The sequence below is a fragment of the Flavobacterium eburneipallidum genome (assembly GCF_027111355.2).
GTDB lineage: Bacteria > Bacteroidota > Bacteroidia > Flavobacteriales > Flavobacteriaceae > Flavobacterium > Flavobacterium eburneipallidum.
On record NZ_CP114291.2, the window covers coordinates 2,191,515 to 2,306,857 of the forward strand.

Annotated in this window: 95 protein-coding genes and 2 tRNA genes (2 of these 97 cut by a window edge); 52 read left to right on the forward strand and 45 right to left on the reverse strand. The window is 33.8% G+C overall.

Annotation, left to right across the window (positions count from 1 at the left end):
- Positions 1-1,646: the 3' portion of an ATP-dependent chaperone ClpB gene (clpB, locus tag OZP15_RS09190; protein ID WP_269225165.1), read on the forward strand. It extends 961 nt beyond the left edge of the window; the window shows 1,646 of its 2,607 coding nt (coding positions 962-2,607); the start codon falls outside the window, past its left edge; it ends in the stop codon at positions 1,644-1,646.
- An 84-nt stretch (positions 1,647-1,730) separates the two neighbouring features.
- On the opposite strand, the gene OZP15_RS09195 is transcribed toward clpB, so the two are convergent.
- Both OZP15_RS09195 and OZP15_RS09200 read right to left on the reverse strand, forming a co-directional pair.
- Positions 1,731-2,075, reverse strand: coding sequence for a HepT-like ribonuclease domain-containing protein (locus OZP15_RS09195; RefSeq protein ID WP_269225166.1), 345 nt, complete (start codon positions 2,073-2,075; stop codon positions 1,731-1,733).
- The gene (locus tag OZP15_RS09200; protein WP_281335928.1) at positions 2,065-2,352 is read right to left on the reverse strand and encodes a nucleotidyltransferase family protein; all 288 of its coding nucleotides are present in this window, start codon (positions 2,350-2,352) and stop codon (positions 2,065-2,067) included. Before OZP15_RS09200 ends, OZP15_RS09195 begins: the two co-directional genes overlap by 11 nt.
- Positions 2,353-2,832: 480 nt before the next feature.
- Between OZP15_RS09200 and OZP15_RS09205 the strand changes: the two genes are divergently transcribed.
- Positions 2,833-5,574, forward strand: a complete 2,742-nt coding sequence (locus tag OZP15_RS09205; protein ID WP_269225168.1) for an HD domain-containing protein — start codon at positions 2,833-2,835, stop codon at positions 5,572-5,574.
- 347 nt (positions 5,575-5,921) lie between these two features.
- On the opposite strand, the gene OZP15_RS09210 is transcribed toward OZP15_RS09205, so the two are convergent.
- Both OZP15_RS09210 and OZP15_RS09215 read right to left on the reverse strand, forming a co-directional pair.
- Positions 5,922-6,224 carry a type II toxin-antitoxin system RelE/ParE family toxin gene (locus OZP15_RS09210; RefSeq protein ID WP_269225169.1) on the reverse strand — a complete coding sequence of 101 codons (303 nt, stop codon included), beginning with the start codon at positions 6,222-6,224 and terminating at the stop codon, positions 5,922-5,924.
- Positions 6,221-6,445 (reverse strand): addiction module component CHP02574 family protein, encoded by a 225-nt coding sequence (locus OZP15_RS09215; RefSeq protein ID WP_269225170.1) that lies wholly within the window; start codon positions 6,443-6,445, stop codon positions 6,221-6,223. Before OZP15_RS09215 ends, OZP15_RS09210 begins: the two co-directional genes overlap by 4 nt.
- A 180-nt stretch (positions 6,446-6,625) precedes the next feature.
- Here OZP15_RS09215 and OZP15_RS09220 point away from each other — a divergent pair, with 180 nt between their 5' ends.
- The 5 genes from OZP15_RS09220 (at position 6,626) to OZP15_RS09240 (ending at position 10,114) form a co-directional block, all read left to right on the forward strand.
- Entirely contained in the window at positions 6,626-7,708 is a 1,083-nt protein-coding gene (locus tag OZP15_RS09220; RefSeq protein ID WP_269225171.1) for a PAS domain-containing sensor histidine kinase, read from the forward strand.
- A 57-nt stretch (positions 7,709-7,765) separates the two neighbouring features.
- Entirely contained in the window at positions 7,766-8,365 is a 600-nt protein-coding gene (locus tag OZP15_RS09225) for a nitroreductase family protein (protein ID WP_269225172.1), read from the forward strand.
- A 10-nt stretch (positions 8,366-8,375) separates the two neighbouring features.
- Positions 8,376-8,879: a hypothetical protein gene (locus tag OZP15_RS09230; protein WP_269225173.1), complete on the forward strand. Its 504-nt coding sequence runs from the start codon at positions 8,376-8,378 to the stop codon at positions 8,877-8,879.
- Positions 8,880-8,957: 78 nt separating this feature from the next.
- A complete protein-coding gene (locus tag OZP15_RS09235) occupies positions 8,958-9,452 on the forward strand; it encodes a DUF4199 domain-containing protein (RefSeq protein WP_269225174.1) in 495 nt (164 codons plus the stop codon).
- A gap of 2 nt (positions 9,453-9,454) precedes the next feature.
- On the forward strand, positions 9,455-10,114 hold the full coding sequence (locus tag OZP15_RS09240; protein WP_269225175.1) for an HAD family hydrolase: 660 nt from the start codon (positions 9,455-9,457) through the stop codon (positions 10,112-10,114).
- Between the two features lie 62 nt (positions 10,115-10,176).
- Here the strand turns inward: OZP15_RS09240 and OZP15_RS09245 are convergent.
- The 4 genes from OZP15_RS09245 to OZP15_RS09260 form a co-directional block, all read right to left on the reverse strand.
- Positions 10,177-10,250 (reverse strand) — tRNA-His (locus OZP15_RS09245).
- Between the two features lie 63 nt (positions 10,251-10,313).
- A complete protein-coding gene (gene bshB1 / locus OZP15_RS09250) occupies positions 10,314-11,030 on the reverse strand; it encodes a bacillithiol biosynthesis deacetylase BshB1 (protein WP_269225176.1) in 717 nt (238 codons plus the stop codon).
- Positions 11,031-11,074: 44 nt separating this feature from the next.
- The gene (locus OZP15_RS09255; protein ID WP_269225177.1) at positions 11,075-12,130 is read right to left on the reverse strand and encodes a chorismate-binding protein; all 1,056 of its coding nucleotides are present in this window, start codon (positions 12,128-12,130) and stop codon (positions 11,075-11,077) included.
- Between the two features lie 2 nt (positions 12,131-12,132).
- Positions 12,133-12,567 carry a PaaI family thioesterase gene (locus tag OZP15_RS09260; RefSeq protein ID WP_269225178.1) on the reverse strand — a complete coding sequence of 145 codons (435 nt, stop codon included), beginning with the start codon at positions 12,565-12,567 and terminating at the stop codon, positions 12,133-12,135.
- A 290-nt stretch (positions 12,568-12,857) separates the two neighbouring features.
- On the opposite strand from OZP15_RS09260, the gene OZP15_RS09265 reads away from it, so the two are divergent.
- The 4 genes from OZP15_RS09265 to OZP15_RS09280 all read left to right on the forward strand — a co-directional run bounded on the left by OZP15_RS09265 (position 12,858) and on the right by OZP15_RS09280 (position 20,816).
- Positions 12,858-14,360, forward strand: a complete 1,503-nt coding sequence (locus tag OZP15_RS09265; RefSeq protein ID WP_281335929.1) for a hypothetical protein — start codon at positions 12,858-12,860, stop codon at positions 14,358-14,360.
- A gap of 98 nt (positions 14,361-14,458) precedes the next feature.
- On the forward strand, positions 14,459-16,504 hold the full coding sequence (locus tag OZP15_RS09270) for an endonuclease (protein ID WP_281335930.1): 2,046 nt from the start codon (positions 14,459-14,461) through the stop codon (positions 16,502-16,504).
- A gap of 92 nt (positions 16,505-16,596) precedes the next feature.
- Positions 16,597-20,256: a phosphoribosylformylglycinamidine synthase gene (gene purL / locus OZP15_RS09275; RefSeq protein ID WP_281335931.1), complete on the forward strand. Its 3,660-nt coding sequence runs from the start codon at positions 16,597-16,599 to the stop codon at positions 20,254-20,256.
- 158 nt (positions 20,257-20,414) lie between these two features.
- Positions 20,415-20,816, forward strand: a complete 402-nt coding sequence (locus tag OZP15_RS09280; protein WP_269225179.1) for a glyoxalase — start codon at positions 20,415-20,417, stop codon at positions 20,814-20,816.
- 17 nt (positions 20,817-20,833) lie between these two features.
- Here the strand turns inward: OZP15_RS09280 and OZP15_RS09285 are convergent, their stop codons facing one another.
- The 18 genes from OZP15_RS09285 to OZP15_RS09370 all read right to left on the reverse strand — a co-directional run bounded on the left by OZP15_RS09285 (position 20,834) and on the right by OZP15_RS09370 (position 39,190).
- Complete coding sequence (locus tag OZP15_RS09285) at positions 20,834-22,486, reverse strand: M1 family metallopeptidase (RefSeq protein WP_281335932.1); 1,653 nt, start codon at positions 22,484-22,486, stop codon at positions 20,834-20,836.
- Positions 22,487-22,586: 100 nt separating this feature from the next.
- Positions 22,587-23,183: a bifunctional phosphoribosyl-AMP cyclohydrolase/phosphoribosyl-ATP diphosphatase HisIE gene (gene hisIE / locus OZP15_RS09290; RefSeq protein WP_281335933.1), complete on the reverse strand. Its 597-nt coding sequence runs from the start codon at positions 23,181-23,183 to the stop codon at positions 22,587-22,589.
- 103 nt (positions 23,184-23,286) lie between these two features.
- Positions 23,287-24,042, reverse strand: coding sequence for an imidazole glycerol phosphate synthase subunit HisF (gene hisF, locus OZP15_RS09295; RefSeq protein ID WP_281335934.1), 756 nt, complete (start codon positions 24,040-24,042; stop codon positions 23,287-23,289).
- Positions 24,043-24,137: 95 nt separating this feature from the next.
- The gene (gene hisA / locus OZP15_RS09300) at positions 24,138-24,863 is read right to left on the reverse strand and encodes a 1-(5-phosphoribosyl)-5-[(5-phosphoribosylamino)methylideneamino]imidazole-4-carboxamide isomerase (protein ID WP_269225180.1); all 726 of its coding nucleotides are present in this window, start codon (positions 24,861-24,863) and stop codon (positions 24,138-24,140) included.
- A 43-nt stretch (positions 24,864-24,906) separates the two neighbouring features.
- A complete protein-coding gene (gene hisH / locus OZP15_RS09305; RefSeq protein ID WP_269225181.1) occupies positions 24,907-25,488 on the reverse strand; it encodes an imidazole glycerol phosphate synthase subunit HisH in 582 nt (193 codons plus the stop codon).
- Positions 25,489-25,564: 76 nt separating this feature from the next.
- A complete protein-coding gene (gene hisB, locus OZP15_RS09310) occupies positions 25,565-26,701 on the reverse strand; it encodes a bifunctional histidinol-phosphatase/imidazoleglycerol-phosphate dehydratase HisB (protein WP_269225182.1) in 1,137 nt (378 codons plus the stop codon).
- 46 nt (positions 26,702-26,747) lie between these two features.
- Positions 26,748-27,158 carry a hypothetical protein gene (locus OZP15_RS09315; RefSeq protein WP_281335935.1) on the reverse strand — a complete coding sequence of 137 codons (411 nt, stop codon included), beginning with the start codon at positions 27,156-27,158 and terminating at the stop codon, positions 26,748-26,750.
- On the reverse strand, positions 27,155-28,210 hold the full coding sequence (gene hisC, locus OZP15_RS09320) for a histidinol-phosphate transaminase (protein ID WP_281335936.1): 1,056 nt from the start codon (positions 28,208-28,210) through the stop codon (positions 27,155-27,157). Before hisC ends, OZP15_RS09315 begins: the two co-directional genes overlap by 4 nt.
- A gap of 16 nt (positions 28,211-28,226) precedes the next feature.
- Positions 28,227-28,790: a hypothetical protein gene (locus tag OZP15_RS09325; RefSeq protein WP_269225184.1), complete on the reverse strand. Its 564-nt coding sequence runs from the start codon at positions 28,788-28,790 to the stop codon at positions 28,227-28,229.
- A 37-nt stretch (positions 28,791-28,827) separates the two neighbouring features.
- Positions 28,828-30,117: a histidinol dehydrogenase gene (gene hisD, locus OZP15_RS09330; RefSeq protein WP_269225185.1), complete on the reverse strand. Its 1,290-nt coding sequence runs from the start codon at positions 30,115-30,117 to the stop codon at positions 28,828-28,830.
- Between the two features lie 75 nt (positions 30,118-30,192).
- Complete coding sequence (hisG, locus tag OZP15_RS09335) at positions 30,193-31,050, reverse strand: ATP phosphoribosyltransferase (protein WP_281335937.1); 858 nt, start codon at positions 31,048-31,050, stop codon at positions 30,193-30,195.
- A gap of 425 nt (positions 31,051-31,475) precedes the next feature.
- Positions 31,476-33,101 carry a phosphoenolpyruvate carboxykinase (ATP) gene (gene pckA, locus OZP15_RS09340; RefSeq protein ID WP_269225187.1) on the reverse strand — a complete coding sequence of 542 codons (1,626 nt, stop codon included), beginning with the start codon at positions 33,099-33,101 and terminating at the stop codon, positions 31,476-31,478.
- 207 nt (positions 33,102-33,308) lie between these two features.
- A complete protein-coding gene (locus tag OZP15_RS09345; RefSeq protein ID WP_281335938.1) occupies positions 33,309-34,118 on the reverse strand; it encodes a T9SS type A sorting domain-containing protein in 810 nt (269 codons plus the stop codon).
- Positions 34,119-34,347: 229 nt separating this feature from the next.
- A complete protein-coding gene (locus OZP15_RS09350; protein WP_269225189.1) occupies positions 34,348-34,749 on the reverse strand; it encodes a hypothetical protein in 402 nt (133 codons plus the stop codon).
- A 5-nt stretch (positions 34,750-34,754) separates the two neighbouring features.
- Entirely contained in the window at positions 34,755-36,227 is a 1,473-nt protein-coding gene (gene guaB, locus OZP15_RS09355; protein ID WP_269225190.1) for an IMP dehydrogenase, read from the reverse strand.
- Positions 36,228-36,343: 116 nt separating this feature from the next.
- Positions 36,344-37,741, reverse strand: coding sequence for a DUF5723 family protein (locus OZP15_RS09360; protein ID WP_281335939.1), 1,398 nt, complete (start codon positions 37,739-37,741; stop codon positions 36,344-36,346).
- Entirely contained in the window at positions 37,738-38,274 is a 537-nt protein-coding gene (locus OZP15_RS09365) for a hypothetical protein (RefSeq protein WP_281335940.1), read from the reverse strand. Before OZP15_RS09365 ends, OZP15_RS09360 begins: the two co-directional genes overlap by 4 nt.
- 52 nt (positions 38,275-38,326) lie before the next feature.
- Positions 38,327-39,190, reverse strand: coding sequence for a beta/alpha barrel domain-containing protein (locus OZP15_RS09370; RefSeq protein ID WP_281335941.1), 864 nt, complete (start codon positions 39,188-39,190; stop codon positions 38,327-38,329).
- A 256-nt stretch (positions 39,191-39,446) separates the two neighbouring features.
- Here OZP15_RS09370 and OZP15_RS09375 point away from each other — a divergent pair, with 256 nt between their 5' ends.
- A complete protein-coding gene (locus tag OZP15_RS09375; protein ID WP_269225194.1) occupies positions 39,447-40,058 on the forward strand; it encodes a SatD family protein in 612 nt (203 codons plus the stop codon).
- Positions 40,055-40,756: a DUF3307 domain-containing protein gene (locus OZP15_RS09380; protein WP_269225195.1), complete on the forward strand. Its 702-nt coding sequence runs from the start codon at positions 40,055-40,057 to the stop codon at positions 40,754-40,756. The genes OZP15_RS09375 and OZP15_RS09380 overlap by 4 nt, the downstream gene beginning before the upstream one ends.
- On the opposite strand, the gene OZP15_RS09385 is transcribed toward OZP15_RS09380, so the two are convergent.
- The gene (locus tag OZP15_RS09385) at positions 40,736-41,761 is read right to left on the reverse strand and encodes a quinone-dependent dihydroorotate dehydrogenase (RefSeq protein WP_281335942.1); all 1,026 of its coding nucleotides are present in this window, start codon (positions 41,759-41,761) and stop codon (positions 40,736-40,738) included. The genes OZP15_RS09380 and OZP15_RS09385 overlap by 21 nt on opposite strands.
- Positions 41,762-41,917: 156 nt before the next feature.
- Between OZP15_RS09385 and prmA the strand changes: the two genes are divergently transcribed.
- The 5 genes from prmA to OZP15_RS09410 all read left to right on the forward strand — a co-directional run bounded on the left by prmA (position 41,918) and on the right by OZP15_RS09410 (position 45,307).
- Positions 41,918-42,757, forward strand: a complete 840-nt coding sequence (gene prmA, locus OZP15_RS09390; protein WP_281335943.1) for a 50S ribosomal protein L11 methyltransferase — start codon at positions 41,918-41,920, stop codon at positions 42,755-42,757.
- A 61-nt stretch (positions 42,758-42,818) separates the two neighbouring features.
- Positions 42,819-43,094, forward strand: a complete 276-nt coding sequence (locus OZP15_RS09395) for an ATP-dependent Clp protease adaptor ClpS (RefSeq protein WP_269225196.1) — start codon at positions 42,819-42,821, stop codon at positions 43,092-43,094.
- A 16-nt stretch (positions 43,095-43,110) separates the two neighbouring features.
- Complete coding sequence (locus OZP15_RS09400) at positions 43,111-43,563, forward strand: 2-dehydro-3-deoxyphosphooctonate aldolase (RefSeq protein WP_269225197.1); 453 nt, start codon at positions 43,111-43,113, stop codon at positions 43,561-43,563.
- A 60-nt stretch (positions 43,564-43,623) separates the two neighbouring features.
- Complete coding sequence (gene kdsA, locus OZP15_RS09405) at positions 43,624-44,442, forward strand: 3-deoxy-8-phosphooctulonate synthase (RefSeq protein ID WP_269225198.1); 819 nt, start codon at positions 43,624-43,626, stop codon at positions 44,440-44,442.
- A 10-nt stretch (positions 44,443-44,452) separates the two neighbouring features.
- Positions 44,453-45,307 carry a hypothetical protein gene (locus tag OZP15_RS09410; protein ID WP_281335944.1) on the forward strand — a complete coding sequence of 285 codons (855 nt, stop codon included), beginning with the start codon at positions 44,453-44,455 and terminating at the stop codon, positions 45,305-45,307.
- Positions 45,308-45,377: 70 nt separating this feature from the next.
- On the opposite strand, the gene OZP15_RS09415 is transcribed toward OZP15_RS09410, so the two are convergent.
- Positions 45,378-45,932, reverse strand: a complete 555-nt coding sequence (locus OZP15_RS09415) for a fasciclin domain-containing protein (RefSeq protein ID WP_269225199.1) — start codon at positions 45,930-45,932, stop codon at positions 45,378-45,380.
- A 289-nt stretch (positions 45,933-46,221) separates the two neighbouring features.
- Here OZP15_RS09415 and tpx point away from each other — a divergent pair, with 289 nt between their 5' ends.
- The 8 genes from tpx to OZP15_RS09455 all read left to right on the forward strand — a co-directional run bounded on the left by tpx (position 46,222) and on the right by OZP15_RS09455 (position 54,685).
- Positions 46,222-46,719, forward strand: a complete 498-nt coding sequence (tpx, locus tag OZP15_RS09420) for a thiol peroxidase (RefSeq protein WP_269225200.1) — start codon at positions 46,222-46,224, stop codon at positions 46,717-46,719.
- An 8-nt stretch (positions 46,720-46,727) separates the two neighbouring features.
- The gene (locus OZP15_RS09425; RefSeq protein WP_281335945.1) at positions 46,728-47,102 is read left to right on the forward strand and encodes a diacylglycerol kinase family protein; all 375 of its coding nucleotides are present in this window, start codon (positions 46,728-46,730) and stop codon (positions 47,100-47,102) included.
- A gap of 17 nt (positions 47,103-47,119) precedes the next feature.
- Positions 47,120-49,591: a DNA translocase FtsK gene (locus tag OZP15_RS09430; protein WP_281335946.1), complete on the forward strand. Its 2,472-nt coding sequence runs from the start codon at positions 47,120-47,122 to the stop codon at positions 49,589-49,591.
- 10 nt (positions 49,592-49,601) lie between these two features.
- Positions 49,602-50,243, forward strand: coding sequence for an outer membrane lipoprotein periplasmic chaperone LolA1 (lolA1, locus tag OZP15_RS09435; protein WP_281335947.1), 642 nt, complete (start codon positions 49,602-49,604; stop codon positions 50,241-50,243).
- A gap of 9 nt (positions 50,244-50,252) precedes the next feature.
- On the forward strand, positions 50,253-51,698 hold the full coding sequence (locus OZP15_RS09440; protein ID WP_281335948.1) for an LptF/LptG family permease: 1,446 nt from the start codon (positions 50,253-50,255) through the stop codon (positions 51,696-51,698).
- A 12-nt stretch (positions 51,699-51,710) separates the two neighbouring features.
- The gene (gene ribB / locus OZP15_RS09445) at positions 51,711-52,844 is read left to right on the forward strand and encodes a 3,4-dihydroxy-2-butanone-4-phosphate synthase (RefSeq protein ID WP_281335949.1); all 1,134 of its coding nucleotides are present in this window, start codon (positions 51,711-51,713) and stop codon (positions 52,842-52,844) included.
- Positions 52,845-53,001: 157 nt separating this feature from the next.
- A tRNA-Ser gene (locus OZP15_RS09450) sits at positions 53,002-53,086 on the forward strand.
- A gap of 291 nt (positions 53,087-53,377) precedes the next feature.
- The gene (locus OZP15_RS09455; protein ID WP_281335950.1) at positions 53,378-54,685 is read left to right on the forward strand and encodes a site-specific integrase; all 1,308 of its coding nucleotides are present in this window, start codon (positions 53,378-53,380) and stop codon (positions 54,683-54,685) included.
- Between the two features lie 36 nt (positions 54,686-54,721).
- On the opposite strand, the gene OZP15_RS09460 is transcribed toward OZP15_RS09455, so the two are convergent.
- Together OZP15_RS09460 and OZP15_RS09465 are read right to left on the reverse strand one after the other, a co-directional pair.
- Positions 54,722-55,039, reverse strand: coding sequence for a hypothetical protein (locus OZP15_RS09460; protein ID WP_269225204.1), 318 nt, complete (start codon positions 55,037-55,039; stop codon positions 54,722-54,724).
- Complete coding sequence (locus OZP15_RS09465; protein ID WP_281335951.1) at positions 55,032-55,301, reverse strand: MerR family transcriptional regulator; 270 nt, start codon at positions 55,299-55,301, stop codon at positions 55,032-55,034. Before OZP15_RS09465 ends, OZP15_RS09460 begins: the two co-directional genes overlap by 8 nt.
- 1,217 nt (positions 55,302-56,518) lie before the next feature.
- On the opposite strand from OZP15_RS09465, the gene OZP15_RS09470 reads away from it, so the two are divergent.
- Genes OZP15_RS09470 through OZP15_RS09485 form a run of 4 tightly spaced genes read left to right on the forward strand, consistent with a single transcriptional unit; the run spans position 56,519 to position 62,423 of the window.
- On the forward strand, positions 56,519-58,795 hold the full coding sequence (locus OZP15_RS09470; protein ID WP_281335952.1) for a hypothetical protein: 2,277 nt from the start codon (positions 56,519-56,521) through the stop codon (positions 58,793-58,795).
- Positions 58,795-60,048, forward strand: a complete 1,254-nt coding sequence (locus tag OZP15_RS09475; RefSeq protein ID WP_281335953.1) for a DNA methyltransferase — start codon at positions 58,795-58,797, stop codon at positions 60,046-60,048. Before OZP15_RS09470 ends, OZP15_RS09475 begins: the two co-directional genes overlap by 1 nt.
- A 33-nt stretch (positions 60,049-60,081) precedes the next feature.
- Positions 60,082-60,900 carry a hypothetical protein gene (locus OZP15_RS09480; RefSeq protein ID WP_281335954.1) on the forward strand — a complete coding sequence of 273 codons (819 nt, stop codon included), beginning with the start codon at positions 60,082-60,084 and terminating at the stop codon, positions 60,898-60,900.
- Between the two features lie 2 nt (positions 60,901-60,902).
- Positions 60,903-62,423 carry an ATP-binding protein gene (locus OZP15_RS09485; RefSeq protein WP_281335955.1) on the forward strand — a complete coding sequence of 507 codons (1,521 nt, stop codon included), beginning with the start codon at positions 60,903-60,905 and terminating at the stop codon, positions 62,421-62,423.
- An 8-nt stretch (positions 62,424-62,431) separates the two neighbouring features.
- Here OZP15_RS09485 and OZP15_RS09490 read toward each other — a convergent pair whose 3' ends face one another.
- The 3 genes from OZP15_RS09490 to OZP15_RS09500 form a co-directional block, all read right to left on the reverse strand.
- On the reverse strand, positions 62,432-63,217 hold the full coding sequence (locus tag OZP15_RS09490) for a hypothetical protein (RefSeq protein WP_269225215.1): 786 nt from the start codon (positions 63,215-63,217) through the stop codon (positions 62,432-62,434).
- Between the two features lie 10 nt (positions 63,218-63,227).
- Positions 63,228-64,121 (reverse strand): hypothetical protein, encoded by an 894-nt coding sequence (locus OZP15_RS09495; RefSeq protein WP_281335956.1) that lies wholly within the window; start codon positions 64,119-64,121, stop codon positions 63,228-63,230.
- A 480-nt stretch (positions 64,122-64,601) separates the two neighbouring features.
- A complete protein-coding gene (locus OZP15_RS09500; protein ID WP_269225217.1) occupies positions 64,602-64,847 on the reverse strand; it encodes a helix-turn-helix domain-containing protein in 246 nt (81 codons plus the stop codon).
- A 696-nt stretch (positions 64,848-65,543) separates the two neighbouring features.
- Between OZP15_RS09500 and OZP15_RS09505 the strand changes: the two genes are divergently transcribed.
- The 3 genes from OZP15_RS09505 (at position 65,544) to OZP15_RS09515 (ending at position 72,678) form a co-directional block, all read left to right on the forward strand.
- Entirely contained in the window at positions 65,544-68,549 is a 3,006-nt protein-coding gene (locus OZP15_RS09505; RefSeq protein ID WP_281335957.1) for a SusC/RagA family TonB-linked outer membrane protein, read from the forward strand.
- An 18-nt stretch (positions 68,550-68,567) separates the two neighbouring features.
- Positions 68,568-69,992: a RagB/SusD family nutrient uptake outer membrane protein gene (locus OZP15_RS09510; protein ID WP_281335958.1), complete on the forward strand. Its 1,425-nt coding sequence runs from the start codon at positions 68,568-68,570 to the stop codon at positions 69,990-69,992.
- Between the two features lie 103 nt (positions 69,993-70,095).
- A complete protein-coding gene (locus OZP15_RS09515) occupies positions 70,096-72,678 on the forward strand; it encodes an alpha/beta hydrolase family protein (RefSeq protein ID WP_281335959.1) in 2,583 nt (860 codons plus the stop codon).
- A 71-nt stretch (positions 72,679-72,749) separates the two neighbouring features.
- Here the strand turns inward: OZP15_RS09515 and OZP15_RS09520 are convergent, their stop codons facing one another.
- From OZP15_RS09520 to OZP15_RS09535, 4 genes are all read right to left on the reverse strand, one after another.
- On the reverse strand, positions 72,750-73,019 hold the full coding sequence (locus OZP15_RS09520; RefSeq protein WP_269225225.1) for a DUF6520 family protein: 270 nt from the start codon (positions 73,017-73,019) through the stop codon (positions 72,750-72,752).
- A 95-nt stretch (positions 73,020-73,114) separates the two neighbouring features.
- Complete coding sequence (locus OZP15_RS09525; protein ID WP_281335960.1) at positions 73,115-74,632, reverse strand: DoxX family protein; 1,518 nt, start codon at positions 74,630-74,632, stop codon at positions 73,115-73,117.
- Positions 74,633-74,742: 110 nt separating this feature from the next.
- Positions 74,743-75,666 (reverse strand): helix-turn-helix domain-containing protein, encoded by a 924-nt coding sequence (locus OZP15_RS09530; protein WP_281335961.1) that lies wholly within the window; start codon positions 75,664-75,666, stop codon positions 74,743-74,745.
- Positions 75,667-75,735: 69 nt separating this feature from the next.
- A complete protein-coding gene (locus OZP15_RS09535) occupies positions 75,736-76,128 on the reverse strand; it encodes a DUF7793 family protein (RefSeq protein ID WP_269225230.1) in 393 nt (130 codons plus the stop codon).
- A 206-nt stretch (positions 76,129-76,334) separates the two neighbouring features.
- Here OZP15_RS09535 and OZP15_RS09540 point away from each other — a divergent pair, with 206 nt between their 5' ends.
- The 3 genes from OZP15_RS09540 (at position 76,335) to OZP15_RS09555 (ending at position 83,536) form a co-directional block, all read left to right on the forward strand.
- Positions 76,335-78,758, forward strand: coding sequence for a bifunctional aminotransferase class I/II-fold pyridoxal phosphate-dependent enzyme/GNAT family N-acetyltransferase (locus OZP15_RS09540; protein ID WP_281335962.1), 2,424 nt, complete (start codon positions 76,335-76,337; stop codon positions 78,756-78,758).
- 37 nt (positions 78,759-78,795) lie between these two features.
- Positions 78,796-79,626 (forward strand): RteC domain-containing protein, encoded by an 831-nt coding sequence (locus tag OZP15_RS09545; protein WP_281335963.1) that lies wholly within the window; start codon positions 78,796-78,798, stop codon positions 79,624-79,626.
- Between the two features lie 247 nt (positions 79,627-79,873).
- Positions 79,874-83,536 (forward strand): nSTAND3 domain-containing NTPase, encoded by a 3,663-nt coding sequence (locus OZP15_RS09555; protein ID WP_281335964.1) that lies wholly within the window; start codon positions 79,874-79,876, stop codon positions 83,534-83,536.
- Positions 83,537-83,692: 156 nt separating this feature from the next.
- Here OZP15_RS09555 and OZP15_RS09560 read toward each other — a convergent pair whose 3' ends face one another.
- The 3 genes from OZP15_RS09560 to OZP15_RS09570 all read right to left on the reverse strand — a co-directional run bounded on the left by OZP15_RS09560 (position 83,693) and on the right by OZP15_RS09570 (position 87,110).
- Positions 83,693-84,685 carry a nucleotidyl transferase AbiEii/AbiGii toxin family protein gene (locus OZP15_RS09560; protein WP_269225236.1) on the reverse strand — a complete coding sequence of 331 codons (993 nt, stop codon included), beginning with the start codon at positions 84,683-84,685 and terminating at the stop codon, positions 83,693-83,695.
- Positions 84,685-85,476: a DUF6088 family protein gene (locus OZP15_RS09565; RefSeq protein ID WP_281335965.1), complete on the reverse strand. Its 792-nt coding sequence runs from the start codon at positions 85,474-85,476 to the stop codon at positions 84,685-84,687. Before OZP15_RS09565 ends, OZP15_RS09560 begins: the two co-directional genes overlap by 1 nt.
- Positions 85,477-85,592: 116 nt before the next feature.
- Entirely contained in the window at positions 85,593-87,110 is a 1,518-nt protein-coding gene (locus OZP15_RS09570; RefSeq protein ID WP_281335966.1) for an aminotransferase class V-fold PLP-dependent enzyme, read from the reverse strand.
- A gap of 451 nt (positions 87,111-87,561) precedes the next feature.
- Between OZP15_RS09570 and OZP15_RS09575 the strand changes: the two genes are divergently transcribed.
- From OZP15_RS09575 to OZP15_RS09590, 4 genes are all read left to right on the forward strand, one after another.
- Positions 87,562-87,855 (forward strand): helix-turn-helix domain-containing protein, encoded by a 294-nt coding sequence (locus OZP15_RS09575; RefSeq protein WP_269225238.1) that lies wholly within the window; start codon positions 87,562-87,564, stop codon positions 87,853-87,855.
- Positions 87,856-87,954: 99 nt separating this feature from the next.
- Positions 87,955-89,340 carry a DUF3945 domain-containing protein gene (locus OZP15_RS09580; protein ID WP_281335967.1) on the forward strand — a complete coding sequence of 462 codons (1,386 nt, stop codon included), beginning with the start codon at positions 87,955-87,957 and terminating at the stop codon, positions 89,338-89,340.
- Between the two features lie 20 nt (positions 89,341-89,360).
- Positions 89,361-91,442: a type IA DNA topoisomerase gene (locus OZP15_RS09585; RefSeq protein WP_281335968.1), complete on the forward strand. Its 2,082-nt coding sequence runs from the start codon at positions 89,361-89,363 to the stop codon at positions 91,440-91,442.
- A 137-nt stretch (positions 91,443-91,579) separates the two neighbouring features.
- Complete coding sequence (locus OZP15_RS09590; protein WP_281335969.1) at positions 91,580-93,028, forward strand: IS1182 family transposase; 1,449 nt, start codon at positions 91,580-91,582, stop codon at positions 93,026-93,028.
- A 218-nt stretch (positions 93,029-93,246) separates the two neighbouring features.
- Here OZP15_RS09590 and OZP15_RS09595 read toward each other — a convergent pair whose 3' ends face one another.
- On the reverse strand, positions 93,247-93,423 hold the full coding sequence (locus tag OZP15_RS09595; RefSeq protein ID WP_281335970.1) for a histone H1: 177 nt from the start codon (positions 93,421-93,423) through the stop codon (positions 93,247-93,249).
- A gap of 196 nt (positions 93,424-93,619) precedes the next feature.
- On the opposite strand from OZP15_RS09595, the gene OZP15_RS09600 reads away from it, so the two are divergent.
- Entirely contained in the window at positions 93,620-94,057 is a 438-nt protein-coding gene (locus OZP15_RS09600) for a DUF1896 domain-containing protein (RefSeq protein WP_269225240.1), read from the forward strand.
- Complete coding sequence (locus tag OZP15_RS09605; protein WP_281335971.1) at positions 94,044-99,449, forward strand: helicase-related protein; 5,406 nt, start codon at positions 94,044-94,046, stop codon at positions 99,447-99,449. Before OZP15_RS09600 ends, OZP15_RS09605 begins: the two co-directional genes overlap by 14 nt.
- 138 nt (positions 99,450-99,587) lie before the next feature.
- On the opposite strand, the gene mobC is transcribed toward OZP15_RS09605, so the two are convergent.
- The 3 genes from mobC to mobA all read right to left on the reverse strand — a co-directional run bounded on the left by mobC (position 99,588) and on the right by mobA (position 103,476).
- Positions 99,588-101,588, reverse strand: a complete 2,001-nt coding sequence (gene mobC / locus OZP15_RS09610) for a conjugal transfer protein MobC (protein WP_281335972.1) — start codon at positions 101,586-101,588, stop codon at positions 99,588-99,590.
- A gap of 131 nt (positions 101,589-101,719) precedes the next feature.
- Positions 101,720-103,036, reverse strand: a complete 1,317-nt coding sequence (mobB, locus tag OZP15_RS09615; protein WP_281335973.1) for a conjugal transfer protein MobB — start codon at positions 103,034-103,036, stop codon at positions 101,720-101,722.
- Positions 103,033-103,476: a conjugal transfer protein MobA gene (gene mobA, locus OZP15_RS09620; protein ID WP_269227905.1), complete on the reverse strand. Its 444-nt coding sequence runs from the start codon at positions 103,474-103,476 to the stop codon at positions 103,033-103,035. Before mobA ends, mobB begins: the two co-directional genes overlap by 4 nt.
- Positions 103,477-104,148: 672 nt before the next feature.
- Between mobA and OZP15_RS09625 the strand changes: the two genes are divergently transcribed.
- The 5 genes from OZP15_RS09625 (at position 104,149) to OZP15_RS09645 (ending at position 107,766) form a co-directional block, all read left to right on the forward strand.
- Positions 104,149-104,916, forward strand: coding sequence for a ParA family protein (locus tag OZP15_RS09625; RefSeq protein WP_269225241.1), 768 nt, complete (start codon positions 104,149-104,151; stop codon positions 104,914-104,916).
- Positions 104,917-104,920: 4 nt separating this feature from the next.
- Entirely contained in the window at positions 104,921-105,355 is a 435-nt protein-coding gene (locus tag OZP15_RS09630; protein ID WP_281335974.1) for a DUF3408 domain-containing protein, read from the forward strand.
- A 2-nt stretch (positions 105,356-105,357) separates the two neighbouring features.
- On the forward strand, positions 105,358-105,990 hold the full coding sequence (locus tag OZP15_RS09635) for a conjugal transfer protein TraD (protein ID WP_269225242.1): 633 nt from the start codon (positions 105,358-105,360) through the stop codon (positions 105,988-105,990).
- 190 nt (positions 105,991-106,180) lie between these two features.
- On the forward strand, positions 106,181-106,990 hold the full coding sequence (locus OZP15_RS09640; RefSeq protein WP_281335975.1) for a type IV toxin-antitoxin system AbiEi family antitoxin domain-containing protein: 810 nt from the start codon (positions 106,181-106,183) through the stop codon (positions 106,988-106,990).
- Positions 106,987-107,766: a nucleotidyl transferase AbiEii/AbiGii toxin family protein gene (locus tag OZP15_RS09645; RefSeq protein WP_281335976.1), complete on the forward strand. Its 780-nt coding sequence runs from the start codon at positions 106,987-106,989 to the stop codon at positions 107,764-107,766. The genes OZP15_RS09640 and OZP15_RS09645 overlap by 4 nt, the downstream gene beginning before the upstream one ends.
- 128 nt (positions 107,767-107,894) lie before the next feature.
- On the opposite strand, the gene OZP15_RS09650 is transcribed toward OZP15_RS09645, so the two are convergent.
- Positions 107,895-111,158, reverse strand: coding sequence for a dsDNA nuclease domain-containing protein (locus OZP15_RS09650; protein WP_281335977.1), 3,264 nt, complete (start codon positions 111,156-111,158; stop codon positions 107,895-107,897).
- 251 nt (positions 111,159-111,409) lie between these two features.
- Between OZP15_RS09650 and OZP15_RS09655 the strand changes: the two genes are divergently transcribed.
- The 5 genes in view from OZP15_RS09655 to traJ are tightly spaced (at most 24 nt apart) and all read left to right on the forward strand, a layout consistent with a single transcriptional unit that may run on beyond the window.
- Positions 111,410-111,715, forward strand: a complete 306-nt coding sequence (locus OZP15_RS09655) for a DUF4134 domain-containing protein (protein ID WP_281335978.1) — start codon at positions 111,410-111,412, stop codon at positions 111,713-111,715.
- Positions 111,716-111,726: 11 nt separating this feature from the next.
- The gene (locus OZP15_RS09660; RefSeq protein WP_269225248.1) at positions 111,727-112,059 is read left to right on the forward strand and encodes a DUF4133 domain-containing protein; all 333 of its coding nucleotides are present in this window, start codon (positions 111,727-111,729) and stop codon (positions 112,057-112,059) included.
- On the forward strand, positions 112,056-114,554 hold the full coding sequence (locus OZP15_RS09665) for a TraG family conjugative transposon ATPase (protein ID WP_281335979.1): 2,499 nt from the start codon (positions 112,056-112,058) through the stop codon (positions 114,552-114,554). Before OZP15_RS09660 ends, OZP15_RS09665 begins: the two co-directional genes overlap by 4 nt.
- Positions 114,555-114,578: 24 nt before the next feature.
- Entirely contained in the window at positions 114,579-115,211 is a 633-nt protein-coding gene (locus OZP15_RS09670) for a DUF4141 domain-containing protein (protein ID WP_269225249.1), read from the forward strand.
- A gap of 2 nt (positions 115,212-115,213) precedes the next feature.
- Positions 115,214-115,343, forward strand: partial view of a conjugative transposon protein TraJ gene (traJ, locus tag OZP15_RS09675; protein WP_269225250.1) — the 5' portion only. The gene runs 863 nt beyond the window's last position; only the first 130 of its 993 coding nucleotides appear in the window; its start codon is at positions 115,214-115,216; the stop codon falls past the right edge of the window.

A 115,343-nucleotide genomic window follows, 5' to 3' on the forward strand; every position in this document is an offset into this window, starting at 1 on the left:
TCGAAAAAGATAAAGCATTGGAGCGTCGTTTCCAGAAAATTATCATTGAAGAACCCGATACCGAAAGTGCCATTTCGATCCTTCGAGGTATCAAAGAAAAATACGAAACCCATCATAAAGTACAAATCAAAGACGAGGCAATTATTGCGGCTGTCGAATTATCACAGCGTTATATCACCAATCGTTTTTTACCAGACAAAGCCATTGATTTAATGGACGAAGCGGCTTCTAAAATCCGAATGGAAATCAATTCCAAACCCGAAGAACTGGATGTTTTGGATCGAAAAATCATGCAATTGGAAATCGAAATTGCCGCCATTAAACGCGAGAAAGACGAAAGCAAACTGAAAGCTTTGGGCATGGATTTGGCAAACCTCAAAGAAGATAGAAACGAAATTTTCGCCAAATGGAAATCCGAGAAAGATGTCGTAGATAATATTCAGGCGGTAAAAACCGAAATCGAAGACTTCAAAACCGAAGCCGAACGTGCGGAACGCAATGGCGATTACGGAAAAGTAGCCGAAATCCGTTACGGAAAAATCAAAGAAGCCCAAGAACGATTGGATATTTTTCAGAAACAATTAATCGAAAATCAATCTGGTGGAAGCTCTTTAATCAAAGAAGAAGTTACTCGCGAAGATATTGCGGAAGTTGTCGCCAAATGGACTGGAATTCCAGTGATGAAAATGTTGCAGGGCGAAAGAGAAAAACTCTTGAAACTCGAAGACGAATTGCACCGCAGAGTCGTGGGTCAGGAAGAAGCTATCGAAGCCGTGAGCGATGCCGTTCGAAGAAGTCGTGCGGGCTTGCAGGATATGAAAAAACCGGTGGGAACTTTCCTTTTCTTGGGAACAACAGGAGTTGGAAAAACCGAATTAGCAAAAGCTTTAGCCGAATATTTATTCGACGATGAAAACGCCATGACCCGAATCGATATGAGCGAATACCAGGAACGCCACAGTGTGAGCCGTTTGGTGGGTGCACCTCCAGGCTATGTGGGTTATGACGAAGGCGGACAATTGACCGAAGCCGTGCGTAGAAAACCCTATTCCGTGATTTTGCTGGACGAGATTGAAAAAGCGCATCCCGACACCTTCAATATTTTGTTGCAGGTTTTGGACGAAGGACGTTTAACGGACAACAAAGGACGTTTGGCTGATTTCAAAAACACAATTATCATTATGACTTCTAATATGGGAAGCCAGATTATACAAGAGAAATTCGAGAACCTGAAAGGAAGTGTCGAAGCCGCTACCGAAGCGGCCAAAGTAGAAGTTTTGGGCTTGTTGAGACAAACTGTTCGTCCCGAATTTATCAATCGTATTGATGAGATTGTAATGTTTACGCCTTTGACCAATGCTAATATTGCTCAAATCGTAGGTTTACAACTGAAAAACGTGAAAAAAATGTTGGCGTTACAAGGCATCACTCTAGACGCTACACCAGAAGCGATTGCGCATTTATCCGAGAAAGGATACGATCCGCAATTTGGTGCCAGACCCGTAAAACGTGTGATTCAAAGAGAGGTACTCAATGAATTATCGAAAGAAATTCTCTCTGGAAAAATAACTACCGACAGCATCGTTTTGATTGATGCTTTTGATGGGAAATTGGTTTTTAGAAATCAGAGTGAGTTGGTTTCTTAAGCAGCTCCTCAATAAAAAACTTTGCCAAAGTTCTAAACTTTGGCAAAGTTGATACAAAACACTGGTCGAAAGGCTGGTGTTTTTTTATTCTAACGAATTTAAGATATGGTTTATTTGAATTTTGAAAGTAGGGATTGTTTCAAAAATAGTTTCCCAAACAAAACCGTTATCAACTGAAAAGTATTCGTGAACAATAAAATTACGCATTGATTTAGCACCACGCCAATCTACATCAGGAAATTTTTGTTTGATTTCCTCATCAATTTGTGAAATGGCTTCGCCTATGACAATAAAGTTTTTGAGAACGGCATCTTGTTTGAGCCAATCGCCAAGAAATTCTTCTTTGGTAGTTGAATTGGCAACTAATTCTAATTTTTCAATGGCTTCAAGGATATGCAAGAAGTAAATTTTATATTTTTCAGTTTTCATAAAAATACTTTACCTCTTTTAATACTTTTTCCTTGATAAATTTATTCAAGCCGTTTTCTGAAATTAAATCTACTTTCTTGTGTAGTTTTTCTTCTAACTCGAAATGAATTTTAGACAACGTAAACAAGCCAATAGGTTGGTGCAAGGAAAAAAGAATATCAATATCGCTATCGCTGTTTTCTTCGTTTCGAGCCACAGAACCAAACAGCCCTATCCTTTTGGGATGATACGGCTTTAAGGTTTCGATGATGATATGTAACTGACTTTTGGATAGCATAGTACAAATGTAATTAAAAATAAGTTTGGAAATTAAAACTTGAGAAATTACAAATCAAAGAACGTATTTAAATTTTTCTTATTGGTTTTAAGGGAATCAGAGTGAATTGGTTTCTTAAATAGTTCCTCAATAAAAAACTTTGCCAAAGTTATAAACTTTGGCAAAGTTGATACAAAACACTGGTCGAAAGGCTGGTGTTTTTTATGAGCAAAACGATTGATTTTAATAACAACTTTCCTCCCGCTGTATACCCTATCTTTTGGGCTGAACCCCTGCCCAAAAGGATATTGGCTCCCATCGGGGCTAAATGAAATATTATTATTTTTTAGTAGAAATGCTTTTCTTTGTAGGTAATATTGTTCATATGTTATTTAAAGACTATTATTTACTTAAATAAAAGTTATATATATTTACTATAATTATAACACAAAGACAGACCCAACTACATTTAGTTGATTTTTACTTCACCAAACAAAAAACATGAAATTACCAGCTAAATTTGAAGAAATATTAAAAACAAATCAAACCATTTATTCAATAGTATTGGATGTTATATCTACTTTCGAATTAATTTTTAATGATAATAAATTATACTTTTTTGAAGAATATACAAATCATGGTATAAACCATATAGAAAATGTTTTAGAAGCTTCCGAGTATATCATTACTGATGAATCTTTTAATAACATAACTTCTAATGAAATTGCTATTTTAATATATTCAATAATACTTCATGACTTGGGTATGCATATTGAATTGCCAACTTTTAATTCTTTATTGAATGGAGAATATGATAAATTAAAAATTGACATAATAGATTCAAAAACTTGGAAAGAATTATGGGATGATTATTTAAGTGAAGTAAAGAGATTCAGTTCTATTCAAAAGATGAATGTATTTGGTAATGAGTCAATACCATTCAACTTACCCAATTTAACAAATAAAGATAATTTAAATGGTTATGATAAAAAATTAATTGGAGAATTCATAAGACGAAATCATGGTAGATTTGCACAAGAAATTGCGTTATTCGGATTAAAAGGAGAAAATCAATTAATTGAATTTGGGACAAATAAATTAGATATTAAAACAAAGGAATTAGCCGGAATTTTAGCTAGAAGTCATAGTATGGATATTAGAGATACTTTTGATTATCTTAAAGACAATTACCATGATAGTTGGATAAATCCTCATAATATAAATATCATTTATCTAATGGTTGTTTTAAGGATTTCAGACTATATCCAAATCAATAATACTAGAGTAGATAAAATTCTTTTAAAATTAAAATCATTTAATAGTCCAATTTCAAAATTGGAAACTGAAACCCATTTAGCAATAAATTCAATTAATTTTAATCAAATTGATAGTGAAAAAATCTTTGTAGACTGTAGTCCAAATGATAGTGAAATGTATGTTAAAATAAAAACTCTCATAGGAGATATCCAAAATGAGTTTGATAAATCTTGGGCGATATTAGGAGAAATTTATGGTTTTATCCCAAAAAACAAACCAGCTATAAAATTTAGAAGAATTTCTTCTAATTTGGAAAGTAAATCTTTTTTAAACAAACTGAATTTTATTCCTGAAAAAATAACTTTTAAAGTTGACAATAATTTATCTAAATTATTAGTAGCTCCATTATATGGTGACAAACCTACTTTTGGAGTTCGAGAACTATTACAAAACTCGATTGATGCCTGTTTAGAAAGAAAAGAAATTGAATATTTCAATAAAAACTTTAATTATACTCCGTTAATTGAAATATCAATCGAAAGGATTAACGAAAATCAGAGTCTTTTCACTATTAAGGATAATGGAAAAGGAATGTCATCAAATGAAATAATAAATTATTTCTTAAATGTTGGAAATTCATTTAGAAAAAGTATGGATTGGAAAAAACAATTTGTAAATGAAGAAGGGAAATCAAAAATTAATAGAAATGGTAAGTTTGGCGTTGGAGTATTAGCTTCATTTTTATTGGGAAAAGAAATTAATGTTATTTCCAAAAGTCTGCTAAATAATGAAGCGCATTCATTTAAAGCTAGTATAGATTCCCAATTTATAAACATTTCAAAAACAGAAGAAGAAAGTTCTTTTGGAACAACTATTACAATTCTATTAAATAATGAAAATAGAGACAAATTATTATATCATACTACTGACAATTATTATGACAAATCAATCGAATGGACTAAATGGTTTTTATATGAAGAACCTAAAATAGTATATTCAGTTGATAAAGAAATTATAGAAATAAAAAACCACCTAAAAGGTATTAATTTGTTTGAATTTTCTACAGAAAATTTTGAAAAAATAAGTTGGTTTTATAAAAATGATTCATATTCAAAATTAATAGCATGCAATGGAATTATAATAACTGAAAAGTATTCTATAAACAGATTTAATATTAATAATAAAGAAGGTCATAATTGCATTTTAGTCAATAAACCCAACATTTTAGTAATTGATAAAGAGGGTGTTTTTCCAGTTAAATTAGACCGAAATGATGTAGATTGTGATGAATTTCCTTTTGAAGACGAATTGTTTTTAGAAACTGCAAAACACTTTATTGCACAATTATTAAATTTTGAAATTAAGAATGGAGAATTGAAAAATCATATTTTATTACATAACGTAAAAATTCTCTATAATTCTGAAGGATTTGTCTTAAATAGTGATTATTTTATTAATGGAATAAAGGACAAGTACAATTTAATTAGACTAATAACTGAAAATTCTAAAATTAAGATTGATTTAAAAAAATACAAAAACCATCTATTCTACATAGTTTTCAATGAAAAAATTCAATTAACCTATCAAGAATCAAATGTTGCTCCACAACATGGAGGTAGAATTATATTAAAAAAAGAAAATTTCAATCAACTGTTTAAAAGTACTGTCAAAAGATTACCTAATTATGTGAAAAATAACACAAAAATTATAGAAGAAGATGACGATTATGTTATTTATTCAATATATGACCATAATTTTGAATCAAATTTATTAAAGAGTCTAAAAGAAATTGATTTAGATATTTTATCAAAGGTTGGTTCTATTCAAGAAATAAAACCTAATTATTTCAACAATATAGGCGGTGAAATTCTTAATGAGTTATTTGCTAAATACATAAAAAATAATTTTGTAATTCCGTATGATTTAGAAAAACGAAAAGAAATTTACAAAGAAGCATTTAAAGAATTAGAATATTACATGAAATAAATATGACGTTTAGACCCTTCTCCACGAAGTGTTCCTTAAAACCGAGCTGCTGTGGGAACGTCTCCGACTTCGCACCCATTCCTAGATGTAGTTAAACTTTAAAACTTATTTATAGGCTTGTTTTTGTTGCTTATTGCAATAACTGTAAAATCAGGAGACTTCAATTTTAAACCCATCAAATTCGATAGGTTTAAAATCATTTTCCATTTAGTTAAAATCACCCCGACGTGATATATATGTACTAAAATATTCTTGTTTAACGTTAGTGCAGTTTTGCAAACTGTGCCCACAAACGAAAACAGAAAACACAAAAAAACCAAGCGAAATTGCTTGGTTTTTTTTGTGTTTTATAATCTATCGAGCCATTTATCAGGCGATAATGATGTATGAAATACACCTAGTAAAGTAATCGTTTTAGTTTTTTCATTAAGATGGTAATGCACTGCATAAGGAAAAATTTCGGTGTAGGCAGCTCTTACGGTTTTGTATTTGACTTGAAACAATAAAGGATTTTTAATAATGAAGTTCAATGTGATTCTAACTTCATTTGCAAATCGTTTCTCTAAACCTTTTTGTTGACTCTTGTACCAGTTTTTGACTTGCAATACATCATTTTTAACTTCCTTATGGTTAATTACCGTATAACTCATTCCTCATCCAAAACTTTAAAAAGTTCGTCAATAGGTTCTAGTTTATCAGGATTGTTTAAATCAGCTAAACGAGTATCTAAAATATCCTTTTGCCATTGTGGTAATTCTTGGTCAACATTTTCAATATTAGGATAATGCTTTTTTATATTTTCCCAATCTTCAATAGGAATAAAAACACCTGTCGGCAAACCGTTATAATCTTGAATAATTTGTGTTCTCATAACTATAATAAATTTACTTTTTTTCAAAGTTACAAAAAAACTTATTACTTAAAACGTCTTTTAAACAGACTTTCCATTTAGTTAAAATCACTCCATCCTTTCCTTCCTAAATAATTATTAGTTAAATTTGGAAATCATCATTACTGTTGAACACAGTATTAGTAACTATTTTCCAACTCCATGACAATAAAAAACAGTTCAGATAAAGAATATCATTTTGATAATTTTTTCAACATCTCGGCAGATTTGATTTGTATTGCTGGGTTTGATGGTTATTTTAAAAGAATAAATCCTGCTGTTTCTAAATTATTAGGCTTCTCGGATGAAGAATTATATGCTCGTCCGATACATACTTTTGTTTATGCACCTGATTTAAAAACTACATTAGAAACTAGAGAGGAAGTTTATAAAAACAAGCCGCTATTGCATTTCGAAAACCGTTATTTAACTAAAACTGGTGAGATTGTTTGGTTATCTTGGACATCAATGCCTGTTGAGGATGAAAAATTAGTGTATGCCATTGCCAAAAACATTACACACAAAAAACGCATTGAAGAAGAACGAAACCTTCTGTTGGCCAATTTGACCAAAATCAATAAAGACCTCAAGCATTTGTCTTACACCACTTCGCATGATTTGAAGTCGCCTGTAAATAATTTGCTATCCGTATTTAATCTTATTGATACGTCTAAAATAAATGACGAAGAGACAATAGAGTTTATCAATATCTTAAAAATATCTACAGAGCGTTTGAGTGAAACCTTAAAAAATTCGGTGGATGATTTGATCCATAAAGAGGAGTTAAATGCTCCTATCGAGGTATTGAATTTGAATGAGAATTTGAATGAAGTAATACTTTCTATCAACTCCTTAATCGCCAATTCAAAAATTAAAATTGATGTTGATTTCACTGAACTTGTTGAAGTTAATTTCAATAAAGAATATCTAAAAAGCATCTATCTAAACCTAATTACCAATTCGATAAAATACTCCAAACCAGATACTTTTCCAGCCATTACGATTAGTTCTAAAAAAGTGAATGGAAAGAGCCAGTTAATCTATTCGGATAATGGATTGGGATTTGATATGGATAAGGTGCGTGATAAAATTTTTGGTTTGCACCAAAAATTTCATAATCATATTGATAGTAATGGTATTGGTCTTTACTTGATTTACAATCATATTACCAATTTAGGCGGTCGTATTGAAGTAGAAAGTAAAATAAACGAAGGAACAAAATTTACAATAACCTTCAAGGACTAAAATAGAAAGCAAGTATTCTATAACTTTGTGCTATTAAAAACGTTTAAAAGTAAAGTAATGAATATTCTAAAATTAATTGAAAAAAGATATACCGCCAAACAATACAATCCAAGCAAAACCATACCAAAAGAGACCATCGAAGAATTGAAGGAAATTTTACGCCTCACACCTTCTTCGATAAACATCCAACCTTGGAAATTTACCTTCGTTCAAAATCCAGAAATCAAAGCCAAATTAGCTTCGGTTTCGATGCACAATGCAGAGAAAGTCAATCAAGCTCCACTGCTAATTGTATTTAGCGTAGCCGACGATTTGGATACTTTTCAAAAAATAGTGGACAACGAATTACCAGCTGCCAGAAGAGATTGGTACAACCAAATGAAAGCCAGTATGTCTGAATCCGAATTGAAAATATGGTTATCCAAACAATTGTATATCGCCTTGGGAGTTGGTTTAACTTCAAGTGCTGCATTAGGCCTAGACTCTACTGCTATGGAAGGAATTGAATCAGATAAATACGGCACTATTCTTAATCTTAAAGGCTTCAAACCCTTATTTGCTATGGCAGTAGGTTATGCTGCCGAAGACGATTTTAATAGACTAGAAGTTGCTCCTAAATCCAGAAGAGTATTAGAAAGTGTAATAGAAACTATTTAAATCAAAATCGATGTCAAAACGAGATGAATTACACCAATTTCCGCTCTATCAAAAAGCAGAACAAATTTTAAAAATCACCCAAGGATTAGTAGAAGTTGTTCCTGTTGATAACGAATTTTTGCAAGAAACAACGGTTCGTTTTATGTTAGAAAATGCCATGATCATCCCTGCAAAAATTGCTGGAGCTTATGCTGTCGAATTGTATGATTTGAAAATGGAAAACGCCACAATTATCAGAAAAGCGGCTCGTGAATTAAGTGTTTATGCTGGTAGCTTGCGCTTTGAAGAAGCTATTTTAGACAAAGACTACATTTATATATTAAGAAATGAAATTGAGGAATTCCGACTCTTGTTTATTGACTGGGTAGCTAGTTTTGATCAATGGAATTACATCAAAGACAATTGGGGCTTGTTCAATCCTCCAGGTGTAAATGCTCACGATAAAGATCCTGATGATGATATTCCTTTTGATCCCAATGATTTTTTGAATTTTGACGAAGATAATGAAGACTGATTTTTTTGAAAATTAAAAATTAATTGTTAGATTAAACATTTCATTATCTTTGATTTGCAAAACAAAATAATCTGATTTATGAAAAACAACATCCTCAAAAACGGAATTTTAGGCGGGATAATGGTCAGTGTTATAATGATTGCCATGACCCTTTTTATGAAAACATATCCAGATCAAGAACCGAGTTCAATACTTGGTTTTGGCAGTATGCTTTTGGTATTTGTCTTTGTGATATTAGGAATAAAAAAACAGCGCGAAATCAATAAGGGCAGTTTAAGTTTTGGAGAAGGATTCCTAACAGGATTATATATTTCATTAGTAATTTCAATAATTTACGTTGTTGTTTGGTTACTAATTTATTACAATTTTTTTCCTGATTTTATGGAACAGTATAGCAAAATGGTACTAAAAAATACCAGTCCCGAAGAACTCGCTGACAAAACCGCCGAAATGAATCAAATGAAGGAATGGTATAAAAGTCCGATAATGATTATTTTACTAACTTTTATAGAAGTCTTGCCATTAGGAATTGTTGTTTCTTTGATTGGTGCTTATATTTACAAGAAAAAATAAAAATGAAATTCAAAGGAATTATTTTTGATTTAGACGGAACATTGGTCGATTCATTAGAAGATATTGCAGATGCAATGAATGAAGTACTTCAAAGTCTAAACTTCCCTACACACAATTATGATACTTACCAATATTTTATAGGAAGCGGTCTTCGGAATTTGGTTAGCAAAGCTTTACCTGCTACAAATAATGATGAAAACCAAATTGATAGTTGTTATGTCTCAATGATTGAAGTGTATAGCAATGCTTGTGCAAACAAAACCAAACCTTATGCAGGAATCATCGAATTATTAGACTATCTAATAAACGAAAATATAAAATTGAGTGTGTTTTCAAATAAAGCGGATGCACTAACCAAGGAAATTACAATGGCTTTGTTTCCTAATTATTTTGATCCAATAGTAGGCTTAAGTGTAGAATCGAACAAAAAACCCAATCCTATTGAAGCTATAGCAATCAGTGAAAAATGGAAATTAAATCCCGAAGACATCATCTTTGTAGGTGATTCTGGAATTGATATGCAAACCGCAACAAATGCTAATATGTGTGCCGTAGGTGTCAATTGGGGATATAGACCAGAAGAAGAATTGATTACTTATGGCGCAAAATACATCTTAAAACATCCTTTAGATTTAATTGCTGTTTTAGGAAAAATTCTCTAATAAATCGCAAAACTTTATTCCACAAAAAAAGCTTCGAATTTCTTCGAAGCTTTTGCATTCTGGGTGGCTGACCGGGTTCGAACCGGCGACCCGCGGCACCACAAACCGCTACTCTAACCAACTGAGCTACAACCACCATTTTTTAACGAGTGCAAAGATATGATTAAAGTTGGTTTTTGCAAAGAAAATTTAAAAAAAATTATATCAAATCTCCTAAACTATTGACTCCCAAATGCCTTTCTACAGTAAAACCTTCGGCATAATCAGTTCCTATTAACCTTCCAAAGTCTTGAACTCGATAATTAAGGCTATCCATGAAGTTTTTGGTGGCAATTGGCGTTTCAGGTTCATCTGAATTGGGATTATAAAATTGCGATCCATAAGCCAAAATAGATTCGATTCGTTTTTCGTTATAACCAGTAATGTCCACCACAAAATCAGGTGTACTATTTTTCCACTGAATGTAATGATAGACTAATTTAGGTCGCCAAGCTTCTTGTTTTGTTCCTTGATATTCAGTTTCAATTCGCATCAAACCTGACAAAAAACAAGCATCAGAAACTAATTTACTTCCTTTTCCGTGATCGATATGACGGTCGTCTATGGCATTGCAAATCACTATTTCAGGTTGGTATTTCCGAATCATTTCGATAATTTTTAACTGATGTGCTTCGTCATTCACAAAAAAACCATCTCGCATATCTAAATTTTCACGAATAGCAACTCCTAGTATTTTTGCTGCAGCAGCCGCTTCCTGATTTCTAATGGCAACCGAACCACGAGTTCCGAGTTCGCCACGTGTTAAATCAATAATACCTACTTTTTTGCCTAATGCGATTTCCTTGGCTAATGTTCCGCCACAACCCAATTCTACATCATCTGGATGTGCACCGAATGCTAATATGTCTAATTTCATTTTTAAAAAAATTTTAGATTTTAGAATTTAGATTTCAGAATTAATTATGATTCAAAATCCAAAACCTTTTTCATCGTTGTTGATTTATTAATGCTTTCCTCCCACTCTTTTTCGGGAACACTGTCTTTTGTAATGCCGCAACCCATAAATAAATACGCTTGGCAATTCTCAATTTCCATGCAACGTAAATTTACAAACAAATCGGTTTTGTTTTCTATATTCAATTCTCCTAGAAAACCAGTGTAAAAAGTCCGATTGTAATTTTCATTTTCCATAATAAAAGCCTTTGATTTGTCTTTTGGCAACCCACAAACCGCAGGCGTTGGATGCAATAATTGAATTACTTGTTGCAAACTCGAACTGGAATTCAATGTTCCTGAAATATCGGTTTTAATATGCCAAATACTTCCTGCTTTAATGCTGTATGGTTCAGAAACCAAAACTTCTGAAGCAACATTTTTCAGCTTTTCTACAATATAATCGGTAACAATTTTTTGTTCTTCTTGTTCTTTATTCGCCCAAAAAACTTCATTAGATCCTTTGTCTTTTTGCGTTCCCGCCAAAGCAATGGTTTGAAAATTAATAGTATCAGCCTTCAACAATTGTTCAGGAGTTGCTCCTAGCCAAATTCCAACTTTTGGATGGTAAAAACAATACACAAAAGTAGTTGGATATAAATTTGCTAACTTTTCAAAAGTTGTAATTACATCAAAATCGACCAAATTCAGGATTTCTTTTCGAGATATCACTACTTTTTTGAATTCGTTATTTTCAATGGCTTGAATGCCTTTGGAAACCAAATTTTTGAAATTATTCTTTTCTAATTCATTTGGAAAATCTGACTCTTTTTCTGAAACTAAAATCTCTTTTTTTTGAAAAACTGCATTGATTGTTTCCGACTGATTTTCAGGAATTAAAAAGGTTTTATTCCCGTCAAAAGAAGCAAAAACAAAACCTTTTTCGTTAAAATTATTAACTTCAAATAAAGTGTCATTTTGTTGAAAAAGACCAGAAACAATATCACTATTCGGTTTTTTATAAAGTACAAAAGGAAGATTTTGAGCCAATTGATTTTTGGCTTTTTTTAAAATTACTTCCATTTTTATTGAATCCCTTTTTTTGTTGGCAAAATCATATTCGTCAATTTACAAACTGAAATTAGAGTATCATTTTCATCTGTGATTCTAATTTCCCACAAGTGAATGCTACGTCCTTTATGAATGATTCTAGATGTTGCGGTTACTATTCCGCTACGTTTGGCTTTGACATGATTAGCCGAAATTTCTATTCCACGCATTTCGCTAACTTCAGGATTGATATATAAAAAAGAAGCAGCACTCCCCACGCTTTCTGCCAAAGCTACTGAAGCACCTCCGTGCAACAAACCCATTGGCTGATGGACAGTAGGATTTACAGGCATTGTAGCCGTCAGAAAATCAGGACCTGCATCTACATATTCAATATTTAAAGTTTGCATTAAGGTATTTTTCGAAATTCTATTGCAAAATTCGAGGAATTTATCTTTATCGAATGTCATTGGTTTTATTTTAAAAATGTAAATTTAAGGAAAAGTGAATAGAAAGAATTCCGATTTAAAAGTTTTCGCCACGAATTACACGAAAAACCACAAATTAAAACTAGTTTTTAATTTCACAAATTCTCATAACAGATAGAATTCGTGAAATTCAATTTCAATTTTAAAAAATTAGTGATAATTGGTGGAATTCGTGGCTGTTATTTTTTGTTTTTAAAACGAATGCCTTGCAAAAATACTAATCACACTTGATACGTACTAGTTTTTTCCTATTTTTACAAAAAATATAACAAATGCGTCAGCTTACTTTTCTGTTTTTTATTGGAATTCTTATCACTATCTGCTCTTGTCGTGCCGATTTTGAAACTGTAGCCAGTAGTGGAGATTTAACTTTTTCGAAAGATACTATTTATTTAGACACCGTTTTTTCTACGATTAGCTCTAGTACTTACACCTTAAAAGTGTACAATAAAAGTAAAAATGACATCAACATTCCAAGTATTAAATTAGGCAAAGGATTGAATTCTAAATACCGAATGACCGTTGACGGAATGCAAGGCAATCAAGGCAAACTATTCGAAAATGTAACCCTTTTAGCCAAAGACAGTTTGTATATTTTTATTGAAACTACACCCAATATTGCCGACGCTAACCCAACTAATTTTTTATACACGGATCAAATTCAATTTGATGGCGGAACTAATCTTCAAAAAGTAGAATTAGTAACATTGGTTCAAGATGCTATTTTTCTTTATCCTGAAAAATATGCGGATGGAACAACCGAAACAGTTCCTTTTGGCGAAGAAACAGTTCAGGGATTTTATCTTAATGAAAACGATCCAATTCATGGTAATGAATTGCATTTTACCAATCAAAAAGCATACGTAATTTATGGTTATGCCACCGTTCCTACGGGGAAAACTGCCATTTTTGATGCTGGAGCTAGAGTTTATTTTCATGCCAATTCAGGTCTAATTGTTTCCTCAAACGCCACAATAAATGTTAATGGAGAGAAATCTTCAACCGAAAAACTAGAAAAAGAAGTTGTTTTTAGCAGTGATCGTTTGCAACCCGATTTTGGTTATATTCCAGGACAATGGGGAACGGTTTGGTTACAAAAAGGAAGTACTAACAACAAAATTCAAAACCTTAGCCTTAAAAATGCAAGCATTGGATTATTAGTGGATGAGAACACGCTTTCGATAAAAAATACCCAGATTTATAATTGCACAAATTATGGAATTCAAGCCAAAAATGCGTTGATTGAAGGCGAAAATATTGTTATCAATTACACTGGTTTAGCTAGTTTGGCCTGTACGTATGGAGGAAATTACAAATTCATGCATTGCACCTTCAATAATAATTGGAATAGCTCTAGCCAAGTGGCGGTTTTAGTAAGCAATTATTCTATTGGAGCGACTCCAGAAATGAAAGATTTGACCGCAGCAACATTCAATAATTGTATCATTTATGGTACTTATACAAACGAATTGGCTTTAAACAAAAAAGAAGGAGCCGCATTCGAATACCAATTTAATAATTGCTTGATAAAATACAATACTAGCTCGGATCCATTGTATCAATTTGCTTCTGATCCAACACATTACAACGGAATTATTCAAAATTTGAACCCAAAATTTTTCAATCCAAATATCAACAATTTTACCATTGAAAATAGTTCTCCAGCTTTTGCCAAAGGGAATCCAGCCTATTTAATCCCGCTTGATATTATTGGAAACACAAGAACATTACCCCCAGATTTAGGAGCTTACCAGACTAAAGATTTTCCGAAATAATGTTGTTAACTTAACACTAACGAATAGAAATACTGGTTGAGTTTTAAATAATTTTGCTTTCTCTTAAATCGGAACTAAATCTAAAAAATAAATTTTATATGAAGCTAAAACTACTATTTTTTTCGCTACTTTTTTCAGTCCTTTCTTTTGCCCAGATTCCAGCAGGTTACTATACTTCTGCTACTGGAACAGGATATATTTTGAAAACACAGCTATTTAATATCATAAAAGGACACACTGATAATGGTTATGATGGTTTATACAACACCTACCAAACATCAGACAGAGATAATTTTTATGAAAATGACGGAACTATTTTAGATATGTATTCTGAAAATCCAATAGCAACAGATCCATACACCTATTCTGCTGGAACAACAAATCGATGTGGGAATTATTCTGTAGAAGGCGACTGTTACAATAGAGAGCACATTATTCCGCAATCGGTTTTTAATGAGGCCTCTCCGATGAAAAATGATGCACATTTCGTCACACCCACAGATGGCAAAGTTAACGGACAAAGATCTAATTATCCACACGGAACTGTTGCAAGTGCAAATTGGACTTCTTTAAACGGAAGTAAGCGAGGTACAAGTGCTGTTTCTGGTTATTCTGGGATTGTTTTTGAACCAATAGATGAATTCAAAGGCGATATAGCTCGAATGTATTTTTATTTTGCCACTCGTTATGAAAATACAGTTTCAAACTATAGTTTCGATATGTTTGATGGCTCAAGTAATAAAGTATTTACAACTGCATTTCTAAATATGCTTTTAGCTTGGCATGCGCAAGACCCTGTAAATGCTAGAGAAATTGCACGTAACAACGCTATTTATGCGCAACAAAACAATAGAAATCCATTCATTGACCATCCAGAATATGCACAAGCAATTTGGAACCCAAATGCCGATACGCAAGCACCATCAGCAGCTTCTAATATAACCGTTACAGGAACTACAGCCAATACCATTTCTTTGAGTTGGACAGCAGCAACCGATAATGTAGCTGTAACCAGTTATGCTATTTACATGAACGGTATTTTAAAAACTTCAGTTTCAGGATTGACAGCTACAATTACTGGACTTTCAGCATCTACAACTTATTCATTTTATGTAGTTGCAAAAGATGCAGCCTTTAATTCCTCACCAGCAAGTAATACCACAAATGGTACAACAAACGTAATTATTCCTGATACTCAAAATCCAACTGCTCCGACTAACTTAACCATTTCAGGAAGTTCTTCCAGTACCCTATCCTTGAATTGGACTGCCAGTTCCGATAATATTGGAGTAAGTAGTTATGAAATCTATGTGAATTCTGTACTAAAAACTTCGGTTTCTGGAGTAAATGCCATTGTAAACGGGCTTACACCCGCAACAACCTATACATTTTATGTAATTGCTAAAGATGCCGCAGGAAATAGTTCTGCATCAAGTAATACTGCTAATGGCACAACTACAGCTGCAACTACTTCTTGTGCTAGCGAAAGTTTCGAAAACATTCCAGATGTAGCCTCTAATTATGCTATTAGAACATGGACTGGAGACACTGGTTTGGATTGGACAGCAACTGATGCTCGTACAGATCAAAAAATTAATACTACAAAAGCAATTTGTATTCGAAATGGATCACTGACAGCATCTACAGCATCCAATGGAATTGGCAATCTGACAGTTACTACTAAACTAATATTCGGAACTACTAGCGGAAGTTTTACCCTACGTGTCAATGGTAATAGTGTCGGAACAATTCCTTACAGCACAACAGAAACTACAACAACTATTACAGGAATTAATACATCTGGAGATGTAATTATCAGTATAACTGATAATAGCATTACTGCAAATCGTGTGGCTTTTGATGATCTTTCTTGGACTTGTTATTCTGGTTTAGGATTAGAAAATTCAAACCAAAAGGAATTCAAAATCTATCCAAATCCGTCCAAAGAAAATTTCAATATTCTATTTGATGATTCTAATAGTATGCATTCAGTAGAAATATTCTCATTATCAGGACAAAAAGTTTTCGAAAAAAAGGATACAAATAACAGTTCCATTTTGGTCACCAATCTTCCTAAAGGTACTTATCTGATAAAGGTTAGCCAAGACTCAAAGTCAACAACCGAAAAAATTATTATCAATTAAATACAAAGCGTCCCGATAAAAATTGGGACGCTTTTTTTTTAAATCTTAATTGACTAAATTTGCGCACAAAACAACGCTAACGATCAATCAAGATGATTCATTTCTTTGAAAACCAAAGCAAGACGCTTTTCGCAGTTCAAACGCAAGACCTCCTTTCTGTTCAAGACATTTCAAAACTTAACTGGCTTTTTGCCGACGCAAATAAAATAGAGAAATCCGTATTGTCGGATTTTTTTGTTGGGCCTCGTGCCACTATGATTACGCCTTGGAGCACTAATGCGGTCGAAATTACTCAAAATATGGGGATTTCAGGAATCATTCGTATCGAAGAATTTCATCCTGCAACGGAAGATTTCACGGATTTTGACCCAATGCTTTCTCAAAAATACACCGAATTAAATCAAGATATTTTCACCATAAATGTACAGCCTGAAGCTATTTTGGATATTGAAGATATTGCTGCTTATAACAAACAAGAAGGTTTGGCTTTAAGTTCAGAAGAAGTAGACTATTTAGATAATTTAGCTACCAAATTAGGTAGAAAACTAACCGATTCTGAAATTTTCGCTTTCTCTCAAGCCAATTCAGAACACTGTCGTCACAAAATTTTCAACGGAACTTTTGTAATTGACGGAGTGGAAAAAGAAACCTCTCTTTTTAAATTAATCAAGAAAACATCACAGGAAAACCCTAACGATATTGTTTCGGCTTACAAAGACAACGTTGCATTTGTAAAAGGACCAAGAGTACAGCAATTTGCGCCAAAAACGGCTGACAAACCTGATTTTTACGAAATAAAAGAATTTGATTCAGTTATCTCATTAAAAGCAGAAACACACAATTTCCCAACCACTGTGGAGCCTTTCAACGGAGCTGCAACAGGATCTGGAGGAGAAATTCGTGACCGTTTGGCTGGTGGACAAGGTTCGTTGCCAATGGCAGGGACTGCGGTTTACATGACTTCTTACTCAAGATTGGAAGAAAACAGACCTTGGGAAGATGCTGTAGCCGAAAGAAAATGGTTGTACCAGACTCCAATGGATATTTTAATCAAAGCATCCAACGGAGCTTCTGATTTTGGAAATAAATTCGGTCAACCGCTTATTACAGGTTCTGTTTTGACTTTCGAACATGAAGAAAACAACCGTAAAATTGGTTATGATAAAGTAATCATGCAAGCAGGTGGAATTGGTTACGGAAAATTAAACCAGGCAATCAAACACAAACCACAAGAAGGCGATAAAATTGTTATTCTTGGTGGAGAAAATTATAGAATTGGAATGGGTGGAGCTGCAGTTTCTTCAGCAGACACGGGAGCTTTTGGTTCAGGAATTGAATTAAACGCCATCCAGCGTTCCAACCCAGAAATGCAAAAACGTGCTGCTAATGCCATTCGTGGTTTGGTGGAAAGCGATAACAACCCTATTGTTTCTATTCACGATCACGGAGCTGGAGGACACTTAAACTGTCTTTCGGAATTGGTGGAAGATACCGGAGGATTGATTGATTTGGATAAATTGCCTGTAGGCGATCCTACTCTTTCGGCAAAAGAAATTATTGGTAACGAATCTCAGGAAAGAATGGGATTGGTTATTGGTAAAAAAGATATCGACATTTTACAAAGAATTGCAGACAGAGAGCGTTCGCCAATGTATCAGGTGGGTGATGTAACTGGTGACCACCGTTTTACTTTCGAATCAAAATCGACTGGTGCAAAACCAATGGATTATGCTTTGGAAGATTTCTTTGGTAGTTCTCCAAAAACAGTAATGACTGATAAAACTATCGATTACAATTATTCAGGATTAGAGTATTCAAAAGACAAAATTGCTACTTATTTAGAGCAGGTTTTACAACTGGAAGCTGTAGCTTCTAAAGACTGGTTGACTAATAAAGTTGACCGTTGTGTAGGTGGAAAAGTAGCCAAACAACAAACGGCTGGACAATTGCAATTGCCATTGAACAACTGTGGTGTAATGGCTTTGGATTTCCAGGGAAAAGAAGGAATTGCAACCTCTATTGGGCACTCTCCTATTGCATCGTTAATTGATCCAGTTGCTGGTACAAGAACGGCTATTGCTGAATCATTATCAAACATTGTCTGGGCTCCAATTAAACACGGATTGAAAGGAATTTCACTGTCGGCTAACTGGATGTGGGCTTGTAAAAATGAAGGTGAAGATGCTCGTTTGTACGCTGCTGTTGAAGCTTGTTCTGATTTTGCAATCGAATTGGGAATCAATATTCCAACAGGAAAAGATTCGCTTTCGATGAAACAAAAATATCCAAATGACGAAGTAATTGCACCGGGAACGGTAATTATTTCGGCAGGTGGAAACTGTACTGATATTAGAAAGGTAGTAGAGCCAGTTTTACAAAAAGACGGTGGTTCTATTTATTATATCAATTTGTCTCAGGATGATTTCAAATTAGGAGGTTCTTCTTTAGCACAAACGTTGAACGCTATTGGAAACGAAGCGCCAACTATCAAAGACGCTGCTTTCTTTAAAAATGCATTCAACACCTTACAGGAATTGATTTTAGACAATCAAATCTTGGCAGGACACGACATTGGAAGTGGTGGCTTAATTACTACTTTATTAGAAATGTGTTTTGCTGATGTGAATTTGGGAGCAAAAATTGATTTCTCTGTTTTCGAAGAAAAAGATATTATCAAATATTTATTCTCTGAAAATATTGCTGTTGTTTTCCAAGCCAATTCTGATGAAGCTGTTGAAGCTAAATTGAAAGCAAACAATGTAACTTTCTACAAATTAGGAAACGCAACAACTGAAGCTACTTTAGACTTTGGAGGTTGTCAATTAGACATTGCAAAATACAGAGATATTTGGTTTAAAACATCATTCTTATTAGACCAAAGACAATCTAAAAACGGAACGGCACAAGAGCGTTATGACAACTATAAAAACCAAGCATTAAACTATACTTTCCCAACTCATTTCACAGGAAAAGCACCTGTAATTGACAATTCAAAACCTCGACCAAAAGCAGCTATTATTCGTGAAAAAGGAAGTAATTCGGAACGTGAAATGGCAAACGCCATGTACTTGGCAGGATTTGATGTAAAAGACGTTCACATGACCGATTTAATTTCGGGTCGTGAAACATTAGAAGACATTCAGTTTATTGGAGCTGTTGGAGGATTCTCTAATTCAGATGTTTTAGGTTCTGCCAAAGGTTGGGCTGGAGCATTCAAATACAATGAAAAAGCCAATACAGCCTTGAAAAATTTCTTTAAAAGAGAAGATACTTTATCGGTTGGAATCTGTAACGGTTGCCAGTTATTTATGGAATTAGAAGTAATTAATCCAGAACATAAAGTACACGGAAAAATGCTTCATAATGACAGTAACAAACACGAAAGTATTTTTACATCAGTAACTATTCAGGAAAACAAATCGGTGATGTTATCTACTTTGGCTGGAAGCACGCTTGGAGTTTGGGTTTCTCACGGTGAAGGAAAATTCAATTTACCAGAACCAGAAGCCAACTACAACATTGTTGGAAAATACGGTTACGATAGCTATCCTGCAAATCCTAATGGTTCTGATTTTAACACTGCTATGTTGTGTGATACAACAGGCCGTCACTTGGTAATGATGCCACATATTGAGCGTTCTACGTTCCAATGGAACTGGGCTAATTATCCAAAAGACAGAAACGACGAAGTTACGCCTTGGCACGAAGCCTTTGTAAATGCCAAATTGTGGATTGAAAAAAATCAAAAATAACAACCTAAAAACTCCATTAAATTATGGAGTTTTTTTTTGGTTTTATTTGAAATTGTGTATGGTAATAACTCTTGAAAAGATTCAAATGTTAATATCTAAAAAAAACTTATTTTTCAAACTTCAACAACTGCTTTTTACTTATATTTAAAGAAAAAATCATGAATCAGAGAGATACTTTTTTAAAAGAATTTAGAGGCGAAACTATTGGTACTGTAAGTGATCAATCCTCATCGGATGAATTGTTTCAAAATCAGGTTTTGCGTCCTATTTTAAAGCTTCAAAACGATTTATTTATTGCTTCTTTCATCAATCATTTAGGCAAAAACAGAATTGATTTTAATTCTTTTTCTGTTGACAAAAAACTAACTACGATTGAAAATGCTATTCAAAAAGACATCAAGTTTCGTAATGCGCTCAAAGGAATGATTATCGCTTTGTTTACAATCGAGGAATATGCAATTTACATCAAAAATTCATCCAGTCTTAATAAAAGGATGATGGGAATGCTTATCGAAAGATTAAAAAACCAAGTGCAATTGTTTGAATTAGATGGGATTTAGTCTTCTTATTTGAATAATCAGTTCATCTTTGAAAAATTCACATAAAAATCCTTATCGACTTCAAGTTTCATTTTTTTGGAATTTTGTGACAAAGTAGTCCATTCTGTTTGTGGTTTTAACCATTTTGCTTTACCATTTAGAATTACTTTTACTGGAATATCAAAACCAGCAACACAGTTTGTCCAACGATAAGAAAGTGTTTTATTTATTAATTTATATTCAAAAGTCGGAATTCGAATATCTCTTAAATATTGATTGAAAAACGAATCTAAATCCAAACCAACTGCTTGAGACAAATAATCTTCAATTTGTTTGGTCGTAACCGTTTGGTGGTAAAAAGTACTATTCAAACCTCGCAAAATAGTTCTCCATTTTTCGTCATCATTCACGATTTGACGCAAAGTGTGTAACATATTTGCCCCTTTTGTGTACATATCGCCAGAGCCTTCGCTATTTACATCGTATTTACCTATAATAGGTTTTGTATTTTCAATTTCATTCCGCTGTCCTCTTACATATTCTGAACCTGCTTTATTTCCATAATAGAATTCAACAAACAAATTTTCAGAATAACAGGTAAAACTTTCGTGAATCCACATATCAGCGATGTCTTTGTATGTAATATTGTTAGCAAACCATTCGTGACCCGATTCGTGAATGATGATGTAATCAAATTTCATTCCCCAGCCTGATTTGCTTCTATCCGTTCCTAAATATCCATTCTGATAGTGATTCCCATACGTAACGCTACTTTGATGTTCCATTCCTAAATAAGGAGCTTCAACTAACTTGAAACTGTCTTCATAAAAAGGATAAGAACCAAACCAATGTTCGAAAGCTTTCAACATTCGAGGTACTTCTTTGAAATGCTTTTTGGCTTTTTCTAAATTGTCTTTCAATACATAATACTGACAATCTAAATCGCCTTTTTCACCTTTATACACTTCTGAAAATGAAGTATAATCACCAATATTGATGTTCACACCATAATTATTAATAGGATTGGAAACAGTCCAAGTAAAGGTCTTTGTCCCGTCTTCTAAATTCGTAACGCCTTGCAAACGACCATTAGAAACATCCATCAAATTGTTTGGAACATTGACACTAATAAGCATTTCATCCACTTCGTCGTACATGTGGTCTTTGTTCGGCCACCAAACACTAGCACCCAAACCTTGACAAGTAGAAGCGATAAAAGATTTACCATTTTTGTCTTTACTCCAAGTAATTCCTCCGTCCCAAGGCGGATTGATAGCAACTTTAGGTTTTCCGTTATAAAAGACAACAACTTCTTTGGTTTCGCCAATATTTTGTGGTGCAATCAATTTAATAAAGAACGCATTTCCATCTCTTTCGATTTTTAATTCTTTTCCGTCTTGAATTACTTTGGAAATTTGCATTGGTTTTTGCAAGTCAATTTGCATACTGTTATACGATTTCAAAACTTGATATCGAATCGTATTCGAACCCGAAATTGTACTATCAGCAGGATTTACTTTAATATCAAGATGGTATTTTTTCAAATCCCACCATGCTCTTTCGGTAGTAATACTGCCTCGTAGGTTATCCTGTCTAGTGAATTTTTGAATCTTCTCACCGAGAAGACCTTGTGCTTGAATTGCGTTTGAAATCAAAAATCCGATACAAATTAATTTGAAATATTTTTCCATTTATCAGGCAGTTTTACTCAAAATTACAAACTATTTACCAATAAAAAAGTCCAATAGCAAAATGAATTACTATTGGACTTTTAGTTTTTTTAAAAGAATTTTATTTCTGACGTGCTTTCAAAACATTCACCACATCATTTAATTCAAAACCTTTGGCTTGTAACAAAATCAAGTAATGAAAAAGTAAATCAGCACTTTCATCTAGGAATAAATGATCGTTATTGTCTTTAGCTTCGATTACTACTTCTACAGCTTCTTCTCCTACTTTTTGAGCTATTTTATTGATTCCTTTTTCAAATAAAGAAGCTACATAACTTTTTTCAGAATCTGCATTTTCTCTGCGGGTTTTGATAGTGCTTTCCAAAGTTGAAATAAAACCAAAATCCGATTTGTTTTCTGTTTGCCAACAAGTATCTGCACCAGTATGACAAGTAGGGCCAACGGGTTTTGCCTGAATCAAAAGCGTGTCGCCATCGCAATCATTTTTAATATCAACTAGTTCTAAAAAGTTGCCACTCTCCTCGCCTTTTGTCCAAAGTCTTTGTTTGGAACGGCTGAAAAAAGTCACTTTTTGAGTTTCAATTGTTTTTTGAAGTGATTCTTCGTTCATATAGCCCAACATCAGGACGTTTTTGGTTTCTGAATCCTGAATAATCGCTGGAATTAAACCGTGTGCGCTTTTGATATCTATGTTCATTTTTATTTTTTTTAAAGAAAAAAGAAATAAGAGAATAGAATATAGACAAAAAATTGGATTAAATTAACGTTCAATTCTCGGTCTATTTTCTTTATTCTATTATCTATATTCTAACTTCTATGTTATTATTTTTAAGTTCTTTTTTTAAAGTTTTAATTTCAATTTCTTTGAAATGAAATACACTTGCCGCTAAAGCCGCATCCGATTTTCCTTCGACAAAGGTATCAACAAAATGCTGAATATTTCCTGCTCCACCCGAAGCAATTATCGGAATATTGACCAACTCAGACAATTTTGCCAAAGCTTCGTTGGCAAAACCATTTTTGGTTCCGTCGTGATTCATTGATGTAAACAAAATTTCACCTGCTCCACGTTGCTCCACTTCTTGTGCCCAATCGAATAATCTGATTTCTGTTGGCACTTTCCCTCCTACCAAATGCACCATCCATTCGCCATCAATTTGCTTGGCATCAATAGCAACCACAACACATTGGCTTCCGAATTTCTGTGCCAAATCATTAATCAGTTGTGGATTTTTTACCGCCGATGAATTAATTGAAACCTTATCCGCTCCGTTTTGCAATAATACTTCAACATCCGAAACTGCCGAAATTCCACCGCCAACCGTAAACGGAATATTGATGGTTGCCGCCACTTTGCGAACCAAATCAACCAAGGTTCTTCTACGTTCTTCTGTTGCCGAAATATCAAGAAAAACCAATTCGTCAGCCCCTTCATCCGAATAGATTTTAGCCAATTCCACAGGATCGCCTGCATCCCGCAAATCTACGAAATTAACACCTTTAACGGTTCGTCCGTTTTTGATGTCGAGGCAAGGGATTATTCTTTTTGTTAACATTTTTATTGTTTTATTTCGCCGTAGAGACGTTGCAGTGCAACGTCTTTACACATTTTTGTATTAAATGTAATTTTAGACGTTGCAGTGCAACGTCTCTACATTGTTAAAATATATTGTTCCAATTGTTTCAACGAAATTCTTCCTTCGTAAATCGCTTTACCAATTATTGTTCCTTCGCAACCCAATTCGGCTAATTTAGGCAATTCATCAAAGGTTGAAATTCCTCCGGAAGCGATTAATTTTAATCCATCTGCTTGCTTTAAAATCTTGGCATACAAATCAAAACTTGGTCCTTCCAGCATTCCGTCTTTGGCAATATCTGTACAAATTACGTACTGAATTCCTTTGTTTTGGTAGTCTTGGATAAATGGAACCAAATCTTCATTTGAATCTTCCAACCATCCTGAAACGGCTACTTTTTCATTATTAGCATCAGCACCTAAAATGATTTTATCTGAACCATATTCTGCAATCCATTTTTCGAAAATGTCTCTATTTTTTACAGCGATACTTCCGCCAGTAATTTGATTAGCTCCTGATTCAAAAGCAATTTTTAAATCAGAATCGGCTTTCAAACCACCACCAAAATCAATTTTCAGTTTGGTTTGTGAAGCGATTTGTTCCAATATTTTATAATTGACAATTTTGCTTGATTTTGCACCGTCCAAATCAACCAAATGCAAGTATTCGATTCCGTGTGCTTCGAATGATTTCGCTACTTCAAGCGGATTTTCGTTGTATATGATTTTGGTATTGTAATCGCCTTTCGACAAGCGAACACATTTTCCTTCGATGATGTCTATTGCAGGTATTATTCTCATTCCATTTATGATTTTAGAGTGCAGATTTTAGATTTTTAAATATTTATAACTTTAAAAAATTCCCAAGAATTTGTTCTCCAATGTCCCCACTTTTTTCAGGGTGAAATTGAGTTCCATAGAAATTATTATTTTCCAATGCTGATGAATATTCCAGTTCATAATTAGTTGTAGAAATGGTTTCAGCACAAAGCGGAGCGTAAAAACTATGTACCAAATACATATATTCGTTTTCAGCAATTCCTTTGAAAAGATCAGATTTGAGATTGTAAATCGTATTCCATCCCATTTGTGGTACTTTCACTTTTGAAGTAAATTTAACCACATCCACATCAAAAATTCCCAAACCTTTTGTATTTCCTTCTTCCGATGAATTACACATCAATTGCATACCCAAACAAATTCCAAAAACGGGTTGTTTCAATGTTGGAATTAAAGTATCCAAACCGCTTTCCTGAAGCATTTTCATCGCATAACTCGCCTCTCCCACTCCCGGAAAAATCACTTTATCTGCTGATTTTATTTCGTCAGGATTGTTGCTCAAAACCGCTTTGTATCCCAATCTTTCGATGGCAAACATAATGCTTTGAATATTTCCTGCTCCGTAATTTATGATTACAATTTTCATTAGTTTTTGTTTCAAGTTTCAAGTTTAATGTTTTAAGTCACGCAGGGCAACCTGAAACTTTAAACTTGAAACAATTTTACAACATTCCTTTCGTGCTTGGCAAAATCATTTTCTCCGTATCGCGTTTTACGGCAACTTTTATCGCTTTCGCAAAAGCTTTGAAAATAGCTTCAATTTTGTGGTGTTCGTTCGTTCCTTCTGCTTTGATGTTGATGTTTGCTTTTGCTCCATCTGAAAAGGATTTGAAGAAATGATAAAACATTTCTGTTGGCATTTTGCCTACCATTTCACGTTTGAATTCCGTTTCCCAAACCAACCAGTTTCTACCTCCGAAATCAATAGCTACTTGAGATAAGCAATCATCCATTGGTAAACAAAAACCGTATCTTTCTATTCCTAGTTTATTTCCTAATGCTTTGGCAAAAACTTCTCCTAAAGCTATAGCTGTATCTTCAATTGTGTGGTGTTCATCGACTTCTAAATCTCCTTTTACCAAGATTTCCAAGTCCATTTGTCCGTGGCGGGCGATTTGGTCTAACATGTGGTCGAAAAAAGCAATTCCCGTTTCTATTTTACTTTTCCCAGTTCCGTCAAGATTCAGATTTATGTAAATATCCGTTTCGTGCGTTTTTCTAGTGATAGAAGCTGTACGCTCGTCTAATTTTAGAAACTCATAAATTGTTTTCCAATCGGTAGATTGTAATACAATTGTAGCGTCTAATTCTTCTCTTTTAGCACTGATTTCTTCACTTCCCGCTCCATCGGTTGTGTTCATAAAAATGGCTTTCGTTCCTAGGTTTTTAGCTAATTCAACATCAGTCAAACGATCTCCTAAAACAAAAGAATTAGCCAAATCATAATTTGGATTGTCAATATATTTGGTCAACATTCCTGTTCGAGGCTTGCGGGTTGGCGCATTGTCTTCCGGAAAAGAACGGTCTACAAAAATATCATCAAAAAACACTCCTTCGTTTTCAAAGGCTCTCAAAATAAAGTTTTGTGTAGGCCAAAAAGTATCTTCAGGAAAACTATCCGTTCCCAAACCATCCTGATTGGTTACCATTACCAATTCAAAATCCAATTCGGCAGCAATTTTTCCTAAATATTGAAAGGCTTTTGGGAAAAATTCTAATTTATCTAAACTGTCTAACTGCAATCCTTCCGGTTCTAAAACAATCGTTCCGTCGCGATCTATAAAAAGTATTTTTTTCATTTTTAAACTATTTTTTTTATTTGGGAAAACCCATAATAATTTTTATTTAATCTTTCCTTCTTGTAATACAGTATAAATTACCACAAAACATAATCAATATACTTAACATCCAAAAATAAAATCCTTTCCCATATTCGTTGAGTTCTACGCCTTGCAAAATATAATCCAAAACCACAAAAAGAATACAGAAAAAAAAAGCTACAACACTATATATAAATGAAACCTTTGTTTTCTTGAGCTTAAACCAAGAAAGAAACAAAGCAGGATTAGCAAACCAACAAATTGAAATTAAGCCACCGCTAAAAATTCCAAACCAACCACAAGTTAGAGCTACAAAACCACTTAAATAATGTTCTTTCTCATTAGGAAGCACTACAAAAACATCATTATTCAAACTAATTACATAAATAATAATACTCAATATTAAAATCAAATACCTGATATTAAGAGCATTCATATTTGACTAATCACTTTCAAAGCCTCCATCAACTTCTGATTTTCTTCTTTAGTTCCAATAGTCAAACGCAACGTATTTTCACATAAAGGTTGGGTCGTTCTGTTGCGAATTACAATTCCTTTGGCAATCAATTCGTCGTATCTCTTATTGGCATCATCCACTTTTATCAAAATGAAATTGGCTTCTGTTGGATATATTTTTTCAACAAAATTTACCTCATGTAACACTTTAAGTAAAGACTCTCTTTCTTTTAGAATTGAATTTATTTCATTTTTAATTTTATCTTCATCTTTCAAACGTTCCAAAGCTCTTTGCTGTGTCAGTTCGTTTACGTTATAAGGCGGTTTTATTTTATTTAAAACTGCAATTACCTCGGCAGAAGCATAACAAATTCCCAAACGAATTCCCGCTAAACCGTATGCTTTTGAAAGTGTTTGTGTAATAATCAAATTCGGATACTGATTCAATTTTTCTAACCAACTTGCCTTATCTGAAAAATCAATATAAGCTTCGTCAATCACAATAAATCCATTGAATTTTTCCAATAAAGTGGTTACACTTTCTGTTGTAAAAGAATTTCCTGTTGGATTATTTGGCGAACATAAAAAGATGATTTTAGTATTTTCGTCAACAGCATCTAAAATCTTTTCTACTTGTGGCTGAAAATCAGCTGAAAGTAAAACTTCTCTGTTTTCAATGTTATTCAGGTTTGACAAAACACAATACATTCCGTAAGTTGGTGGTAATGAAATAATGTTGTCAATTTTTGGTTCGCAAAAAGCTCTGAATAGCAAATCTAATACTTCGTCACTTCCGTTTCCAAGTAAAATTTGATTTGTATTAACCTTTTTTTGCTTTGCCAAAACTACTTTTACACTGCTTTGTTGCGGATCCGGATAACGATTCACACCATTTTGGAACGGATTTTCATTGGCATCCAAAAAAATCATATCTGCTGTATCAAAATCCTCAAATTCATCACGTGCCGAAGAATATGGCTTCATCGACTTAACGTTTTCCCTAACTATATTATTTACGTTGAAATCTTTCATTTTTAATTACGTTGTTTTATATGCTGGATTTTCTCCATTTGTATAACATTGTTCTTTTGCGATTTTCAATATCATTAATTCTGAACCCTGTTATATCTTCAATTCTATAAATTACTGCTCCTTCATCTTCACCAAGTTTTCCAATGCAATGGAAAATGAAATCAGTTTCAGAAACTTCAAGAATAAAACCTGAAAAATAACTTGAACTATTAATTTCCAAACTTGTTATTTTATCTAAATTTCCTTCCATTTGTTTTAGAAGTTCAAATTGCCAATCTTCATTTTCAGTAAGGTGAATATTTGTTTCTTCTTCTTTTTCCAATTCATTTGAATAGTCAATCACACATTGCATTGCTTTTGCATATTCATCATTAAAATCAACACTTTGAATATCTGAAATTTGAGCGATGATTATACCATCCTTTTTACCATATTTAGTGTAATGCTGGATTTTCACTAAATTTTCATTATAGTCAATTACATAACCACACCAAAATCCTTCATCGTCATTGTATTTCCACAATCCAATAAGCTCTTTATTTAGTTTTGATCTTTCTAATATTTTATTAAATATACTCATCTAATGATTTATTACATTTTTTTAATCCCTAAAGGTTTTAAGAAATCTTGCAGGATGCTAATCTCAAAGTAACTGCATTTTTGTGTGCCTGCAATCCTTCGGCTTCTGCCATAATTTCTATTGCTTTACCAATGTTTTGAATACCATTTTCGGATATTTTCTGAAAAGTCATCGATTTGGTAAAACTATCCAAATTCACTCCGCTGTAATTCTTGGCATATCCGTTTGTTGGCAATGTATGATTGGTTCCTGAAGCATAATCTCCAGCACTTTCCGGCGTATAATTTCCAATGAAAACCGAACCTGCATTTCCTATATTACGTACATAAAAATCTTCGTCTTTAGTACAGATAATAAAGTGTTCAGGACCATATTCGTCAATTAATTCTAATGCAATTTTATCATTTTCGACAAAAATCAATTTTGAATTAGCAATGGCTTTTTCGGCAATAGCTTTTCTTGGTAAAACTTCTAATTGCTTTTGAACTTCCTCTTCTACTTCATCAATCAATTCCAATGAAGTGGAAACCAAAATCACCTGACTATCAGTTCCGTGTTCAGCTTGTGATAATAAATCGGAAGCGATGAAAGCCGGAACCGCAGTATCATCAGCTACAATCAACAATTCAGAAGGTCCGGCCGGCATATCGATTGCCACGCCATATTGGGTTGCCAATTGCTTGGCTACAGTAACGAACTGATTTCCGGGACCGAAAATTTTGTACACCTTTGGAATTGATTTGGTTCCAAAAGTCATTCCTGCAATGGCCTGAATGCCACCTACTTTCAAAATTTTGGTCACACCGCATAAATTGGCAGCATACAAAATAGCTGGATTAATTTTCCCAGTTTTATCTGGTGGCGAACACAAAACAATTTCGTTGCAACCTGCAATATTTGCAGGAACAGCCAGCATCAAAACGGTTGAAAACAAAGGTGCAGTTCCGCCCGGAATGTATAAACCTACTTTTTGAATAGGTCTTTTTTCCTGCCAGCATTGTACACCTTCAGCTGTTGTTACTTCTACTTTAGCTGTTTTTTGAGCGAAATGAAATTTCTCGATATTTGATTTTGCTAATTGAATCGCATTTTTCAAATCTTCAGGAATTGTTGCAATGGCTTCCTCAATTTCTGATGGAGAAACTTCTATATTTTCAAAATTTACACCATCAAACTGCAGAGTATATTTTGCCACAGCCTCATCTCCATTAGCTTGAATTTCCTTGAAAATTTCTTTCACGGTAGCTTCAATATCGCCAATAGTTTGGGTTGGTCTTTTTAAAATAGAAGACCAAGTTTCTGGTTTTGGATTGAATATTTTGTTCATCGTTTTAAATTTAACCGCAAAGTCTGCAAAGTTTTTTTGTTTTTTCTTCGTATTTCTAACTTCGTAAATCGTACTTTAAAGCACCATTTTTTCGATTGGGCAAACCAAAATTCCTTCGGCTCCGGCTTCTTTCAATTGATCGATAACATCCCAAAAAGTGTCTTTATCAATTACAGTGTGAACACTGCTCCAACCTTCTTGTGCCAATGGCATTACGGTAGCACTTTTAAGTACTGGCAAAATATTGCTTACAGCTTCAATCTTGTCATTAGGAACATTCATCAAGATGTATTTTGATTTTCGAGCTCTTAAAACTGATTCGATTCTGAATTGAAGTGTATTGATAATTGATTGCACTTCAGGAGTCACTTTTGGAGAAACGGCCAAAACAGCTTCACTTTTGAAAATTACTTCTACTTCTTTCAAATTGTTTTTGAACAAAGTGCTTCCGCTGGAAACGATGTCCACAATTCCATCAGCAAGCCCAATATTTGGTGCGATTTCAACCGACCCTGAAATTTGGTGAATATCAACTGTCATTCCAAATTTTGCAAAATAATCGATAACCGTATTTGGATAAGAAGTCGCAATTCGCATTCCTTCCAAATCTTTGATGGATTTGTAATCGAATGTTTTTGGAACGGCTACAGAAACTTTACATTTAGAAAAGCCTAATTTCTGAATTACTTTAATATCCTTTCCTTTTTCAACTAAAAGATTATCGCCAACGATAGCAATATCAACCACTCCATCAATCAAATATTGAGGAATATCAGAATTTCTTAAGTACAAAACTTCCAAAGGAAAATTGGTTGCTTCGGCTTTCAATTGGTCATTTCCATTGTTGATAGAGATGCCACAATCTTTTAGAATTTGGATGCTGTCTTCGTTTAAGCGTCCTGATTTTTGAATTGCAATTTTTAAAGTACTCATTTTTTGTTTGTTTTAGTTTTATACTGTTTTGCTTGAGTATAAACGGATGTAAAATAAAAAACCCGCTTGATATACTCAAACGGGTTTTTAAATATGATGATTTACACGCATACCATTAACACATCGCTTGAGAGCAATAATGAAAATGATGATGATGCAATTGAGTTGATAACATAAATTTTTAAATTCTATAATCCTTCGATTCGAGCGCAAATATACAAGATAATTTCATTAGAAAACAACTTTTTATTGAATTTAATTGTTAGGAAATTATCAGAAGGTTGTTTTAAACTTTTTAACCACAAATTACACGAATTATCACAAATTGTAATTGTTTTAAGAATTCGTATAATTAAAACAGATTGTTTTTCGTGTAAATTTGTGTAATTCGTGGTCATTTTTTTTTGAATTAATTCCTTTGAAAATTACACTTCGACAGAATTAAGTTCTAATGAAGGTCCAGCACTAACCAAACGCTTCCCCTCTTCGGTATTGGTGTATTGCTCAAAATTTTTGATGTAACGTGACGCTAAATCTTTGGCTTTACTTGTCCACTCTTCTTTATCTTTATACGTATCTCTTGGATCCAGAATTCCTTCACTAACCTCTGATAAAGCAGTTGGGATTGTTAAATTCAAAAATGGGATTGCTTTAGTTTCTACCTGATCGATTTCACTGCTGATAATGGCATCAATAATTGCTCTGGTATTTTTTAGTGAAATTCTTTTTCCGGTTCCGTTCCAACCCGTATTTACCAAATAAGCTTTAGCTCCGTGTTCTTTCATTTTTCCAATTAATGTTTTAGAATACATAGTTGGGTGTAAAGTCAGGAATGCTTCACCAAAAGCCGGAGAAAATGAAGGTTGTGGTTCTGTAATTCCTCTTTCGGTTCCTGCTAATTTAGAGGTATAACCGCAAAGAAAATGGTATTGCGCCTGATCTTCATTCAAAATAGAAACTGGTGGCAATACGCCAAAAGCATCGGCAGAAAGATAGATTATTTTATTGGCGTGTCCTGCTTTTGAAGGCAACACAATTTTATTAATATGATAAATTGGATAAGAAACTCTGGAATTTTCTGTAATAGAATGATCATAATAATTGATTTCTCCGTATTCATCCACAATCACATTTTCTAGTAAAGCATCTCTTTTAATGGCTCTCCAAATATCCGGCTCATTGTTTTCACTTAAGTCAATTACTTTCGCATAACAGCCTCCTTCATAATTAAAAACACCATTATTATCCCATCCGTGTTCGTCATCGCCAATTAAATAGCGTTTTGGATCGGCAGATAAAGTCGTTTTTCCTGTTCCCGAAAGACCAAAAAACAAAGCAACATCACCTTTTTCGCCCAGGTTAGCTGAACAGTGCATGGATGCCATTCCTTTTAAAGGCAAATAATAATTCATCATCGAGAACATTCCTTTCTTCATTTCGCCTCCATACCATGTTCCACCAATAATTTGGATTTTTTCGGTAAGATTGAAAACAACAAAATTTTCTGAATTTAACCCCATTTCTTCCCAATCAGGATTGGTCGTTTTAGATCCGTTCATGATAATAAAATCAGGTTCTCCAAAGTTTTCTAGTTCATAAATTGACGGTCGGATGAACATATTGGTTACAAAATGCGCTTGCCAAGCTACTTCCATGATGAAACGTACTTTGAGTCTTGTGTCAGCGTTTGTACCACAAAAAGCATCAACCACATATAATTTTGGAGAAGTAGAAAGTTGATTCAAAACTAATGCTTTTAAATCCTTCCAAACCTCAATTGTTGTTGGAAAATTTACTTTTTTATCCCAATAAACAGTATCTCTTGTAACATCATCTTCAACAATATATCTGTCTTTTGGCGAACGCCCAGTAAAAACACCGGTTTTAACCGCGACAGCACCAGTATCTGTCAAAGCACCTTTTTCGTAGCCTTTTCTTTTGTGCGACACCTCGGCTTGGTATAATTCTTCATACGAAGGATTGTAAACCACTTCGTGATAACCAGTTATTCCTAAATCGTGTAACTCCTGAATGATTTTGATATTCTTCATAAGACTCTTATATAAATTCGTAGTGTTTTATTTTACTCAAATTTAAGCAATACAATCTTTAAAAACACCTGATATTTATCATATCTTGAAGAAATTTACGCAAACATTTTACATCTCCTAAATCAAAATATAAACCAAGTTATCTTTGATAAAAAGGAATGATTCAAAATTCGTCTGAAAAAAAATTGTTCGAAAATTAATTAATTATTACTGTACAATAACTTTTACTGATTTAGTACCTTCTTCAGACGAAGCTTTTACTACATACACACCAGCTTTTACATCAATACTTGTATCTTCTGCTGTTTCAGTCGTTTTTACTAAAGCACCAGCGACAGTATAAACACTTACAGCAGTTTTAGATTTTACATTAGATAAAAAGATTTTATTTTCTTTAGCATAAACATTTACTTGAGATTCTTTTTGGAAGTTATCAGTAGAAAGTGCTGGAGTATTTACTGTAGCTCCAACAATTTCAATTTTATAAATATTATTTCCATTATCACAATACACATAATATTTACCAGCAGCACTAACAGTTTTTTCTACAATAACAGCAGCACCATTCACAGATGCTCCTGATTGTAAAACAGTTGTACCATCACTAACAAAAAGGCTACGAGTTGAAGTAGAATTACCGCCTTTGAACCAAATTTTTATTGTACAAGATCCACTAACATTAAAATAAACATAACGCGAAGTCGGTAATGCTGTAGCACTACCACCACTTGCACCACCTGTAGGAAAACGATTCACTGCTGAATATGAATCACTAAAGCTACCTGATGATTGAGTTCCAATTGCACCAAAAGTAGTAGCTGTTCCAGGAAATATACCTAATCCTTTAACTACAGTTTCAGATGCGAAAGCAGGACCAACAGGCCAATCACCAGTAACTACAGCAGCATCATTAAGAACAGTTGTATTGTTTCCTATATCCCAGATTGTAGTTTGAGCATTAACAGCTGTTACTGAAAACAGCACAATTGAAGTAAAATAAAGTAATTTTTTTTTCATGATAAATGTTTTTTTTTGTTAGTTAATTACATTATTGTAATCGATTGCATAAAATTAGTGTTTTTTTTTATTGAATGCCTTTTTTTAACACTTTTAAATCATATTATCTGTAAAAAAAACTACAAATTCAATATTTTCATTTTAGAAATCATTTTGCATAAGAATTTTAAAAAAAAAGGTGTAAGAACTGAATCTTACACCTTTTTTTTATCATAAATGTGATTTTAACTTATTCGATTAATATCTCTATATTTTTTATAGATTCCATTTTTCTACTTTTTCCAAAAAGGAATGAAGTCAAGATAAGTGGTATTGAAAAAGGAAATGGAAAAACTTCCAACATCGAATCTTTGACTACCATATCTCCATAATTATGGAAAGATATTCTGAACTTTCCATAATTGTTAACTTGAAACGAATAAAATTTAATTGCTTTTTTACCAAATTTATAATCTCTAGCCTTCAAACTTTTCTCTGTCAATTCAATCTCTTCATTTGTCTCAATATTTATAATCTGTACATAAAAATCAGAATTAACTTCAATAAAATGACCTCCTAAAATATAAATATCATAAAAGCCATAATAAATTTCAGACTCAATTGTTTCTTGAATATCAAATTTTAATTTCATGAAAACTATCTCGAATAATTCGGAGCTTCTTTGGTAATGGTCACATTATGTGGATGACTTTCGTTGATTCCACTAGCGGTAATACGAACAAAACGGCCTGAATCTTGTAGAGTTGCAATATCTTTGGATCCGCAATACCCCATACCAGCACGAAGACCTCCAATGAATTGTTGCATACTTTCGTTCAACTCACCTTTGTAAGGCACACGACCTACGATTCCTTCTGGAACTAGTTTCTTAACATCGTCCTCCACATCTTGAAAATAACGATCTTTTGAACCTTCTTGCATGGCTTCAACAGAACCCATTCCTCTATAGGATTTGAATTTTCTACCTTCGAAAATGATAGTTTCACCTGGAGATTCCATTGTTCCTGCTAACAACGAACCTAACATTACACAATCGGCTCCCGCAGCAATTGCTTTAGGAATATCTCCTGTGTAACGAATTCCACCATCAGCAATTACAGGAACACCTGTACCTTTGATAGCTGCAGCTACTTCAAGCACGGCAGAAAATTGAGGAAAACCTACTCCTGCAACAATTCTGGTTGTACAAATAGAACCTGGTCCTATTCCTACTTTCACTCCATCAGCTCCATTCTCTACTAAATATTTTGCAGCTTCAGAAGTGGCGATATTACCAACAATAACATCTAGTTTGGGAAACTTTGCTTTCACCGCTTTCAATACATCTACTACGCCTTTTGTATGTCCGTGTGCCGTATCGATAATTACTGCATCAACGCCTGCTTTTACTAAAGCTGTTGCTCTTTCGACTGCATCGGCAGTAACTCCTAAAGCAGCAGCTACTCTTAAACGACCAAATTTATCTTTATTAGCATTTGGTTTTTGAGTCAACTTGGTAATATCTCTAAAAGTGATTAAACCAACCAACTCATTTTTAGCGTTAATCACTGGTAATTTTTCAATTTTATACCCTTGTAAAACGACTTCTGCTTGTTCTAAAGAAGTTCCTTCAGCTACAGTTACCAAATTTTCTGTGGTCATGACCTCGATAATAGGTCTTGAACTGTTTTTTTCAAAACGTAAATCCCTATTAGTAACAATTCCTTTCAATATTTTTTTGTCATCTACAATTGGAATACCACCAATGCCATATTCTTTCATCGCCATTTTAGCATCGGCAACTGTAGAGGTCAATGGCAAAGTAACTGGATCGATAATCATTCCAGACTCGGCACGTTTTACTTTACGTACTTTGGCAGCCTGTTGTTCGATAGTCATATTTTTATGTAAAACACCAATCCCTCCTTCTTGTGCCATAGCAATTGCCATAGAACTTTCTGTTACTGTATCCATAGCAGCAGATACAATAGGAACATTTAGCGTTATATTTCTAGAAAATTTTGATTTAATGCTTACCTCACGAGGAAGAACGTCCGAATAATTTGGAACTAATAATACATCATCGTAAGTTAAACCTTCGCCGATAATTTTGGAAATGTGTGCGATCATTGCAATTTTGAAGTTGTAGTTAAATTGCGTGCAAATATAAAAAATCTTAAGCAAAAAACCATCTTAATTACAGAATAATTAATTGAAGGCTTTTTTAAGTCTATCTAGACCGTATTTTAATCAGGTGTGTTTTTATCTGGAAAAACAATATTAATACCTAACTGAAATGCCAAACTATTGGCTTTACTAATATCTCTATATTCCAAAAGATTATCAGCCATGAGGTAAAAATTAACTTTGCGTATAGTGGTTGACAATCCTAGACCTATGTTTGTGGCCGAAAATGAATCTATTGTATAAGTAGCTTTCATTTCTAAAGATTCTAAAAATCGTCTTCTGTAATAAGCTGTTAGAGCCATAAGTGGTGCTCTTGGTGTGGACATAGCAAACAATTGTGCTCCAATAGCATTCTTGTATTGAATCTCATTTCCAAGACAATTACAATCCGTATTTCTTCCATCTCCAAATGAATATTGAATGGATGAATTCAACTTTAAAGGTCGCCAAGTGGTATATTTTTGATTTATAGTATCCAGTGGTAAAGCATCTTCAAATTCCTCGGATAAACTTTGATTGGAACCATCTAAAATAAAATTAGGTGTTAGTCCTTTGTAATTGTAATAGCCTTTGTAAGTATAATTTTCAACGTCTTTTGTATGTTTGACAAAACCTATATCTGTTAAACTAGCTGTAAATTGAATGTTTTTTTTAGGATAATACGTTAAACCCAAATCTAAACCTAAACCAAGATTTCCTCCTAGAAGTGCTTTTTTTGCAATAGTACTCACTGCATCAACCGAGTTATTATTCGTATAATTAGTCAATCCTGACATGTCTATTTGAATATTAGACGAAATAATTTGTTCATAAACAGAATTTTCATCTTGAATGGTATAAAAATAACCTGAATTTTTGGTTGACGAAACATTATAAATACTGGAATAAATCTTGCCTCTAGCGCCAAAAATCAATTTATCGTTCAGTTTTTTATGAAAACCAAGATGAAAAACTGAAAGCAATTCGCCTCTAGCATTCAAATCACTTATATCAAAAACCTTTCCTATATAATCTTTGTTTCCGTCTAAAGCCAATATCACATAATCTTTAGGCATATAAGCCAAAGCATCTAATTCCTGATACATTCCAAAAGAAACATAAGTAGCCCGCTCCTCTTGCCAATCGCCTAATTTAAATCCTCCGCTAAAAATTTCTAATTGTTCATTAACAACTGCTTTATCTTTTCTTGAAGTCGAAAATACTACATTCCTTAATTTAGTATTAAAATCAACTCCGTTATCAGCAAATAAATCATAAGCTGAAAATCCACTAGAACCCACATTAGTAGAAATTCCTGAAAGCAATGGAACTCCAACATACCAGCTGTAATTTACATCTGCTCCCGGATTTGTCAATAAAGATTGTGGAACAGATGTAAAATTATATAAGATTTGCTTATTCTGGGCAGTACCACTCAAAGCAATGAATCCTGTTATAAGTAAAAGTAATTTTCTCATTCCACAGTTAAATAAATAGTAGCACTTGAACGCAATTTTAAACTCCCTAAACTATTTTCACTCAATGTTGGACCAGGAAGTAAAGCTGCTACAAAAGCAATTTTAGTAGTGTTTTTCAAGATGTTAACTTTAACTTTCTCAAATATTTCCTCTTTAGAGATTGTATTAACTGCACCCGAATAAGCCGGAACATTGAATGGTATTGTGTACAATATAGTATCATCATCATCTAGCAAATACACACTAACCCTAAAAGCTCTATTTATGGTGTTATTGATTTCAAAATCAAAATCAGCTCTAGTTAAGTTTTCATTAAAAAAATCGTCATTAAAAACATCTAAATCCAACACATCGCCTGCTACATTTTGCTCCATTCCATTTACAACAAATTGATGTGCTTGAATTTCAAAAGTAGCCAAATTAGCCTCAATAACTGGCTCTAACTTTACATCATAGGCTTGGTCAAAATCCAAATCGCTAGAACAAGAAAACGAAAAAAAAGCCAGTATTAATACACCTATATATTTATTCATGATTTTTGAATTTGAATCGTAATTAAAAACGAAAATATTTTTTTTTTATTATTTACTGATAACTGCCAAATACCTTTGAAGCTTCGTTATAAGCACTTTCGAAACTCATTGCACTGATATTGGTGTTTTCTTTTTTAGCATTAAAATAAGAAACTAATTTCTCGGTTGGCATATTCCCTATCAAAACATCATGTGCCATCGGACATCCACCAAAACCCTGAATCGCTCCATCAAAACGACGACATCCTGAAAGATAAGCTGCTTCCATCTTCTCAAACCATTTATCAGGAGTGGTATGCAAATGGGCTCCAAATTCAATCTTGGGATATTTTGGAATTAAATGCGAAAACAAATACTGAATAGCTTCTGGAGTTGAACTACCCACGGTATCCGAAAGCGAAAGGATTTTCACGCCCATATTAGATAACTTTTCTGTCCATTCGCTTACGATTTCTACATTCCATGGATCTCCATAAGGATTTCCAAACCCCATTGATAAATAAGCTATAACTTCTTTATTACTTTTATCCCCGATTTCTAGAATTTCCTGTAAAGTTACTACCGATTCTGCTATGGTTTTGTGTGTATTCCGCATCTGAAAATTCTCTGAAATAGAAAAAGGAAAACCTAAATAATGAATCGCTTGATGTTGCGAAGCTTCTATCGCTCCTTGTGTATTGGCAATAATAGACAACAACTTACTTTGTGTTTGAGAGAGATCTAATCCTGCCAAAACTTTGGCTGTATCCTGCATTTGCGGAATGGATCTAGCCGAAACAAAACTCCCAAAATCTATGGTATCAAAGCCAACACGCAACAACGACTGAATATAAGTCACCTTTCGAGCTGTAGGAATAAATGCCTTTATTCCTTGCATCGCATCACGTGGACATTCGATAATTTTTATTGCTTCCATAGAAAACCAAAGATAAGAAAGTTTAAAAGTTTAAAAGTTTAAAAGTTTAAAATTATCTAAAAATTTAAAGTAGCACAAAGAACAACATTACAATAGATTTATTTTTCGCTCATTTACAGGAGTTCAAACATTACGTTTTTTGGTAATATTTTTAATTATTACGTTTTTTGGTAATAATTTTAATTATTACGCTTTTTGGTAATAATTAAAATCACTAAATTGCGTTCCGAATTCATTTTTTAATTACATTTGAAATATGATAGCTATAATTACAGGAGATATAGTCAATTCTAGAAAATTATCATCCAAAAATTGGATCGATGGTTTCAAGGGATTATTGAATACTTTTGGTAAAAACCCAATGGAATGGGAAATTTACAGAGGAGATGAATTCCAACTAGAAGTTAAAAATCCCGAAGATGCTCTAATGATTGCTTTACAGATAAAATCGTATTTCAAATCTAAAAAATTAGATGTCCGAATGAGCATCGGTTTTGGAGATAAGACTTATAAAGCCAAGAAAATTTCCGAAAGTAATGGAACCGCTTTTTCCCGTTCTGGCGAAGTTTTTGAAACCCTGAAGAAGCAAAAAATCAATTTAGCCATCAATTCTGGCAACGAAATATTCGATACCGAAATCAATCTGATGCTACGATTGAGCCTAACTTTTATGAACAATTGGTTGGTACAATCAGCTGAATTTGTTCTGACAGCTATCGAAAATCCATCGCTTTCACAAGAAGAAATTGGATTAAAATTAGGAATTAATCAAGCTGCAGTAAGCAGAAGAAGAAAACGTGCTCAATTTGATTTAGTAATGGAAATGGAAAAATATTTCAGACTTAAAATCAAAACCATCAGCGTATGATTATTTTTGCAAAACTGCTATTGGCGCATTTATTAGGCGATTTTTTATTACAGCCTAACTCTTGGGTTTCGGATAAAGAAACTAAAAAACACCGAAGCAAATACCTTTACATTCATACACTTTTACACGGAATTTTGGCCTGGCTATTCGTTGGAGAAATTGCTTTTGGTTGGTTTGCATTAGCTTTAGCTTTAGCTCACGGATTCATCGATTTCTTAAAATTGAAATTTCAAAAGAAGAAAACAAAACGAAATTGGTTTATTGCTGACCAAATGTTGCATTTGATAACTATTGTACTAATTACCAGTCTTTATAAAAATTTGTACATTGATTTTACTTTCTTCAATAATAAGTTTTGGATACTGATTACTGGAATTTTATTCCTTACAAAACCTACTTCAATAATCATCAAGAATATCATTTCAATCTGGACACCGGAAAGTAATAACAAAAACGATAATTCCCTTGAAAATGCTGGAAATTATATCGGAATACTCGAAAGACTATTTATCTTTTGCTTTATTCTCACAGGACATTTTGAAGCCATAGGATTTTTACTGGCTGCAAAATCTATTTTCCGTTTTGGTGATTCGAAAGAAGCCAAAGACCGAAAACTGACCGAATATGTACTTATCGGAACACTTTTAAGCTTCGGAATGGCGCTATTGACAGGACTTTTAGTTCAGTATTTTTTCTAAAATCTTCTTGTTAATCGCTTTAACCAATGCTGGTCCTTCGTAAATAAAACCAGTATAAAGTTGAATCAAACAAGCGCCTGCTTCTAATTTTTCGATAGCATCTTCTGGCGAATGAATCCCTCCTACTCCAATAATTGGAAAGGCTTTATTACTTTTCTCCGAAAGAAAACGAATTACTTCTGTCGAACGTTTAGCTAATGGTTTGCCTGACATTCCGCCCATTTCTGCTTTATTTTCCGATTGCAAGCCTTCACGCGATAATGTAGTGTTCGTAGCAATAACTCCTGCGATTTTAGTTTCCTGAACAATCTCAATAATATCCAGTAATTGAGAATCTGTTAAATCGGGAGCAATTTTTAATAAGATTGGCTTTTGCTTTGGTTTGGTTAAATTTTGATTTTGCAAAGTCTGCAACAATTGTTTCAACGGCTCTTTTTCCTGTAATTCACGAAGATTGGGCGTGTTTGGCGAACTAACATTTACCACAAAATAATCCACATAATCGTATAAAGCATCGAAGCAAATCATATAATCCGAAGTGGCATCTTCGTTTGGAGTCACTTTATTTTTACCAATATTTCCACCAATAAGAACACCTTTATTTTTCTTCAATCGTTCCACAGCTTCCTGAACTCCACCGTTATTGAACCCCATTCTGTTGATAATAGCACTATCTTCTTTCAAACGAAATAATCGTTTTTTAGGATTTCCATCCTGACCCACTGGTGTCAAAGTTCCAATTTCTACAAATCCGAAACCTAAATCAGATAACTCATTGAACAAGCTCGCATTTTTATCAAAACCTGCTGCCAATCCAACAGGATTTTTGAACTTTAAACCAAAAACTTCTGTTTCCAAGCGGCTGTCATTCACAACATATAATGATTTGAAAATGGATGAAACTCCTGGTATTTTCGATAAATTTCGAATTAATGAAAAGGTAAAATAATGCACTTTTTCAGGATCAAAGCAAAAAAGTATCGGACGAATAATTAGTTTATACATAATAAATTAAATTGTGGTGCAAAAGTAGAATTATCTCGCCTATAAATAAAATCTTAAAGAAATTAATTTTGATTTCGCAGATTTCTGGCATACCAAACTGATTACTGACTACTGACCACTGCCAACTTTTTTATTACCTTTGCAAAAAAATATCTTATGTCAAACATATATTTAGGTTATCATTTTACGATTGAACCCAAAGAACTAGGTTCAGAAATTTTGATTGCCGAACTGGGAGAATTACCTTTCGAAAGCTTTATTGATAGTGAATTTGGTATTGTAGCTTTTATTCAAAAAGATCTTTGGGCAGACGGAATTCTGGATGATTTATTTATTCTGAAATCTCCTGAATTTACTATTTCATACAAAATTGAAGAAATCGACCAAGTGAATTGGAACGAAGAATGGGAAAAGAATTTCGAACCTATTGATGTAGATGGAAATTGCCACGTTCGTGCTCCTTTTCATCCAAAAACGGGTGCTGAATTTGACATTGTAATCGAACCAAAAATGAGTTTCGGAACAGGTCATCACGAAACCACACACATGATGATTCAGCATTTGTTAGAAATGGATGTTACAGGAATGAAGACTTTAGACATGGGTTGCGGAACTGCGATTTTAGCTATTCTTGCCGAAATGAAAGGTGCTCAACCTATTGATGCCATCGATATTGACAACTGGTGTTATTTGAATTCTATCGAAAATGCCGAACGCAATAATTGCAAGCACATTACAGTTTATGAAGGTGACGCAGCTTTGTTGAAAGACAAAAAATATGATTTGATTATCGCCAATATCAACAGAAATATTTTACTGAACGATATGCAAAGTTATGTGGATTGCTTGAATCCGAAAGGGACTTTATTATTGAGTGGTTTTTATGAAGAAGACATTCCTTTTATTGAAGAATCGTGTATTGAAAAAGGATTAACTTATGTAAAAAAATTCGAGCGAAATAACTGGGTTTCTTTAAAATATGTAAATTTAGTTTAGCATCTATCAAGAAGCCAATAAAAAACAACAGTACTTTTATAACTTCCTAAATTATCTAAAAATGAGTACCAAAGAAAAAGTTAGAGAAAGAGTCAGCCACAAAGAAGCAATTTCAATCAACAACGAAATAATCGTTTATAATGATGATGTAAACACTTTTGACCACGTGATTGATACCTTGATTCGAGTTTGTGACCACACGCCAGAACAAGCAGAACAATGCTCGTTGATTATTCACTATAACGGAAAATGTACTGTAAAAACAGACGTTTTAGAAAAACTTAAACCACAATGTTCTCAATTACTCGAAGCGGGTTTGAGTGCCGAAATTGTATAATTTTTGAAATAAAAAAATGAAAAAAACAGTAGTTCTCTTCGCTTTATTAATTGGTATTTCATCTTGCATAAGCACTAAATCGACTATAAAAAACATTGACGATAATGCGCCAGTGCCTCAACTTCTGAACAATACTACTTTTATTATCACAGAATATAGCAAAGACAAAAAATATGGTTACGATAAAGATTATCCTATCAATATTTTTTATGGCACAACTAGAAACGAAATCATCAATCAACAACGCTTTTTGAATGCTTTGGCTGGACCAAAAGGTGAAAAAATCACTTATACAAAATTAGAAAGTTGCTGTCCATTTCCAGCAAAAAGAAGCGATATGGGAGCTGGATTATTAGATGTTTATGAAATAAAATGGGAAGGGCAAAAAACACCTATCCTTTTATATTTGAATATTTATGAAAAAGGACAATTGATGGTGCCTGTTGGCTTGACTTTGAAAAAAAATTAATCGAATCTTAAATCGTTAGCCACAAAACCTAACTATCTTTGCGCTTTCAAAAATCTTATTATGAACATACACCATATTCCACAAATCAAACATACTGATAGTGGCAACTTCTTTTTATTATCTGGACCTTGCGCTATTGAAGGCGAAGAAATGGCACTTCGAATTGCCGAAAAACTAGTAGGAATTACCGATAAATTAGAAATTCCTTTCGTTTTTAAAGGTTCTTTCAAAAAAGCCAATCGTTCTAGAATTGACAGTTTTTCAGGAATTGGAGATGAAAAAGCGTTGAAAATTCTTCAAAAAATTTCTCAAACTTTTGGCGTTCCAACTGTAACTGATATTCATACCAATGAAGATGCTGCAATGGCTGCTGAATATGTTGATGTCTTGCAAATTCCCGCTTTTTTGGTGCGTCAGACTGATTTAGTTGTGGCTGCTGCCAATACTGGAAAAGTTGTAAACCTTAAGAAAGGACAATTTATGAGTCCTGAAAGTATGAAACACGCAGTTCAAAAAGTATTGGATTGCAACAACCAAAATGTAATGGTTACGGATCGTGGAACCATGTTTGGCTACCAAGATATGATTGTAGATTACCGTGGAATTCCAACCATGCAACAATATGCAACCACAGTTCTTGATGTTACTCACTCCTTACAACAACCCAACCAAACCGCTGGAGTAACTGGCGGAAGACCTGATATGATTGAAACTGTTGCCAAAGCTGGAATTGCTGTTGGTGTAGATGGAATTTTTATCGAAACGCATTTTGATCCTGCTAATGCTAAAAGTGATGGTGCTAATATGCTCCATTTGGATTATTTTGAAGGATTAATGACCAAATTAGTTGCCATTAGAAAAACCATCAATCAATTTTAAATAAAACACATTGAAATCAAAAATTTTAGTATTCGCATTGTTATCTTTTTCTTTTTATTCATTTGCACAAAATGATACGCTAAAAAAAGAAAGATACACTGCTCATAACAAAGGAAAATTCACCATTTCTTGGGGTGGAAATAGAGGAAGTTATACCAAATCAGACATTACTTTCAAAGGAGATAATTACAATTTCACTATTGATAATACTGTAGCTCACGACAAACCAAAAGGCTGGCACGTAGATTATCTCAATCCAAGTCGAATGACGATTCCACAAACTAATTTTAAATTAGGCTATTTTATTACTGATAAATACAGCGTTTCTATTGGGGTAGATCACATGAAATATGTGATGACACAAAATCAAACGGCCAATGTTTCAGGAGAAATTAATTTTCCATTAACCAATCCAAGTTCTCAATTTAACGGTTCTTACAACAATACTCCTGTTACAATGACAGAAGATTTTCTGATGTTTGAACATACTGATGGATTGAATTATATAAACGTTGAATTTGCCCGTCAAGATGATATTTCACATTGGTTTGGAATTAAAAACACTGATAAATTTCAAGTGAATATCAATGAAGGAATTGGAATTGGAGTTTTATATCCAAAAACCAACACTACACTTATGGGACAAGAAAGGCACGATGCTTTTCACGTTTCGGGTTATGGAACTTCTATCAAGGCAGGAATTAACTTTGTTTTCTTCAAGTATTTTACTATCGAAGGCACTTTAAAAGGAGGATATATCAATATGCCAGACATTCGAACTACCAAAAATTCATCTGATAGTGCGTCACAGCATTTCTTTTTTGGAGAAAAAATTATTTCTTTTGGTGGCATTTTTAGATTGTAATCATAATTCTTTGAAAACATAAAAAACCGCTTCACAAAAAATGAAGCGGTTTTTTTATGTAATTATAGGATTAAGATTTCGGCAAAAGCACAGTATTCACAACATGAATCACTCCATTGGATTGGTTTACGTCAGCAATTGTAACTTCTGACATTCCTCCTTTTTCGTCTGTGATATACAATTTATCAGCTTTCATCCAAGCAGTCAAAGTACCACCACTTACTGTTTTTAAAGTTGCTTTTCCGTTACCCGCTTTAATCGCTTTAGCAATATCAGCAGCATTCATTTTTCCAGCAACAACATGATAGGTCAAAATAGTTTGAAGCATTTTAAGGTTTTCTGGTTTCAACAACGTTTCTACAGTTCCCTTTGGTAAATTGTCAAAAGCAGCATTTGTTGGAGCAAAAACGGTGAAAGGACCTTTTCCTTGTAAAGTTTCGACCAAGCCAGCTGCTTTTACTGCAGCAACTAATGTCGTGTGATCTTTTGAATTCACTGCATTTTCAATAATATTTTTTGTTGGATACATTGGTGCACCACCAACAACAACTGATTTTTGAGCATAAGATGTAGCTCCCATTACTAATGCAAAAAATGCAACGGATAAAAATTTTGTAGTTTTCATAAAATCTATTTTTTTAAGTTATTTATACAAGCATTTACGGGATTGTCTTTCTTTTGGTTTTAAATTTCAAAATAAAATGAAAAAAATCTATCAAAATCAATGATTCACAAGCCTTTATCATTTGAAATATTTTTTGTTCTTATTCATCAATTGAAATTCATATTAAGTAGAACCTAAAGATTACTAATTTCCTTTTTTATACAATCTAAATTGTTAAAATCGTAAATTAAAAAAACACAAATCGTAAATAAATTTTCATACTTTTGAACCTCACTTAAAAAACAAAACAATGGCTTCAATAACATTAGGAGGAAATCCAGTAAATACTTCAGGCGAATTACCTAAAGTAGGTTCAAAACTTGCTGATTTTAAATTAGTTAAAAACGATCTTTCAATAGCAACTCTTGCTGATTTTGCAGGATCTAAATTGGTTTTAAATATTTTTCCTAGTGTAGATACAGGAACTTGTGCTACCTCTGTTAGAACTTTTAACGCAACTGCTTCTACATTAGAAAACACTAAAGTATTGTGTATTTCGAGAGATTTGCCTTTTGCTCAAAAACGTTTTTGTGGTGCAGAAGGTTTAGAAAACGTAATCAACCTATCTGATTTTCAATCTGGTGCTTTTGGAAAAGCAAATGGATTAGAAATTGTGGACAGCGTGTTGGCTGGTTTACACTCAAGAGCCATCATTGTAGTGGACGAAAACGGAACTGTAATTCATACCGAACAAGTATCGGAAATTGCCGATGAACCCAACTACGAAGCTGCAATAGCAGTACTTTAATACACTATATGGAATTCCAAAAAGACAATACTTTTTTAAGCGGTAGATTAAAAAGTGTAACATTTGCTGTAAAAGGTGCGATAAAATTAATCTCAACCGAGCACAGTATAATGGTGCAATTTTCATTAGGAATTTTGATGACGATTCTTGGTTTTTTTTGTAATATTACTCCAACTGAATGGCTTTTTCAAACCCTAGCAATTGGTTTAGTAATGAGCATAGAAGGTCTGAATACTGCCATTGAAAAAGTAGCCGATTTTATTCATCCTAATTACCACGAAAGAATTGGATTTATCAAAGATATTGCAGCTGGAGCAGTTTTATTTGCTGCTCTTACTGCAATTATAATTGGATTAATTATATATGTACCCAAATTTTTATAGAAAATAGTCAACCAAGAATGGCAAAAACAACAAAACCAACACCTCCAGACCCGAAAACTGATTCAAAATCTGCAGTAAAAAAATCTTGGGAAATCAGTAAGCAACACAAAATTCTTTTGGGTTCCTTGCTGGTATTGTTTGCTATTGCCCTATTTCTTGCCTTTGTTTCCTTTTATATTTATGGTCAAGAAGATCAAAGTGCCGTACAACAATTGTCAGATCGAACAGAAACAGTTCATAACTGGTTAGGCAAATTTGGTGCTTTCCTCGCCGATTTAATCGTTTATCAAGGTTTTGGAATTGCTTCTTTTTTATTCGTTCGATTGTTTTTCTTGACTGGATTATTTCTGGTACTGGACGTTTCGTTGCGAAAACTAAAAAACATTTGGTTTTGGGATTTATTCGTTATCATCATTCTATCGGTTTTATTTGGTTTTTTTGCCACTTCCCTACCCGAATTGGGTGGAATTATTGGCTATGAACTGAATTTGTTTTCGCAAGATTATATCGGAAAAACAGGAACTTTACTGGTACTTCTCTTCGGAATTATCATTTATTTGATATTCAAAGTAAAAGTATCTCCCGAAAAAATTAAAACCTTTTTCGAAAATACCAAAAAAGAAATTAAAACCGATTTTAGTTCCGTTGCAAAAAAAACAACACCAAGCTATAATCTAGAAGAATTTGCTGTTGAAGAAAAAGAAGATGAAATAGATGAAGAACTTGATGGTATTCATTTAAAAACCACAACAGGTTCTCAATTTGAAATTAACAAAGAAGCTTTAAAACCAACTATCAGCCATTCTTCTGAAATTGGTAAAAAGTCACCTGTAATGGAAGTTGTGGCTCCAGTAGTAACACCTCCGCCTTATATTGCACCAGAGATTATTCAAACTGAAGATGAGCATTTTGTAATCGAAAAAGCTCCTGAAGAAGATATTATCGAAGAAAATTTAGCCTCTAAACTAGTGGCCGATTTTGGATTATTTGATCCTACTTTGGATTTATCCAATTACAAATACCCAACCATTGATTTATTAAAAGAATATTCTAGTGGTGGAATTACCATCAATCAGGAAGAATTAGAAGAAAATAAAAACAAAATTGTTGAAACGCTTCGCAACTACAAAATTGAAATTGCACAAATAAAAGCTACTGTTGGTCCATCGGTTACGCTGTATGAAATCGTACCAGAAGCAGGAATTAGAATTTCAAAAATTAAGAGTTTAGAAGACGATATTGCATTATCGCTTGCCGCTTTAGGTATTCGTATCATTGCTCCTATTCCCGGAAAAGGAACTATTGGTATTGAAGTACCTAACAAGAATCCGACGATGGTTTCTATGAAAAGTGTCATTGGTTCAGCTAAATTTCAGGAAGCTGAAATGGAATTACCTATCGCTTTAGGAAAAACCATTTCGAACGAAACATTTGTGGTTGATTTAGCCAAAATGCCTCACTTATTAATGGCAGGTGCAACAGGTCAAGGAAAATCAGTTGGATTGAATGCTGTAATTACATCCTTGCTTTATAAAAAACATCCTGCTGAAATTAAATTTGTGATGGTCGATCCTAAAAAAGTCGAATTGACACTTTTTAATAAAATCGAAAGACATTATTTAGCCATGTTACCCGATTCTGACGATGCGATTATCACTGATAATGCCAAAGTAGTCAATACTTTGAACTCATTGTGTGTAGAAATGGACAATCGTTATAATCTTTTAAAAGATGCGATGGTTCGTAATATCAAGGAATACAACGAAAAATTCAAGTCTAGAAAATTGAATCCTGAAAACGGACACCGATTTTTACCTTATATTATCTTGGTTGTCGATGAGTTTGCCGATTTGATTATGACCGCTGGAAAAGAAGTCGAAATGCCTATTGCAAGATTGGCACAATTGGCCAGAGCTATTGGAATTCACTTAATTATAGCTACACAAAGACCATCGGTAAACGTAATTACAGGTTTAATCAAAGCCAATTTCCCAGCTAGAATTGCTTTTAGAGTATCCTCAAAAATTGATTCCCGAACCATTCTTGATACTCAAGGAGCCGATCAATTAATAGGTCGTGGTGACTTACTGTACTCTAATGGAAATGATGTGGTTCGAGTACAGTGCGCTTTTGTTGACACTCCAGAAGTAGAAAAAATTGTAGATTTTATTGGTTCGCAAAAAGCATACGCAACAGCTTATTTACTTCCAGAATTTATTGGCGAAGAAAGTGGCATTAATCTTGATATGGATATTTCAGAGAGAGATACTTTATTTAGAGAAGCAGCCGAAATTATTGTAAATGCACAACAAGGCTCTGCTTCATTATTGCAAAGAAAGCTAAAACTGGGTTACAACAGAGCTGGTCGATTAATCGATCAACTGGAAGCAGCAGGAATTGTAGGTCCGTTCGAAGGCAGTAAAGCAAGAAGTGTAAACATTCTGGATATAAGTGCTCTGGATCAATTTTTCAACAATGAACAAAATTAATTACAACAAAATGAAGAAGTTTATACTAATAACAACTTTACTACTTTTCAGTTTTTCAATCCAAGCACAAGACAAAAAAGCCAAAGACCTTTTGAATCAAGTTACAGCAATCGTAAAAAGTTATGATAATATTGTAATTGATTTTAAATATTCCTTAAATAACTCGAAGGAAAATATCAATCAAAATAGTAAAGGAAACGTTACTATGAAAGGGAATCAATATGTTTTGAATTTCATGGGCGTAACTAAAATTTTTGACGGAAAAAAAAGCTATACCATTGTTCCTGAAGACGAAGAAGTTACTATTTCGACAGTCAATGAAAACGATGATAGTGCTATAACTCCATCTAAAATGTTGACTTTTTTCAATTCTGGTTACAAGTACACCATGGATATTGTACAAGATGTAAAAGGGAGAAAAATTCAATACGTAAAATTAGTTCCTACCAACTCTAAAGACCCAAGAAAAGAAATCTTGTTGGGCATTGATGTACAAACCAAACACATTTATAATTTGATTGAAACAGGAAAAAAGGGAACAAAAACCACTTTGACTGTTAATTCTTTTAAAACCAATCAGCCTTTGTCAAAAAATCAATTTACCTTTGTATCCAGTAAATATCCAAACTACTACATCAATAAATTAGATTAATTCCGCTAGGTGAAAATTCTTGACAAATACTTACTAAAAACTTTCTTAAGTACATTTACAACCGTATTTGTAATTCTTTTTTTCATATTTATACTGCAATCCGTTTGGTTATTCATAGCTGAATTGGCAGGTAAAGACTTGGATTTACTGATGGTAATCAAATTTTTAGTTTTTGCGATGCCAAGAATTATTCCGTTAGTATTACCGCTATCGGTATTATTGGCTTCTATTATGACCTTCGGGAATTTTGCCGAAAATTATGAATTTGCAGCAATGAAATCAGCTGGGATTTCACTTCAAAGAGCCATGAAAAGTTTGATTATTTTCATTAGCTTATTGAGTATTGTGGCTTTTTTATTTGCCAATAACGTCATTCCTTATGCTGAATATAAATTTATAAACTTCAGAAAAAATATAGCTCAACTAAAACCTGCAATGGCTATTGCCGAAGGACAATTTAGCGATGTTGGCTATTTTAATATAAAAGTGAACAAAAAATCTGGAGAAAACGGCAACATCTTAACAGGTATAACCATTCACAAGAAATCAATCAATGGCGATGGAAATCGAACAGTAATTAAAGCCAAAAATGGAGAATTAATTAGTAGCGAAAAGTCGAGTACCTTACAATTAGTATTAAATGATGGTCAATATTATGAAGATGTTTATACTAAAAGATTTGATGAGCAAAACAAATTACCATTTGCAAAAAGTTCTTTCAAAAAATACATTATTAATATTGATTTGTCTAAATTAAATACTGTTGACGTTTCAAATTCAAATATAAATAATACCAATTCTATGCTTAATGTAAGCGAACTGAATTACACTTTAGACTCCTTACATAAAAATAGAGATACTGAAATTGTATCTTTCTCTGAAAACATCAACCAGCGTATTGGATTTCACAGAAATAATACATTATCTACAACTCCTAAAACTAAAATCCTACCTAAAAAATTATTATCAATATATAAAAGTGATACCAAATTACAAGTACTTAATCAGGCAACGGCCAGCGTAGAGGGTACCTTAACTTCTATAGATGATTCAAACGCTGAATTAATTAACAAACAAAAAAATATTAATGGTCATTTACTTGCCTATTATGACAAATTTGTAATTGCATTTGCTTGTTTTTTAATGTTTTTTATAGGTGCACCTTTAGGCGCTATCATTCGAAAAGGAGGACTTGGTTTACCTATCGTTTTTGCAGTTTTAATCTTTATTTCATTTCATTTTATCAATACTTTTGGAAAAAGAATTTCACAAGAAGATCAACTTCCTCCTTTTTTAGGAGCTTGGTTATCTTCATTAATACTTTTGCCATTAGCAATTTTATTGACATACAGAGCTACTAATGATATTGGATTAATCAATTTAGACGGTATCACTACTCCTATACAGAAAATATTTCAAAAATTTTTACAGAAAAAAATCCCATCAGAAAAATAAACATACAAAATTATGACTACCACAAAAATCCAACTCGACACCATTGAAGAAGCTATAGAAGCCATTCGTCAAGGGGAAATAATAATTGTTGTAGATGATGCTGACAGAGAAAATGAAGGCGATTTCTTGGCCGCTGCCGAAAAAGTAACACCTGAAATGATCAATTTTATGGCTACTCACGGTCGTGGATTAATTTGTGCGCCTTTAACAGAAAGTCGTTGCAAAGAATTAGGATTAAACGCCATGGTTAGTAATAATACCGATCCTATGGAAACTGCTTTTACAGTTTCGGTAGATTTAAGAGGTCATGGAGTTACTACAGGAATATCAGCCTCCGACAGAGCACTTACTGTTCTATCATTAGCTGATGCAAATACAAAACCACACGATTTAGCCAGACCAGGACACATATTTCCATTAATTGCTAAACAAGGAGGTGTATTAAGACGTACCGGACATACTGAAGCAGCGATAGATTTTGCACGTCTAGCAGGATTCAAACCCGCAGGTGTCATTGTCGAAGTTATGAATGAAGATGGTTCGATGGCGCGATTACCTCAATTGGTTGATGTCGCTAAAAAATTCAATCTAAAATTAGTATCAATCGAAGATTTGGTTGCCTATAGAATGCAACATGATAGCCTTATTGTAAAAAAAGAGGATTTTGACATTGAAACCCGTTTTGGTACTTTTAGATTAAGAGCTTATGAACAAACTACCAATAAACAAATCCATATTGCATTAACTAAAGGTTCATGGAATCTGGGTGAATCTATCTTGACACGTATTCATTCTTCGCAAGTGAATAATGATTTATTGGGTACTTTAACCAATAACGCAGACCAACAACTTGATTCAATGTTCAAAATCATAAATGAGGCTGGCCGTGGTGCGGTAATATTCATCAATCAGGACATGACAGCTGTAAATCTTTTGAGTCGTATTACCGAATTAAAAGAATTACAGGAAACTGGTACTATGAAAGCACCTAAAGTAGTTATTGACAGTAAAGATTATGGAATTGGTGCACAAATTTTACATGATCTTGATATTTCTAAAATTAAATTAGTATCCAATACCGAACAAACTAAACGAGTTGGTATGATAGGATATGGTTTGGAAATCGAAGAATATGTATCTTACTAAAAACTTAAAAAAACTTTTTTACCATCCTAAATCAAAGGAAATGAAAGGATTAAAAAAGTACCTAAAAAATACCTGTATTTTTTCTAAAAATACACTTGCATAACCAAAAAAGGTTCTTATATTTGCACTCGCAATCACAAAATGATAGCAACATACTGGAGAAATGGCAGAGCGGTCGAATGCGGCAGTCTTGAAAACTGTTGACTGTAACAGGTCCGGGGGTTCGAATCCCTCTTTCTCCGCGAAGGCCTGAAAACAAAGGAAAAATAAGATTTTCAAAGTTTTCAAAAATGGCCAAAAAAAGCGGTAAACCCTGCAAATCTAATGATTTGCAGGGTTTTTTCTTTTATACCGCTTTTCAATATTTATAAAATCGAACAAAATCTTTGTGGCACATTCGTGGCACACTTGAAAATTTCGAAAATGTGCCACAAAATTTCATCTTAAGTCCCGATATCAAAGGGGTTAAGCACGTTTACATCTTGTCTAAATAAAGTTATAATTCTACATTTACTAATCTAATAAGTTGAATTATGCTAGAGAACAGCTTTGGGTTGATATTCTTTTTGAAGGCATCCCGCAATCAGAGTAACATTAGAATCGTTTATTTCAGGATAACCGTTGACGGAATCCCGAAAGAAGCATCCACAAGACGGAAATGGGACAGCGAGCGCTGGAACCAGAAAACTGAGAGAGCAACAGGTACAAAAGAAGACGCAAAATCCCTGAACTTTTTTCTGGATTCACTCACTGCGAAAATCCATGAAATCAAATCAGAAATTATGTATTCAGGAAAACCCATAACCTCCCAAAAGATTATGGATCATGTCATGGGAAGAATAACACCCAGAGCCAAGGTGCTGGAAGAATTTCAAAAACACAATGATGAAATGAAAGCCCTGATTGGCAACGGATACACGGAAGCGACACTGGAGAGATTCAATATCACTAAAAATCACGTAACAGCTTTCATTAAATTTAAATACAATACTGGCGATTTTGAATTTGCTGATTTAAATTTTGAATTCATAAAAGACTTTGAGTTCTATCTTCGTACCGTAAGGAAATGCGCAAATAATACCACACTTAAATACATTTCCAATTTCAAGAAAATTGTAATACGAGCCATAGACAAAGAAATCATTATCAAAGATCCATTTAAGAATTTCAAAGGGAAGAAAACTAAAATTGTAAAGAAGCCTATATCTGCAAAAGAACTAGCTGAACTGGAAAGACGCCAATTTTCAACGGAAAGACTCAATACTGTGCGTGATATTTTTGTTTTCCAGTGCTACACTGGACTTGCTTACATTGATGCTTTTCAGCTCCAGAAAGGGGACATAAAGGATGGTGTTGACGGAAATCAGTGGATTTTATCTGAAAGACAGAAAACAAATTCTACGGCAAGAATTCCCCTGCTCCCGAAGGCTATCAAAATTCTTGAAAAATACAAAGACCATCCTGTTTGCCTTAAACGCGGAACAGTACTGCCTGTTTCTTCCAATCAGAAAATGAATGAATACCTTAAGGAAATTGCTGCATTATGCGATTTTCCCTTCACTCTCAATACTCATATGGCACGCAGAACATTTGGAAGTACCGTAACATTAAATAATAACGTCCCTATTAATGTTGTAAAGGAAATGTTAGGGCATTCATCAGTGAAACAGACTGAATCTTACGCAATCACAGAACAAGCTACCATAGGTCGGGAAATGACACTGCTTAACAAAAAACTAAATCCAGATAAAATTGAAATAACACAGGAAGATCTTACTGCCCTGAGCAGACTGGAGAAAGAAATCAAAATTATTAAAGAAAAATATAAGATCACATCTTAAATTATAAAAACATCAAATAGTGAAAGAGAGGTTACCTCATAATTGAGATAACCTCTCTTGATATAATTCAACTTCACTTCTATAACCTGGATGATAAGAAGGCATATACTTAATATAGCCAAAATCCTGAAGCTGTTTTAAATATTTATGATAAGTGGGCAGTGTATTGATATGTGACAACAACATGAGCTTACGGCGGCTGACTTTAATTCTCTGCCTCTCTCCCTGCCTATATCCCAAACTTAGAATTGCATTTAAAATAGCCAAATGCCAAACGTTAAGCTGCGGATCTTCCATATAAATGGATAGACAATTTATGACTTGATGTTCAGTTATATTATTAATTTTACTCATCTTTGAAAAGTTTTAACAGATCTTCTTTATTGTAGTAGTATGACCCAAGAACCTTTTTAAATCGGACTCTCTGTGTCATTCGAAGATTTTGAACCGAACCTGCAGAAATATCAAGCAGTTTCCTAACAGCTTTACTTTTTAACCATTCAGGATCTGACGATTCTTTTTGTTGTGAATTCTTCTCTTTGAATATAGTCTGTATCTTATCCAGTAATAAAAGGCCAAACTGCCTTAGATCTTCCTTTGTTACAATTTCTTCCATAATACTATCTATCGTTTTGATTTTTTCGTTCTTCAACAATAGCTTTTTTATCAGCCCATTGAAATGGCTAATTTAATGTAGTAACAAACAAGTAATCTCTTCATTGTTCTGAATGGAGATTTTTGGCTTCAATTGTCTTTTACCATAATCTACTTTCAATAAAATGAATACTTTTAAAATGAAGTTGATTAATCATGAACGAACTGAGAAAGATTCCATCAATAATTTTATATACTCTTTTGTAGAAAATCTTTTTTCTTTAGGCTCATTTGCAGTTAATGCAGAGCTCAAAAGTTTTAATCTATCACATACCCCTTCTAAACTCTGAAGTTCTATATTGAACAGCAAATCAATATAAGTTTGTCAACCTTACATCTTCATAAACTATTTCAGTAAATGGGCAGTCTACTTTTCAAATCATCAGTTAGGTTTCTAAACGTTCCACAGATCACTTCAAAGAAAAAAACACAGCAGATTGAAAATAAGCAGCTATGTTTTTTTTTCCGCTGTTCGTTCCTCATCATCACACGGTCTCCTCCTGCTTTCGGTCAGGCTTACGAATCCACAACCCTTCATTCCGTTTTCGGCTACACAAACTTCGCCCCGACTCCATTCCAGCCCTATTGTGTCTGCCGACTTAAGTTTTTTTCAGCGGTTGCTCCTTCCCACAGCACAACTTTCCTAAAAAACAAAAAGCAACTCAATAACGAATTGCTTTTTGTTTTTGAATTGTTTTGTTTGCTTAACTGTATGGGTACGAAGTCATAGAATGCACAGCAGCCCCTAAATTTTATTAAATTTTTTCTTTATAAAGAAGACTTCGGGTAGCGGGGAGTTGACATAATGTTATTGCAAGTTGGTAAAGATGATGATAAGGCTATACCCAATGATAAAAATGGTTGTATCAACATCCGAAAGATGCTCTTATTTTAGTAAAACTTCTATTGTATGGAATGTATTGAAGAAGATTGTAAAAAACAGTATATCAAATAAGTAATAAAAAACTTCTCATAAAAAAATTTGCGAACCTAAAAGTGATTTTTTTTTTTAAATAAACTATAGTAAAAAGATTGGGCCATTTATAGATTTTTTTTTTTTAGAATTCGATCTTAAACCCCTAACTTAAAAAAGCAATAATGTATATTTGGTGAAAATTTTTTGAAATAAATATGTTAGATACCATATGTTTCATTTCTTTTAAATAATTATTAGTGTAAATGGAGAAAATATTTGAAGAATTATTACGTGCAAACACAGCTAAAGAAGTTACTGACTTACTTGAAATTTTAATTGATAACTATAGTGTTCAATGGAATCCTGTTGGAGGATATAAAGACAATATTGCAACTATTAATATAGGTACTGACCCAGCAGCCGGTTTAGCAGAAAGAATGACAAATGCTATTGATGCAGTTATGGAACTTGAATGGCAAAATCAAGGTCAGCCAAATAATTTCAATAGTCCTCGAATAGCCGCTGAGCATTGGTTCAATTTGAAAGAAGGAAAACTACGTAATATTGACAATGCTCTAGATAAAAAAATCCAAGAATTAGCAAAGAAAATTAAAGTTACACTTAGAGATTCTGAGCGAGAAAATTATCCAACTGTAGAAATTAGAGATGAAGGAATAGGTATAAAAGGAGATGACTTTTCTAAGACTGTTTTAAGCTTACATGGTCAAAATAAAATATCAAAATTATTTTTAATGGGTGCATATGGGCAAGGAGGATCTACTGCATTATCATATAATAATTATACTATAATAATATCAAAGCCTGCACTAGGGGAAAAAAAGTTTACAGAAGAAGTTAGTTGGACAATTGTCAGAATAAATCCAGGGAATATCGATTCTGATAAACTAGAATGGTTTGAATATTGCGTCGATAAAAGAAATGGTCAACCTTTCAATTTAAAAATTAGTGATAAAATTTTTAAACATGGCACCCTTATTCGTCACATTGGAATGGATCTAGGAAAGTATACAGCAAAGATTACTGGCCCAACATCTTCACTATGGTATTTAACACATCATTATCTTTTTGATCCAATAATTCCAATTACAATAAGCGGAGAGAGAAAGAAAGACTTAAATCAAGGTAAAATTGAAAACAGAAGTGTTTTTGGTAACAATAGACGATTAACCCGTGGAGGTGGTGATGAAAAAAATCTTACTCAATATCAAAATGAAGTTAATTTAACTTTCAAAGATGGAAAAGTTACTATCTATTATTGGGTACTAACCTTGGAAGGTTCAGATAAGCCGATGGATAGAATCAAGAATTACTGTCTTTCATCCCAGCCAATAATTATTACATTTAACGGTCAAAAACAAGGAACTTTAAACAGCTCAATAATAAAGTCGGACTTAAAACTACCATTTATTGAGAAGTATTTGGTTGTACAAATTGAATGTGATGGATTGGATAATGAATCAAAACGTCATTTATTTAGTAGTACTAGAGAATCCTTGAGAGATACTTCAATTTTAGAAGAATTGAAAAAGTTAACAATTGATACACTTAAAGAAGATGATTACCTAAAAGTTCTTGATAAAGAGAGAAAAGACAGGTATTTAAAGAAAGATGTAACAGAATCATTAGATAAATTAAGAAAAAAATTAGCAAATAGAATTAATGTTTACTTTAAATCTTCTGGGGGGGGCATTGAAGTAAAATCTTCTGAAACTAAAGATTCAGTTAAAAATAAAAAACAGCAACCAATTATTTTTAATGATCCACCAACTTTTTTAGAAATAACAACTGAAAAAGATAAGGAAGTCTATATTGGTAAAACATTTAGTATTAAATTTAAAACAGATGCACATCCCAGTTATTTTACAAACCCAGACGCCTTTCTTGCTGTTATAGAACCTCATTCTTTTGGAAGTTTTACAGGATCAGCAAGAGTAATAGACGGGTATGGAATAGCATATTTTAAAGCGCGGGATACAACAGAAACCCAAACGAAAGGTTCTATCACTTTAGAACTAAGACCTCCTAGGCAAAAATCTTTAAGTGATAATGTCGATGTAGTAGCTGTAGATTTGCAATCTGATGCAGATTCTAAAAAATCTGGTGATAAAAATGTTCCTAACATACAAATTCATAATATTAATGAAGATGATTCTTATTACAAAGACTCTGAATGGACTCATGATACAGTTGCTGATGTAGATATCAGCAGTGATGCAGTTGATATTTTTATTAATGACTCAAATAGGCATTTAACAAAATTAATTACTAGAGCACAGCAATATAATACTGAAGCAGTTGAATCGATAAAAAATAGATATAGAGAGCATATAGGATTTTGTGCTTTTATGATTAGTCAGAATAAAATTGAAAGTCGTCTTAATAATGAATCGGGGCACGAATTGTCACAGGAAAATATAGATTTAATAAAAAAAGCAGATTTAGCTAACGCCTGTGAAACAGTTGTAGATTTAATAAATGACTTTTTCCAAGTTATAATAACAGAAAGTATTGAGAATTAATGATTTCAGATAATATCCCTACTCCATGGTCTAAGCTCAATGCAAGAGATTTTGACTCATGGCATTCAATGTGTTCCTATTTAGGAGCATTTCCACCCCCGCTCGCAAATTATTTTATACAGTATTTTTCTAATGAAGGAGATCTCGTTTATGACCCATTTTCTGGTCGAGGAACAACTATCTTAGAATCAAGGATTTTAAATAGGAATTCTTTAGGAACAGATTTAAATCCAATAGCTTTAGCATTAAGTGAAGCTAAAAACTGCAATCTGACCAAAGAAGATATTTATTCAAGAATTGATGAACTCGAAGAAAAATATGATTATGCACTATATCAGCCCGAAGCGATAGCTCAATCAGATGAAATTCACCTCATTTTTCATCCTAAATCGTTAGCTCAATTATGTTATTTAAGAAGAAAATTGCTTAAATCAGGAAAACAGATTGATAAATATTTAATTGGTATTACTCTTGGTATACTTCATGGAGGAGAAAGAAAGGACACAACCTCTGCCTATGCTTCTATTGATATGCCAAACACTTTTAGCATGTCTCCTGAATATGTTCGCAGATATGTTCAGACTAAGCAATTGAATAGAATTGAAAGAAATATTTTTAACCTGCTGAAGGAAAAAACAGATAGAATTTATAAAAAGCATACAACTTTAGGCGGAAAAGGTTTAATTTTAAAAGCAAATGTAAAATCATTATCCGAATATCAAGAATTACAGCAATATAAAAATTCTGCAAGTTTGATACTAACATCTCCGCCATATCTTGGTATTGTAAATTATGCCAAACAAAATTGGATCCGTTCATGGTTTATGGATCAAGATCCGATAGCGGTTTCGAAAGAATTAGATGATGACTTAAATTTAGATGAGTGGATTGAATTCTCTAAGTTAGCAATAATCGAATTAAAACAATTTTTAAAGGAAGATGGAGTGGCTGTTTTTGTTATCGGCGATGTTGCAAAATCAAAAAATAGTGTCATACCTCTTGCTAGAGAATTCTGTCTAATGATTAATGAAAATAAATACTTTAAAAATGTTTGGTGTATAAATGATGTCATAACTAGTTCTGATAAAACTACCAGAATTTGGGGAGATAAAAAAGGGATTGCTACAACAACAGATAGAATAGTTATTTTGTCAAACATAAATCCTTTCGAAAAGTTTAAGAGCAAAAATCAAATTGAAAAATTAAATTTAGAATCTGTTGAAGAGATTACTAAGTACTTTATAGGTAATTAATAATTTAAGTTTAAACGATAAACGTAAAAATTTATGATTGGGAAGTCAAAAGTATTGCGAATTGATGATGATTCAAAGCCTGATTGGTATGATGAAATAGACCCTGTATCATTTTACGAAAAACATTTTGAAACAACTTTTCTTGAAAAAATAAGTGTTGTTTATCCTGATTTTATTGGAGTAAGTTTTGCCTTAAAGATTGAAACCGTTTTAGGAGAAAGTTCAAAGCCCGATTTAGCAATTATTAGAAAGGATTACAAAGAATGGTATATCATTGAAGCTGAAATGGGAAGACATTCTTGGGAAGACCATGTTGAAAAACAAGTTAAGGTTTTTACAAATGGAGTATATGAAAAAAATAAAATAGCAAATTATATTTTTAAACAAGATTCAACTAATATTCTTGAACTAAAACATTTAGAAAACATGGTCAGTTTAATCCATCCAAAAGTGATGGTAGTGGTAAATGAACATAAACCACATTGGCAGAAAGAAATAAAAAAACATAAAGCTTTCTTAAGTGTCTTTCAAATTTTCAAAGGCTTGAATGGATTTGAAATTTTTCGAATAGAAGGAGATACTCCATTTGTATATAGAGACAAGTCGCATTGCGATTTTCTTAAAGGAGGCAGTAATATACTAATGGTTTATACTCCACATTTTATAACAGAACCTGATGATCAAGAAATTCAAGTTACCTTTAGAGGCAAACAAACAAAATGGATAAAAAAAAGCCAAACAAATGGAACTGTTGCTTTAATTTTTAAAGGATCCTCAACATTTTTGCAGCTGGAAAAAAAATATATATTGTACATAACTGATAAAAACGAATATTTCTTAGACCTAAATTAATTATGGAAGAATTAAAAATTGAATTTGCATCGGATTTAGTTAGCTCATATAAAAGACTTTCATACAAAATATGGTATGCCTTAGCAGAATATGTCGATAACTCTACTCAAGCTTACGAAAATAATAAAGCTATTTTAGATTCAGTTTACGAAACGGAGAAAAGTAATCTCATAGTTAATATTAATTATTTTAGAGGGCAAAACATTGAGGAAGATTACTTTGAAATTATAGATAATTCAATTGGAATGTCTACAGATGATTTAAAGAGAGCATTTAAGATTGGTTTACCTCCCGAAAATAGTACTGGCAGGAGTAAATATGGTCTTGGTATGAAAACTGCATCTTTCTGGCTTGGTGACGAATGGACAATTCATACTAAAAAATTAAACGAAAATACAAAAAGTAGTTTAACGCTAAATTTAAAGTCCATTGCACAAGGTAGCTTATCATTAAACATTGAAACTGAAGAAGCCGATACAAATGATCATTACACTGTGATAAAAATATATGGATTGCACAGACGTTTTAAAGGAATGACAATTAGTAAAATAAAAAGCTTTTTGTCATCAATCTATAGGTTTGATTTAATCAATGACAGGATGGATCTGATATGGAATGGTGAAAAATTAGAATGGTCTAATTTTGTAGACAACGATTTTATAAAAAATAGTGAGATGGAACCGCTCAAAAGACCTTTTGATTTTATGGTAAACAATAAACGTGTTCATGGATGGGCCGGCATCTTATCAAATGGAAGTAGAAACAAGGGAGGATTCTCATTAATTAAACATGAAAGAGTTATACAAAGTCCTCCGAATGGTTATAAACCCGAAAGCATTTTTGGAGAGCAAGAGGGTGGAATAAATGATTTAGTTAATCAAAGGTTAGTTGGTGAAATTTACTTAGACGATTTTGAAGTTAGCCATACTAAGGACAGCATCCTCTGGGAAGGTACTGAAGAAGAAGATCTTGATGATCAAATATTCAAAGAAATTGGCGACTTTAAGAAAACGGCAGTACAATTTCGTAAACGAGCTGTCGATGAAAGAGGTCCTTCCGAAGAAGAAGTAAATATTGCGATTGATGAAATTACTAAGGAATTAAACTCGGGAGAGATTGCAGATACGCTATTCGCATTAGAATTACCTTCCGATGAAATCATTTCAATTTCTAATACGCAATTGGAAGAAGTAAGCAAGTCGAATATAGAGCCTATAATAGTTACTTTAAACCAACTAACAATTAAGCTATACGTTGATGATACAATGTCTATCAATGACCCATATGTTATCAATAATTCTACGAGTGATAGAGATACAGTTATAATTATTGTTAACAAAAATCATCCATTTTGGAATGAATTAGGGGATAGTAGAGGAGTATTAAATTATTTACGTCAATGTGTTTATGACGGAGTTTCCGAGTGGAAGGCTTATTTTTTTAATTCTTCTATTAAACCTAATACAATTAAATACATAAAAGATGATTTACTTAGGGTGCCTTTTAATATTCAAAGATCATAAAGGTTATTTTAACGTAAAGACTCCTTAATATTTATAATTGACTTTTCAATAAGATTCATTTTAATTTTTAGTGAATATAAATCTAATAGATATTCTTCAGTTTCAATATTTTCACCATAGCGAAAAGTTGTACTTTCTGGATCAAAATCATTTATTGCCAAAATTGTATTTTTAAACCAATCAGGTACCTGCTGGTTAAATTTTGTTGAGATAAGTTTTTTAAAAATATTATAGAGTTTTTTTAATTTATGACTTCTGATTTCTTTTCCAATGATTACTGACTTAATAAATAACTCAATACTATGTCTGTAACAGAATATGGCTGGACATAAAAACTCTGCCCTTTCGTTGCTTTCAATTGCTAATTTAATAAGCTCATCAGCAGATCGTTTGTATGATTTTGCAAGCAAAATTTTATCAGAATAATCAGCCAATGAATTAATCAATATACTTTCACCTATTATTCCTATATTAAAATCATTAGGTTCAAGAAATATGGGTGTTATTCCATTTATAAATTCATTAATATTATCTTCATAATGCCCATTAGAATTTAGTCCATACATTATGTTTTCAAAATCAGGTTCATCTTCCCAATACAAACTAACATAAGATAAGACTCGAATATCTGAAAGATCAAACCTTTTTTCTAATGTTCCTTTGACTTTAGCTTCAACACTGAAAAAATCTGAAAGATGGTAAATGGAATCGAGAATAAATTTTTTGTCTGATTTTAGTATGCGCTTAGCTTCAGCAAACTTGAAAATAAGTGAATAATTAATTTCTGATTCCATAAAGAAATATTTATTTTAAAAGTTGAAAATTACTGTTTACTAAATATTCATAGACAGATGAAGCCGTTTCTGTACTTATGACCTTACTTAAAGCTAAGTCTATAAGTTTCCCCTTTAGTAATTGTGCCCAACTTTTTTTTGGAAGATTATATTGTAATTCCCTCAATTCATCAATTTCGTTAAAAATTATTTCTTGTCCGTGGCCTAATTTTGTAAGATGATCAATAATATTATCAAGCTTTTTATCTAACTCACTTTTTGTCTTGTTGTTTTTATTACGTTTTTCTTTTCTTTCAATATAAGACGCACCTTTAACAGAAATTTTCACTTTATCAGATTCCCCATATCTACTTTTTAATATAACATAACCTCTTCGATGTAGATCTTCGGCAATTTCTCTAGATTCTTTATCACGGTATTTGATATTGTTAAACTCAAGAATCTGGTCTATGGAATACATTTCGTCTCCAAATAAAATATTTAATTTAGATAATATAAAATCATTTTTATCAGATATTGTTTCTATCTTGGCTAAACTATTACTATCAAATAAAGTTTCAGTAATAGACAAATAACCTATCACCAATTTTAAACTTTTTCTAAATCTATCAAGTCTTTCAATCTCTTTTCTAATTTCTGGCACTTTGTCAAAACCATATGAGGAATATTTATTGTCAAAAAACGAATTATATTCCTTATCTAATAGGTCTACAATAATATCTGTACAAGGAACGATATGCTGAGTAATATGAGTTTCTGATTGTTGAATTAAGGTATCAGATTTCTTAACAAATTCAATTAAAATTGAGTTTTCAGAATCCAATAATACCTCAATATCTTTAATATATTTTTCTAGTATTTCAAAAAAATAAACGTGAGAAATATTTTTTAACTTGTAATTCATTTTATATAAAATTTTGAAGTATAATTACAGTAATTATTAGCTGCTCGTTAAATACATTAATTAAATTTCTAAAAAAATAAGAGAATAAAATAGAATCCAAAAAAATATCGTTTTAATATTGTTCGATTATATCACTTATATTTAAAAACAAATGCATCTATTTGACAAGTATTAATTCGGGATTGTCAAGTGATCTTAAAATGCATAAAAAACCTCCCCAAGACCTAACCTATTTACCATCCTTCTCCAACTATCATTATGTTTATATTCTTTCCTCCATTCATAAAACTTTCCCCTCAAGTAAAGTCCCACAAACCATAATACTACAAAACCTACTATCTCATAACATTCCATCTTTCAAAAATAGAATTTTAATCAAGAAATATAACCATATGAATTCAGTTTCACACGATTTGACAAATATTAATTCAAAATAGAGAAGTAACTGAAAAGCATAAAAAAAGATGCCTAAGCATCTTTTTACTCTTTATTCAAATCAATTGGATATTCAAGTAATTTTTTAGGATCAATTCCTAATCCTTTTGCTAATTCTAAAAAAGTAGTAAAAGCTAAATTTCTATTACCATTCTCAATTTCACTAATATTACTTTTTGTCAAATTACTATTAGTAGCAACAAAATCTTGACTTAAGCCCAGTTCCTTTCTGATACTTCTTAAGTGTGATCCAAATTGAATCAGTCTTTTGTCTTTTCCCTTACTCATCATACAAAATGACTAAAAATAATTTTTAAAAAAGTTATAAGAACTTATAACAAAATCATTTTTTTTGTTATATTTGTCTTGTTCAATAATCAATTACATAATTGATTACTTGATAAATTTTAATATTTTTGCGACTCTTCAAATTCAATATTGAAGCATTCGCTTAGAATCTCGTTTTCAAAAACTGGTAATTTTTAAAATGCACGAGACGATAAGAAAGATGCTCACGTCCTATGGCGTGGGCTCACTTATTCGTGCAGCGGTATACCAGTACCTTGAAAACGTTTAAGATGAGTCCATGCCTTTTTTTTCCCTTTGGTTCTCAATACGATTCTTGGCACTACTTCTCTTTTAAGTCTCGCAAACCACTTATTTTTTGAATTAGTTGGGAAACGCATCGCCAACGTTTGGCTGCAACAAGCAAAGGCGGTGCACTTTCCTGTTACTAAAAAAACCTTTAAATTCTAATGCCTATGAATTAAACAAAAAACCTCAACCATTAAAGAAATTGCACCAATTAGTACTATCTGTGGAAAAAATTAACTTTTAAAATAATCACTATAAGAAAAAAACAGAAAAATTTTCGTGCCTTGGCGACTTCATGGCAAGAACATAAAAAAAGCCCTCTAGTCTGTGACCAAACTTCCTAGAGAGCCAGAACTAATAAAACCAATGTTTCATTAAAACCAAACCAAAAGTATGAATAAATTTTCACACTTCAAGTTATGGATAGTCCAAGAACTGCCCAAACTGTACTGCCTTTTTTTCCTGTGCTCCCTTACAGAAGGTTATACCCAAGACAAGACCATCACAGGAATTTTGACCGATACTAACGGCGTTTTACCCAATGTGACCGTAACTGTCAAAAGTACAAGAATCACTACATTTTCAAATCTCAATGGCATTTACTTCATTACTGCCGCTCCTACCGATGTTCTTCTTTTTTCCTATATCGGTTACAAGACAACTGAAATTACCATAAACAACCGCCAAACGATTAATTTGTTAATGCAAGAAGATACCTCTATGCTACAAGAAGTGACCATTAATGCAGGCTATTATTCAGTTAAAGACAGCGAACGAACTGGAAGCATTGCTAAAATCACTTCGACCGACATCGAAAAACAACCCGTAACCAATGTCTTGGCGACAATGCAAGGAAGGATGGCTGGGGTAAACATCACGCAGGAAACTGGTGTTCCTGGCGGTGGTTTCAACATTCAAATTCGGGGCATAAACAGTTTACGTACCGAGGGCAATGAACCACTCTACATCATAGATGGTGTTCCTTACGCTTCGCAAGCATTGGGATATTCCCAAATTTCAACCACCATACCAGGTGATGGAAGTCCACTAAACAGCATCAATCCCAACGACATTCAAAGCATTGAAGTTTTGAAAGATGCCGATGCCACCGCCATTTATGGCTCAAGAGGAGCAAATGGCGTGGTACTCATTAGTACAAAAAAAGGAAAGCAAGGCAAAACTCAATTTTCCATCAATGCGTCCAAAGGCTCTGGACGAGTCACAAAAACAATGCAATTTATGAATACTGAACAATATTTGACGATGCGTCGTCAGGCTTTTGTCAACGACGGTATCACCCAATACCCAGACTATGAGTATGACATCAATGGAACTTGGGATCATACCCGAAATACTGATTGGCAAAAGGAACTGATTGGTGGTACAGCCGAAATTATGGGAGTCCAAACATCCATATCGGGGGGTAGTGAACAAACCCAGTTTTTACTCAGCGGTACCTACAATTCCGAAACTACCGTTTTTCCAGGTGACTTCATCTATAAGAAGGCTGCCCTACATTCTAACATCAACCACCAATCGGAAAACAAAAAATTTAAATTGAATTTTTCTGCCAATTATGTCAATCAGAATAATGACCAACCTTGGACTGATTTCACACTAACAGCGATGTCGCTGGCTCCAAATGCCCCTGCATTGTATGATAATCAAGGCAATTTAAACTGGGAAAACAATACTTGGGACAATCCCTTGGCCAATCTCGAAGGAAAGTTCAATTCCAAAACTGGTGACATTGTTGCCAACACCCTTTTGTCCTACCAACTGTTCAAAAATTGGGAACTAAAATCCAGCTTTGGCTATACTAACCTACACTACAAAGAAAGCCGTACCACCCCATCCACACTCTACAATCCTGCCTACAATAGCACCAGTAGAAACTCATCGATTCTGATCAACAACACCAACAGGCAATCTCGGATCATCGAACCTCAAATTAATTGGAAAAAGGAATTTGGAAAATTAAATGTGGATCTCCTTTTAGGCGGCACCTTCTTAAACCAAAACAGCGACCAAGTAATCGTAAGAGGTAGAGGGTTTACCAGCAACAGTCTCCTTTATGATTTAGCATCGGCTACCACCATAACGGTACTCAACAATCAAGAAACTGCTTATAAATACCAAGCCTTTTTTGGTCGCATCAATTGGAAATGGCAGGACAAATATATTTTGAACGCTACTGGAAGAAGGGATGGATCTAGCCGTTTTGGTCCTGGCAAACAGTTCGCTAATTTTGGTGCCATTGGAACTGCTTGGTTATTTTCGAATGAGCAATTTTTAAAAAACAATACTTCTCTTTTTAGTTTCGGTAAGTTGAGAGCTAGTTATGGTACAACAGGAAACGACCAAATTGGCGACTACCAATTTATGGATACTTACAGTTCTTCTGGAAGTAGTTATCAAAGTGTTGTCGGATTACAGCCTAGCCGTCTTTTTAATTCCAATTATGGCTGGGAAACCAATACCAAGTTGGAGATTGCACTAGAAACTGGCTTTTTGGAAGACCGCATTTTCTTCACTTGGGCTTGGTACAATAATCAATCTTCCAACCAACTCGTCGGAATTCCTCTGCCAGCCACAACTGGTTTTAGTTCACTACAAGCCAATTTGGATGCTACCGTTCAAAACAGCGGAATTGAAATCACCTTACGGACAACCAATATTCAATCTGGAGGATTCAACTGGACAACCAATTTCAATCTAACCGTGCCCAAAAACAAATTGATTTCCTTCCCAGAATTGGAAAGTTCCACTTATGCCAACCAATATGTGGTTGGGCAATCCATAAACATTCAAAAATTGTATAATAATACTGGTTTAAATTCTCAAACAGGAATTTATGGCTTCGAAGATGTCAATGGTGATGGACAAATCACTTATCCCGATGACTCACAAACCATTCGAGATTTTAGTCCAAAATATTTTGGTGGATTACAAAATCATCTGGAATACAAAGGATGGCAACTGGATTTCTTGTTTCAATTTGTCAAACAAGAAAATTTCAATTGGGCTTACATGGCAGGGCTTCCTGGCGCTTTCGTGAACCAATCAGTTTATGCTGCTGACAGTTGGCAAAAACCTGGGGATACCAATCCCAATCAACAATATTCCACAGGAGTAAACAATGACGTGGTGGAGGCTTATTATAAATACATTTCCAGTAATGCCGCAGTAAGCGACGCTTCTTTCATTCGACTAAAAAACATTGCAATATCCTATGACATTCCTAAAAGTTGGATTAAAGAACTTCAATGTAAAATGTATGTGCAAGGGCAGAATTTATTGTTGTTCACGCCTTATAAAGGCGCTGATCCCGAATTTAGATCCGCAGGCTATTTGCCACCACTTAAAGTAATTACTGCGGGCATTCAATTGAATTTCTAACCATTAAAACTTTTCAAGATGAAAATCAACAACCATATAATCTCTTTACACTTATTTTCGAATAAGTGGAACAACAAAAAATGGATGCTTCTATTGTTACTGCCATCTTACTTCTTAAACAGCTGTGACAGCTTTGTGGAAGTGGGATTACCTAATTCACAATTAACTTCCCAAGGCGTTTTTGAGGACAAAGCCACTGCGAATGCTGCCATGGTCGACATTTACAACAAAATCAGGGACAATGGATTGCTGACAGGTAATTCCTCGGGGATTTCCAATCAATTGGGTAACTATACCGATGAACTCATCTGTTATGGCTCAACGGCCAGCGCATCCATCGACTTTTACAACAATGCACTAGTTGCCACCAACAGCAACATTTCAGGAGTATGGAATGGTAGTTACAACCAAATCTATGGTACGAACAGTGTTTTGGAAGGAGTTAAAAATGCCTTGGCATTACCAGCATCAGACCGTGACCAACTTACAGGAGAAGCATTATTCGTCAGAGCATTAATTCACCTTTACCTAACGAATCTTTTTGGAGACATCCCCTACATCACTACGACTGACTACAAACAAAACAACTCTCCAAAACGAATTCCCCAAACGGAAGTGTACGACAAAATCAAAACCGACTTAAAACAAGCCATTGAACTATTACCAGAAAGTTACGTCAGTACTGAAAAAGTGCGTCCCAACAAATATGCAGCTATTGCGTTGCTAGCAAGAGTGGATTTATATTCGGAAAATTGGGCAGAAGCTTTAGAGAATGCCAGCAAAGTGATTAGTAACACAACATTGTACAAATGGACAAGCTTAGATAAAGTATTTTTAAAAAATAGTACAACCACCATTTGGCAATTGATGCCAGCTGTCAAAGGAAAAAATACTTTTGAAGGGGAAACATTCATTTTCACGGCTGGCCCTCCACCCCTGACAGCATTGAGTTCCGGTTTGATGGATGCCTTTTCTATGGGTGATTTGCGCAAAAGTTGGTGGACAAAAGCGGTTACTAACGGCACGGACACTTGGTATCATGCCTACAAATACAAAGAATTTCAAAACACAGTCACTTCATTGGAATATTCCATCATACTGCGTTTGGCAGAACAATACCTGATTCGTGCCGAAGCCAAAGCACATTTGAATGACGCCCTAGGTGCGTCCCAAGATTTGAATGCCGTCCGTAATCAAGCTGGATTAGGTAATACGACTGCAATCACAATTGACGAACTTCTAGAAGCGGTTTTAAAAGAACGAAGACTGGAATTTTTCACAGAATTCGGTCATCGCTTTTTTGACTTAAAAAGAACCAATACATTAGATTCTGCACTTACAGGAGTTAAGTTGGGTTGGGATGCCAAAGACCATCTTTGGCCAATTCCTGCAACGGAATTAGCAGTCAATCCTAATTTACGACCTCAAAATCCAGGTTATTAAAATGGATACTTTTAAAATGGATACTGTAAAAAAAGGATTTGATCATAGGTTGAAACCTCAATTAAAGTGCCTTTTCCTTCTGGCACTCCTATTTTTTGCTTTAATGACCTGTCCCACAGCGGGACAGGTAAAGCAAAAAAAGCACCTTACCCCTGTCGATTATCCGCTTTGGGGAACTTTACAACTGGAGGAATTCTCCGAGAGAGGGCAATGGGTCAGTTATGCCATGCAATACGAAGAACAACAAACCGACACCTTATTCCTAAAAAACACTGAAAACAGAAAACTAAAATTCTTTCCAAAGGGTTCGAATGGTCAATTCAACAAAGAGGAGTCTTTTGCCTGTTTAGTGCCTTCTGGTTTAGCAATAACAAATCTGAAAACAAATCAACAACAATTGATTCTTGATGCAATTGCTTTTGACTTTTCGTCCAATGCGAAATATACGATTGTATTAAAAAGGAATTCAAAAAACCAAAAAAGCCTTGAAATCAGGTCTTCAAACGGCGAAGGACTTGAAGACATCAAAGATGTTAATGCTTTTCTCTTGAACGATGCCGCAAACAAGCTGGTTTGCTCCATTGAATCAAACAACCAAAATTCGGTAATGGTAATAAATTTGGACAAAAACATAACCAAAAAAGTCCTTATGGAAGATCCAAAATGCCATTTCACGAATTTAGCTTGGAACTCTAGCGGTACTGCTTTAGCTTTTTTTCAGGAAGCTAGGGATAAAACCGACACGACGGATACGAAGTTGCTCCATTACAATTGCAACATGAATAAACTCCAATCGTTTTCATTGGAAGGACAAAGTAATATTCCAACGAAAATGGATACTAGCGGAATCATCCCGTTGACGATTTCCGATGATGGGCAAAAAGTGTTTTTTGGTGTAAAAGAAAAAGAGCAATTGGAAAATATACAAAATTCTGAATCAATTCAAATTTGGAGAACGAACGATAATTGGATATATCCTCAACAAAAAATTATTCAAAACTGGAAAAAAACCGTTAAAACAGCTGTGTGGAAAACTGTTACCAATCAATTTCTTGCAATTACTTCCGTTGAATGTCCTAAGCTAATACTAGATGGAAAACAGCAATGGGCACTGATATACAATCCAATTGCTGAAAAACCACAATACAAATACAATGATGATAGAGACATCCATGCAAAAAACTTATATACTGGGGAATGTAAGTTGGTCATAGAAAAACTGCCAGAGAACATCCAAAATATTTTAACCATCCCAAATACAAATTATATCGTTTATTACAAAAACAAAAACTGGTGGGTCTTGGATTTAAACTCCCAAACAAAACTAAATCTTACTGAAAAACTCAACATCAATTTTGAAGATGTACACTATGATAGAGCAGGAGACAAACCAACTTATGGCATCGCAGCTTGGAATAAAAAAAATAATAGCATCTTAATTTATGACCAGTACGACATTTGGGAAATTACAGTTGACGGTAAAAAAACTACACGACTTACAAGTGGTAAAGAAAAGCAAATTTGCTTTAGAATTCCAAAACGTAAAAACGGCACTTGGAACAAAATAAACTTTGATGGTTTGAGCTGTAGTGAAGTAGATCTAGATCAAGGATTAATCTTGGAAGCCAATGGAGATGATTTGTTTTCAGGATATTATATCTGGAATAGAAAACAAAAGGAATCAAAAATAATATATGCTAACAAAACAATAGACCAATTAATTAAAGCTTCAAAAAATAATGGTTATGTCTATCGTGATCAGGAATACGATAGTCCTCCTACTCTATTTTTTAATGATCCATCTAAAAATAATCCCCAAAAACTATTTGAAAGTAACCCACAACACCATAATTACAATTGGGGAAAATCAGAACTTGTTCATTATCAAAATAGGAAAGGAAAAACACTAAAAGCAATATTGTACTATCCTGCAGCATACAATCCAATTAAAAAATATCCGATGATTGTGCATGTTTACGAACGACAGTCTGATGAATTGCATTCTTATGTAAACCCCTCCGAACTGGATTCAAGGGGATTCAACAGAACTAATTTTACTTCTCAAGACTATTTTGTATTATTACCCGACATCAGCTACGAAATAGGAAATCCAGGTAGTTCTGCCTTGGATTGTGTCGTTGCTGCAACGCAAAAAATAATTGACAAAGGTTTAGTATTGCCCAATAAAATAGGACTGATTGGACATTCATTTGGAGGCTATGAAACCAGTTTCATTGTTACCCAAACCAATCTTTTTGCCACGGCAATTGTGGGAGCTGCAACTACTGATTTAACGAGTTGGTATCTCTCCGTGGGTTGGAATAATGGAAGACCCGAAATTTGGCGTTTCGAAAATCAACAATGGAGAATGGGAAAGTCACTCTTTGATGACATGGAATCCTATAATCAAAACTCACCAATTCTAAACACTAAAAATATTAAAACACCATTACTGATTTGGACTGGAGAAAATGACAAACAAGTGAATGCAAACCAGAGCATTGAATTCTTTCTCGCTTTAAAAAGATTGGAAAAACAAGCTACGATGTTAGTTTATCCCAATGAACGACATGCTTTAATGAGGGATGAAAGCCAAAGAGATTTATCCCGACGCATTCAAAATTGGTTTAACTATTATTTGAAAGACAAATTGCCAGAATCTTGGATATTTGAAACTAAAAAGTAACAAAAAAACAATGCAGTTACCGTAATGGTAACTGCATTACAAAAAAAAGCTTAACTCAATTTAGCTTTTTTTTAATTGCTGGCTCTGTACAATTCCACTGCGCAATCTCCAGCTTCATCTTTTCCGAATACCTGTTGATTGGCGTTCGTTTTACACAATATGTTTCCGGTGTTACTACACTGAACGGATTGGTTGCAGGCTCCTGCAACTTGAACCCAACCTTGAATTGGAGCAGGGGCTGCTTTTTTAGCAACATTCACTGTGTGTGAAGCAAAAGCTCCAGTAACGGCCAATGCAAATACACCCATTGGCAAAATCATTTTTACAATACTTGTTTTCATGATAATTAAATTTAAATTTTAAAATGCGATCTACTCTTTTTTACAGGTTTTCGATCTTGGTCCTGATACTGGCCAGTATGTCGTCTCAAGAAATTCTATTGGGAATTTCTCGATTTATTTTTAAATAGATTTCCTAGTGAATAAGCAACAATTTGATCGTCAATCAAAGCATACAAATACGAATCGGTAACAATGAAGTTTCTCATTTTTTGATGATTGAGATGATATACATAAAAACTGAACTGATATGAATTTTCAACAATGTCATAAACATCAATTACAGAGGCCTGACTCCATAACTTTTGCGATTCAAATTTCCCTTCCACATTGGAGTGAACAAAAAGTAAATTTTTAAATACTGAACTGGAAGCATTGACGGTAAATGGGGGTGCCGAAAATTGCTTTATTCCCTCCTTGGGCAAATAGGCAATTTTTATTTTTGCTCGACTATTAGTATCGATAGTTTGACCACGATACGATAATTTAAGCTGGTGATCGGTTATAATGAATTGATTTCGATAGTAATACACATAAACTAGCTTTTGTAACGATGAACTGTAATGTAAACTACCGTCCGTATCAAAAACCCCATCAATTTGTTTTTGCAATAGCTCGGGAGCAAGCTTTGTTTTGAACCGATTACCAAGAGTAATGAGGGCTAGCGTGTTTTCTCTTTTTCGGACATCACGGGTACGGATGGCAAGCGCACCATTACTCATAATTGTTGCCGTTGAAAAGTGGATTTTTCGAAAAGGAACTAAAGTTGCCTTCCAATTTGAAATAGTTCCTCTGAAAATACACGGAATTGTGCCGTCAAGTACATAAAAATAAGGAGGTACGACTTTTACCTGAATGGAACGAAAAGGCAAATCAATGGTATTGATCTGGATGGTGTATTGCATTCTGTTTTTTAATGTCGAATCCAAAACAGTAATCTGAGAGGGATTGGTATAATTGCCAAGATAAATATTGCCCATCCCCGTTCCTGCTAAATAATAGGAGTTAAATTCCAGATCCTGCTGATACTTTTTATTGATTTGATGCGGAATAAAGCGTCTAATAAATGGATTCCGATGATGAATAATTTCCTCCGAAGTCACGAACAACAGAATGACTAGAGCAACACTACCAACAAACAAAGTGGAAGTCACAATCCAGAGGAGATTCATTTTTTTGGAACTCTGTTTAGGCTGTAAAGTTGTTATCAAGTATATGCCGATGAAAGCCAAGACAACAAACATAACATTAAAAAGGAGATGCTGTTTCCAACTCATATTTTCAAGAATCCCTCCACAAGAACAAGGAACGAAAGAACTGAAATTTAAAATGACGACAATGTAAGTACTAAACAGAACCATCAAACTAAAAGCAGCATAAAAACCTATTAAACGCCATTTATGGTAAATCAACAAGATAACAATGAATAACTCTAAAAAAGGAACTCCAAAAGCGACCCAGCCAGCAAAAGCACTCAATAATGGAGATTGTCCCAGTTGCACCTGAAAAGTGTCAAAATCTAATAATTTGCTGGTGGCTGCATATACAAACAATAGAATATGGAGCATTGTTATAAGCTCAATAATTACGCTTTGTGTTCTGAAAGATAATTGCATGAAGTGATGGATTAGTTTTGATTCAGTAAAATTCTGAATTTCAAAACAATAACAGTTGTCACTTTGGGAGCAAAACTTTCCTAAAACGGATAAGTTGTTATAAAGTCAACCTAATCCTCTTGGGGAGGTGTAAATCCGATTTCATTTCGCTTGACTTCATAAGGAGAGAAACCAAAACGTTTTTTAAATGATTTTGAAAAATTGGGATAATTGTTAAATCCGTTCATAACGGATATATTTTTCAAAGGTATTGCAGTGTGCTCTATCATAAAGTAAGCTCTTTTCAAACGCTCATCATTATAAAATTGATAAATGCTAGTCTTAAAAAAGTGGCGAAAACCATCTTTCAATTTATGTTCATTAGTACCAAATTTCCTAGCCAGTATTTTTAATGAAGGAAGTGGGTCTTCAAGATGAGCCAAAATGTAATCATATAATTTCTGAATTAAAAAAGCATCAAACTTTCGGGGTTTTGATTGTTTTTCATTTTCATCTTCGATAGCCATTGGATAATAAGCATCATACTTTTTAGGAGTTAGAAGATTCAATATAATTTTCGATTCATTAATCAATTTTCCAACACTACAAGAAACAGAAATTGGCAGTTGGTCTTTTCTAATAAAATCCAAAGCCACAACCGCAGGTAATGAGGTCTCTAATAATTTTTCGATTTGGTCCAATGAAGTATTTGCTATAATATCAGTTAATGGCTGTTTAAACAATTCACTTTCAGTATAACCCAAAAGAAGAATTAGTTCTGGGGTAAAACTTTCTATGGAATATTTTTCATCCAATAGAATTGTAGTTTGAGTTATAAACTGATGGGTACTATGAGAATTGACAAACCCAAGATTAAAAATGGATTCCTTCATTTCCTCAGCAACCATGTTGATTAAAACAATTAATGTTTCCAATTCATCATTTTCTTCATCATTGGTACTTGAAGGGATACGACTGTTGAAATTGCCTCTTGCCATTTCAAACAGCATTTGATGTATAGTAACAATTCGCGCTTGGTTATGAGGCTTATCCATAATAATACCTTTATTAAGTATTTTATTTTTTCTTTCACATTCCTTACTTAAACACCCATTAAATACTAATTACTTCTCTTCAATAAAATCTTTCAAGTAATTCAAAGCAGCAGCTTCAGTTGTAAAAATTTGTGTAGGAACGGAAGGCTTACTCACCTGTAAATAAAATGTACTTATGGTCAATAGTACTTTTTCATTTGCTACAAGTGCAACAGCGTGTGTCAGTAAAGACCCAGCTTGTGCTAAAAAATCCCTGCCAGCTTTATCGGTACCCACCACTCCTCGAATATCACATAACACCGGGAAAGTTCTTTCTCGTTGAAAGTGTATCCTAGCTGTAACAACAAGTTGGGCTACTTTAAGGTCAATAAATGTTTTGGATTTATATTTAAAAAAGAGAATGCCTTCTTTTATCCAAAATTGGGCATGGTCATTCTCATAAAAGTCATGGGCTGCAAACATGTCTTATGAATTTAGTTTTATTTAACAAAAATATAAACATTTATAAACACTGTAGTTGTTAATTTGGGATTATTTGTTGCATTTTGAGCATTTTGTTGTCAATTTGGGAATATTTCTTGTTACATTGGGAGTATTCATCCATATAATGCAAAAACTTTCATTTTTTATAATGACATTTAGAATACTATTTTCAAAGACTATAAAAAATGGCAAAAATCAAACACAATAATTTCATCGATACAGTGGATGAAGTTTTATCGGGCGCAAAAAAAGAAGGTATATTGCATTTGTATGCAGAAGATAAGATATTGACGGGTAGAACCATTCAAATTAAGGGTAAAGAAATGTTTCATTTCGGGACAACTGGATACCTTGGATTGGAACAAGATGACCGACTTAAGGAAGCAGCAATTCAAGCAATCCGAGATTATGGCACGCAATTTCCACTTTCAAAATCCTATATTTCACATCCATTGTATGGCGAACTAGAAAGCAAAATCGAACAAATGTATGGCATCCCAGCCATCGTTACCAAAAATAGTACTTTAGGACATCTTGCCGTTATACCGACATTGATTCGGGATGAAGATGCGGTTATTATGGATCATCAAGTACATTGGAGCGTTCAAAATGCTTGTCAATTACTGAAGTTGAGAGGGATTCCCGTGGAAATGATTCGTCACAGTAATTTGGAGATGTTGGAAGACAAAATCAAACAGCTGGCAACAAAATGCAACCTAATCTGGTATATAGCAGACGGTGTGTATTCGATGTTTGGAGATTATGCTCCAATACAAGAATTACTGAACTTGACTAAAAAATATCCCCAACTCCACCTCTACTTTGACGACGTCCACGGCATGAGCTGGAAAGGCAAAAACGGCACAGGTTTTGTCTTTGATGCCATCAACGAATTGCCCGAAAACATTGTGGTTGTGGGTACATTGAGTAAAACCTTTGGTGCCAGTGGAGCAACATTCTTTTGCAAAAACCAGAAACTAAGGGATAAAATTAAAAATTTTGGTGGGCCGCTGACTTTTTCAGCTCAACTGGAACCAGCTTCCGTGGCAGCGGCAATTGCCTCGGCCGACATCCACTTGTCATCTGAAATAACAATTCGCCAACAAGATTTGGCGGATAAAATCGCCTACTTTAATCAATTACTGACCAACGGAAACCTTCCCATAATTTCAAAAAATGATTCTCCAGTTTTCTTCTTGGGAATGGGAACGCCGCTAACTGCTTATAATTTCGTACATCGTTTGTTCAAGGAGGGCTTCTTTCTGAACTTGGGAATTTATCCCGCAGTACCCATCAAGAATACAGGAATTAGAATTACCCTTTCGGCTCACAATCAAAAACAGGACATTAAAGCATTGGCAGAAGCAATGGAATTCCATTTTCCCAAAGCTTTAGAGGAAACAAACAACTCTGAATACAAAATAAGGAAAGCTTTTGGATTGCCGGTCGAAAAATTAGAAGTGATTTCAGAAACTCAAATGGAAGAACTCATCATTGAAGAAAAAAACACCATAAAGGAAATGTCAAAATCAGATTGGAATCACTGCATAGGTAAACAAAATATTTTCGATTGGGAAGGAATGATGTATTTGGAAAATACGTTCAAGCATCATCCAGACCCAACAAACCAATGGGATTTTTACTATTATACCATCATAGACAGTCTAGGTGAAATAGTACTAATGACTTTTTGTACTTATGGTCTTTGGAAAGACGATATGCTTGCAACGGAATCCGTTTCGATTCAACTGGAAGAAATTAGAAAAACAAATCCGTTGTACCTTACATCAAAAGTATTAAGCATGGGCTCTTTATTCACGGAAGGCAATCACTGCTACATCAATCAAGAACATCCCCTTGCGGATAAAGCACTGAAATTACTTTTAGACAAATTGGAAGAAAAATACAATGCAATCAATGCCGATATGTTGGTGTTGCGAGACTTTGAAGAGGACTTCAAATTCGACAAGACAATACAAGAACAAGGTTATTTCAAAATAAACATGCCTGAATCCTGCGTTGTTGAATGCAAAAGTTGGACTACTTACGAGGAATACGCAAAAGAATTGTCCCCACGTTCCCGAAAACATTTCAGCAAAGAAATACTGCCATTTGAAAGACATTATGAAGTAATAATAAAGGACAAACTGGATAAAAGAGAAATAGAGAGAGCTCATCAACTATACAATAATGTCAAAAATAATAATTATGCCATCAATACGTTCACTTATTCCCAAGAGGTTTTTGAAAATATGAATGATAGTCCGAACTGGGAATTTATATTGTTGACTTTTGAAAAACATACGGAAACAGCATTCGTTGGAGTAATGTTTTGCTACAAAAACAATAATACCTATGTGCCAGAATTGGTGGGAATGGATTATAAGTGGGCTAAAGAATTTCAACTTTACAGACAACTGCTGTTTCAAACCATAAAACGAGCCAATGAATTAAAAATGGAAACAATAGATTTTGGGGTATCGGCTTCATTTGAAAAAAGAAAATTAGGTGCCAAAATAATTCCAAAAGTAGCCTATATTCAAGCTAGAGACAATTATGCCATGGAAGTGATGAATACGATGCAAAACGATTTTAAATCTCTCAAATAATAGCTTAAATCGATTGAACAATTAAAATTTTAACACGATGTTTAAAGATATAATTGAATCATTTAATAATACTTGCAACACAATTCTGGGAGCAAGTGAAACGATGCTGAGCAAGGCTAGTAATGGAATCTTGGTATGCAACAAAACGTTGGCTGAATTAAAGGAAATAGTGGACAAGAAGGATTTTAATACCGTGCCAGAGGAAATTGATTTTTTTAAAAATGTCAAGCCAATCCCTATGAGTTTATTGATTTACTTCACTGAAGTTCGTTCGTGTGAATTAAGAATGCCCAAAGCGGGTAATACCTATAAAATCCAATTCCTCCAAAAAGAGTTGCGGAAAATCAACAAGTTTTTTCATCGCAATGCCGATTTTGTGCATTATATGGAACAAGGATACAGCTATCTCGATCATCAATTCTTTACCCGAAACCACCGAAATAATTTCCCGTTTACACCTATGACGGACTATTATCAGTTTCCAGAATTTTCAACTTCACAAGACATGCTTTGGGCTAAAGTAAAAGCAATGTATCGCTTCATTCACTACATCCGCCAAGCACTGAAAAGATTGAAAGTGGATGACTCCGATATTTTTGAAGAAAAAAAACACAAAGTATTAGTATGGACTGGTCCAAAAACAGCCTTGACGGAATTAATTTATGCTTTGTTTTCAAACGGGGCAATCAATCACGGCGCAGCAGACATCAACACGATTACGGATTCCTTTGAAGATTTTTTCAACATCAAATTGGAAAACGTTTACAAAACCTACTCCGAAATAAAAGCACGCAAAAGCAGCAAGACCAAATTTCTAGAAGAGCTAACCTTAAATTTACAACAAAAAATAGCCCGTGAGGATTCTTAAACCATTAGAAATATGGAATATTTTCATTTGAAATTTAAAAAATGCCCCTTTACTTCAAATGTATCTTCCAAAATAAAACTTAAAAACAGTTATCACAAACCTTTCGGCAACTGAAATTGAGAATGTTTATGGAAATCGGCTGCGTTCTCGTTTACGTGAGATGATTAATTTGATTGGGTTTAAGAGGAATATAAATGATAAGAGAAAGTAAATATTTATAGTTATTTTTGGAATATAAACAAGTACAATGATAACAAGTATTGAACAAGCACTTTTAAGTTGCAATCCAGATAAGTTTGCTAATATTTGTAGATTATATTTGGGCTACAGATATTCAATTGTAAATCCCACTGGTTTAGTTGTAGGAAAAGAAAAATCAAAGAAAGGAACTCCTGATAATTTTATTTCGGATAACGATTCTTATATATTTAGTGAGATTACGACTATTGACAAAAATCAATTAGTCCCAAAGCTAAAAAAAGATATAGAACATTGTTTTAATCAAAGTGATATTCCTTCGGATAAAATAGTTAAAATTATTTTAATATGTAATCAGAAAATTACAACAAAAATCCAAGAAGAGCTGAATGATCACAAAAACTTAATTAATAAATTTACTAAACTAGAAGTAATTGGATTAGATGCTCTAGCGACTATTATTTTTAGAGATTATCCTTCACTAGCCAAAGAATTAGGATTAGCTATCGATACAGGTCAAATTTTAGAAATGAGTGAATTTGTAATTCAATATGAAAAATCAAAATTTGCTACACCTTTATCAAATGCCTTTTTTAACAGAGAAACGGAATTAGAAACAAGCATAGAACTACTAAAACAATATGATTTTTTGTTAATTACAGGACAAGCAGGAGTTGGTAAAACTAAATTTTCAATTCAGTTAGTTACAAATTATTTGAAAAATAATCCTGGATATATTGTCAAGTATATTAGAAACAACAATCAACTAATTTGGGATGATTTAAAAATACAAATCACAAAGAACAACAAATATATAATTGTTGTTGACGATGCCAATAAACTCAAAAGTAATTTAACATCAATTATAAATTTTAAAAACGAATTCAATTCTGGTGACATCAAAATTATAATGACTGTTAGAAATTATTTGAAACAAGAAATTGAAAATCAACTCAAAGAAAATGGTTTAATCGAATTAGCAAATTTTGATAAATCAGAATTAGCACAAATATTGCAATCACCCGAATTTAATATTAACAATTATTATACGGATAGAATACATTCTATCTCAAAAGGAAATCCAAGAATTGCTCTAATGGGAGCCATAGCTGGTATAAATAAAGAAATCGAAAAACTTACTAAAGCATCATCAATATTAGAAGAGTATTTTTCTTCAGCAAATAATAGTATAAAAGATGATTTAATTTTATTAAAGACCGCTGGAATATTGACACTTTTTAGATCTATTGATATTTCTAATTCAGGTGTGATCGATGAAATTTCAAAGCATTTTGACATTAATAAAAATGAATTAGTAGAAAAATTAAGCTTACTAGTAAAAAATGAAATTGCGGACGAATACAAAAACACCTATAAAATTGCAGACCAAATTCTTGGAGAATATATTTTCTATTTAATTTTCATTAAAGAACAACATATTCCATTTAGACAACTATTAAATCTACACTTTGACGAACATAAAATTTCATTGATGTCTCTTTTAAATCCAATAATTAGTAATTATGGTTTTAATGAAATAAAAGATTTGATATTGTATGATGTTATTCAAAAGTGGAACTCTATTCAAGGTGATCGAGATAAATCAATAAAATTTCTAGAAAGTTTTTGGTTTTATTTAGAAACTGAAACAATCGTATTTATCAACAAAATTATAAGTATAGAAACAAATTGTGAAATAGAAAATTTTAAGTTTGAAATTTACAAAGACAATCATATTGAATCGTATGACGATAAGATAATCGCACTTTTAGTAAATTTTCAAAACCTTCCTGATAAGTTTGAAGTTGCTTTGGAATTATTATTAAAGTATGGATTATCAAGTCAACTACTATTTTCAAAAATATTAAAAGTTCTCACACAATCATTTACATACAAAAGGTTTAGTTATGAATATGGTTATAAGATTCAAATAAAACTCTTTGATTTTTTATATTTAAAAGTTAATGAAAATAATATTTTTTATTCCAAGATTATTCTATTCATAGCTAATAAATATCTAATTGATAGCTACGAGTGTCATTATGGTGGTAACGGAAGGCAGTTCTACTTTAGTCAAGAATATATTGTGCTAACTGAAGAACATAAAAATTTTAGAACTAAACTTTTTGAATTTATTTTTGACTGTTATAAAAATGCAGAATTAAAAGATAGTGTATATGATTTCTTTGATAAACATAGGTATTCACATCTCCATAAAAGAGAAAAAAACGTAATCAATTTTGATAAAAAGCTGATAATTCCATTTTTTGAAAATAACTTCAATAATAGAATTTTTAGAGAATCCTCAATTGTACATAATTATACGAGAATGCTTGGTTTTTCAAAAATACCATTCAAAAAAGAAGTTCGAAATCTTTTTTGCTCAAAAGAGTTTAAATTATGGCTGTTGTTAGAAGAAAAATTCGAAAGAAATGAAAAGATAATTAATAATTTTTCTGATTATACTTTTGACGATTATATAGATTTAATTCAGTCTTTGAATATAATTTCCAAGAATAAGAGTGGGGATAATTCTTGTTTTGAGACAATAAGTTATCCTGTTTCGGAAATATTTGGAAATCTTGCTAAAAAAGATTTTCAAATGTTTATTAAAATACTGGAAAATGTATTTCAGTATGAATATTCAAGAAATCTATATTTTGCAAAAATAATCTCAAATATAAATTTTGATAAAAATAAAGTCGAAATATTAACATTAGTATTCAAAAGAAATATAAATAGTGATGTTAATTTATTGGAGCTTTTTACAAGAATCCCAAGTGAGTATATAAAAGTAGAAGACTATAATTATCTTATAGAAATACTTCAAAAAGATGATTTCAAAAATATTTGGTTTATTGATGATATCATAAAAAGGTTTTCTGATTTAGAATTGAATGTTGAAATTGAAATTGAAAAGTTACTCGATATAATAATTCGAAAAACTGAATTAAATGATAACCTCTATATGTATGGTCATTTTTTCAAAATCATTAATGACCAATATCAATTCTCTTTCATAAGAAACTTAAAAAAGATTGAAAAGATTTACTTGTATCTAGATAAATCAAGAAGACATTTTGATTATAATTTGGAAGTATTAAAGTTAATTTTATCACAGAATCCTAATTTTATAATTGACTTATTGAAATATAATTTTGACGATAAAGACTATTTATCTCGAAGAGATTTTGATGAAAATGATTTCAAGAAACTTTGGGATTTAGACAATTATGAAATTGTTTTTGAAAATATGATTAAATATTTAGTAAATTTTAAAAGTATATTTCTTCACCGCGCTTCAGAACTTTCAAGTGCATTTAGAGGAAATAATCAAAAAGAAATTGATTTTTTGCACAATCAATTGTTGAGCACTGAAAATAAAAAAATAATTGAGTTGATATTTAATATTATTACTAGTATTTACAGCGATAAAATGTTAGATTTTCTGAAAATAATTTTAAATAAAAATTGTGATGTAGAACTTTTCAAAAGACTTGATTTTTATACTTCTGCAGGAGTTACAATGGGGAGTAGGTTACCCAATATGCAATTTGAATTATCCCAATTCGAAAAAGTAAGAGATTTTTTAGTAGAACAAAAAAATATAAACTATTACGAGTTCATAGAAATTATTAATCGTAATATTATGTATTCAAAAATGAGTATTGAAAGAGAAAGGAAAGAGGAATTTGTTAGTGAATGGGATTAATTAAAACATCAAAAAAAGTAATTATAATAAAATGAAATTAGTAGCTATTTGGGTTGAATACGTTATGAGAATCAAGGCCTTGACTTTGGAGGTGAAAATTACTTACAATTTCAAATTTGATGAAGATAAAAGTATATTTATTGATTAAGTAGAAATCTATTTTTTAATATCCCACTCAATCCCTTCAATCCGTTTAGCAAGAAACACCAAAGTTTCGAAAACCTCATTTTCATCTGGAGGTTTTGCTTTCCCAATAATTAATTCCTTAAATTTTGAACCGGAGTAGGTCTTTTTTAGAGTATTCCAAACAATAGAAGTTTTACTAAAAATCAGTGCTTCTTTTGGATGTTGATACAGCCAATTTTTATCATTAGGTATGGCTTTATCATCATCTTTGGCAACTTGTAACAACATCGCATCAAAAGAGTTCGAATTCACAAAGTCTTTTATATTTATAAGTTTGATTAATAGAGTTAAATCATAGGTATGACGAACTTTATTTGATAAATCTTCCAATGGATTTTCAGTATAAGAGAAACGAACCAGGCTTATTATCTTTTCACAAAATGTACGCTCAATGGACAAAGCTTTTACCTCAAAATCTTCTAATTCAAACTGGGCAATTAATTCAATATTGGAAGTTGCTTTGATATAATCAGCAATCAGAGTACGAATTGGTTTTACAACATTAGGTTCCGTATTCCCCAGATGAGACACCTCTAAAGCAATGTTTTCTCTCACTTCGCCATACTCCCCTTTTACTCCTACTTTTGGATAAGAGTAAACTATTTTTCTAATGCTGCCTTTTTTATTAGAATTGGGATCATTTGGTACAACTTCAAGAATAGATTTATCAATCACATTGGTAATATCTTTTAATCTATTCCGCAAAGCATTTCCACTATCAGTATCATTCTTTACAACAACTATATCAATATCTTCCGAAAATCGTTTAATAACGCCATAGCATTTGGATAATGAAGTACCTCCTTTAAAAACAATCAAATCTTTTACTTCGGAATGAAACAATTCATACAAAGCATAGGTTACCCAATAATCCTTTTCAATAAAAATTTCTGGGATTTCAAAATAGTCCGCTGCTGCAACGATAGCACCTTCAAAATTAACTTTATCTAAATGTAAATTCATTATATTATATTCCAAGAGTTAGCGGTCGAAAGCATCGTTGAGTTAATGCCGTATTCATAGCTACTGGAAGGATTTATTGACTTTTTCAGAACCGAAAAAAATACAGGCTCTACTAGCATAGCTTCCAAAAGAGCACCAAGTAACGCTCTTACTTTTGGAGGATAAGCAGCTCCATAAGTAACCAGTTTTTTTATTTCTGTAGGGTCAAAATCATAAATCACTTTTTTTAAATAAACAAGTCCATCACTTTTTTGCAAGTCAGGTATAGTATTCAAGTCTTTAATAACATCCAATAGCTCTAAATATTTAATAGCATCAGAAGTTACTTTTACATAACTTTTAGCAGGCTTAATAGCAACATTACCCACTTTTCCTTTAATTTGTTTGTCTAATGAAGCAATACGAATGGAAATCGGAACTTGTGTCGTTAAACCCAGTCTATTATACAATCTAGTTCCAGTAACATAAGCAACTTGTTTATTCTTATCAAACAAATAAAGAGAAAGTAAAACATCTTCTCTAGGTTTTTGCTCACCAAATACAGAAACTTTCGGTTTATAATAATAGCCTTTTTTAGCTCTTTTAATAATTCCCTTATTAAACAATCTGCTTAATGCTTTAGAACCAGCAATAATTTCATCAGAAGTTAATCCAAGAGTATCATATCCGAATACATCTCCCGCATCGATTCGATTTATTTTATCTGCTATTTTGTCTGTTACTTTCATAATAGCAACAAAGATAATCATTTTATTTAAAATGTCAAGTTTATTCCATACTTTACCTGACATATCGTCTATATTACCATCTATAAAATCATCTTCAAATACATCTTTATTGTCCTAATATATATTCATTATCTAATTCAACTATTAATTTAATTACAAGATTTACTCTACTTGTCAATCTAAATGCTAAACCAATTTTGAATTATTTTTTTTTCAATATTCTTTTTACTGTTATGAATGAATTCATTTTTAACAGCATCATAGGTGTAATCACTTCCCCATTCTTTAAAATGAGTTGCCACAGCTTCAATTGAATGACAGATAAACTCAATTTCTGCATCGGTCATTGTAGGATGTATGGACATCCGAATCCATCCTGGGCGATCGATAAGGCAGCCTTCCAATATTTTTTGTTCAATAGATTTTGAGGTACTATGATCCACATTCAAAAGATAATGTCCATAGGTTCCCGCACACGAACAGCCTCCTCTGGTTTGAATCCCAAATTTGTCGTTCAGTAATTTAACAATTAAATTATAGTGCACATTTTCAATGTAAAATGAAAATACGCCAAGCCTGTCAGTATGTTCTGGAGCAAGTATTTTTAAATTTTCAATTATTGAAAGCCTGCTAAAAATAATATCATTAAGTTCGTGCTCTCGGGTAAGAATGTTTTGAATCCCCATTGCTTCTTTTAATTTTATGGCAAGAGCTATTCGGATGGTCTGTAGAAAACCGGGCGTCCCACCGTCTTCTCGGGTTTCTATGTCGTCAATGTAATCGTGACCTCCCCACGGATTCGTGTAGGTTACCGTTCCTCCTCCAGGATTATCAGGTACTAAATTTTTATACAGTTTTTTATTAAAAACCAAAACACCTGAAGTTCCAGGACCTCCTAAAAATTTGTGGGGAGAAAAAGTAATGGCATCCAAATATCGCTCATCATCGGGATGCATGTCCATAGGAACATAAGGAGCAGAACAAGCAAAATCCACAAAACACAAACCTCTATGCTGATGCATTAATCGAGCAATCTCTTGGTAATTGGTTCTGATTCCTGTCACATTGGAGCAGGCAGTCACTGCCGCAATTTTTATTGGACTGTCTTTATATTCCTCCAACAATCTTTTAAGATCGTCCAGATTTGGCAATCCATTTTCATCAGCGGCAATAACCCGAACTTTGGCCGTGGTCTCTAGCCAAGAAGTCTGATTGGAATGATGTTCCATGTGAGAAATAAAAACAATCGGGCGTTTTTCCTCTGGCACTGCGGTAGTTTCCTTTAAATTCTCATTGAGTTTAATGCCCAATATCCGCTGAAACTTGTTGATGGCACCAGTCATTCCTGTTCCGGTGGTAATTAAAACATCTTCTTCCGACGCATTGACATGTTCTTTGATGATATTTCTTGCATTATGATAAGCGTGTGTCATCACACTTCCTGTAATGGAAGTTTCCGTGTGGGTATTGGCAGTATAAGGACCAATCTCCTTGAGCATTTTTTCTTCCACTGGCAAATAAAGTCTACCGCTGGCTGTCCAATCAGCATAAATTATTTTTTTGATTCCATAAGGGGATTCAAATTCTTGATTCTTACCAATAATATTTTCTCTAAAGGAAGAAAAATAATCCTCCAATTTGGATGATTTTTTACTCAAATCAAAAGACTCTTCAATACAATTAGTATTCAAACTCATACTTTATCCAATAAATTCGCTAGTATCGACTTAAAAAAAGCTCAAAACCAACTGGTTAGTATTACCAAATTCATCTTATGTAATGCCTATTTATAAGCAATGCATTCAAAAAAATTATTGAGTAATGTTACGAAAAATTGTTGACTTTCGAAGATGGAATCACTGATTTTTAATTCTTTATAAATTATTGATACCAAACGTCAAAACAAAAAGTAAAGCCCTTATTTTAACTGGAATTTACTGTTTTTTTTATGGTACACTACACCAAAAAAAATCTTGAAAACAAACTGCTAGAATAAAAAACTGCATTACATTTTTTGAAATTACTAACACAGTATAATCAATACTTTTTAGGATTTTTATGTTAAATTTTTTCGTACTACGAAAGCCATTGTGATAAACTTCTACAAAAGCTGTTGAATTTTGTTAAAGCAATCTAAAGTAAATAGTTATGAATATTGACAGAATGGAATTTATGGCATGGATGGAGCGTATCATGGATCGCTTTGATATCCTAAATGAACATATAAACGATGTTCACAAACAACGAAATAACATTGATGGAGAAGAATTACTCGATAATCAGGATCTACTCCAGATGCTCAAAATAAGCAGTCGGTCACTTCAGCGTTACCGATCAGCAGGCAAATTGCCTTATTACACAATCAGCGGAAAGCTCTACTATAAATTATCTGATGTTCATCAGTTCATACGGGATAGTTTTAATGCTCCTCTTAAAAAATAAAAGTCAAAACCTGACAACTAGTGCCATTGAAAGTCAATCAATGGAAGAGATTATTTTATCTCTTTATTTTCGGTTAAACAAATTTTAAAGACCAAGCTGATGGTTAATCAAGATACAGATAAACTCCAATTACAAGAACAATTCTCGGATATCTTGTTGGTACTCGACAAAAAGAAAAAGAAAATTGAGGTAGTAAAGGGCATTGGAAGTGACAACAAGTTGCAAACGGTCACGCCTGACAAAAAGAATCAAAGTCAGTTCATGCGTGTTGACAAACATGGAGATCTTTTCTCAAATTTCTTTTCCAATTTTTTACATCAATTGAAAGATCCAACCCATTTCAACTTTTTTAGGGTTTCTGCACGGGACGTCATTACTGTAGCAAAAAAAATTCAAAATGCAGTTGACAGTTCTTCAATAGCTGGAAAAAAGCTATTGGCACAATATGAGATAAAAACCGATTATAAACAATTAAACAAATATAACATGGAAACAAAACAGTCCACATCGGAAGTAGGTGAATACCGCTTCAAGCTAGAACAAATAGATTGGAAAGCAATGTCAAATATGGGAATAAACAAAGAACGTCTCGAAAAGATGAATCTAATTGACCCCTTATTAAAAGGATATAAAACCAATGAATTGGTTCCCATAAGCCTTAATTTAGGAAATGCAGTTACCCGAATGGATGCAAGACTCTCCTTGCAATCCAATGATGAAGGTAAGGTAATCGTTGCCATTCACGGCATTCGTAAAGAACCACAATTGAATTTTCCATTTTTTGGCCATGAGTTTACCAAAGAAGATAAAGACAATTTGCTCAAAACAGGAAATATGGGACGTGTCGTTAATTTAACCAATCCCAAAACAGATGAGATAATACCTTCCATTGTTAGTGTGGACAGATTGACCAACGAACTTGTTGCTTTACGTAGCAACCTCATCAAAATTCCCGACGAAATAAAAGGCGTAAAGTTGGATGAGCAACAAAAACAGAGCTTAATGGATGGTAAATCGCTATACATCGAGGGTATGACATCAAAAAAAGGAGAGCCATTCAATGCTTCCGTTCAATTCAATGCCGATAAACGCTATGTCGAATTCCTTTTTGACAGAAGCAATACCAATAAACAATCTCAAAGCCAACAGCAGAGTCGTTCTGAGCAGCAAGAAGTACCACGAACCTTTAGAGGAAAAGAACTTGACGATCAGCAGTATCAGAAATTTAAAGAGGGCCAAACTGTGTATGTTACTGGTTTGGTTGACAAGAACGGAAAAGATTATCAAGGTTACATTACCTTCAACAAAGAAACTGCAAAAACTGGTTTTTCTTTTGAAAATCCAAATAAAACAAATGATAAGGCGCAATCAAAAGGAAATTCAGAAGCTAAAAATAGCGAAGCAACCAAGAATGGCAAGGAGCCAGAAAAAGCAGCCCAAGAAAAACCAAAAACTGCTGCCAAATCCAAAGTTCCAAAAATGTAATCATCATCAAAATTCCCATCATGAAAATAGTGATTGCAGAAAAACCGAGTGTTGCTCGAGAAATAGCTTTCCTGTTAGGTGCCATTGAAAAGAAAGATGGTTACCTGACGGGCAACGGCTATTATGTAACTTGGGCGTTAGGACATCTAGTATCATTGGCTATGCCCGAAGATTATGGTTTTACAGGTTTTCAAAAGGAAGCCCTACCCCTATTACCCAATCCATTCTTACTTACTGTACGTAAGCTGAAGAAAAACAATAGCTATATTCAAGATGACGGAGCAATGAAACAATTAAAAATCATTGAGCAGCTTTTAAAAAACAGTGAAAGTATAATTGTAGCCACTGATGCTGGTCGAGAGGGAGAACTTATATTCCGTTATATTTATGAATATTTAAAATGTAACCTACCCTTTGAACGATTATGGATTAGTTCATTGACAGAAAAAGCCATTCTTAAAGGATTTGACAATTTGAAACCAGGAAGAAATTTTGACGGTCTACATTTCGCAGCAGTCGGAAGAAGTCGTGCGGATTGGCTGGTAGGAATAAACGCTTCCCAAGCGTTGAGCATTGCTGTTGGAAATGGTGTTTATTCTCTTGGAAGGGTTCAGACACCAACATTGGCACTTATCTGTAAAAGATTCTTGGAAAACAAAGCATTTGCCATTAAGAAATATTGGCAAATAGAATTAGAGCACCGTAAGGAATTCATTGATTTCAAAAGTATTTCATTGACTAAATGGGACGACAACAAACTGGCAAATGACGTACTGAAATCCATACAACGACAAGGAACAGCTACCGTGACTTCCGTTGAAACAAAAATTATCAATGAACAACCTCCTTTATTGTTTGATCTTACCGCATTACAAAAAGAAGCCAACATAAAATTAAATTTATCTGCGGAAGAAACTCTAAACATCGCCCAAAGCCTTTACGAGAAAAAATTCATTAGCTATCCACGCACTGGAAGTAAGTATGTTACAGAAGACATTTGGGCTGAAATACCCAAACTGATAAGTGTGTTGGAAGAAATGGAAAAGTTTAAGGCAGTTGTTTCTAGTGTAAAAAAAGGACGTCTCAACAAACGTATCGTTAACGATTTAAAAGTTACCGATCATCACGGTCTATTGATAACGGATAAAATACCATCAGCCTTACTCCCAAAAGAAAATGTAATTTATGAAATGATTGCATACCGATTACTGGAAACAGTTTCCAATGCCTGTAACAAACAAATTACCGATATAAATTTACAAGTTCTCCATTACGATTTTACAGTAAAAGGGTGTGCAATTCTTGATTCAGGATGGAGATCCATCAAAGGAAACTTCACAGATGAAGACAACGACCCCATCGCAGATCTACCAGAACTAAAAATGGGTGACGAGCTAAAGTTTAGGGAAGCAAAAGTTTTGGAAGGAAAAACCAAACCACCAGTCCTTTACACTGAAGCGGGACTACTGACGGCTATGGAAAGCGCTGGAAAACTGATTAAAAATCAACAAGAAAGTAAAATATTGCAAGACATGGGCATTGGTACTCCAGCTACACGAGCCAGTATTATTGAAACGCTTTTCAAAAGAGAATATGTCAAGAGAGAAAAGAAATCTTTAGTCCCAACAGCAAAAGGATTAAAAGTTTACGAACTCGTAAAAAACGAAAAAATTGCCGATGTGGCCATGACAGCCCAGTGGGAATTAGCCTTGCAAAAAATTGAAAACAACGAGGGAGCTGTCGCTGATTTCCAAAAAGAAATAGAAAATTTCACCACAGCCATTACGAAAGAATTACTTTCCTTATCTGTCGAAAGTGAAAAACAAGCAGAACTAGTTTGTCCAAAATGCAAGATTAATAAATTAATAATTCGAGATCAATTGATAAAGTGTTTGGATGAAGACTGTAACTGGGTTCAATTTCGAAAGATATGTGGGATTCAGTTAAATCTAATGGATCTAGAAATGTTAATTAACAAAGGTAGAACCAATCTTCTCAAGGGAATGATTAGTAAATCAGGAAAGAAATTCGATGCTTTCATCGTTATGAACAGCAACGGAGAGACCACTTTTACTTTTCCTGAAAAAACAAAAAGAAAATAAAAAAAAGGCTGTTTCTAAAATTGGAGGGCACTGAAAAAGTCCTTCTTTAGGAATGATTGTTAATTAAAAGGAGTAGAAGCTAAATGTTTTCTGCTCCTTTTTTTGTATCTTTTGGGTGTAATCATAAGGCCTTTTAGATGTTAATTCAGCAGCAGCAAATTCAGTTTAGTCCCTATTCTTCATTATATGATTTAATCGTTCCACAGGATAATCTACTTAGAAAAATCAACGAACTAATAGATTTTTCATTCATTTACGAGGAGTTGTTAGATAAATACTGTACAAATAACGGTCGCAAAGCAGAAAGCCCAGTTCGTATGTTTAAGTACTTACTTTTAAAAACAATATATAATGTATATGATGTTGATGTAGTTGATCGTTCGCGTTTTGATATGTCTTTTAAATATTTTTTAGAAATGAGTCCAGAAGAAGGTGTTATCGATCCAAGCTCCTTGACAAAATTTCGTAAACTTCGTCTTAAGGACACAGACTTATTAAATCTTCTCATTGGAAAAACTGTATCTATAGCTATTGAAAAGGGAATCATTAAATCTAAATCTATCATAGTTGATGCCACGCATACTTTATCGAGATCCAATCCATTTTCAGCAATTGATGTATTAAGAGAACGTTCTAAACTACTACGAAAAACGGTATATTTATTTGATGATCGATTCAAAGAGAATATGCCAAAGAAGAACGATACCTATGAATTAAAAAAAGAATTGGAGTATTGCAAAGAGTTAGAGAAGCGTATAGAAAAAGAACAATCTTTAAGTTCTATACCTGCTGTGAAAGAAAAATTAAACTTACTAAAAGAAACAATAGAAGATACTCAGGAAAATTTTACTTTATCAAAAGATACAGATGCTAAAACAGGTCATAAATCTGCTGATAGCTCTTTCTTTGGATATAAGACTCATCTAGCGATGACAGAAGAACGAATTATCACAGCAGCTATAATAACCTCAGGAGACAAAGGAGATGGTCCAGAGTTACCGAAACTCTTAGAGATTAGCCAAGAAAACGGAATGGATGTAGACACCATTATTGGCGATGGAGCTTATACAGGAACAAAAAATCTCCAGCTAGCAACCGGGCAAAATATTAGAGTTGTAACTAGATTAAATGTTTCGGTAGCACAAGGAACTAGAAAAGAAGAAGATAAATTTGAATACAATAAAGATGCCGATAGAATTGTTTGTCCTGCGGGGCATATGGCTATACGAAAAGCTAAACAGGGCAAAAAAAATGTTGGAAAAAATCAATCACACACCTATTATTTTGATGTTGAAAAATGCAAGTCTTGTTCTTTAAAAGAGGGATGCTACAAAGAAGGGGCAAAGACAAAAACCTATGCTGTAACGATAAAATCAGACTTACACCAAGAACAAATCGCCTTTCAGGAAACAGAATATTACAAAGAAAAAGCAAAACATCGATACAAAATAGAGGCTAAAAATAGTGAGTTAAAAAACGTACATGGCTATGATAGGGCAATATCGTACGGCATTGCCAATATGCAAATGCAAGGAGCAATGACTATTTTTACAGTCAATTTAAAAAGAATACTGAAATTTATATAAGAAATTAAAAGCTAAATGGTGCATTATTAAAAACGACCTTATATAAGTCAAAAATAGACTCATATAGCTTCAAATAAAAAACAGTTATAAAGTGAAAAACGCTTGCAACGGGTTAAAAAATCCTGTTACAAGCGTTTTTTTAATTCTCTAAAAACCAATCCCAATCAAAATAAGAGGTGTTTTTCAGTGCCCTCTAAAATTGGAAACAGCCTTTAAGCTTATTTTTTAGATTCAGCTACAGAGGATTTTCTAAATTCTTTCAAAAGCTTTTCCAGTTCTAGAGAAGATTTACGTGCTCTAGTTCCTGCTGATTTATTTCCTTTTTCTGTTTGTAATTCTGCATCCGATTTGAATGTTTCAAATTCAGCAGCGATTTTTTCGATTAGATCTTTCATAGTTGATTTTATTTATTACCAGCTACAAAACTAACAATTACAAATGAAATTTAATCTAGGTAAAGAAATTTTCATCAATAATCTTTATTCTTCTTTAGAGACAATTTATAGCCAATAAAAGCCAAACCATACCAGATATTCTGATTACTACTAGGAGCATCCTACATTTATCTATTAATAATAAATTATACAAATTATGGACACGCTACAAAAAGACCTCTCCTATTTCAATTTAAGACTACAAGAATTTCTCCATACGAGTTTTCCGGAAAAAGCTTGGGATACCAAATTTATAGAACAACGTTCGCAAAGATCTGCGAAAGCTTATGAAGCAGCATTTATGGCAGGTAATTCCGTTGCACAATGTGAGGAAATAGCTAATTACATTCTGTTTGAAGGATTGCATTTCTCCAAATTCGACACGGTATTTAAAGTCGTGGTAAGCGAGTTTGACACCCTTATGGCTGATGAAGAATTGCGTCCATTCGCCCTAAAAATGTTGGCTATTTGTGAATCCGTATTTCAGCGATATACGATAACCCAAGAATTTGTTGACAGTGTCGGTTATGATCTTCTTTATACGGAACTGACTGGAACTATAGCAATATGGATTGAAGAAAATGGGCTTCAATAAACGGAAACATCTCCAAAGTAATATTGATGCCCTCAAAGTTGCTTTTAAACTTGAAAAAGAAAATCGACAAGCTACCCAAGAGGAAAGACTGCTAATGATGCAATACAGCGGATTTGGTGGTCTAAAGTTCATACTTAATCCTGTAGAGAATGCCATCGATAGTAACCATTGGCGAAAAACAGAACAGTATCTCTTCCCTCTTACCCAAGAATTACACAAGTTGCTTAAGGAAAACACAGTCGATCCAAAACAATACAGTCTCTATGTGGATAGTATGCGGAATTCAGTCCTAACGGCTTTTTATACACCTCCTGCCATTATTTCTGCTCTTGCAGAAACCCTCAAAGAAAATGGACTAAAGGTTAACCGAATGCTTGAACCCTCTGCAGGTTCCGGTTCTTTCATCGAAGCCTTTAATACTTCTTTTGGGTCGATTAGTGGAACTACCGCCTATGAAAAGGAACTGCTAACGGGAAAAATATTGAAGCACATTTATCCCGATGTTAATATTCATATTCGAGGTTTTGAAGCCATTCCCGAAAAAGAACAGAAAAGCTATGATTTGGTTACGAGTAATATTCCTTTTGGGGATATATCCATATTTGATCTCTCGTATTCCCGTAGTACCAATTCAGCAAGAGTTCAGGCAGCCCGAAGCATTCATAATTATTTTTTTCTAAAAGGAGGCGATATGCTTCGTGAAGGAGGTATTCTGGCTTTTATCACCTCTCAAGGTGTACTCAATAGTCCCAGCAACATAGCTATCCGTGAGGCATTAATGAAAGACCATAAATTGGTTTCCGCTATCCGTTTACCAAATAATCTTTTTACCGATTATGCCGGTACTGAAGTGGGGAGTGATTTAATTATTTTACAAAGACAAACGGCTAAAGAGGGCTTGTCATTAAGGGAAAAAGAGTTTTGTCAAACGAATATCAATTCTGAAAGTGGTTCCACCAACATCTTATTGAGTAATCCTGCTCTTATTGTCCATACCAAATCCTATCAGGGAACTGACCCATACGGTAAGTCAACGATGGTATATGAACATCAAGGAGGTATAGAAAGAATTGCCACCGACCTTAAGAGAATATTGAAGGATGATTTCTCTATTCATTTGGATATGAATCGATACAATGGTATTTCGCTTGATAAATCAATAATTCAGCCAACTATTTCAATACAGACTGAACCGCTAATTCTAACAGAAAAAAGCACCAGCTCAAATCCTGAAATAAGACTATCTCAACAATCCCAAAAAGACAATGGATCTCAAGTGCAACTGAACTTATTTGATTTGTTTGAAACTACCATACCTGCTAAAATTAATGAAACAAAGTCTAGATTTAAGAACAAAACAAACAGTGTAAAACAAAATAGTATCGGAAAACAACCAAGTTTATTTGATACTGTAGCAATCCAACAAGTATATCAAAAACCAAATGTTTCAAGAACAATTCAAACAATTCATAACGGAGCAATCGATGGAGATTTGTTCTCACAACCAAACGTAGATAATCAAAATTGGGGAGCAGCTAAAACGGCTAGTCCTATTCTAACGACAGTGCCATCGAATCCTGCACCCTATACAGGAGAAACACCTACTTCTTATAGAGAGGAATGTCTTGCGAAAGACAAAGGATTCATAGGCTATCTAAGAAATATAGATGTGGAAACAGGAAAAGCGATGTTTCATCCATTGGAACTTTCCACACTTCAAAGAATGCGAGCAGCTGCCTATATTGATTTACGAGATGTTTACCACAGACTGTACAATCGGGAAGCAGAACTAAAAACAGAACAGAGAGAAGACAGGGAAAAACTAAATAAATTGTATGATGATTTTGTAAAAAAATATGGCAATCTGAACAATGTAGATAATATCAAACTGATTAAGATAGATGCTGCGGGTAAAGAAATCCCCTATTTGGAACGTATTATTGGTGGTGTGGTACATAAGGCGGATCTTTTTCAACGTCCAGTTAGTTTTTCTAATAGCTCACTAGCGACGGATAATCCCGATGAAGCTTTGGCAGCTTCGCTGAATCAATACGGAAAAGTTAATCTGGTGTTTATGTCGCAGATAAGCGGCATAGTATCCGATGATCTCAAAGAAGCACTTAAAGGGCGAATTTTTTATAATCCTTTAGAAAAAGAATATGAAATCTCAGAGCGATGGGTTTCTGGTAATGTGGTAGAGAAAGCCAACCAGTTACAAGAATACATCAACAATAATCCCGTAGAAAGTATTGTCAAAGAAAGTCTTACTGCTTTGGAAGAGGCCAAACCTAAAAGAATTGAATTTGAAGAATTAGATTTTAATCTTGGAGAACGTTGGATTCCCACAGAAATATATGCTCGTTTTGCATCTTATCTGTATGATACGGATGTTCGTGTGTATTATTCAGAAAACACAGATGATTTTGCTATTAATTGTGACCAAAAAAATGCTCATATAAGAGATAAGTATGCCGCAAAATCAGAAAGCAGAACTTTTGATGGAATCGCTCTGCTCAAGCATGCACTTGTTAATACGACACCAGATATTACTAAAAAGATTTTAGTTGGCGACAAAGAAGTCAAGGTGAAGGATATGGAAGCAATACAGATAGCGAACTCTAAAATCGATGAAATTAGAACTGCTTTTACGGATTGGTTGCATACCCAAAATGATGGATTTAAAAATCGATTAACTAATCAGTATAATGACACCTTCAACTGTTTCGTCCGTCCGCAATATAACGGTAGTCATCAGGAGTTTCCCGGACTGGACAGAAAAGCATTAGGTATTGATGACCTCTATTCCAGTCAGAAAGATGCCGTATGGATGATAAAGCTGAACGGTGGAGCGATATGTGATCATGAAGTAGGCGCTGGAAAAACACTCATTATGTGTACCGCTGCCCAAGAAATGAAACGCTTGGCAATGGCACACAAACCAATGATTATTGGATTAAAAGCGAATGTGCATGAGATAGCTGAAACCTACCGAACTGCTTATCCTCATGCAAAAATATTGTATCCAGGAAAAGAAGATTTCACACCTCAAAAACGGCAACGAATTTTTGGCGACATAAAGAATAATGATTGGGATTGTGTGATACTTACACATGACCAGTTTGGCATGATACCGCAATCTCCAGAGATGCAGAAAGAAATACTGCAAACAGAATTAAATAGTGTAGAAGAAAATTTGGCTACTTTGAAAACGCAAGGAAAAGATATCTCAAGAGCAATGCTTAAAGGGGTTATCGTGCGAAAGCAAAATCTAGAAGTCAAGCTTAAAACACTGGAACATGACATAGAGAATAGAAAGGATGACACAGTCGATTTTAAGATGATGGGCATTGACCATTTATTGGTAGATGAAAGTCACCGTTTTAAAAATTTAATGTTCAATACTCGTCATGAAAGAGTTGCTGGATTGGGTAATATGCAAGGAAGTCAAAAGGCACTGAACTTACTTTTTGCCTTACGAACCATACAAGAACGAACAGGAAAAGATCTCGGTGCCACCTTTCTTTCAGGGACAACAATTAGTAATTCGCTGACAGAATTATACCTGCTTTTTAAATACCTACGTCCACAAGCATTGGAAAAGCAAGGCATCAACTGTTTTGACGCTTGGGCGGCTATTTATGCCCGAAAGACTACCGATTATGAATTTTCGGTAGCCAACAATATTGTACAAAAAGAACGGTTCCGATATTTCATAAAGGTACCAGAATTAGCACAATTCTATTCGGAAATAACGGATTACCGAACAGCAAAAGACATCGGCATTGACCGTCCCGAAAAAAATGAAATACTTCACAATATTCCACCAACACCAGAACAGGAAGTGTTTATTAAAAATTTGATGGCGTTTGCTAAATCAGGCAATGCAACCTTGTTGGGAAGAGCTCCACTTACAGAACGTGAAGAAAAAGCAAAAATGCTAATCGCTACAGACTACGCTCGCAAAATGTCTCTTGATATGCGGATGATTAGCCAAAAGTATGAAGACCATCCAGACAATAAGGCCTCACATTGCGCTACAAAAATTGCAAATTATTACAATAACTTTAATGCACAGAAAGGAACTCAATTTGTTTTTTCAGATTTGGGAACATATAAACCCACGGAATGGAATGTTTATTCAGAAATTAAAAGAAAGTTGGTTCATAATCATAATATTCCATCTCATGAAGTACGCTTTATACAAGAAGCGAAAACGGATAAGCATCGCAAGAAATTGATTAGTTCAATGAATGAAGGTAAAACCAGAGTACTATTTGGTTCTACTGATATGCTTGGAACTGGTGTTAATGCACAGAAGAGAGCGGTAGCAGTTCATCATTTGGATACTCCGTGGCGACCAAGTGATCTTGCCCAAAGGGATGGAAGGGCAATTCGTAAAGGGAATGAGATTGCTAAATTCTTTGCCAATAATAAAGTAGACGTGATTATTTACGCTGTTGAAAAATCATTGGATGGTTATAAATTCAATTTATTATACAACAAGCAGCTTTTTATAAATCAGTTAAAAAATAATAATTTAGGAAAACGCACCATTGATGAAGGAGGTATGGATGAAAAATCGGGTATGAATTTTTCGGAATACGTAGCCATTCTTTCGGGTAACACCGATTTGTTGGACAAAGCAAAACTAGAAAAACAGCTAGCTGGATTAGAAAGTGAACGTCAAGCATTTAATCGTTCCAAGTTCAGTTCTAAATACAAACTGGAAGATGTCACTGCGACATTGGAAGCCACTCAGTCTCGTTTGAATCGGTTTGTTTTGGATTGGGACAATTTGCAACAAAGAGTGCAAAAACACCCTGATGGAACTTTGTTGAATCCTGTTCAGCTTAACGATCTGCCTGCCAATGCCGATGTCAAACAAATTGGAGCTAAGCTCAACCAACTGGCTGACAAAGCCCGCACTGCAGGGCAGTATGAAGAAATCGGCAGTTTGTATGGTTTTAGCTTGTTGGTAAAAACAGAATTAACAGATAAAAATTTAGATATGTTCGAAAGAGATAATCATTTTTTTATTCAGGGCGAAGGAGGTATCAAGTATACTTATAACAATGGAAATATGGCTTCAGAACCTAAAACTGCAGCATTGAATTTTATTAACGCTTTAGGCAAAATCCCTAGTCTCATAGAACAAGAGCAAAAGAAAATTGCTGAACTGAAAAAAGATCTTCCAGTACTTCAGGAAGTAGTTAATAGCAACTGGACTAAAGAAAATAAATTAAATGAATTAAAAACTGAATTGGCTGCCATTGACAGAAAGATTCAATCATCCATTGCTCCTTCTGAAAACAGAAAAGAGGACGAGCAAGAAGAATATGAAAAAGTAGATGTGAAGAATATTAAAACTCATCTGAAATTAAAAACTATATAGTCCTGATTTAGTATTGAATATTTTAAAAAACGAACACGATTCAATAGAAATAGCACGACAAGATTTAATAGAAATAGTACGAAGAATTTAATAATTGACTAATTATTTTTTCTTAAATTTAATGAATGAATGAATGAATTAACCTTCTTTCACCAAATGCTGTAAATCTGGATCATTTTTGATGCGTTCCAGTTCAGTCTCGATAATTAAAACAATATCCCGTTTTATTTGCCTGTAATTAGCCTCTATTTCTTCTTTCATTTTATCTTCACCGTTTTCATCCAAAAATGATAAAATCTCAGGAATCTTTTTATATGCTTTCGTTTCGGAATCTACTTTAGCATTATCCACTACAATTTCTGCATTAAAAATTTTCTGTTCAATTCGCTCATCAAAATTATCCGAAACAGCCCCCACAAATATTCCTTGTGTAAGAGTCGAAATTTTGGATACTGGGATAAGACTGTCCAACTGGGTCGAAATGGAGGTAGATTTATCACTTCTATTTATAGTCAGGCTTTGTCTTTTCTGCAATACTTTGCCAAAGCGTTCCGAAAGACTTTTGGCAGTCTCTCCAACAACTTGTCCGCTAAAAATATTACCTACGGTATTTTGTATAACCTTACTTTCCTTATCGCCATAATCTCGGGTTAATTGCGAATAATCCTGAAACCCCAAACAAACGGCTACTTTATTGCTTCTGGCAGTGGCAATCAGATTATCCAATCCTCTAAAGTATATAGTTGGTAATTCATCAATAATAACTGAACTTTTTAGTTTTCCTTTATTGTTTATCAGTTTTATAATTCTCGAATTATACAACCCCAATGCAGCCGAATAGATATTCTGCCTATCTGGATTATTGCCAACGCAAAGTATTTTCGGTTCATTTGGATTGTTAATGTCCAATGAAAAATCATCACCCGTCATTACCCAATAAAGTTGTGGTGAAATCATTCTTGATAGAGGAATTTTAGCGGAAGCTATCTGTCCTTGCAACTGATCTTGTGCCCCACCTTGCCACGCATCCATAAAAGGTGATAAATAATTTTCGAGATCTGAATAGGAAGTAAGGATGGTAAATACATCTGCGTATTTCTTGTTGAGCAACTCAATGGCGTGAGGAAATGTACAGTACTTTCCGCTGTCGAAAATTTTCAAGAACCAAATAATGGCGGCTAACAGGATTATGGGGGATTCTACAAAGAAATCTCCCTGCTTTTGTATCCAACTTCTGTTCAGGTTCAGCATAATGGTATAAGCCGATTCATAAGCATCTGAAATATCCGTCATGAAATTTGGATTGATGGGATTACAACGGTGGCTTCTTCTTGGGTCATCGAAATTAATGACATAGAATTTTGGTTTTACTTTATACTTATCGGCATGCTTCAACAAATGATTGTAGGCAATGGTTGAAAGGTCATCGAATTTAAAATCATAGATGTACATAGAAAACCCCTTTTCGATATGCTGTTTGATGTAGTTGTTGATAATGGCATAACTCTTACCCGATCCCGGTGTACCCAAAACAATGGAAGCTCTAAAAGGATTTACTACGTTAATCCAACCCTCATTCCATTTGCCTTTATAATAAAACTTGGTAGGAAGATTAACGGAATATTCATTGTTCATCAATTTGGTTTCTTGCATGAAACTTTCGTTCTCGTTATTGAAGACATCATCCATTAGGTTGGTACGGAGTAAACGACTAATCCATACACCAGCCACCATTAGAGCAATGTAACCTAGTGAAGTTGTCAGAATATATAAAGATGTTGCCATTCCTGAAGACAATCGTAATAATGGCGTATTCAAAAAGAAAAGAACAAAACCGATGGCTAAGGCAGTATAGATTTTGGCCCAGGTTATCTTTTCATTTTTTACTCCCTTGGTTCCCAAACAACTTAATGCGAGTAAAACTAAGGCAAAGAGTTTAGAATATAAAGTATTGGAAAACAAGCTTGCTGTCCGTTGAAAATTACCTAGTATTTTGTTGATTAATTCTAGTGTCCAACCTCGTTCCAAAAAAAAGCCATAACAAAACCAGTAAAAGTGCATTAGTACCAACAGAATGCTGACTGCACGCATAAAAGCCATAATTTTGGCAAGTCCTCTTACATCGTCTTCTCCTTGCATATTTGAATAAATTGAATATTGCAGGTGAATTTAGAAGAGAAGCAAAACCCTTGACAGAATAAGGAATTAGATGACTGTTAGTGGCACTAATTGGCTATATGAACACTAAATCATTACGCCAACTGAAATATCTATTTTTGGTCACGATTTCTTCTGCGCTTCTTCTTTTTATTCATTTGGTTGGCAAATGCTTGTGCTTCGTAATCTTCGCCCAGAGCTTGAGGCAATAGCCCTCCAAACGCTTCGATTAATCCCAAATTGTCATTTGTACATTCAGCTTGATTTTTATTCATAAAGTCAAAGAGTTCGTGAGGTTGTTCTGTTTCTGTTTGAGCATTATCTATTTTTATGGATGATAAATGAATGGAGTTATCCTTCATCATTTCTGGGCGTTTTTCAGTATTTCCATCTTTCCACCAATCATTGAAAACGTTGGCAGAAAGATTTTTGTCTAATTGTGAGCCATTCCAAACGGTACGGGATTCGTGGTCAATAAAAGTCATTCCATAAATACGTCCTTCTTTGTTCCGACGGATAACCATATTAATTCCTTGCTCCAGTAATTGTTTCTTGAATTCAGTTTCACCGGGAGTTGTATGCATAGTTATTTCAATGGTGTTTTTTAGTACCGTTTTTGCTTGTGACGTTTTCATCTTTTCTTTCGATTTTCCAAAATGTTTTTGTAAATTGTCAGAACCTGCATAGCGACCAAAGCGTGATGCCTTGAACGGATTACTAACTTTTTCTCCCAGCTCGTTCAATGCAAAATAGACCAATCCCTGTTTAGGCTGACCGTTTACTTCTCCTTTTACTTCCTCAGTGGTAATGTTAAAAAGGGAAAGTAGTGCGTTATAAGCTCCCAAACTTTGGTACTCGTAATACTTTGGTAAGTGTCTAACTACCGAAGCTATCTGGCTCTTTACATTAACTTCTTTATAATCTACTGGTCTGAAAATTGCTTCTTTTGGATTGCGCTCTTTTTCCGTTGCCGGTAGTAGTTTATAATCTTGTTCTAATGTACGGCAGGCATTCATGGAACGTAATTTTTCATAAGAATCCGATATTTTTTTACCGTTACGATCTACAGATGTTGATACAATGTGAATGTGAGTTCGTTCAATGTCGGTATGTTTGAAAACTACATAAGGCTGTTCACCATAACCCATAAGTTCCATATAATCTTTGGCTAGCAGTTTAAAGCTTTCATCATTTACCTGATCTCTCGGATCGGGATTAAGCGATATATGCAAAACTGGCTTTTCCGTTCGCTTGTTTGCAATTAGATAAGGTTCAAGTGAACGGTATAATTGAGCAACGGTATAATTTCCATTGATGGTTTCTCTCATTCGATGCGTGGCCAATACCTCCCCTTTTTCCGTATCAACTTTAAATTGATTATAGGAAAGTGCCCCAATCATATTTGCTCCACGATTAATCTTAGCTATCATTTTTTTTCGTTTTTAATCAAATATTTGGTTTCAAACTCCTCAGTCAACTGCGTGATTTCACGGCATAACTTCGCTAATTCCGCTGTTTGTTTTTCCAGTTTAAAGAGATACGCTGCCGCTTTCTTTTCAGAAAAATTGCGATACAATAGCTTTACGATCTGATTGTAATTGACGCCAACGGAACGAAACTGACCATACAAAGTAGTTAATCGCATGTAATAATCCATTGCAGCTATATCTACTTTTACAGTTTTGATTGGCTTTTCAAACAAAATGGAAGTAACAAAATGAGCTTTATTATCTGCACCTGAAGCTTCAAAAAGGGAAAGAAATTTGGAGTTTTCCTCGTCCGTAAGACGAAAAACATAACGGTGGATGCTCGGATTCTTTTTAAAATTCCGACCACCTTTGTTCTTTCCATTGTTTTGTTGTCCGTCCATCATAAATCCATTTTAATATTTTACAAAACACCGACTTCGGAGGATGTTTTAAGCCCCCGCAAGGGCAAGTTGTTTTGAGGCACAGAATTCATTTCGAGTGCCTAAAAACACAACTTGCTCTGTTCTGGCGAACAGATAATCCGCCCTTCGGGACGGATTGAATAAAGCAGGGAAAAACGGCTTAGTGCCGTTCCTGTTAATGCCCAATATTGATTTGATTCTTGCATTTGAATTACTCTGATTAATATTTTACAAAGTAAACCATTGAATGCAAAACCACTATGAGTTAAGCAATTGCCAAACATTGCCAATAAATGCCAAACATTGCCATAATAATAAAAGCACACATATAGCTCTATTTCTTTGTACTTATAAATGGACATAAGGTTATAAATAGCTATTTGGGTAACAACATAACTACGCAACTACTGTCATAAAAATGTATGACCATAGAATTATAATTAGGTCTGCATTGAAGTATCTAATCATAGACTTAGCTACAAAGAAATTAAGGTACGTACACTAGTCTGTTGGTAAAAACATACCTCTGTACATACGTAAAAACAGATACAGCAACATAAATAGTTTGGCATATAAGTGCCTAACCATATACTGCTGACCATAGCTACAATCATATATAGGATCTGCAATACTTACATAAATAATTAAAAGATGAATTCAAAACACAAAACAGTATTTATCGCTTTTTCTTCTCAAAAAGGCGGTGTCGGAAAAAGTACTTTTACAACATTGGTTGCAAGTACCTTGCACTATAGATTGGGCTATAATGTCGCAGTATTTGATGCCGATTTTCCACAACATAGTTTGATGAAAATGAAATCCCGTGATTTGGCAATGGTAATGGAAAATGAGCATTTGAAAAGGTTAGCGTACAAACAATTTACCACCATCAACAAAAAAGCTTATCCGATTATGCAACACAAAGCGGAAAGTGTATTGGAAGCGGCTCATGAATTTTTAAATGCTTCTTCAGTAGCTGTTGATGTAGTATTCTTTGACCTACCAGGAACGGTAAATACTCCTGGCATTTTGAAAGCACTGGCCGGAATGCATCATATTTTTACGCCCATTACTGCTGACCGTGTGGTAATGGAAAGTACGCTGATTTTTACACAGCTTCTACAGGATGTGATTATGAAAAAAGGTGAAACTTCCATAGAGACCATTAATCTGTTTTGGAATCAGGTGGATGGTAGGGAAAGCACACCTTTATATGAGATTTATAACAAGCTCATTGAGCAATTGGGATTAAGTCTTATGGAAAGCCAAATCAAGAACAGCACCCGTTTTCGAAAAGAAGGTGAAGAGAATAGCAAAACCATATTTCGTTCTACTGTAATGCCTCCCGATGAACGTTTGATGAAAGCTTGCCAGCTAGACCAGTTCATGAAAGAATTTTTAAAAATCATTCAATCATAGTGGTATGGAGAAAGAGAACAAGAAAAAATCTACTCCAGAAATTAATGAGGAGTTGATGATGAACCTGATGGTCGATGGAGTGAAAAAGGATGGTTTACAGCTTCCTCTAAAACAGATTGAGCAGCAAGATGAGGAAAGCGTAAATCCAAAAGAACTCCCAAATGCAAAATCAGTGGTTAAGGAAAAAAGCAGAAAAAGGACAAGCGAAATGGAGTATGAAAGTATTTTTTTCAAAAGACCCGATACCAATGCCCGTGATGGTAAAACAGTATACATCCGACCTGATTTTCACGAAAAACTATCCCGAATTGTACAAGTGATAGGCGAAGATAAAATAACCATTTATGCTTATTTAGATAATTTGCTGGATTACCATTTTCAGGAATTTGGAGAGCAGATAACCAAGAGTTTTAATGATAAATACAAACCTATTTTATGATTATGGAAACAGTAATAGTTGTATGTCTGTTCATTGTTATTACGCTATTGGTGGAGGATAAGATTGTTATCAGGAAAAAGAAGGAGCAAAACCCAACCCAGAAAAAATCTAATCCGAATCTACCAGATATTATGGGGCAGCCCAAACCAATGAGAAGTCTTTCACTGCCAAAGAGTGCCACTGAAAGCCCAAATAAAAAGCATGAACAGAAAACAGATAATTTTGATATTGAAATCGACGACGAAAATATTGATATACAAATTCCGCAGGAAGGACTTGATGAAGTTTTTGGAAATGTACCTGATTTTGAGGAAGAGGAAGAAGAATGGAACAGGTATGGAATATCCAATGGGGATAACGGTTTTGCCCAAGGGATTACCTTTGAAGAACTAAGCTCCGTGGGGATGCTGCTGCAAAAAGATAAATTGGAGTCCTCTCAAAAGGAAACAGCGGTTGCAATTGTTCAAAAAATACAAGGAACCGAATTATTCAGCCTATTGGAAAATTCCATGGAAAGTGCGTCCCGTAAAATAGCCGAGCTGTTGAACAGGAGTCTTTCTTTTGAAACGGATGCTGGTTCTTCCACTTTGCGGAAAAATGATTTGGAGAATTTTGATATTGGGGAGTTTGTGTGAGCAAGCTCCCTTTTTTATTTTTATGTATTTAATTGCGTAATGGGTTGAAATCACACCCTAATTGCAAATGAGTACTTAATTTGGTAGCAAAATAATTAACTAAAATCTTGTTTTTGACGATATAAAAATATAAGTTTGTCTTTGCGTAAGGGGTTGAAATCACACCCTTATCGCAATTATAAACTAAATTATGGCAGAGCAATATAAATATTTAGAATCGTTTATCGACGAACAGAGGGCAAATGGTAAGTATAGTTTTACTACCGAAGGTCTGCATAGTCTGTTAGATGTTTCTGAAAATGCTTTGAAGAAAACGCTGCAAAGACTTAAAAACCAAGAAGCGGTTGTAATGGTACGCAAAGGCTTTTGTGTAATTGTACCACCAGAATATAGAACCAAAGGGATTATTCCAACTAGTTTTTATGTAAATGATTTGATGAAGTTTCTCAATCGGGATTATTATGTATGTCTGTTAAATGCAGCCGCCTATCATGGAGCTGCTCATCAGCAACCTCAAAATTATGCAATCATTACTGAAGGGATTGCTTTGAGATCGATTAAAAATGATAAGGTTGAAATTAACTTTCATATCAAAAAGTCTTGGAATAAAAAGGATGTTGTAAAGAAGAAAGTGGATACCGGATATATTACTATCTCTTCTCCTGAATTAACTGCTTTGGATTTGGTTCACTATTTCATTGAAGTGGGAGGGTTTAACCGAGTAGCTACTGTTTTGGAAGAATTGAGAGAAGTGATGCAAGCAGATCAATTGGTAGAAACCGCAAAACAGTATGGCGATATAGCAGTAGTGCAACGTTTGGGGTATTTATTGGAATGTGTTTTAGAAGAACATACATTAAGTAATGCCTTATACAATTATCTCGAATCAATAGGATTTTATCCAACTTTATTGCGTCCTCAAAAAAAGAAACCTGAAAATTGGATAACTGGCAACAAATGGAAAATTGTGCCTAATATAGAAATAGAAGCAGATATATGATACCACAGTCGTACATAACAGCTTGGCGAAAACAAGCTCCCTGGCAGGAAAATTATCAGGTAGAACAAGATTTAATTATACAACGAGCTTTGATAGCTTTATTCAGTAATGAATTTATTAGAGAACGATTGGCTTTTCGTGGAGGAACGGCATTACATAAACTATTTTTAGCACCGGCTGCAAGATATTCGGAAGATATTGATTTGGTCCAGATAAAAGCAGAGCCTTTCGGGACAATTATTGATAATATTCGGGAACAGCTTTCCTTTTTAGGCAAACCTCGTATTAAGCAAAAAGAACACAATAATACTATTGTGTACACCATTCAGTCCGAAGATGATGTGCCTATAAAACTAAAAATCGAAGTCAATACCCGGGAACATTTTTCGGTGTATGGCTTACAAGATATTCCTGTAAAGTTGGATTCCGAATGGGATAATGGTGAGGCATTAGTTCCTACTTATGGACTGGATGAATTATTAGCCACCAAACTCCGAGCTTTATACCAGCGAAAGAAAGGACGTGATCTGTTTGATTTGTGGTATGCTTTAAATAATGCAGATGTCAATGTAGAAAAGCTTATCGAAGCATTCAAACACTATATGGCAGAAGAAGGAAATCATGTTACGCAAAAAGAGTTTCTCGAAAACATGGACAAGAAAATTGAAGATCCTGATTTTAGAGGTGATATGAATGGATTGCTCCGAAGCGGTATTGAATATGAGGTAAACGAAGCATACGAATATGTAAAAACAAATCTTTTGGAAAAGATTTAAAATATATAGAATAACAAAACTATTATTGTAAATAGTTAAAAAATAAAATATAAGGAATTGAATTATTCACCTACTAGAATATAAATTATTTTGTGTCTTTCTTTTGAAATAAATATCAGATTAATTGGTTAATAAATATCATTCAGGGGGTTATTCTCATTGTAATCGTCATGACGCAGGTTAAAACGAATATCAAGAAATTCTTTGATAGCTGTAAAATTCGGTGTCATTAATTTAGTTTCCAACCCATAGGTATTAAGAGCTGATGGCAAACTAAAATTAAACTGGTCTGTAAATTCTTTTGACTTAAAGGCTTCTAATGGAAATTCTACATAGCAATCCTTCTCATCCATATTCATATATTTATAAAATGTTTTTTGAAAATGTTCAATCTGTTTTTCTTCGGTGTTGAATTTCTTTTTTTCAAAACGTCTTACTTTGTAATTAATCATAAAATTTTGCATATTCATCAATATCTGCCAATCTTTATGACCTTCACTCCTTAAATCATTAAGCCATATTGGAAAACAAGGAAGTTTTTTTAGTTCTGCCAATGTAAGATAAGTACATTTTTGCATATTATTAAAGCGGTTTTCAATGGCTTCGAGACTAAACTTTTTATTATATTTTTGGCTTAATGAGTTATCCCAAACCACTACTTTGTTTTCTCTCGGGAAATTCAGATTAAAATTCTCTTTTTCAAAAGAAGAAGCTTGAAACACTTCAAAATCTTCTTTAAGATAAATATCTCTGTGTATTTTTTGATAGAGGTTAATTGCTATTTGTTTGGTATCAAGTTTTGCTTCTTTGAAGAATTTCCAAAATAATAGATCAAACTCATCTGATTTCAAAAGGCTAATATTATCCAGCATAAGTCTTAAAGAAACCATATTGAATGCAGAATGTTGGTTAATCTTTTCGGTATTAACTACATTAGAAAAGCATATGTAGACTTTCCATTTTATAACTTCATTAGAAGGGAGTTGTTCAGGAGCAACGTATTTATTACTTAAAGTTAACTCAATATCAATTTTTGATTTAAGCAAATGAAAATCAACATCCGATAGTGCAATTTCTGCCAAAACAACTTGTATGGACGAGATGTATTCTTCAGCTATGGATCGTACTTCATGTGTATTATCAAAGCTGATGCACCACAAGCTGCCTAAAGCATAAAAATTAATTATTCTTGTCTTTCCAAAATCGTTGAAAGGAAAGTCATTAATCTGATTTTCAATCGACTTATTATACTTTTCGTCAGATTGTAATTCATCGTTCAATTTCGCTAAGATTGGTACAACAATTTGGCTTCCAATATAATCTAGAAAGACAATGTAATTTTCATTTAAATACTTGAACTGATTGGAACTTCTTCGCATTACATACAGCATGAATGCTATGTTTAAAGTAGCTTTTTGTTCTTCTTCGGCATCAGATTTATCAAAATTGGCATTTAATTTTAATCCAATATATCTCCCGTATAGACTTAATGAATTAAACCAAGAACCCTGTAAGTAATCTGCATAAGCAAGCAAAGAAAGACTATTTTCAACTCTTTTGATAAGCTCTTTATTAGTGCTCATGCGAAAAGCTGCTAAAGCGTAGTTTTTAGCAGCAAAGTGCATTCCTATGGAATTGTAGAGTTGGGCAATATTTAATAAAGCCAAGACAAAACCTTCAATAGTATCTTCTTGTAAATAGTTATCCTTGGCACTATGGAAATATTCTAGTGCTTTTAGTAGATTTTTTGGAATGTTTGTTTTTAGATAGTTATACCCTCTTTTTACCTGTGATTGTGCAAGTTTTACTTTACCTTCTCTTTTTTCTACTAGAGGAAATAGATTTTCTGAAAAATCTTCCAATGCAGATATGATTCCCATTTTATCTGTAGGATCTACATTGAGATGCATTTTAATATACTTTTCTATCCTATCACCAAATTGAGATAGTTTGAAAAGAGGAGCTTTTTCAACCAAAGCTAAAATCTCATCAAAATATTCAATAAATTCGAGATTACTTTTATTTCTGAGTCTGTTTATACCTAATAAGAAATTACCTTGCAGTTCAAGTAAATTGCATTTTTCACTGATGTCCTTTTCTATCAATAATTTTTGATTAATTTTTCTATAAAGTTGTATGAACCATTTTCTTAATTCACCTTCTTCAATTGATGCTTTTCCATTTTTGGATGCAACAAATACTACATTGATAATATTATGTGCATTTTCTATATCTTTCGCATCCTTAAAAGCTACAAAATCACTGAAATAATAACGAATGTCTTCTTCAAATCCAAATAAGTTTCCTTCAGGCCGTTCACGAATAGCCAGATTTTCATAATCAACTTCATAAAACTCATTATTAAGGAATACTATTTCGTAAACAGCTTTTTTTCTAAATAGTGAATCTACTTTTAAGTTTTTGGCGTAATAAATAAGAAAAGGATTCCAAAGGATTTTATGTGTGTGTAAATATTTTTTTCTTCGACAATAATTTACTAGGTCTAAAATTTCATAAAACTCTCCAATTCTAAATTCAGATAGAGGTTCGATTTTTTTATAGTAGTCGTATCTACTTGAATACCATTTATCATCTTCATTGCCAATCGAAAATAATCTTTGTTCTAATTGATCATAAGTTAGCTTTCGTTCTTCTCCTAGTTTTTCGTTTATTACCATAAAAACAGTGTCGAGTAGTACACCGAAAACTTGTATCGAATTATTGTCCGCCAAGTTATGTGGTAATTTTTGTATCAATAGCTCTATATTGGCTCTTGTTGTAGTAAATTCATCATCTGGCGAAGTTCCTATGAATTTCCATTTTATCATTTTAGTAAATTCTTGCCAGAACGATTTATCTAATTCATCGTACACTTTAACCGCTTCTTGAAGTTCATCATTATCTTTTAATGCTTTTTTTTGCTCTTCAATATACTCTGTTACTATTTCTTTTACTTTCTGGGCATACTTTTTAAGTTTTTCTTCATCTAACTGGTTTTGGTATTCAAACCACTCTTTTAGCATATCAGCATCGTTATTTAAATACTTCTGTGCAATATTTGTGTTAGTTTCAAAAACATATTCTTTCGAGAAATCATTGTAATTTGATTTTACATGAAGTGTGAAAAAATGAGAAATACACTTTTTCACTTCTTCGCTTGAAAATGAAAAGTTGCTGGAGTATAGTTTTATTTGGCGAAAAGTAAGTTTTTGAGATAACAAATCCTTTTGAAAAATGTCTTCTTCAAATTCGCAGTAAATATCTTCTTTAGTATTACTAATAAAATTACTAATCCAAGTTTCAAGAGTCTTTAATGTCTGATAATTATATCCCCGTTGAGCAGCAAATGCATCGGTGTTTTTTGAAAATAAAAAGAGTTTGTTTAGTTCCATTTAATAATTACATTTTTTATTACTCAATTGATATGTTTTTTTTGCAATGATCCACTATTAATAATTATATGTAATTATTTTCTAACTACGTTTTGCAGTTTACTAAGATATGGATTAATTTTTTTATGGTCTTTCGCTTCCAAACAATTCCACAGACTTCCATTTCATTATAACTTCTCATTTTCCGTGACATATTTGTCCTCAAATCCTGCAAAGTGCAGGAAAACAGAACAAATTAATTTATTCAAATCATGAAAAATCAAAGAAAAAAAGTTTTGCAGTCAGCAGTAATTATGCTGTCAGCTTTTGGTGCATTTGCACAAGGAAATGGTACAGCAGGAATCACTGAGGCTACCCAAATGGTAACCTCTTATTTTGATCCTGCCACACAGCTCATATACGCTATCGGAGCGGTAGTCGGTCTCATTGGAGGTGTCAAGGTGTACAATAAATTCAGTAGCGGCGATCAAGATACCAGCAAGACAGCGGCGAGTTGGTTTGGTGCTTGCATCTTCCTCATCGTGGCTGCCACTGTTTTACGTTCCTTCTTCCTTTAGTTTCTTTCCTTATGAGTACTTACAATATCAACAAGGGCATTGGAAGAACGGTGGAGTTCAAGGGGTTGAAAGCACAATACCTTTTCATTTTCGCTGGCGGACTGCTTGGCATTCTCATTCTAGTCATGGTATTGTACATGGTCGGCATTAATTCTTATGTGTGTCTGATTATTGGCATTGGTGGAGGATCACTCCTCACATGGCAGACCTTCTCCTTAAACAAAAAGCATGGAGAACACGGATTGATGAAAGTGGGTGCACGCAAAAGACATCCCCGTTACATCATTTGTCGTAAAACAGTTCAACGCTATTTCAAATTGACCTCTAAATCCTTCAACCGATGAAAAATACATCAAAAACGAATACACTTGAAAGCAAGTTTCCGTTGTTGGCAGTGGAAAATCACTGCATCATTTCAAAGGATGCCGACATAACAGCATGTTTTCGGGTGCAGCTTCCCGAATTATTCACTGTGGCTTCCGTAGAGTATGAAGCCATTCATTCGGCATGGCACAAAGCCATCAAGACATTGCCTGATTATACGGTGGTTCACAAACAGGATTGGTACATCAAAGAAAATTATGCGCCTGACATCGCTGGCGAAGATCACAGTTTTTTGGCAAAGTCCCATCAGCAACATTTCAACGAGCGTCCGTTCTTGAATCACCATTGCTACTTGTTTCTGACTAAAACCACCAAAGAGCGAATGCAAACGCAAAGTAATTTCTCTTCGCTTTGCAAAGGAGTACTCATTCCGAAAGAAATAAGGGATAAAGAAATCATCCATCGTTTCATGGAAAGCGCGGCACAATTTGAAAGAATTGTAAATGACGGCGACTTTGTAAAACTGGAGCGTCTAACGGAAGAGGACATCATTGGTGCAGAGGACAGGCAAGGATTATTGGAACAATATCTAACACTGTCAAAAGAAGCGGGAACTTCAATGCAAGACATTGCTCTGGGTGCCGAGGAAGTTCGCATTGGCAATAAAAGGCTTTGCCTGCATACCTTGTCAGATACAGATGATTTACCCAGTACAGTTTCAGCAGATACTCGTTATGAAAAATTGTCCACAGACAGAAGTGATTGTCTGTTATCTTTTGCCGCACCAGTAGGATTGCTGTTAAGCTGCAATCATATCTACAACCAATATTTGTTTCTGGACAACAGTGAAGACAACCTACGCAAGTTTGAAAAATCGGCAAGAAACATGCACTCGTTGGCGCGTTACAGTAGGGAAAACCAAATCAACAAGGAATGGATTGAACGCTATCTCAATGAAGCCCATTCGTTCGGGCTTTCTTCCATTCGGGCACATTTTAACGTGATGGCATGGTCTGATGATCCCGTTGAACTGAAACAGATAAAGAATGATGCCGGCAGTGCTTTGGCACTCATGGAATGCAAACCAAGACACAACACCACTGATGCAGCCACGCTTTATTGGGCAGGAATGCCAGGGAATGCAGGGGATTTCCCGAATGAGGAAAGTTTTTACACCTTCATTGAACCGGCTTTGTGTTTCTTCACGGAAGAAACGAACTACCAAAGTTCCCTCTCCCCTTTCGGAATCAAGATGGCTGACAGGCTTACGGGAAAACCCATTAACCTTGACATTTCCGATTTGCCGATGAAGCGTGGCATCATTACCAACAGGAACAAGTTCATATTGGGGCCTTCCGGTTCGGGAAAATCATTCTTTACCAATCACATGGTAAGACAGTATTACGAACAAGGGGCTCATGTGTTGCTGGTGGACACAGGAAACTCTTATCAGGGATTGTGCGAACTCATTAAAGGAAAAACCAAAGGAGAAGACGGTGTTTATTTTACCTACACCGAAGAAAATCCGATCGCCTTCAACCCTTTCTACACTGATGACGGCGTATTCGACATCGAGAAAAGGGAAAGCATCAAAACATTGATTTTGACCTTGTGGAAAAGAGATGATGAACCTCCTACCCGTTCCGAAGAAGTGGCCTTGTCCAATGCCGTGAGTGGCTACATCGAAAGCATCAAACAGCTTGACGATCATCCCTCCTTCAATGGTTTTTATGACTATGTGCAAGGCGATTACAAAAAGCTGCTGAAAGAAAAGCAGGTACGAGAAAAAGACTTTGACCTTGCCAACTTCCTCAATGTATTGGAACCTTATTACAAAGGAGGGGAATACGATTATTTGCTGAACTCGGACAAGCAACTTGACTTGCTTTCCAAACGATTCATTGTGTTTGAAATTGATGCCATCAAGGATCACAAAATTTTATTTCCCATCGTGACCATCATCATCATGGAAGTATTCATCAACAAGATGCGCAGACTCAAAGGAATTCGCAAACTGATTCTGATAGAAGAAGCTTGGAAAGCCATTGCAAAGGAAGGAATGGCAGAGTACATCAAGTATCTATTCAAAACAGTCCGGAAATTCTTTGGTGAAGCCATTGTAGTAACCCAGGAAGTAGATGACATCATTCAATCTCCCATTGTAAAAGAAAGCATCATCAACAACTCCGATTGCAAAATACTACTGGATCAGCGGAAGTACATGAACAAATTTGATGACATACAAGCGATGCTGGGATTAACCGACAAGGAAAAGGCACAGATACTTTCCATCAACTTGAACAACGATCCCAAAAGATTGTACAAGGAAGTTTGGATTGGTTTGGGTGGAACACAGTCGGCAGTATATGCCACAGAAGTGAGCTTCGAAGAATATTTAGCCTACACCACCGAAGAAACCGAAAAGATGGAAGTCATGCGTCTTGCCGGGGAATTGGATGGCAATGTGGAGCTTGCCATCAAACGAATGGCAGTTCAGAAAAAAGAAAACAAATAACAATCATTTAAAAATTTAAGAACCATGAAAAAAATAATGACAATGGTGTGTACAGCAATGCTATTTGCTGTCACACCAACAATGAAAGCCCAGTGGGTGGTAACAGATCCTTCCAATTTAGCACAAGGAATTGTCAACACCGCCAGACAAATAGTGCAGACTTCTACCACGGCCACGAACATGATCAACAACTTTAAAGAAGTTCAAAAAGTCTATAATCAAGGAAAAGAGTATTATGACAAACTAAAAGCGGTCAATAATTTAGTGAAAGATGCCCGGAAAGTACAGCAGACCGTTTTGCTTGTTGGAGATGCTTCCGAAATTTATGTAAAGAATTTTGGCAAGATGATAAACGATCCCAACTTTTCACCCCAAGAATTAACGGCGATTGCCAATGGCTACTCCATTTTGCTGAATGAAAGTGTTGAACTTCTAAAAGAGTTAAAGCAAATCGTAAACGCTTCCACCCTATCCATGAATGACAACGAACGGCTGGAAATCATTGACCGAGTGCATAAAGAAGTAAAAGAATACCACAACCTCATTCGGTACTTCACCAACAAGAACATCTCCGTTAGTTACTTGAGAGCCAAAAAGAACAACAATAGTAGTAGAGTACTGGAACTCTATGGAGATGCCAATCAAAAATACTGGTAAACATGGAGTTCAACAACCTACATCAAGTATTACGTTCCCTTTACGACGAGATGCTACCCTTGTCAGCTGAGATGGCAGGAGTGGCAAAAGGTCTAGCTGGCTTGGGTGCGTTATTTTATGTCGCATTACGAG

Coding starts and splice junctions, on each gene's coding strand:
- OZP15_RS09195 (WP_269225166.1), bottom strand. CDS start 2,075: ATGAAAACTGAAAAATATAAAATTTACTTCTTGCATATCCTTGAAGCC.
- OZP15_RS09200 (WP_281335928.1), bottom strand. CDS start 2,352: ATGCTATCCAAAAGTCAGTTACATATCATCATCGAAACCTTAAAGCCG.
- OZP15_RS09205 (WP_269225168.1), top strand. CDS start 2,833: ATGAAATTACCAGCTAAATTTGAAGAAATATTAAAAACAAATCAAACC.
- OZP15_RS09210 (WP_269225169.1), bottom strand. CDS start 6,224: ATGAGTTATACGGTAATTAACCATAAGGAAGTTAAAAATGATGTATTG.
- OZP15_RS09215 (WP_269225170.1), bottom strand. CDS start 6,445: ATGAGAACACAAATTATTCAAGATTATAACGGTTTGCCGACAGGTGTT.
- OZP15_RS09220 (WP_269225171.1), top strand. CDS start 6,626: ATGACAATAAAAAACAGTTCAGATAAAGAATATCATTTTGATAATTTT.
- OZP15_RS09225 (WP_269225172.1), top strand. CDS start 7,766: ATGAATATTCTAAAATTAATTGAAAAAAGATATACCGCCAAACAATAC.
- OZP15_RS09230 (WP_269225173.1), top strand. CDS start 8,376: ATGTCAAAACGAGATGAATTACACCAATTTCCGCTCTATCAAAAAGCA.
- OZP15_RS09235 (WP_269225174.1), top strand. CDS start 8,958: ATGAAAAACAACATCCTCAAAAACGGAATTTTAGGCGGGATAATGGTC.
- OZP15_RS09240 (WP_269225175.1), top strand. CDS start 9,455: ATGAAATTCAAAGGAATTATTTTTGATTTAGACGGAACATTGGTCGAT.
- bshB1 (WP_269225176.1), bottom strand. CDS start 11,030: ATGAAATTAGACATATTAGCATTCGGTGCACATCCAGATGATGTAGAA.
- OZP15_RS09255 (WP_269225177.1), bottom strand. CDS start 12,130: ATGGAAGTAATTTTAAAAAAAGCCAAAAATCAATTGGCTCAAAATCTT.
- OZP15_RS09260 (WP_269225178.1), bottom strand. CDS start 12,567: ATGACATTCGATAAAGATAAATTCCTCGAATTTTGCAATAGAATTTCG.
- OZP15_RS09265 (WP_281335929.1), top strand. CDS start 12,858: ATGCGTCAGCTTACTTTTCTGTTTTTTATTGGAATTCTTATCACTATC.
- OZP15_RS09270 (WP_281335930.1), top strand. CDS start 14,459: ATGAAGCTAAAACTACTATTTTTTTCGCTACTTTTTTCAGTCCTTTCT.
- purL (WP_281335931.1), top strand. CDS start 16,597: ATGATTCATTTCTTTGAAAACCAAAGCAAGACGCTTTTCGCAGTTCAA.
- OZP15_RS09280 (WP_269225179.1), top strand. CDS start 20,415: ATGAATCAGAGAGATACTTTTTTAAAAGAATTTAGAGGCGAAACTATT.
- OZP15_RS09285 (WP_281335932.1), bottom strand. CDS start 22,486: ATGGAAAAATATTTCAAATTAATTTGTATCGGATTTTTGATTTCAAAC.
- hisIE (WP_281335933.1), bottom strand. CDS start 23,183: ATGAACATAGATATCAAAAGCGCACACGGTTTAATTCCAGCGATTATT.
- hisF (WP_281335934.1), bottom strand. CDS start 24,042: ATGTTAACAAAAAGAATAATCCCTTGCCTCGACATCAAAAACGGACGA.
- hisA (WP_269225180.1), bottom strand. CDS start 24,863: ATGAGAATAATACCTGCAATAGACATCATCGAAGGAAAATGTGTTCGC.
- hisH (WP_269225181.1), bottom strand. CDS start 25,488: ATGAAAATTGTAATCATAAATTACGGAGCAGGAAATATTCAAAGCATT.
- hisB (WP_269225182.1), bottom strand. CDS start 26,701: ATGAAAAAAATACTTTTTATAGATCGCGACGGAACGATTGTTTTAGAA.
- OZP15_RS09315 (WP_281335935.1), bottom strand. CDS start 27,158: ATGAATGCTCTTAATATCAGGTATTTGATTTTAATATTGAGTATTATT.
- hisC (WP_281335936.1), bottom strand. CDS start 28,210: ATGAAAGATTTCAACGTAAATAATATAGTTAGGGAAAACGTTAAGTCG.
- OZP15_RS09325 (WP_269225184.1), bottom strand. CDS start 28,790: ATGAGTATATTTAATAAAATATTAGAAAGATCAAAACTAAATAAAGAG.
- hisD (WP_269225185.1), bottom strand. CDS start 30,117: ATGAACAAAATATTCAATCCAAAACCAGAAACTTGGTCTTCTATTTTA.
- hisG (WP_281335937.1), bottom strand. CDS start 31,050: ATGAGTACTTTAAAAATTGCAATTCAAAAATCAGGACGCTTAAACGAA.
- pckA (WP_269225187.1), bottom strand. CDS start 33,101: ATGAAGAATATCAAAATCATTCAGGAGTTACACGATTTAGGAATAACT.
- OZP15_RS09345 (WP_281335938.1), bottom strand. CDS start 34,118: ATGAAAAAAAAATTACTTTATTTTACTTCAATTGTGCTGTTTTCAGTA.
- OZP15_RS09350 (WP_269225189.1), bottom strand. CDS start 34,749: ATGAAATTAAAATTTGATATTCAAGAAACAATTGAGTCTGAAATTTAT.
- guaB (WP_269225190.1), bottom strand. CDS start 36,227: ATGATCGCACACATTTCCAAAATTATCGGCGAAGGTTTAACTTACGAT.
- OZP15_RS09360 (WP_281335939.1), bottom strand. CDS start 37,741: ATGAGAAAATTACTTTTACTTATAACAGGATTCATTGCTTTGAGTGGT.
- OZP15_RS09365 (WP_281335940.1), bottom strand. CDS start 38,274: ATGAATAAATATATAGGTGTATTAATACTGGCTTTTTTTTCGTTTTCT.
- OZP15_RS09370 (WP_281335941.1), bottom strand. CDS start 39,190: ATGGAAGCAATAAAAATTATCGAATGTCCACGTGATGCGATGCAAGGA.
- OZP15_RS09375 (WP_269225194.1), top strand. CDS start 39,447: ATGATAGCTATAATTACAGGAGATATAGTCAATTCTAGAAAATTATCA.
- OZP15_RS09380 (WP_269225195.1), top strand. CDS start 40,055: ATGATTATTTTTGCAAAACTGCTATTGGCGCATTTATTAGGCGATTTT.
- OZP15_RS09385 (WP_281335942.1), bottom strand. CDS start 41,761: ATGTATAAACTAATTATTCGTCCGATACTTTTTTGCTTTGATCCTGAA.
- prmA (WP_281335943.1), top strand. CDS start 41,918: ATGTCAAACATATATTTAGGTTATCATTTTACGATTGAACCCAAAGAA.
- OZP15_RS09395 (WP_269225196.1), top strand. CDS start 42,819: ATGAGTACCAAAGAAAAAGTTAGAGAAAGAGTCAGCCACAAAGAAGCA.
- OZP15_RS09400 (WP_269225197.1), top strand. CDS start 43,111: ATGAAAAAAACAGTAGTTCTCTTCGCTTTATTAATTGGTATTTCATCT.
- kdsA (WP_269225198.1), top strand. CDS start 43,624: ATGAACATACACCATATTCCACAAATCAAACATACTGATAGTGGCAAC.
- OZP15_RS09415 (WP_269225199.1), bottom strand. CDS start 45,932: ATGAAAACTACAAAATTTTTATCCGTTGCATTTTTTGCATTAGTAATG.
- tpx (WP_269225200.1), top strand. CDS start 46,222: ATGGCTTCAATAACATTAGGAGGAAATCCAGTAAATACTTCAGGCGAA.
- OZP15_RS09425 (WP_281335945.1), top strand. CDS start 46,728: ATGGAATTCCAAAAAGACAATACTTTTTTAAGCGGTAGATTAAAAAGT.
- OZP15_RS09430 (WP_281335946.1), top strand. CDS start 47,120: ATGGCAAAAACAACAAAACCAACACCTCCAGACCCGAAAACTGATTCA.
- lolA1 (WP_281335947.1), top strand. CDS start 49,602: ATGAAGAAGTTTATACTAATAACAACTTTACTACTTTTCAGTTTTTCA.
- ribB (WP_281335949.1), top strand. CDS start 51,711: ATGACTACCACAAAAATCCAACTCGACACCATTGAAGAAGCTATAGAA.
- OZP15_RS09455 (WP_281335950.1), top strand. CDS start 53,378: ATGCTAGAGAACAGCTTTGGGTTGATATTCTTTTTGAAGGCATCCCGC.
- OZP15_RS09460 (WP_269225204.1), bottom strand. CDS start 55,039: ATGAGTAAAATTAATAATATAACTGAACATCAAGTCATAAATTGTCTA.
- OZP15_RS09465 (WP_281335951.1), bottom strand. CDS start 55,301: ATGGAAGAAATTGTAACAAAGGAAGATCTAAGGCAGTTTGGCCTTTTA.
- OZP15_RS09470 (WP_281335952.1), top strand. CDS start 56,519: ATGGAGAAAATATTTGAAGAATTATTACGTGCAAACACAGCTAAAGAA.
- OZP15_RS09475 (WP_281335953.1), top strand. CDS start 58,795: ATGATTTCAGATAATATCCCTACTCCATGGTCTAAGCTCAATGCAAGA.
- OZP15_RS09480 (WP_281335954.1), top strand. CDS start 60,082: ATGATTGGGAAGTCAAAAGTATTGCGAATTGATGATGATTCAAAGCCT.
- OZP15_RS09485 (WP_281335955.1), top strand. CDS start 60,903: ATGGAAGAATTAAAAATTGAATTTGCATCGGATTTAGTTAGCTCATAT.
- OZP15_RS09490 (WP_269225215.1), bottom strand. CDS start 63,217: ATGGAATCAGAAATTAATTATTCACTTATTTTCAAGTTTGCTGAAGCT.
- OZP15_RS09495 (WP_281335956.1), bottom strand. CDS start 64,121: ATGAATTACAAGTTAAAAAATATTTCTCACGTTTATTTTTTTGAAATA.
- OZP15_RS09500 (WP_269225217.1), bottom strand. CDS start 64,847: ATGATGAGTAAGGGAAAAGACAAAAGACTGATTCAATTTGGATCACAC.
- OZP15_RS09505 (WP_281335957.1), top strand. CDS start 65,544: ATGAATAAATTTTCACACTTCAAGTTATGGATAGTCCAAGAACTGCCC.
- OZP15_RS09510 (WP_281335958.1), top strand. CDS start 68,568: ATGAAAATCAACAACCATATAATCTCTTTACACTTATTTTCGAATAAG.
- OZP15_RS09515 (WP_281335959.1), top strand. CDS start 70,096: ATGACCTGTCCCACAGCGGGACAGGTAAAGCAAAAAAAGCACCTTACC.
- OZP15_RS09520 (WP_269225225.1), bottom strand. CDS start 73,019: ATGAAAACAAGTATTGTAAAAATGATTTTGCCAATGGGTGTATTTGCA.
- OZP15_RS09525 (WP_281335960.1), bottom strand. CDS start 74,632: ATGCAATTATCTTTCAGAACACAAAGCGTAATTATTGAGCTTATAACA.
- OZP15_RS09530 (WP_281335961.1), bottom strand. CDS start 75,666: ATGGATAAGCCTCATAACCAAGCGCGAATTGTTACTATACATCAAATG.
- OZP15_RS09535 (WP_269225230.1), bottom strand. CDS start 76,128: ATGTTTGCAGCCCATGACTTTTATGAGAATGACCATGCCCAATTTTGG.
- OZP15_RS09540 (WP_281335962.1), top strand. CDS start 76,335: ATGGCAAAAATCAAACACAATAATTTCATCGATACAGTGGATGAAGTT.
- OZP15_RS09545 (WP_281335963.1), top strand. CDS start 78,796: ATGTTTAAAGATATAATTGAATCATTTAATAATACTTGCAACACAATT.
- OZP15_RS09555 (WP_281335964.1), top strand. CDS start 79,874: ATGATAACAAGTATTGAACAAGCACTTTTAAGTTGCAATCCAGATAAG.
- OZP15_RS09560 (WP_269225236.1), bottom strand. CDS start 84,685: ATGAATTTACATTTAGATAAAGTTAATTTTGAAGGTGCTATCGTTGCA.
- OZP15_RS09565 (WP_281335965.1), bottom strand. CDS start 85,476: ATGTCAGGTAAAGTATGGAATAAACTTGACATTTTAAATAAAATGATT.
- OZP15_RS09570 (WP_281335966.1), bottom strand. CDS start 87,110: ATGAGTTTGAATACTAATTGTATTGAAGAGTCTTTTGATTTGAGTAAA.
- OZP15_RS09575 (WP_269225238.1), top strand. CDS start 87,562: ATGAATATTGACAGAATGGAATTTATGGCATGGATGGAGCGTATCATG.
- OZP15_RS09580 (WP_281335967.1), top strand. CDS start 87,955: ATGGTTAATCAAGATACAGATAAACTCCAATTACAAGAACAATTCTCG.
- OZP15_RS09585 (WP_281335968.1), top strand. CDS start 89,361: ATGAAAATAGTGATTGCAGAAAAACCGAGTGTTGCTCGAGAAATAGCT.
- OZP15_RS09590 (WP_281335969.1), top strand. CDS start 91,580: ATGTTAATTCAGCAGCAGCAAATTCAGTTTAGTCCCTATTCTTCATTA.
- OZP15_RS09595 (WP_281335970.1), bottom strand. CDS start 93,423: ATGAAAGATCTAATCGAAAAAATCGCTGCTGAATTTGAAACATTCAAA.
- OZP15_RS09600 (WP_269225240.1), top strand. CDS start 93,620: ATGGACACGCTACAAAAAGACCTCTCCTATTTCAATTTAAGACTACAA.
- OZP15_RS09605 (WP_281335971.1), top strand. CDS start 94,044: ATGGGCTTCAATAAACGGAAACATCTCCAAAGTAATATTGATGCCCTC.
- mobC (WP_281335972.1), bottom strand. CDS start 101,588: ATGCAAGGAGAAGACGATGTAAGAGGACTTGCCAAAATTATGGCTTTT.
- mobB (WP_281335973.1), bottom strand. CDS start 103,036: ATGATAGCTAAGATTAATCGTGGAGCAAATATGATTGGGGCACTTTCC.
- mobA (WP_269227905.1), bottom strand. CDS start 103,476: ATGGACGGACAACAAAACAATGGAAAGAACAAAGGTGGTCGGAATTTT.
- OZP15_RS09625 (WP_269225241.1), top strand. CDS start 104,149: ATGAATTCAAAACACAAAACAGTATTTATCGCTTTTTCTTCTCAAAAA.
- OZP15_RS09630 (WP_281335974.1), top strand. CDS start 104,921: ATGGAGAAAGAGAACAAGAAAAAATCTACTCCAGAAATTAATGAGGAG.
- OZP15_RS09635 (WP_269225242.1), top strand. CDS start 105,358: ATGGAAACAGTAATAGTTGTATGTCTGTTCATTGTTATTACGCTATTG.
- OZP15_RS09640 (WP_281335975.1), top strand. CDS start 106,181: ATGGCAGAGCAATATAAATATTTAGAATCGTTTATCGACGAACAGAGG.
- OZP15_RS09645 (WP_281335976.1), top strand. CDS start 106,987: ATGATACCACAGTCGTACATAACAGCTTGGCGAAAACAAGCTCCCTGG.
- OZP15_RS09650 (WP_281335977.1), bottom strand. CDS start 111,158: ATGGAACTAAACAAACTCTTTTTATTTTCAAAAAACACCGATGCATTT.
- OZP15_RS09655 (WP_281335978.1), top strand. CDS start 111,410: ATGAAAAATCAAAGAAAAAAAGTTTTGCAGTCAGCAGTAATTATGCTG.
- OZP15_RS09660 (WP_269225248.1), top strand. CDS start 111,727: ATGAGTACTTACAATATCAACAAGGGCATTGGAAGAACGGTGGAGTTC.
- OZP15_RS09665 (WP_281335979.1), top strand. CDS start 112,056: ATGAAAAATACATCAAAAACGAATACACTTGAAAGCAAGTTTCCGTTG.
- OZP15_RS09670 (WP_269225249.1), top strand. CDS start 114,579: ATGAAAAAAATAATGACAATGGTGTGTACAGCAATGCTATTTGCTGTC.